This is a genomic window from Streptomyces flavovariabilis, from assembly GCF_000725785.1.
Lineage (GTDB): Bacteria > Actinomycetota > Actinomycetes > Streptomycetales > Streptomycetaceae > Streptomyces > Streptomyces hawaiiensis.
Window position 1 is genome coordinate 1 of the sequence record NZ_JNXD01000022.1, and the last position, 114,058, is coordinate 114,058.

Consider the following 114,058-nt stretch of genomic DNA (forward strand, 5'->3'; position numbering starts at 1 on the left):
TCCGTGCGGTGAAGATTCGACACCTCCACCACACACGGGGGCCTTCGCCATGATCAAGCCCGACCCCGCGTTAACAACGCTCGTGATCAATACACCTAGGCACCCCCGATCCCGCACGTCCTCACGCGCCGCCGCTCTCCCAGTCCACCGTCACGACGATCTTGCCGCGGGTGCGGCCCTCCTGGTTCAGCCGGTGCGCGTCCGCCGCCCGCTCCAGGGGAAACGTCTCATCGACGTGCACGCTCACCACGCCCTGCTCCGCCAGGTCGGCCAGGCGCTGGAGGTCCTGCGCGTCGGGGCGGACGAAGTAGTAGCGGCCGCTGTAGTTCACGACCTCGTTGTCGGCGATCGACACCAGACGGCCCTCCGGAGCCAGCAGGTTCGCCGACACCTTCAGCCCGTCCCCGCCGACGGTGTCGAACACCGCGTCCACACCCTCGGGCGCCAGCCCCCGCACCCGCTCCGCCAGGCCCTCGCCGTACACCACCGGCTCACCGCCGAGGCCGCGCACGAAGTCGTGGTTGGACTCGCTCGCCGTGCCGATCACCCGGGCACCGAGGTGGACGCCGAGCTGCACGGCGATCGAGCCGACGCCGCCGGCCGCGGCATGCACCAGTACGGTCTCGCCCCGCTTCACCTGGAGCATCTTGGTCAGCACCTGGTAGGCGGTGAGCCCGACCAGCGGCAGCCCGGCCGCCTCCTCGAAGGAGAGGTTGCGCGGCTTGCGGGCGAGGGTGCGCAGGGGTGCGGCCACGTACTCGGCGAAGGTACCGCGGGAGAGGAAGTCCTCACGCACGTACCCGATGACCTCGTCGCCGACGTCGAACTCCGAGACGGCCACGCCGGGCCGTACGACGACGCCCGAGACGTCCCAGCCGGGCACCACGGGGAAGACAGGGGCGAAGAGCCCGTCGAGGTATCCCTCACGGGCCTTCCAGTCGACGGGGTTCACGGCCGCCGCCCGTACCTTCACCAGCACCGCGTCCGGGCCGACCACCGGGTCGCGCACCTCCCCGAACGCCAGTACCTCGGGTCCGCCGTACCGTGAGTAGCAGATCGCCTTCATGGCTCTGACCTTCCGGGCTCGTCGCGGGACTCGCAAGCCGGATGGCCTGAACGAACCTGCCGAAACCTCCCCTGCCGCCTCACGGGAGGAGCCGTCGGCCTATCGTGGCTCCGATCACGTTTCGGTCCCGCTCTAGACGACATACCGACCGGTCGGCATCATGAGTCGGGAACTGTTCACCTGCCCGGAGGAGCGATCCATGAGCCCCGACCATCCGCCCGGACTCGATCTCGACCGGCTGCGCGGCCTGCTCGAACGCGAGCGGCCCGGCCTGGTGAACGGCCCGCTGTCCGGTCGGCTGATCGAGGGCGGACGGTCGAACCTCACCTACGCCGTCTCCGACGGCACCTCCCGGTGGGTCGTGAGGCGGCCCCCGCTCGGCCATGTCCTGGCCACCGCGCACGACATGAAGCGCGAGCACCGGGTGATCAGCGCGCTGCACCCGACCGCCGTGCCGGTGCCGGAGCCGGTGCTGCTGTGCGAGGACGAGGAGGTGCTCGGCTCGCCGTTCTACGTCATGGAGTTCGTCGACGGCACCCCCTACCGCACCGCCGACGAGCTCGTCCCGCTCGGCCCGGAGCGGACCCGCGGGGCGGTGCTGAACCTGGTCGACACGCTGGTGGCGCTGCACGCGGTCGACCCGGGCGAGGTGGGCCTGGGGGACTTCGGCCGGCCCGAGGGCTTCCTGGACCGGCAGCTGCGGCGCTGGGGCAAGCAACTGGACGCCTCCCGCAACCGCGACCTGGACGGCATCGACGAGCTGCACGCCGCCCTCGGGCGCGAGCTGCCCCACTCCCCCGCCCCGGCCGTGGTGCACGGTGACTACCGGCTCGACAACGTGCTGATCGGCGAGGACGACTCGATCCGGGCGATCCTCGACTGGGAGATGTCGACACTGGGCGACCCGCTCACCGACCTCGGCCTGCTGGTGATGTACAGCATGCCGCTCGGCATGCCCGACTCCCCCGTCTCGACGACCGCCGAGGCCCCCGGCCATCCGGCACCGTCCGAACTCATCGAGCGGTACGCCGCGCGCTCGGGGCGCGATGTCTCCGCGGTCTCCTGGTACACGGCGTTCGCCTGGTTCAAGCTCGCCGTGATCCTCGAGGGCATCCACTACCGCTACACGCTGGGCCAGACGGTCGGCCGCGGCTTCGACCGCATCGGGGACCTCGTCCCCGTCTTCGTCCGGCACGGACTGACCACGCTCCACGAAGGCCTCCAGGAGGGCTGATCCACATGGACTTCGCTTTCGACGCGCGCACCGAAGAGCTGCGCGCCAAACTCCTCGCCTTCATGGACGAGTTCGTGTACCCGGCCGAGGCCGTCGCGGACGAGCAGCGCTCCCGGCTCGACTCGCCGTGGGAGACCCCGGCCGTGGTCGAGGAACTCAAGGCCGAGGCCCGCAGGCAGGGACTGTGGAACCTGTTCCTGCCGGACTCCGAGTACGGGGCCGGGCTCACCAACCTGCAGTACGCGCCGCTCGCCGAGATCATGGGCCGCTCACCGCACCTGGCTCCGACGGTGACGAACTGCACCGCGCCCGACACCGGGAACATGGAGGTGCTGGCCCAGTTCGGCGACGAGCAGCAGCGCAAGCAGTGGCTGGAGCCGCTGCTCGCGGGCGAGATCCGCTCGGCGTTCGCCATGACCGAGCCGGAGGTGGCCTCCTCGGACGCCACCAACATCACCACGCACATCGAGCGGGACGGCGACGAGTACGTCATCACCGGCCGCAAGTGGTACATCTCCGGGGCGATGAACCCGGACTGCGCGATCTTCATCGTGATGGGCAAGACCGACCCGGACGGGGCGGACATCCGCCGCCAGCAGTCCATGGTGCTGGTCCCCCGCGACACCCCGGGCGTCACGATCCGGCGGGCGATGCAGGTGTTCGGCTACGAGGACCACCACCACGGCGGCCACGCCGAGGTGGTCTTCGACCACGCGCGGGTGCCGGTGTCGAACCTGGTCGGCGAGGAGGGCGGCGGTTTCGCCATCGCCCAGGCGCGGCTCGGGCCGGGGCGCATCCACCACTGCATGCGGCTGATCGGCATGGCGGAGCGGGCGATCGAGCTGATGTGCCGGCGGGCCGTGTCCCGGACCGCGTTCGGGAAGGAACTGTCGCAGCAGGGTGTGGTCCACAACTGGATCGCGGACGCGCGGGTGACGGTGGAGCAGTTGCGGCTGCTGGTGCTGAAGACCGCGTGGCTGATGGACACGGTGGGGAACCGGGGGGCGCACACCGAGATCCAGTCCATCAAGATCGCTACGCCTCGGGCGGTGGTGGAGATCCTCGACCGGGCGATCCAGTTGCACGGGGCGGGTGGGGTGAGCCAGGACTTCCCGCTGGCGGAGCTGTACGCGGCGGCGCGGACGCTGATGATCGCGGACGGGCCGGACGAGGTGCACCAGCGGTCGCTGGCACGGCGGGAGTTGAAGCGGTACGTGTGACACGGCGGGGCGGCGGGAGGGTTTCTCGCCGCCGCCCCTCCTCCAGGGGGCTCCGCCCCTTCGGCCCCGTCAGGGGGCTGCGCCCCCTGGACCCCCGTCGGCCTGGACGGCCTCGTCCTCGAACGCCGGACGGGCTGGGTTGCGCAGCTACGGGCGCAGGGCTCGCAGGAGCAAGTCCGCCAGGTGGTCGGCCACCTGCTGGGGGCTCATCGGGCCCTCGGGGCGGTACCAGGTCGACAGGTGGTGGACCGAGCCGAAGTGGTAGTCGACCACCAGGTCCGCCGGGGTCGTCTTGGAGAAGACGCCCGACTGCTGGCCCTCCTCGACCAGCGCGCGGAAGCGTTCGTGGTAGCGGCGGCGTTCGGCGCGGACCTGCTTGTTCTTCTCGGGGCTGAGGTGGTGCATCGACCGCCAGAAGATCATGGCGTCGTCGAGGTTGTCGATGGTCGTCACCACGACGTCCGCGGCTGCGGCCCGCAGCCGCTTCTCGACCGGCTCGTCTGCGCCCGCGACGGCGTCCAGTCTCTCCTGCTGGATGCGCAGCACGCGTCCGTACACCTCGTGCAGCAGGTCGTCCTTGGAGCCGAAGTAGTGGTACAGCGCTCCCTTGGTGACTCCGGCCGCCTCGACGATCTCCTGCACCGAGGTGCGGTCGTAGCCCTGCTCGGCGAAGAGCCGGGTGGCGGCGGCCAGGAGCCGCTGAGGCACGGGCGTGCCGTCCGAGTCCGTGGTCCTGGGCACTGCCGCCACCTGCCTTTCCGTTCTGCTGTCAGTTGCCTTGCGTACGGGAACGAAGCTCCCGACGGAGGATCTTCCCACTGGCCGTCTTCGGCAAGTCCGGCAGGATCTCCACCTGGCGCGGATATTTGTAGGCGGCCAGTCTCTCCTTGCAGTAGGCGGCGAGTGCATCCGGGTCCGTGTCGGCGTCCGGACGCAGGCTGATGTAGGCCTTGACGGTCTCTCCGCGGTAGCCGTCGGGCACCCCCACGACGGCGGCCTCGCGCACCGCCGGGTGTGTGTAGAGGACGTCCTCGACCTCGCGCGGCCACACCTTGAAGCCCGACGCGTTGATCATGTCCTTCTTGCGGTCGACGACGTAGAGCCAGCCCCGCTCGTCCATGAAGCCGATGTCTCCGGTGCGCAGTTCGGCGCCGGGGAACGTGGCGGCGGTGGCGTCGGGACGGCGCCAGTAGCCCGGGACGACCTGCGGCCCGGCGACGACGATCTCGCCCTGCTCGCCGAAGGGGACTTCCTCACCGGCGTCGTCGACGATCCGGACGACCGTGTCGGGGCCGGGCAGTCCCACGGCGAGGGTTCCGGACACCGGGTCGACGGGTGCTTCCAGACCGGGCGGCACGGAGGCGCAGGGGGCGGTGCACTCGGTGAGCCCGTAGCCGTTGCGAATGTACGGGCCGAAACCGGCCCGGAACTTCTCCACCAGCGCGGGCGGCAGCGGGGCGCCGCCGGAGGAGATCACCCGGAAGGAGGAGAAGTGATCGCGGCTGACGGAGGGGTGGGCGGCCAGCGCCATGAAGGCCGTGGACGGCCCGACGGTGTAGTGCGGGCGGTGCTCGGCGAACGCGTCCAGCACCACGCCGGACTCGAAGCGGTAGGCCAGCACGAGCGTGCCTGCGCTGTTCAGGCAGGCGCCGAACTGGCAGACCATGCCGGTGATGTGGAACAGCGGCGCCAGCGCGAAGTACACCGGCCGCTCGGGCAGGCCCAGCCCGGTCCGCTGCCGCTCGGCGTTGTACATGATGTTGCGGTGCGTGTTGGTGGCGCCCTTGGGCGTACCGCTGGTGCCGGAGGTGTAGCTGATCAGCGCGATGTCGGAGGGGCCGGGGTCGCGGCCCTCGGGCGGCTTGTGCCCGGCCCGTGCGACGGCCACCAGGTCGTCGGCGTCCGGGGCCTGCGGCAGGCGCTCGAACGTCAGGACGCGCGCGTCGCCGCGGCTCTGGAAGTCCAGCTCGCACCCGGTGAGCACGATCCGCACGGGCGAGTCCGCGGCCGTCTCGCGCAGATACGACTCCCAGGCCCGGTCCGAGCAGATCAGTGCGGCGACCTCGCCGTCCCGCAGGACGTGGGCCACCTCGCCCGACTTGTACATCGGGTTGACGGGCACGACGACCGCGCCGGCCTTCCAGGCGCCCAGCAAGGCGAGCACGAAGTGCGGGGAGTTCTGCAGCAGCACCGCGACCCGGTCGCCGCGTTGAAGACCTCGTGCCGCGAGGTGCCCGGCGACGGAGTCGCTGAGCTCGTCGACCTCCCGGTAGGTCAGACGGCCGTCGAAGTAGGCCAGGAAGTCACTGCCGGGCGTCTCGGCCGTCACCCGGCGCAGGGCGTGCACGAGGGAGCCGGCCGGGCTGATCGCGCCCTTCTGGGCGTCGCTGAGCAGGTCGAGCCAGGGCTTGGCCGCGTAACGGGACTCGGTCACCGGGCCTCCTCCCACTGCTGCTGGATGCGGTTCATGCCGGACAGCCACCGGTCCGGGTCACCGGCCCGGGCCTGATGGTAGGCGGCGACCTCCGGGTGCGGCAGGATCAGGAACCGGTCCTCCTCCACGCCCTTGAGCAGGGCGTCCGCCACGTCCTCCGGCTCGATCGCGGTCGGCTGGAGCACCAGGTCGCCCGCGCTGCCGGTGGCGGCCAGCATGTCGGTGCGGACGCCCTGCGGGCAGATGGCGTGGACCTTCACGCCCCGGTGCCGGTACGTCAGCGACAGCCACTCGGCGAAGGCGAGCGCACCGTGCTTGGTGACGGCGTAGGGAGCGGCCCCGATCATGGTGAGCAGCCCGGCGGCGGACACGGTGGAGACGAACCGGCCGCTGCCGCGCTCCAGCCAGCCGGGCAGCAGGGCGTGGGCGGCCCGGACATGCGCCATCACGTTCACGTCCCAGGAGGCGGCCCAGGCCATGTCGTCCAGCGGCCCGTCGGCGGCTCCGCCCTCGAAGGCGACACCGGCGTTGGCGCAGTACACGTCGACGGTCCCGCCGAGTGCGTCCCGGGCGTCGTCGACGACGGCCGAGGCGTCGCCGGGCACGGCAATGCCGCCGATCTCGTCCGCGACCTGCTCGGCCCGCTCCGCGTCGAGGTCGTTGACCACGACCCGGGCCCCTTCCGCGGCGAACCGCCGGGCGAGCGCGGCGCCGATTCCGCCGCCTGCCCCCGTGACAACGACTCCGGCCCCTTGAAAGGCTCCCACCATCGGTCTCCTCAGTCGCGGCTCAGCAATGGCGCCAGACTAACCGGTCGGTATGTACCAGGGAAGGGGTCGCAGCAACGCCCTGAAAGGGGCGCGGGGAACGGCGCGACCAGCCACCCCCGGCCCGCGGCCTCCCCACAGCGCGCGGGAGCGCATACCGTGCCCATGCCGACCGTCCCCCGCTCAAGGAGGTCACCGCATGCGCCCTTCGAGACGAGCCGTACTCACCACCGCCACGGCTGCAGCCGTATCAGCCACCTCCCCCGCGGCCGCCGCCCAGCGCCGCAGGCACCTGCGCACCGGCTTCGAACGACTCGCCCACGGCGGCTACACCCCGCTCGACGGCCAGAAGGTCGGCATCGTCACCAACCCCACCGGCACAACCCGCGACGTCCACCACATCGTCGACGTCATGCACGCGGACACCCGAGTGGATCTCAGGGCCGTCTTCGGCCCTGAACACGGCTTCCGCGGCACCGCCCAGGCCGGCGGCTCCGAGGGCCGCCACGACGACCCGGCGACCGGCCTGCCCGTCTACGACACGTATCTCAAGAGCGGCCGGCCGCTCGCGGACATCTTCACCGCGTCCGGCGTCGACACGGTCGTCTTCGACATCCAGGACGTCGGCGCACGCTTCTACACGTACATCTGGACGCTGTACGACTGCATGGAGGCCGCCCGGCTCGCCGGCAAGCGGTTCGTGGTCCTGGACCGGCCGAACCCGGTGACCGGGCGGGCCGCGCTCGGCCCGGTCCTGCACAAGGAGTTCGCCACGTTCGTCGGGCGGCAGCCCATCGCCCAGGCCCACGGGATGACCGTCGCCGAGCTGGCGCGGCTGTTCAACGAGGAGTTCCTGACCGAACCCGTGCCGCTGGAGACCGTGACGATGTCGGGCTGGAAGCGCTCGCAGTTCTACGACGTCTCCGGGCTGCCCTGGGTGCCGCCGAGCCCCAACATGCCGACGCCGGAGACGGCGCTGGTGTACTCGGGGACGTGTCTGTTCGAGGGCACGAACCTGTCGGAGGGGCGCGGCACCACCCGCCCGTTCGAGCTGCTGGGCGCGGAGGGCGTCGACCGGCGCTGGGCGGCCGCGGCCAACGACCTGGCCCTGCCCGGGGTGCGGTTCAGGGAGGCGTACTTCGCGCCCGCCTTCTCGAAGTTCCAGGGCAGGACGATCGGCGGTGTGCAGCTCCATGTGCACGACCGGGCGGCATTCGATCCCGTACGGACGGGCATCGCCCTGCTCGTGACGGCCAAGCGGGTCTGGAGCGGTTTCGCCTGGCGCCCGGACAACTGGATCGACAAGCTCACCGGCTCCTCGCGGGTACGGACGATGATCGACGCGGGTGCGGACACCGACGAGGTGGTGGCCGGGTGGCAGGAGGATCTGGCGGTGTTCCGCGCCATGCGGCGGAAGTACCTTCTCTACCGCTGAGCCGAATGCGCCCGTGACGTATGGCCAAGCTCCCCCGTTGGCAGGACGATACGCCCAGATCGTGGCGTCACCCGGGGACCAGGGGGCCTGTCATGGCGGATCCGGCGATGAGTGTGACTCCCTACTGGGAGCTGGCCTTCGACGCGGACGGGGACCCGGAGGGCCGCCGGCGCGACCGGCTGCTCGCCGGGGTGACCGAGCGCGGCGTGCGCGATCTGATCGTCTTCGCGCACGGCTGGAACACCGACCGCTCGGGCGCGACCCGCCTCTGCGACCGCTTCTTGGCGCCCGTGCCGCGGCTGGCCCCGGCGGCCCGGATCGGGTACGTCGGCGTGCTGTGGCCGGCGATGCGGTTCTCCGACGAGCCGATCCCGGACTTCCCGCGGGCCGTGGCGGCCGAGCGGCCGAGGCGCCCGGTGCTGGACAAGGACACGCGGCACGCTCTGCTGGAGACCTTCCCGGGCCGGGCGATCCTGGTCGACCAGATCGCCCGGCTGTTGGAGCAGCAGCCGCCGGAGGAGGCCGAGCTGGAGGAGTTCGGGCGGCTGGTGCGGACGCTGGTGGAGGTGGTGGCTCCGGGTCCGCAGGCGCTGTTCGCGGCGGACACGGTGGCGGAGGGCGTGCCGCAGAGCGAGCCGGGGATGTTCGCCGGGTCGTCGGCGGCGGCCTGCGAGGAGTTCGCGCGGGCGCTGGCGGGACTCGAGGCGCCCGGAGCACGGCAGGGGTTCAGGATCCCCAGCCCCTGGGACGGTGCGCACGAACTGTTGCGGCAGGCGACGTACTACGCGATGAAGCGGCGCGCGGGGACGGTCGGGGAACGGGGACTGGGCCGGGTCGTCGGACAGCTCGCGAAGGCGGCTCCGGGCGTGCGCGTGCACCTGGTCGGGCACAGCTTCGGCGGGCGGCTGGTGTCGTTCGCGCTGCGGGGTCTTCCCGAGGGCGTGCGCACGGTGAAGTCGGTGACGCTGCTCCAAGGGGCTTTCTCGCACTATGCGTTCGCCGCCCGGCTGCCGCACGACGCCCGCGCGGGAGGGGTGCTCCAGGGGCAGCAGAACCGCGTCGACGGGCCCTTGGTGTGCTGCCATTCCCGGCACGACGCGGCTCTCGGCACGATGTATCCACTGGCCTCGCGGATGGCGGGGGACAGCCGCTCGGTCGGCGGTCTGGACGTGGGGCGTGCCCTGGGCGCCAAGTGGGGCGCGATGGGCTACGACGGGGTGCAGGCGGTGCCGGGCACGCGCGTGTACACCCTCGCCGAGGCCCTGGAGGCGGAACTGCCCGCTTCGGGGTGCGTGAACGTGGACGCGGCGGCGGTGGTCAGACGCGGCGGCCCGCCGGCCGGTGCGCACAGCGACATCCTGCACGCGGAACTGGCCCGGCTGGTGCTGGCGGCGGGCCGCGTTCGCTGACCCGCCGCCGCGTGGTGCGTCACCGGTGTGAGGTGAATTCCACGACCTGCTGGTAGGTCGGCCGGTTCTGCCAGCTGATCTTGCCGTGCTTGATGCCGCCGAGGGTGCGGTGGTTGATCGAGTCGGCACACCACTGGTCGCCCGCCGCACACACGTCGTCGCCGGGGTAGACCTGGGCGGCTGTCCTGCCCGCCGCCTCCTTCAGGGTGCGGATGAGGGTGTCCCGGCAGGCGGCGAGGCTGCCGTCGCCGCAGTACTTCCGGGCCAGCGGCCCCTTCACCTGCTCACCGAGAACGGCCCGGAGGTCCTTGTCGACGTAGCTCCACCATCCGTACTGGAAGGAGCTTCCCGCGTGCGAGCCGGTCGGGCCGTGCGCGGCCGACGGGGACTCGTCGACGGGGAGGTTGGCCGTGACGGCCGTGTACAGCTCGCTGCCGAGGCCCGGTTCGAACTCGGCCTTGACCAGCAGTGGCCACCAGGCGTCCAGGATGCGGATCGCGTCGGCGTCGGCGTACTTCTTGGATCCGGCGGCGGTCTCCGTGCGCTTGCCTCCGGCGGCGGCCCAGGCCTGGAGTCTGCTCACGGCGGCCGCTGCGGCGGGGTCGCCGACGGGCGAGCTGTTGACGACCTTCAGGAGCCTGGGCAGGACGTCCTCGGCCCGCAGGTCCGCCAGTCCGGCGTCGGCCATGGCCTGCACCAGGGCGGCCCGGGTCACCCCGCCCTGCTGGACGAGCTTCTTCACCCGGTCCTCGAGGAGGTTGCCGCGGTGCACGGACCCGTTGCCCCAGGGCGCGGTGGTGTAGCCCCTGGCCTGCTTGTTGTTCCAGGAGACGTAGTAGTCCTGGTCGGTGGAGTGCGGGTGGGCGGAGGGCGGGGTGTAGTCGGCCGTGTTGGCTGCCGGGTCCCAGCCGCGCCACTCGTACGCCGGCCGCGCCCACACCGGGAACTCGGCGTCGACGCCGGCCGCGCGGACCGGATTGTCGCCGCTGTTGTAGTACGCGGTGTGCTCGGAGTCGGCGTAGAACCAGTTGAAGGTGTAGTTGATGTGCTGCACGGCCTTCTGGAAGGAGTCCGGGCCCTTGACGTAGTCCGGGTCGTTCAGCATCTGGAAGCCGATGATGGAGTCGGCCTCGTGCATGAAGGAGGAGCGCAGGGTGGTGTAGGCGACGCGCTTGCCGCCGACTGTCGCGCGGTACTCGACGGGGCCGTACTCGGTGCGCCAGACGCGCATGGTGTACGAGCCGGCCGCGGTGCCGTCGGCGACCGTGGGCTTCCAGGCGTTCTTCTGCTCGATCTTCTCCATCGGCGTGCAGGTGCCGCGGTACAGGTAGTGGTAGTCGTCCTGGCACAGTTCGACGGCGTAGGAGTCGATGATGTCCTGGCCGGAGGTCGTGGCGCTCCACGCGTAGTCCTGGCCGCGGCCGAGTTCGACGTACATGCTCAAGCCCGCGAAGGAGGCGCCGCGGGCGCTGATGCCCGGGCCCTGGATCTCCTGGAGCAGGAGCAGCTGAGGGGCGAAGTAGCCGGTCTGCGGGCCGAACACGGCGACGGGGTGGCCACTGGCCGTGTGCTTGCCGCTGACCACGAGGGCGTTGGACATGCCGCGCTTGGCCGACGACATGGCCGCCTTCGCGGCGTCGCCCGACGCGCCGGTCGCACGGGCCGTGGTGGCGCTGCCGGTGCGGTCGTGCACGAGCGGTTCCGGTTCCACCGAGCCGGCGTCGGGCAGGGCCGTGCCCTGCGGGTCGTCGGGCTTGGTCCCGTACGGGAAGCTGCCGTCGTGCTGGGTGAGGACGGCCTCCGGGTCGTTGCGCATCCGGAAGGACTCCCAGACCTTGGTGCCCTCGGTGACGCCGTACTTCTCCTGGGCGGCCAGCAGCGAGAGGGCGTTGTTGACCTCGCCGCCTCCGCCGGAGCCGAATAGCGCGCCGATGACGGAGGCAAGCGCGACCAGGTCGGTGATCTTGAAGTGCTCGATGGTCCCGGCGTTGGTGACTGAGTCCTTGTGCCCGGTGAGCACGTACTCACCGGGGAAGTAGCGGCCGCTGTCGGAGGCGTCGATGTAGGAGTTGATGCCGTCGAGGTAGGCCCTGGCATCGGCGAGGGCCTGCTGTCCCCGCTCCCCGTTGGTGGCGACGGCGTTGTCGATCTGCGCCTGCAGATCTGCCTCGGTGTACGGGGCGTGCCGCCAGAACTGCTGCTCGAGGCCCTGGTTGGAGGGCGCGCCGCCCGCGAAGGAGGTCACCTGACCGCGCCCGACGTGCCGGAAGACGTCCATCAGCCACAGCCGGTCCTGGGCTGCCGCATAACCGGCGCCGAACTCCGTGCCGTATCTGGTGGTTCCGGTGATGTGCGGCACACCGGTCTTCTTGTCCCGGACGATCGTCACGTCACCGCGTCCGGCGGGTTTGACGCTGGAGGCGACCTGGTCGGCGGGGACCCCGAAGGACGCGTCGTTGAAGAAGTCGTTGATCTTGTCGTTGGTGAGGCCGGGATAGCCCTTGGCGAGGCCGGCGTAGGGCCCGAGCTGGTCCTCGGCGTGCTCGGGCTGGGTGCCGAAGGCCTGGTTGAGGAGGATCTGGGCGAGGGTGGCGTTGCCGTTCTGGCCGGGCGGGAGGATGTCGGAACACTGGTTGCCGCAATGGTCGTTCGCGGCGGCCGTGGCCTGCGCGGTCACCGTTTCCGAAGCGGCGGCCGGGGCAAGCGGCGACAAAAGACCTGCGATCAGGGCGCATACCGATGCTGTCTTCAGGAACCCGTGGATTCCGCTGGGAGTTCTCATTCTGTCGAGAACGGTGCGTGGGGCACGCCGTGGCATGGGGGGCTCCTCCCGACGGGGGTGGGCCGGATGTTACCGCCGGTATCCCCCGGCTTGAAGATGAACAAGCGTCACTTTTCGAAGTCAGCACAACAGACACAGGGACCACGGCAGTCGACTCGCGAGCCTCTTCGGGCCGCTTATGGAGGCCATTTGAAATCGGATGGAGCCGATTCGCTTGTCGATACGTCTATTCGGCGAGGTCCGTACGACGACGCCGAAGTGACCGGATTACAGGTGCAGGTGTGACGGAGGTGCAGGACGATGGCCGGTTTCCGAAGTCTGGCGAGACAGGTCCGCGATCCGCGGTGCGATCTGGCCTTGCGGCGCTATTCGCTGCGCAAGTGCCTTGAGAGGTTCGCCCCTTACGGGCACAGGGCGACCTGGGACCATCTCTGCTCCCGGGCGGGGTTCGGCCCCGAGGACCGCTCCCCCGATCCGGTGCGGCTCGTGGCCGCACTGGACGAACTGGAGGAGGCGCGGGCGGTCTGGCTGGCCTACGAGGTCGAGTTCGCCGAGCGCCGCAAGAAGGAGAAGCACGACGGACTGCGCAGGCCGGGCAGTGTGGACGACTGGCACCGGCTGACCTGGGGCGGTTTCGGTGTGGCGTGGTGCGACGATCCGGCGGTCCATCCCCGTGAACCGCTGGCCGAGGTGCTGCGCCGGCTGATCGCCGCCCTGGAGCGCGAACCGGGCTCGGGGTGCCCGGTGTGCGGCGGTGAGCAGCTCGTCTGGAGGTACGACCTGGACCACGAGCCCTCGTCCGGTCCGGTCTGCACGGACTGCGGAATCCTGGTGCCGCGTCCGGTGCTCACGCCCGAGTCCCTGGCGTACGCCAGGCGGGCGAGGTTGTTGGTGTCGGCTTGACGGATGCGGGTGCGTGGGGGGTGCGCCGGGGATGCCGCACCCCCACTGTCGGTGGTGACTGGCACCATCGACGGCTGATGCAGGTGTGCCTGAACGGTTCGCGGACGGCCGCTGACGGTGTGGCCGTGCCGCTGACACCCGAGTCGCTGGCCGACTCGGCCGCCGAGGCCGTCGCCGCCGGTGCGACGGACCTTCACGTCCACCCCAAGACGCCGTGCGGGCGGGACACGTTGTCGCCGCGGGTGCTCGCGATGACGCTGACGGCGATCCGGGCGCGGGTGCCGGTGCCGGTCGGTGTGACCACGGGCGCGTGGGCGGAGCCCGGCCCTGACGCCCGGCTGGAGCGGATCCGCGCGTGGACCGTGCTGCCCGACCACGCCTCGGTCAACTGGCACGAGCCGGGCGCGGAGGAGACGGCCGCGCTGCTCATGGAGCGCGGAGTGGGCGTCGAGGCCGGCATCTGGTCCGGGACGGACGGCGCCGAGCGGTTCGCGGCCTCCCCGCTCGGGCCGAAGGCGCTGAGGGTCCTGGCGGAGGTGACGGACACGGACCCGCTGGGCGCCGTCTCCTGCGCGCGGGCTCTGCTGTCCGGCATCGGGACCGCGCACGGACGGCCGGTCCTGTTGCACGGCGAGGACGGGGGCGCCTGGCCGGTGCTGCGGCTCGCGGGCCGCCTCGGCCTGGCCACGCGCGTCGGGCTGGAGGACGTCCTGGTACTGCCGGGCGGCGAACGGGCGGGGTCGAACGCGCAGTTGGTCGCGGCCGGCCTGACGGAGTACGGGGCGGGCCGGGAAGGCGCTACCCGCGACCGCGCCGGTCGACCATCAGGCGGGAACCCGTGAGGCGTTCACCGAAGACGTCGTCCGGGTTGGACAGGACGCAGGTGTCGAGGGAGAGGCAGCCGCAGCCGATGCAGTCCGCGAGGTGATCCCTGAGGCGGTTCAGCTGCTTGATGCGTTCTTCCAGTTCGGTGCGCCAGACTTCGGACAGGTGCGCCCAGTCCTCCCGGGTGGGCGTGCGCTCCTCGGGGAGTTCCGCGAGCGCGTCGCGGATCGTCGCCAGGGGGATGCCCACCCGTTGCGCGGCCCGGATGAAGGCGACCCGGCGGAGCGTGTCACGGGAGTAACGGCGCTGGTTGCCCGAGGTCCGGCGACTGCTGATCAGGCCCTTGGACTCGTAGAAGTGCAGGGCGGAGACGGCGGCGCCGCTCCGCGCCGCGAGCTGGCCGACCGTGAGCTCATGGATCTTCTCTGGAATCTGGGGCACCCCTCGAACCCTACCGAGTCCGTTGACACAACCCCTACGGCCGACCATGCTAAGCAGTCGCTTAGACATATGAGCGGGCAGACCCCCTGCACACGAGAGGCCTGGAAGACATGGCAGAGCCGAGGATCTTCACGTCCGTCGACGACCTGAAGTCGGCGGTGGGCGAACAACTGGGGTACACCGACTGGCTCGACATCGGCCAGAAGCGGATCGACCTCTTCGCCGAGGCCACCGGCGACCACCAGTGGATCCACGTCGACCCGGAGAAGGCCGCCGCGGGCCCCTTCGGCACCACCATCGCGCACGGCTATCTGACCCTGTCGCTGCTGCCCCTCTTCGGACCGCAGCTGATCACCGTCGAGGGCGTGAAGATGGGCGTCAACTACGGCACGAACAAGGTGCGTTTCCCCGCCCCGGTCCCCGTCGGCTCCCGCCTGCGCGCCACCGCGACGATCAGCGCCGTCGACGAGGTGACCGGCGGCGTCCAGGTGGCCGTCGCCTTCAGCGTCGAACGCGAGGGCGGCGACAAGCCGGTCTGCGTCGCCGAGTCCGTGGCGCGCTACTACTTCTGAGGCGGGTCCGCCGGACCTCGGGCCGCCGGGGCCTGAGCCCCGACCATCCGCAGCACGAGGTCGGCGTACAGCTCGCCGACCTGCTCCGGTGTCCTGGGCCCGTCGACGTTGAACCACCGCGCCACGTCGATGCAGAGCGACAGCACGGCCAGCGTCGTGCCGTGCACGTCGATGACCTCGAACTCGCCCGACCGCACGCCCTCCTCGATGATCCCGCGCACCTCGCCGTCGACCTTGCGGCGCAGCGCGAGGATCTCGGCGCGGGCGTCGGGCCCGAGCGAGTCGAGTTCGTACTGCACGACCCGCGCGGTGGTACGCCCGCCGGCGTGCCAGCGCACGAAGGAGCTCACCGCGTCGGCGAGCCGCTCGGTGGCGCCGCCCTCGCGGCGGGACGCCGTCCGCAGGATCTCCAGGGCCTTCTCGTGCCCGATCCTGCTGATGCGGTGCAGCAGCTCTTCCTTGGTCTTGTAGTGGATGTAGAGCGCGGCCGGGCTCATCCCGGCGCGGCCCGCGATGTCGCGGGTCGTCGTGGCGTGATAGCCGCGCTCGGCGAAGGCCTCCACCGCGGCGACCAGCAGCCGCCGCGCCGCGTCGGGCGTGACCTCGCCCCACGCCTGCGCCTCGCCGCCGGCCGTCTCCTCCGCCGTACTCATCGCTCGCCCCTCTCCACTGGCAGGAGCAACACCATACCGCCGAAGGTGAGCGAGCGCTTAGTGTGGCCGCTCAGCGCTTCTCGGCGCTCAGTGCTTCTCGAAGGGGGCGTACGAAGGAGCCGCCCCCTCCTGCCGGTCCCGGATCACCTTGGCCAGTGTGAAGGACGAGGTGACCAGGTACAGGACGGCGATGGCGAGGAAGCCCCGCACCCAGGCGTCGGCGCTCAGCTGGTAGATGCCGACGGCGGTGGCCGCCATGGCGACGGCGAAGGAGGCGACGGCCTGGCCGTAGAAGGCGGCCGTGTTCTGCTGCTTGCCCGGTGTGTCACTCATGGGGAAAGCATCGGCGGACGTGGCCCGCGCCACATCCGCCGAAGTACTCAGGCACGTACTCAGAACGCCGAGACCCCCGTCAGCGCCCGCCCGATGACCAGCTTCTGGATCTGGCTCGTGCCCTCGTAGAGGGTCATCACGCGGGCGTCCCGCAGCAGCTTGCCCGCCGGGTACTCGTCGATGTAGCCGTAGCCGCCGAAGACCTGGAGCGCGTTGTTCGCGGCCCGGACGGCGGCCTCCGAGGCGAACAGCTTGGCCTTGGACGACTCGACGGCGAACGGCTGCCCCCGGTCGATCAGGTCGGCGACCCGCCAGGTCAGCAGCCGGGCGGCGTCGACGTCCAGGGCGATGTCACTGAGCAGCTCCTGAACGAGCTGGTGGTGGGCGATGGTCCTGCCGAACTGCTCGCGCTCCCCCGCGTACCGCACGGCGACGTCCAGGGCGGCCTGAGCTATGCCGACACAGCCCGCGGCGACCGACATCCGGCCCTTGGCGAGAGCCGACATGGCGATCGAGAAGCCCTTGCCCTCCTCCCCGAGCAGCGCGGCGGCCGGCACGCGCACGTCCTCCAGGGCGAGTTCGGCGGTGGCCTGGCCGCGCAGCCCGAGCTTGCCGTGGATGGTGCGGCGGGTCAGGCCGGGCGTGTCGGCGGGGACGAGGAAGGCGGAGACGCCCTTGTGGCCGGGGGCGCCCGTGGAGCGGGCGAAGAGCAGGACGACGTCGGCCCAGGTGCCGTTGGTGATGAACATCTTGGTGCCGTTGATGACGTAGTCGTCGCCGTCCCGCACCGCCCGGGTCGTGAGGCTGCCCGCGTCCGAGCCCGTGCCGGGTTCGGTCAGGCCGAAGCAGCCGACCGACGCGCCGGAGGTCAGCCCGGGCAGCCAGCGCCGCTTCTGCTCCTCGCTCCCCCAGGCGGCGACGGTCTTGGCCACGAGCCCGAGGGAGACGGAGACGATGCCGCGCACGGACGAGTCGCCCCGGCCCAGTTCCTCCGTGACCAGGCAGTACGCGAGATGGTCGCCGCCGGAGCCGCCGTACTCCTCGTCGATCGTCAGACCCAGGAAGCCGACCTCGCCGAGCTTTTCGACGATCGCCCGGTCGACTTCCTCGGCGCGGTCCCAGGCGACGACGTGCGGGGTGATCTCGCGCTCCACGAAGTCCCGCGCGAGCTGCCGGACCGCGCTCTGCTCCTCGCTGAGCTCCAGATTCACCACAGGTCACCCCATTGAAAGCCGTACGTTTTAATTAGCACTGCTAGTTTGTCTGCGCAGCCCTACTATGTGCGCCATGGCCCGACCGCGCAAGCCCTTGCTCAGCACCGACCGGATCGTCGAAGCGGCCGGCGCGCTCGTGGACGCGGAGGGTCTGGCCGCCGTCTCCACGCGGCGGCTCGCCGCCGAACTGGGGGTCAGCGGGCCCTCGCTGTACAACCACTTCCGCACCAAGGACGAGATCCTGGAGGCGGTCGCCGACTCGGTGAGCGGCCAGGTGGACCTGTCGATGTTCCAGGACGGCCGGGACTGGCGGACCGCGCTGCACGACTGGGCCGTCTCCTACCGGGCCGCCCTGCGCGACCACCCGAACATCGTCCCGGTGCTGGCCCGCGGCCCCGGCCGCCGCCCGGCCGGACTGCGCCTCGCGGACGCCGTCTACGGCGCGATGGTCGCCGCGGGCTGGCCGCCGGCCCAGGCCACATCCATCGGCGCTCTGATGCGCTACTTCGTCATGGGCTCCGCGCTCGGCTCCTTCGCCGGGGGCTTCGTGGACGACGCCAGCGCCTACGACCCCGCCGACTACCCCCATCTCCAGCAGGCCCACCTCCTCGCCGAGCAGCAGGAGAAGATCGACGAGCGCGCCTTCGAGACCGGGCTGACGGCCCTGCTGGACGGGCTGGCGCTGCAGTACGAGCAGGTACACCGCACGGCGTAGCGATACTTCGGCGGGCACCGAACCGTCCGTGTTCCATGCTGGGGTGCATGACGACGAGGGACCCGCAGGCGACGGCCCTGGCCCGGCTCGCCGCGCTGTTCGCGGACGAGACCCGGGCCGCGTGCCTGCTGGCGCTGCTGGACGGACGGGCCTGGACCGCGGGCGAACTGGCGCGGCACGCGGGGGTCGCCGCGTCGACGCTGAGCGAGCACCTGGGCCGGCTGGTCGCGGGCGGGCTGCTCGCCGAGGAGCGGCAGGGGCGGCACCGGTACGTCCGGCTCGCCGACGCCCGGGCCGCCCAGCTGGTGGAGGACCTGGCCGCCCAGGTCTCACCGGGCACGGCCGTACGGCCGCGGAATCTGCGGGAGTCGAGCGCCGGCTCGGCGATGGCCCGGGGCCGCACGTGTTACGACCATCTCGCCGGGCGGCTCGGCATCACCGTCACCGACGCGCTCACGACGCGCGGGCTGCTCCAGCAGGAGACGGGGTTCGCGCTCACCGACGCCGGGCTGGCCTGGTTCGAGGCGGCCGGGATCGGCCTCGAACGGCGGGGCCGGCGTCCCCTGGCCCGGGCCTGTCTCGACTGGACCGAGCGCCGTCCTCATCTCGCGGGCGTGGCGGGCGCGGCCCTGTGCCGGCACGCCCTGGACGCGGGCTGGTGCGTGCGTATCGGCTCAGGGCGGGCCGTGAAGGTGACGGCGGCCGGTGAGCGGGCCCTGTCCGATCTGCTGGGCGTGGAGGCCGCCGCCTTGCGCTGACCCCGAGCCTGACCGGACCAGCACACCGCCCGACGGCCCGCAAAGGCCCCGCCCGAAATTCGCAAGCGTCCGTTCGCCCTCCCCACCTAGCCTCGGGATCATGATGAACAACACCCCGCCCGCTCCCACCCGCCGGGCAGAACTGCTGGCCGCCGGTGCGGCCGCGGTCACCGTCGTGCTGTGGGCGTCCGCCTTCGTGTCGATCCGCAGCGCGGGGGACGCGTACTCGCCGGGCGCGCTGGCGCTCGGGCGGCTGCTGGCCGGGGCGCTGACGCTGGGGGTGATCTGCCTGCTGCGGCGGGAGGGCGTGCCGCCGCGCTCGGCCTGGCGCGGGATCGCGATATCGGGGCTGCTGTGGTTCGGGTTCTACATGGTCGCCCTCAACTGGGGCGAGCAGCAGGTCGACGCCGGAACGGCCGCCCTGGTCGTGAACACCGGGCCGATCCTCATCGCGCTGCTCGGTTCCCGGCTGCTCGGCGACCCGATGCCACCGCGGCTGCTGGCGGGGATGGCGGTGTCGTTCGCCGGTGCGGTGACCGTGGGGTTGTCGATGTCCGGCGAGGGCGGATCCTCGATGCTCGGGGTGGCGTTGTGTCTGCTGGCGGCCATCGCGTACGCCGGTGGTGTGGTGGCGCAGAAGCCGGCGCTGGGCTCGGCGAGCCCGTTGCAGGTGACGACGTACGGCTGCCTGGTCGGCGCGGTGCTGTGCCTGCCGTTCGCGGGGCAGCTCGTCCGGGAGGCGGCCGACGCTCCGGCCTCCGCGACGCTGAACATGGTCTACCTGGGCGTCTTCCCGACCGCCCTCGCCTTCACCACGTGGGCGTACGCGCTGTCCCGGACGACCGCGAGCAGGATGGGCGCGACGACGTACGCGGCGCCCGCCCTGGTCGTCCTGATGTCCTGGCTGTTCCTCGGCGAGGTGCCGGGCCTGCTCACGCTGATGGGCGGTGTGCTGTGCCTGGCGGGTGTGGCGGTGTCCCGGTCGCGGCCGCGGGCGGCGGACGGGGCCGGGGCTCCGGGAGCGGCTCCGGAGCCCCGGCCCGAGGAGGCCACGGACTCAGCTCGCTGACCCGGCCTCCGCCCCGGCCTCGGGAGCGGTCTCCGGTTCCGCCCTGCGCGCCCGGTCCGCGAGGACCTTGATGGACACCAGGGCGATCACCGAGAGCACGATGATGTAGCCGGACACGGCCATGGACGTGCCGGTCGCCTCCAGCAGCAGCACCATGACGAAGGGGGCGAGCCCGCCGCCGGCGACGGCTGCGATCTGGTAGCCGAGGGAGGCGCCGGTGTAGCGCATCTCGGGCGTGAACAGTTCGGCGAACAGGGCGGCCTGAGGGCCGTACATGATGCTCAGGAAGCAGCTGGCGACGAACGTGCCGACCGCGAGCCACAGCAGCGAGCCGGTGTCGATCAGCAGGAAGAGCGGTACGGCCCACAGGGCGATGCCGGCGGCGCCGAAGGCGTAGATCCGGATGCGGCCGATGCGGTCGGAGAGCGCGGCGGCGGCCGGGATCAGCACGAGCTGGGTGAGGCTGACGCAGAGCGAGACGGTGAGCACCGCGCCCTTGTTCATGTCCAGCTCGCGGGTCGTGTAGTCGAGGACGCCGGTGATGAGGATGTAGAAGGTGGCGGTGTTCACGGCGAAGGAGCCGCCGGCCAGGAACACCGTGCCCAGGTGGCCGCGCAGGATCGTGCGCAGCGGCGAGTTCTGCTCGGACTTCTCCTTCTCGGCGAGCGCCCGTTCGGCCTCCCGGAACGCCGGGGTCTCCTCGACGCGGGTGTGGATGTACCAGGCGAGGACGAGGACCAGCAGGCCGACCAGGAACGGCACGCGCCAGGCCCAGGCCGCGAACTCCGAGTCGGTGGTGAGGGCGCCGGCCAGCAGGAAGACGGTGTTGGCGGTGACCACGCCGATGGGGACGCCGAGCTGGACGACGCTGCCGTAGACGCCGCGCTTGCCCTCGGGGGCGTACTCGGTGGCCAGGAGCATCGCGCCGCCCCACTGTGCGCCGACGGCGACGCCCTGGGCGACGCGGAGCAGGACGAGCAGGATCGGGGCGGCCACGCCGATCGTGTCGTACGTGGGCAGCAGGCCGATGCCGGTGGTGGCCACGCCCATCAGGGTGAGCGCGATGACGAGCATCGGCTTGCGGCCGCGCTTGTCGCCGAGGTGGCCCGCGACGATGCCGCCGATGGGCCGGGCGAGGAAGCCGACGGCGAAGGTCGCGAACGAGGCGAGGACGCCTGCCGTGGAGCTGCCGGCGGGGAAGTAGAGGTCGCCGAGCACGAGGGCGGCGGCGATGCCGAAGACGAAGTAGTCGTACCACTCGACGGCCGAGGCGAGCGCCGCCGCGGTGGCCACCCGGCGGCGGTTGCCGACGGCGGGCGTGGTCGTGACGGGCTGAGCGGAAGGTGCCGTGTCCATGTGGTGCACGCTCCGGGGGGTGCGGGGACGGAACGGGGGGTGGCGCGAGTTCCGGGGAACGTACTGACCGGACGGTATGTACGTCAACGGGTCAAGCACCAGGAGTTTCGCCTGTACGTGGCACCGACCCCGGGCCCGGGCACGCCGAAGGCCCCGGCCTCGCGAGGAGGCCGGGGTCCTGGAGGGTCCGGGCTAGAAGACGACCAGGGCCCGGCCGCCCTTGCCCGCCAGCATGTTCTCGAAGGCGGCCGGAATGCCGTCCAGGGAGATGCGTTCCGTCACCAGCGCGCTCAGGTCGAGGCGGCCCGCCCGGATGTGTTCGGCCAGGACCGGGAGGTCCTGGGCGGGGTCGGAGTTGCCGTAGACGCAGCCGGAGAGGGTGCGGCCCCAGTGGAAGATCTCCAGGGCGTTGAAGGTGACCTGCTGGTCCTTGCCGCCGATGCCGACGACCGTGGTGCGGCCGCCGCGGCGGGTGGAGTCCCAGGCCGTGCGGATGCTGACCGCGCGGCCCGCGCACTCCACGGCGACGTCGACGCCCTGCTTGCCGGTGAGGCCGCGGATCTCGCGGGCCGTGGTGTCGGAGGCGACGACGTAGTCGGTGGCGCCGGCCGCCCTGGCCAGCTCCTCCTTCCCGGCCGACACGTCCACCGCGATGATCTTCGAGGCGCCCGCGATCCGGGCCGCCTGGAGCGCGGAGAGGCCGACTCCCCCGACGCCGAACACCGCGACCGTCTCGCCCTGCCGGACGCGGGCCGAGTGGTGGACGGCGCCGTAGCCGGTGAGGACCGCGCAGCCGAGGAGGGCCGCGTCGGTGAGCGGGACGCCGTCCGGGACGGGCAGGACGCAGGAGGCGGAGACGACCGTCTCCTCGGCGAACGCGGCGACGTTCAGGCCGGGATGGAGGTCGATGCCCTCGGTGGTACGGGCGTAGACGTCGGCGGCGCCGCGCAGAGCGTTTGCGCACAGCCAGACCTCGCCGAGCGAGCAGGCGTGGCAGACGCCACAGGACGGGGCCCAGTTGAGGACGACGCCGTCGCCCGGCGCGATGCGGGTGACGCCCTCGCCGACGGCGACGACCGTGCCGGCGCCCTCGTGACCGAGGACGGCGGGGACGGGCACGCGCATGGTGCCGTCGGACAGGGACAGGTCGGAGTGGCAGACCCCGGCGGCGGCGAGCCGGACGCGGACCTGGCCGGGTCCGGGATCGGGCAGGTCGATGCCGGTGATCTCCAGCGGCGAGCCGATGGCGGGCAGGACGGCGGCGCGGACAGCCATGACGGAAGGGACTCCCCTGGTTCTAGAACTGGAGGGACTTGGTCTGGAGGTACTCGGCCAGGCCGTGCACGCCGAGTTCGCGGCCGACGCCGGACTGCTTGTAGCCGCCGAAGGGGGCGAGCGGGTTGAAGCGGCCGCCGTTGATGTCGACCTGGCCGGTCTCCATCCGGCGCGCGAACGCCACCGCCTCGGCCTCGTCCCCGGCCCAGACGGCGCCGGCCAGGCCGTAGACCGTGCCGTTGGCGATGCGCAGGGCGTCCTCCTCGTCCTCGTACTTCAGGATCGACAGGACCGGGCCGAAGATCTCCTCCTGCGCGATGGTCATGTCCTCGGTGACGTCGGCGAAGACGGTCGGGCTGACGAAGTAGCCCGTCTCGCGGGGGGCCTCGGGGCCGCCGGCGACGAGGCGCGCGCCCTCGGCGACGCCCTTCTCGATGTAGCCGCGCACCCGGTCCTGCTGCTTGGCGTTGACGACCGGGCCGATGCGGTCGCCGTACTTGGCGGCGGCCTCCGCGGCGAGCCGGACCGCCTCGTCGTACTGGTCGCGGTGGACCAGCATCCGCGTCCAGGCGCTGCACGTCTGCCCGGAGTTGGACATGACGTTGGCGACACCGACGTTGACCGCCTTGGCCAGGTCTGCGCTCGGGAGGATGACGTTGGCGGACTTGCCGCCGAGTTCGAGGGCGACCTTCTTGACCTGCCCGGCGGCGATCGCGGCGATCCGCCGGCCCACGGCGGTCGAGCCGGTGAAGGAGACCAGATCGACGCCGGGGTGCTCGGCGAGGGCTTGCCCCGCGACCGGGCCGAGGCCGGTGACCAGGTTGAAGACGCCCGCCGGGAGCCCCGCCTCGTGCACCGCGTCGGCGAAGAGGCGGGCGACCAGCGGGGTGTCCTCGGCGGGCTTCACCACGACCGTGCAGCCGGCCGCGAGGGCCGGGGCGACCTTGGCGACGATCTGGTGCAGCGGGTAGTTCCACGGCGTGATCGCGGCCACGACACCGACCGGTTCGTGGTGCACGACCGAGTTGCCGGTCTTCTCCTCGAAGGCGTACGTGGCCGCCAGTTCGGCGTACGAGCCCGCCACCGCGATCGGCACGCCCGCGTGGACGGCCTGCGAGAACTTCAGCGGCGAGCCCAGCTCGACCGTGACGGTCTCGGCGATCTCGTCGGCTCGGGTCACGAGCACGTCCCGCAGGGCGGCCAGGCGCTCCGCGCGCTCGGCGGGCGGGGTCGCGGCCCAGTCCGGCAGGGCGGCGCGGGCGGCCCGCACGGCGGCGTCGACGTCCTCGGCGGTACCGGCCGGGACCGTGCCGATGACCTGCTCGTCGACCGGGTTCACGACCTCGATCACGTCCTGGCCGGCAGCAGGGCGCCAGACGCCGTCGATGTACATGCCGTCGTGTGCCTTCATCGCGCTTCCTCCGGGGCGGGGCGTCGTCGTCCGGAACATAAACTAGCGACGATAGTTTTCCGGCGCCAGACGTCCCGGGGTCCGGGTCATCACAGCACGGCCGAGGCCCCGCCCCGGTGTGCGGCTCCTCACTCCCCCAGGTCGGGCAGGCGGGCCGGATGCGGACAGATGCGGTCGCCCTGCTGGTCGAAGACGAACAGGTGGGCGAGGTCGACCAGAAGCGGCACCTGCATGCTGTGGCGGAGGGCGAGGTCGGGGGTGGTGCGGACGATGAGGTCGCCGGGCAGGCGGGGCTCGGCGGACGGCGGCCGCACTTCGTTGTCCCGGGGGTCGTCCAGGGTCACGACCGGGCCCGCCCGCCCGGCCCCGGTCCGCTCCCGCAGCCGGGTGAGGACCGAGCCGTCACGGCGGCGCCGCCGGGCGGGGCGGCCGGGGCGGGGGCGCGGGGCCTCCAGTTCGGGGACGACGGCGGGGCTGGAACCGGTGTTGAAGTGCACCAGGATCTCGTGCCCCTGGAACTCCACGTGCTCGACCAGGCCGGTGATCGGCACCTCGCCGGGGCGCGCCGCGCTGTGCTTGGCGATCCGGACGGCCTCCGAGCGCAGCCCGACGATGACCTCGCGGCCCTGCTGGACGCGCAGGAGCTGGTGGTCCAGGGAGAGCGGCTCGGGCAGGCGCAGGAACTGCTTGCCCAGGCTGATGGTCATCGCCCCGTCGAGCGGAGCGCGCACCAGACCGCGCAGCAGGTTGATGCGCGGGGTGCCGATGAACGCGGCGACGAAGACGTTGCGGGGCAGCGCGTAGACCACGCGCGGGCTGTCGACCTGCTGGAGCACACCGCCACGCAGCACGGCGACCCGGTCGCCGAGCGACATGGCCTCGGCCTGGTCGTGGGTGACGTAGATCGTGGTGACGCCCAGCTCCGCGGTGAGCCGGGATATCTCAGCCCGCAGATGGGTGCGGAGCTTGGCGTCGAGGTTGGACAGCGGCTCGTCCATCAGGAAGGCGGAGGGGTGGCGGGCGATGGCCCGGCCCATGGCCACGCGCTGGCGTTCGCCGCCGGAGAGCTGGCCGGGCAGACGGTCGAGGAGGTCCTCGATGCCGAGCATGCGGGCGGTGGCGTCGACGCGGGGACGGGGGTCCGTGCCCGGGTCCTCGATGCGCAGCGGGAAGCCGATGTTGGCGCGGCTGGTCATGTTCGGGTAGAGGGCGAAGTTCTGGAAGACCATCGCCATGTCCCGGCCGGACGGCGGCAGGTCGTTGGCGTACTCGCCGTCGAGCAGCAGCCGGCCCTCGTCGATCTCCTCCAGCCCGGCGATCATTCTGAGCACGGTCGACTTGCCGCAGCCGGACGGGCCGAGCAGCACGAGGAACTCGCCGGGCGAGATGTCCAGCGACAGCCGGTCCACCACGCGGGCGCCGCGCGGGTAGGCCTTGCTCACGTCGTGCAGGGAGATGGCGCGTGTCATGAGGTGCCCCCGAGGGGTCATCAGGGCGCTGGTGCTCCGCGGTCGGAAGCCCTGTACGGGTCGTACGGGGCTGTGGGTCACGGAAGTTAACGGAATGTGTGCGGCCTGGGGAAGACACCGGGCGAGATCGGGGGCGTCGGTCCATCTGATGAGAAGGCGGACTGCCCGGTTTCGGCCGGGCGGGACCGGGCCGGGGTCAGCGGATGCCGGTGAGGTGGGCGAAGACGACGACGTTCCCGGAGTAGCCCTTCCTGCGGTCGTAGCTGCCGCCGCAGGTGATCAGACGCAGCTCGGGACGGCCCCGGGCGCCGTACACCTCCTGGCTCGGGAAGTGCGCCTTCTCGTACGACTTGATCTTGTCGACCGTGTAGACGGCGATCCGTCCGTCGGCGCGGCGGGCCTTGACGATCCGGCCCCGCTTCAGCTCGGTCAGCCCCGCGAAGACGGCGGGCCCGCGGTCCGTGTCCAGATGTCCGACGGCCACGGCGGTGCCCTGCTCGCCGGGCGAGGCGCCGTGCCGGTACCAGCCGACGAGCTTGGGGTCGTCGTCCGGCGGTGCGGTGAGGCGGCGGTCGCGGTCGAGGCCCAGGTCCATGACCGGGGCGTCGAGGCGGAGGTAGGGGATGAGGAGGCGGGTGGCCCGGGAGCGGGGCAGGGGGCGGAGGCCGGCCGGGGGGCGAGGCTTCCGGGTGGCGGGGGCGACCGGCCTGGGAGCGGGTCGCGGCGCCGCGGACTCGGGAGCGGGGCGCGGGGCGGCGGCTCCGGGCCGGTGCTGCGGCGTGACGGGCCCGTCCTCGCGGGGCCGCCCGGGGACTGAGGACCCCTGGGTGCGGGGCCCGCTGGTGACGGGGGCGTTGGCGACAGGGCCGGGTGTGCGGGCCCCGTCGACGGGCGGCCCGGGGGTACGGGGCCCGTTGCCGCGGGCCGCGGCCGGATGCGACGCGGGTGCCCGGGACGGGCCGGTGCGGGGGCGGGGGGCGGTGGAGCCGGCGGGCAGGGCAGCGGCGCCGGTCCCGGTGCCCGGGGCTCCCGGCAAGGCGGCCTTTCCCGTGCCGGAGGCCCCCGGCAGGGCAGCCGTGCCGGTTCCGGTGCCCGCCGGGTGGGCGGCCGTGGTGAACTCCGGCGGGAGGGCCGTCACCGTCGCGCCGGGCTCTTCGCCCCGGTCCCAGCAGACGCCGACCACCAGCACCAGCGAGACGGCCACCACGATCGTCCGCGTCAGCCGGTAGGCACGCGTCCGGTACCAGGGTCTGCGGGACCGCCGGGGCCACGCGCCGGGGACGTCGGCGGCCGTTGCGCACCGCCCCGCCGGAACGCCGCCGGAGCCGGATCCGGCACTACGCCGGACCACCGGGGCCGCGGCGGACCCGGCCCCACGCCGCCCCGGCGACACACGGGCAGGACCGGCCCCGCCCCCGCGCCGGCCCACCGGAGCGGGAGATCCGGAGCGGGGCCGGGTCCCGAGGCCGGCGGCAGCGCCCCGCCGCCCCACCGGAACTGCGGCAGCCCCGGTTCCGCCCCCGCGCCGCCCCGACGGCACGTCGGCGAAACCGGGGCCGGACCCACGCCGAACCGCCGAGGCCGCGCCGGAACCGGGGCGGGACCCGCGCCGAACCGTCGAGGCGGCGCCGGAACCGGCACCGCCTCCACGCCGCCTCACCGGCCCGGCGTCGGACCCGAGCGCGCCCCCGCCCTGCCCGAGACGGGCGGAGCGATCCGCGGAACGTGGCCTACGCGGCGCCATCAGAGCGGCGACGGAGCCGGAACCAGACCGTCCCGGCGACGGCGGCCAGGCCGACCGCGGCCGCGCCGGTGACCGGCGTGAAGGCCTCACCACGGGCGATGCCGCCACCGCCGGCGGGCGGGCCGCCGACCGGCGTCGTCGGCTTGGAGGTCGGGCAGTCGACCTTGAACACCTTGAACTTGCCGGCGCCGTGGGCCTGGTCGGTGAGCCACGTCAGCTTGTACTGGCCATTGGGCAGGTCGACGGCCGCGGTGCGGCCCTTGCCGGTCGGGTCGGCCGTGAAGCTGCCGGTGCGCGTGGCCCCGCCCGGAACCTCGGGCTGGGTCTGGATGGTCCAGTTGACCTTCTCGCCCGAGCCGAAGTTGAACGCGGCGAGGTAGAAGTCGCAGACCTTCGGGTCGTTGCGCTGATTGTCCGAGGCCGTCGTGCTGGCGTGGATCTTGACGTCTCCGTTGTCCCCCGGGACCGGAGCGGCGACGGCGGACACCCCGCTCAGAGTGGTCCCTGCGAGGGTGAGGGCGGCGAGAACGGCGGTGCGGGCGCCGGCACGACGCGCGAGGGGTACGACGGGCATGAACATGCCTCCAAGTCAGATGATTTACATACAAACACCTCGTCACCTGACTTTCTGTCACCTCACCGTCGAAAGGGTGCAGCACCCCCTACGACGCGTCAGATATCGCCCTTCCGGCGCAGCGGCACCCCACGCCCGAGGCGTCTTCGCACCGCGCGGCCCTCACCCGTGCGGCCCTCACCGCCCGCCTCCGGCCCGACCGCGGGGTCCGGCTCCTCCGGCTCCTCCGGCTCCCGCGGCGACCGGAGGGCGACCCCGGACGACACCAGCAGCAGCACTCCGAGCATCACGAACGGCGCCGCCACCCCCGCGACTCCGGCGATCAGCCCGGCCGCGGCGGGCGCGGCCACCTGACCGAGCCGGTTGCCGGTCAGCCGCAGAGCCAGGGCCGTCGAGCGGGCGTCGTCGGGGGCGGCCTGGACGACCGTCGTCATGGACAGCGGCTGACCGACCCCGAGGCAGAAGCCCAGCGCGACCAGCAGCAGCGCGAGCGCCCACACCGGCACCGGCAGGGCGATGCCCCCACACAGCAGGGCCGCCAGCAGACAGGTGACGGTCAGCAGCAGGGTCCGGCCGAGCAGCCGCAGCAGGGGCGTCAGCACCAGGCGGCACGCGATGGTCGCCGCCGCGCGCAGACTGAGCAGGAGGCCGATCACGGACGGCGCGATGCCCCGGTGCTCGCCGACCACCGGGAGGTAGGCGGTCAGGATGTCGGTCGCGGACAGCACGGCGAGGCTGATGAAGATGCCCGCGGGCACCCCCCGGGTGCGCAGGATGCCCCGGACCGGGACCCGGTCGCTCTTGTCCGCGCGGGACGTGGACGCCGTACGGCGATGCTCGATGCGCCACAGCGAGGTGAACGCGACCGCCGCCGTGGCGCCCGCCACGAGCAGGGCGAGCGCGCTGCTGCCGGCCATGTCCGCGCCGCCGATCAGTGCGCCCGCGGCGACCGGTCCGACCAGCTGGCCGAGGGCGGCGCCGATGGTGAAGTGGCCGAAGTTGCGATCCTGTTCGTGGGGCGCGGACTGGCGGGCGACGAGGGACTGGGAGCCGATGACGAAGCACAGGTGCCCGAGGCCCATCACCCCGCTCCACAGGGCCATCGTCCCCAGGGATCCGGCGACGCCGCTGAGGGCGCAGCCGCCGGATATGAGGACCACGCCGACCGGCAGCAGGGGCGCGCACCGGCCGTGGTCGGTGCGGCGGCCGAGGGGCACGGCCGCGAACAGGGGCAGCAGCGCGTACACACCGGCGATCACACCGATCGCCCGCTCGTCCGCGCCCAGCGCGAGGGCCCGGTAGGAGACGGCGGGCCGGGCCATCGACACCGCCCCCTGCGCGAAGCTGAAGGCGATGACGAGGCGGAGCAGCCAGCCGCGGTTCCCACCGGGCCTCACGATGACGTCCTCCATGAACGTGGCTCAGATGATCCCGAACAGCATGCCCGCGCCGAGGATGACGAGGCAGGTGAGGGCGGCCCACTTCACGACGAACTTCGTGTGGTCGCCGAACTCCACCTTGGCCATGCCGACCAGGACGTACACGGCCGGGACGAGCGGGCTGGACATGTGCAGCGGCTGGCCGACGAGGGAGGCGCGGGCCATCTCCAGCGGGGAGACACCGTGCGCGGCACCCGCCTCGGCGAGGACGGGCAGGACACCGAAGTAGAAGCCGTCGTTCGACATGAAGTAGGTGAGCGGCAGGCTCAGGATGCCGGTGACGAGGGCCATGTGCGGGCCCATGCTGGCGGGGATGACGTCCACCATCCACTTGGCCATGTTATCGACCATGCCGGTGCCCTGGAGGACGCCGGTGAAGACGGCGGCGGCGAAGACCATGCCGGAGACGTTCAGGACGTTCTCGGCGTGGGCGGCGATGCGGGCCTTCTGGTCCGGGATGTGCGGGAAGTTGACGGTGAGCACGAGTGCGGCGCCGAGCAGGAACAGCACCGGGATCGGCAGCAGCTCCATGATCATGGCAGTGAGCAGGCCGACCGTGAGCAGCGCGTTGAACCAGTACAGCTTGGGGCGCAGGGTGGCGCGGTGGGGGTCGAGGCCCTGGAAGTCGTCGTCCTGCTCGTCGGCGTCCGTGCCGGAACCCGCGCCGCCCGCGACGCCCTTGCGCATGTCGACCTTGCCGTCGCCGGAGCCGCCGGCTCCCACGAGGACCGTCTCGGTCTCCTTCTCCTCGGCCTTCTCCCCCTCCAGGACGTCGTCCAGCGTCAGCACGCCCAGCCGCCGGCGCTCGCGCACACCGAGCACGTAGGAGAGGACGAAGACGAAGAGCAGGCCGACCAGGAGCGCCGGGATCATCGGGACGAAGATGTCGCTGGCGTCGAGCTTCAGCGCGGTCGCGGCCCGGGCGGTGGGGCCGCCCCACGGGAGGGTGTTCATCACACCGTTGGCCATGGCGGCGACGCCGGTCATCACGACCATGCTCATCTTCAGGCGCTTGTACAGCGGGTACATCGCCGAGACGGTGATCATGAAGGTCGTCGAGCCGTCGCCGTCCAGCGACACGATCGCGGCCAGCACGGCGGTGCCGACGACGATCCGCATCGGGTCGGCTTTACAGAATTTGAGGATGCCGCGGACGATCGGGTCGAAGAGACCGACATCGATCATCACGCCGAAGTAGACGATCGCGAACATGAGCATCGCCGCGGTGGGGGCGAGGTCGGTCACGCCGTCGAGGACGTAGTCGCCGAGCTTGGCGCCCTTGCCGACGAACACGCAGAACAGCGCGGGAATCAGCACGAGCGCCGCGATCGGCGACATCTTCTTCATCATGATCAGGACCAGGAAGGTCGCGATCATGGCGAAGCCGAGGATGGTCAGCATGAGTGGATACCTAACGTTCGCCCTTGAACTCCCACCAGGGCCGGCGGTGTCCGAGACGTTAGGTGCGTTCAAGCAGCGTTAACAAGACGTTGACGTGCGAGCAATAAGCGCAAAACTGCTGGTCACAGCTTTGCTCAGGTCAGAGCGGTGAGCTTTTCGGTCACGGAGGCGCCTCCCGGGGCCGTCGCGGGGGCCACTTCGACCGGCACTCCGTTGAGGACCGCGTTGCCCGACAGCGGGTCGAGCAGACGGCCGTCGAGGAGCTGGTTGACGTTGACGCCGGGGTCCGTGGCGGCGTGGCTGAGGCGGGTGCCGGGGCGGTTGTGGCCCCAGCCGTGCGGCAGGCTCACCACGCCCCGGCGGATCGCGTCGGTGACCTCGACGGGTGCGGTGACCTCTCCCCCGGCGCCCTTGACGCGCACGGCGGCCCCGTCCTCGACGCCCAGCCGCTCGGCGTCCTCGGGGTGGATGTGCAGGGTGCAGCGGTTGGAACCACCGGTCAGGGCGGGCACGTTGTGCATCCAGCTGTTGTTGGAGCGCAGGTGTCGGCGGCCGACCAGGACGAGCCCCTCGGGGCGCTCCTCCAGGGCGCGCTTCAGGCGGGGCAGGTCGTCCGCGATCGGCTGCGGCAGCAGTTCCACCTTGCCGCTCCTGGTCTTCAGCGGCTGCGGGAGCCGGGGCCGCAGCGGGCCGAGGTCGATGCCGTGCGGGTGCGCGAGCAGCTTCTCCAGGCTCAGTCCGTCCGGTCGTACGCCGAAGCCGTCGCCGTAGGGGCCGAGACGCAGCATCATGTCCAGCCGTCGCTCGGGGCCGGTGTCGCCGGTGAGCTGCGTGGCGAGTTGGCGGGGGTCACGGCCGTGCACGGGCGAGTGCGGTTCCTCGACCGCCTTGCCGAGGGTCTGGTCGATGACCACCTGGTCGACGGCGGCGGGATCGGCCCCGTGGCTGCCCGTCACGGCGAGGATCAGCCGCGCCAGGATCTCCGTCTCGGCCATCCGGCCCGGCTCCAGCGGGACCGCGGGGCGGGTGTAGCGGACCTGGTTGCGCACGGCGAGGGTGTTGAAGGCGAAGTCGTGGTGCGGGCTCTGGGAGGGCGGGGGCGGGGGCAGGACCACGTCGGCGTGGCGCGAGGTCTCGTTGAGGTACGGATCGACGCTGACCATGAAGTCGAGGGAGTCGAGCGCCTTGTCGAGCCGGTCGCCGTCGGGCGCGGACAGCACGGGGTTGGCGGCCACGGCGATCAGCGCGCGGACCGGTTCGCCCTCCTCGGTGGCGGTGTCGATCTCCTCCGCGAGGGCCGACAGGGGCAGTTCGCCCTTCGCCTCGGGATGCCGGCTCACCCGGGAGTGCCAGCGCCCGAGGGCGAAACCGCGGCCGGGGCCGGCGGGGCGCGGGGTCTTGTCGGTGGCGGCCTGCGGGAAGAGCGCGCCGCCGGGCCGGTCGAGGTTGCCGGTGAGGATGTTCAGGACGTCGACGAGCCAGCTGGCCAGGGTGCCGTGCGGGACGGTGCAGCTGCCGATCCGGCCGTAGACGGCGGCGGTCGGGGCGGCGGCCAGGTCGCGGGCGAGGGCGCGGATGACGCCGGCCTCGACGTCGCAGGCCCCTGCCACCGCCTCGGGCGTGAATTCCCTCAGTTCTCCGTCCAGTTCCTCGAGGCCCTGGACGTGCGGGGCCGGCTCGACGAGGCCCTCGTCGAGGAGCACTCGCGCCATCGCCGCCAGCAGCAGCGCGTCGGTGCCGGGCCGGACGGCGATGTGCCGGTCGGCGAGCTTGGCGGTGCGGGTGCGCCGCGGGTCGATCACGACGAGGGTGCCGCCCCGGGCCTTGAGGGCCTTGAGCTTGCCCGGGAAGTCGGGGGCGGTGCACAGGCTGCCGTTGGACTCCAGCGGGTTGGCGCCGATCAGGATCAGATGGTCGGTGCGGTCGAGGTCGGGCACGGGGATGGCGTTCGCGTCGCCGAAGAGGAGGCCGCTGGAGACGTGCTTGGGCATCTGGTCGACCGTGGAGGCGGTGAAGACGCTGCGGGTGCCGAGCCCGGCGAGCAGGACAGGCGGGTAGAGGGCACCGGCCATGGTGTGCACGTTGGGGTTGCCCAGGACGACTGCGACGGAGTTCGGGCCGTGGCGCTCGGCGACGGGCCGGATGCCGGCGGCGACCGCGTCGAAGGCCTCCTCCCAGGTGGCCTCGCGCAGCTCGCCGTCCCGCCGCACGAGCGGCGTGCGCAGTCGGTCGGGGTCGGAGTCGACCGCTCCGAAGGCGGCGCCCTTGGGGCAGATGAACCCCTGGCTGAACACGTCGTCGCGGTCACCGCGGGCGTGGGTGACGCGCGTCCCCTCGAGGGTGAGGGTCAGGCCGCAGGTGGCCTCGCACAGGGGACAGATACGCAGGGCGGTGCGGGACACGGGTCCTCCTGGGGCGGCGGCTACGGTGACGCGCTGACGCGCCCGAGCATACCGACCGGTATGCACTCCGGGGAGGGGGTCACGGGATCGAGGTCAGTCGAGGGCCCGGGCCAGGTAACCGCGGAGCATCTCCCGGGCTTCGCCGATGATCCGCTCGTCCCCCTCCGGCGCGACCCGGAACGCCAGGTGCACGAGGGTGTCGGCCGTCTCGACGGCGATGAGGAAGACGCGGCGCAGATCCTCGTCGGGCTCGCGGTCGAGGTAGCCGGAGAGCAGTTCGGTGAGGCGGTCGGCGACGCGGTGGTTGGGCTCGGCGTCACGGGCGCCGACCGGGATCTGGTTGCCGAAGTCGACGAGGGAGAAGCCGGGCGCGGTGCGCTTCATCTCCAGGTACTCGTCGAGCACGGCGTCCATGGCCGTGCGCCAGCCCCCGTCCGCACCGGCCTGCCGCAGGCGCTGGGTGACGCGCTCGGAGTACCGCTCGAGGTTGCGCTGGGCCAGCGCGTCGACCATCTGGCGCTTGTTGCCGAAGAAGCGGTAGACCGAGCCGATCGGGACCGCGGCCCGCTGGGCGACGGCACGCGTGCTCAGGGCGTCGTAGCCGACCTCGTCGAGGAGGTCGGCGCAGGCGTCGAGGATCCTGGTCAGACGTTCGGCGCTGCGCCGCTGCACGGGCGCACGACGGAGCGATGTCGCGTGGGGCACGGGCTTCATGATGCCCCTTGGAGGCGGGCCGGTGAACCTCGCCCCCCGCCGTCCGCGCCTTGCGTCCGGGCCTTGCGCCGGGAGGCCGCGTCCGGCGTCGTGCCCGGGCCGGGCTCCGACGCGGTGATGTCGGCCGTGCTCTCCACGGGCTTGCCGTCCACCGCCCACACGGTGCCGTCGTCGGCGTAGAGGCGGGCCGTGACGCGGTGCGTGCCGCGCGGCACGAGGCGGGCGTCCAGCCGGTGGGCGGGGGCGCGGAGCCGGGCGACGGGACGGCCGTCGACGAAGAGGCGCGCCAGGCCCCGCCCGGCCACCGCACGGGCTGCCGCGCCGGCCGGCGAGAAGCGGAAGTTTTGCACGGTCAGGCGTACGTCCCAGCCGCCGCCCCCGCCGGGTTGCACCTCGATCCCGATGTCGGGGGCGCTCCCCTGCCCGGCCTCGCGATACGGCCGCCCCTCCGGGTCCCGGTCCTCCAGGATCCTGCCCACCGGTGACGGCGACGCGTCGGCCTCCTGGGCGCCGCCGGAGCCGCAGCCCGCGGATCCGGCCAGGAGGAGGACACAGAGCGCGAGCGCGGCGAAGGGTCTCCGTGTCCACGTCATGTCCGGGAGCGTAGAACACACGTCCGCCCCGGCGGATCGTTCTCAAGTCGGGTTCGGGTCATCCCTCATGAGGAGGGGGCGCGCCCCTCTTGCGTCGGGGAAAACGCAATCCTATGGTGCTGCATAGGAATCGGACGGCAAGGGAGCAGCGATCATGGGCGATGGGGGTACCTCCCGCGCGAACGGGTTCGAGCGTGAGGGAGCGCGGAAGACCGCCGACGGACTGGCCTACCTCTCCGGCTTCGGCAACGAGCACAGCTCGGAGGCCGTCCCGGGCGCACTGCCCGAGGGCCGCAACTCGCCCCAGCGGGCCCCGCTCGGGCTGTACGCGGAGCAGCTGAGCGGCTCGGCGTTCACCGAGCCGCGGGCGCACAACCGCCGCTCGTGGCTGTACCGGATCCGCCCGTCGGCCGCACACCCGGCGTTCACCCGGACCCACAACGGCTCGGTCCGCACCGCCCCCTTCACCCAGACCGTGCCCGACCCCAACCGCCTGCGCTGGAACCCGCTGCCCGACCCGGCGCCCGAGACCGACTTCCTGGCGGGCCTGTGGACCCTGGGCGGCAACGGCGACGCCACCCAGCGCACCGGCATCGCCGTGCACCTCTACACGGCCAACACGTCGATGGAGCGGGTGTTCAGCGACGCCGACGGCGAACTGCTGATCGTCCCGGAGCGCGGCGGGCTGCTGCTGCGCACCGAGTTCGGTCTGCTGCATGTGGAGCCGGGACATGTGGCGCTGATTCCGCGTGGGGTCCGCTTCCGCGTGGAACTGCTCGACGAGTCCGCCCGCGGGTATGTGTGCGAGAACTACGGCGCGCCCTTCCGCCTCCCCGACCTGGGCCCGATCGGCGCGAACGGGCTCGCCAACCCCCGGGACTTCCGTGCCCCGGTCGCCGCGTACGAGGACGTCGAGGGTCCGGTGGAGGTGGTGAACAAGTTCTGCGGCAACCTGTGGACGGCCACCTACGACCACTCCCCCCTCGACGTGGTGGCCTGGCACGGCAACCACGTGCCGTACGTCTACGACCTGCGCCGCTTCAATGTGCTCGGCACCATCACCTACGACCACCCGGACCCGTCGATCTTCACGGTGCTGACGTCTCCGTCGGACACCCCGGGGCTGGCCGGTGCCGACTTCGTGGTGTTCGCGCCGCGCTGGCTGGTGGGTGAGGACACGTTCCGCCCGCCGTACTTCCACCGGAACGTGATGACCGAGTACATGGGCCTGATCGAGGGCGCGTACGACGCGAAGGCGGAAGGCTTCGTGCCGGGCGGCGGCTCGCTGCACAACATGATGTCGGCGCACGGACCCGACCGGGAGACCTTCGACCGGGCGAGCGCCGCCGAGCTGAAGCCGCAGAAGATCGACGACGGTCTGGCGTTCATGTTCGAGACGCGCTGGCCGCTCACCCTGACCCCGCACGCGGCTCGCGCGGAACACCTCCAGCAGCGCTACGACGACGTCTGGCAGGGCCTGGAGCGGCACTTCCGTCCCTTGCACTGAACAGCCCCGACCGGTACGGATGGCCCGTGACCTCCTTCGCTCCGGACTCGATCGTCCTGAACCGCAAGCTGCCGCTCTGGTACCAGGTGTCGCAGTCGCTGCGCGCCTCGATCCTCGGCCGCTCGTCCCAGGACCCGCTGCGGCTGCCCACCGAGGAGCAGCTGGCCGGGCACTACGGCGTGAGCGTGCTGACGATGCGGCAGGCGCTGAAGGAGCTGGAGGACGAGGGGCTGATCACGCGCCACCGCCGGCGGGGCACGTTCATCGAGCCGCACGCGCGCCGGGGCTCACCGGTGCGGCTGCTCGGCTCGGTGGACGCGATCGTGGCCCAGCAGTCCGGCATGACGACCGAACTGCTGGACCACGGCAGCGCGCCCGTGCCCGGCGAACTCGCCGAGTTCTTCCCGGATGTGCGCGAGGTCTCGACGTACCACCGGCTGCGGAGCGACGAGAAGACCGGTGAGCCGACGAATCACGCCCGCAACTACGTGCGGCCCGAACTGGCCGCGCGGATCGACCTGGACGACCTCGTCCGGTGGCCCATGACGAAGGTGCTGCGGGACGTGGTGGGGGCCGGCATCAGCCGCATCACCGACACGGTGGAGGCGCGGCTCGCCGACCCGGAGACCTCGAAGCTGCTCCGGGTTCCGCTGCTGAGCCCGATCCTGCACTACACCGGCGTGACGTACGACGCCGAGGGGCGGCCTCTGGACGTGGCCGTCATCCACTACCGGGGGGACCGTTTCTCCTTCACGGTGACCCTGGACGCCACCTGACCCGCGTGTCGTCGGCAGGTCGTACGATGCCCTGCGTGACGCACGACGACGCTCCGCCGCTGGCGGACCTCATGCCGTGGTCCGTCGCACCGCCCCGGCTCGGCCGGGGCTGGCCGGCGGCGCCCGACGCGGCGTCCCTGAAGGCCCGCTGGGACGCCTTGGTGAAGGCCGGGGGGCCCGACCGCGAGACCCTGTTCGAGCCGACCCGCTCACGCACCCTGCACACGGCGGTCGGCCAGCTGCCCGGCCGGACCGGCAGCGGCACGGAGAAGCTGGTGCGTGCCTCGGGCCCCTGCCCGGAGCCGGAGCGCGTCCTGCTCGCGCCCTACGACGAGCAGTGGCTGATCCCCGACCAGCGGCTGATCGACGCGGCCCGCCCGGAACTGTGGCGGGTGGCGGACGAGCGGCAGGTCTTCGTGGTGGAGGCGCCCGAGGCCGCCCCGCCCCTGCTCGTCACCTCGCTGCTCCCGCTGCTCCGCCCCGGCCGTGTCCGCCCGCTCTTCCGCCGCCCGGGGGGCCGTGAGCCGAACCTGACGCCGGGCCTGCTGGAACACCTCGGCACCCGCCTGGGCGGCAAGCCGGCGCCGCTGGACGTACTGGCCTGGATCACGGCCACGGCCCGCCCGGACCTCACCGTCCCGCTCACCGGGGACGCCGGCGAGTGGGAGCGGGGCCTGGAGCTGGGGCACCGGATGCTGTGGCTGATGCGCCGTGACGGCGAGCGCCCCAAACTCCCCGGTGGCCGCCGCCCTTACGTCCGGGCCCCGCTGCCCTCCCGGCCCGTGGCGCTGCACTACGACCGGGACGAGGAGGCCCTGTTCCTGGACGAGGGCCGCATCTCCCCGGTGCCGCCGGAGGCCTGGGACTTCGAGGTGGGCGGAGTCCGCGTCCTTCAGCAGTGGTTCGCGGCCCGCGTCGCCGTCCCCGAGCCGGGCACACTGGCGGCGATCCGTCCCGCCACCTGGCCCCAGACCTTCACGTCGGAGCTGCTGGAGCTGATCACCGTCCTCGCGCTCCTGGCCGGACTGCGGCCCCTGGAGGAGCCGGAACTCCGCGACCCGATCACGGCGACGGAGCTGCGCGGGGCGGGCGTCCTGCCGGTACCGAGCGCGGCCCGCCGCCCGGCGTCGGTGCTGGAGGGGCCCGAGGAGGGCCCCGAGGGTCAACTGGCGCTGCTCTAGCGCAGGTCGGGGCCGCTCCGGCGCAGTTCGGGGTCGAAGGCGTCCAGGACGCGTTCGAGCGCGCGTCTGAACACGGCCTCCAGATCGACCGGCCCGCTCTGCTCCGTGAAGGCGGCGGTCAGCCGCGGATACGCGCCGGTGGCGATCTGACTGCCCAGATAGGCCATGCGGACCGCGTTCTCCTCCTCCGCCGACCACGGCATGGAGCGGGCGCGTTCGGCGGTCGCGATGTCGTTCCCGGTGTACGTCGTCACGACGCCGTTGAGCAGCGCGACCAGCTCCGTCTTCGTGCCGGCCGGCACGTCGAGCGGTTCGAGACAGGCCAGGCAGTGCTCCAGATAGCGCAGGGTGCTGGGGCTGAAGCCGAACACCCCCGGCATCAGGCGCGGCACCCACGTGTGGCGGTACATGATGGCGCGCGTCTCCTCCGCGTTGCGGAGCATGTCGGCGCGCCAGTCGCCCGTGGGCTCGAACATCTCGTGCTCGGCGCCGATGGCGTCGATCATCAGCTCGTACAGGTCCTCCTTGCGGGGGACGTAGTTGTACAGCGACATGGTGCCGCAGCCCAGCTCAGCGGCGACATGCCGCATGGTGACCCCGTCCAGCCCGGCCTCGTCGGCGATCCGCACCGCCGCCGCCGCGATGTCGGCGCGAGTGAACGCCGGTTTCGGCCCACGGCCGGTGCGCTCGGGGCGCGCCCAGATCACTTCGGGTACGGCCGCTCGGCCCGCCATCGATCATCACCTCGGCCACCATCCTAGTTACGTACAGCGTACGTAGTGCGCTATGGTCCTGCCATGACTTCTACGTACGCTGTACTTAGTGAAGGTCTGGAGAAGCGGTTCGGGCAGGTCCATGCCCTGCGCGGGCTGGACCTCGCGGTCGCCGAGGGGACGGTCTGCGGGGTCCTCGGGCCGAACGGGGCGGGCAAGACGACAGCCGTACAGCTGTTGACCACTCTGCTGCGGCCGGACGCGGGCTCCGCCCGGGTCGCGGGGCACGACCTCGTCCGCGAGGCCGCCGCGGTACGCGGCCGGATCGGCGTCACCGGGCAGGACACCTCGATCGACGGAGACCTCACCGGACGCCAGAACCTCCAGCTGTTCGGCCGGCTGCACCGGGTGCGGGGACCGGCCGGGCGGGCCGCCGGGCTGCTCGACCGCTTCGGGCTGACGGAGGCCGCCGACCGCCCCGCGTCCACCTACTCCGGCGGCATGCGCCGCCGCCTGGACCTCGCGGCGAGCCTGATCCGCCGCCCCGACGTGCTGTTCCTGGACGAGCCGACGACCGGCCTCGACCCGGCCAGCCGCACCCTCATCTGGGACGTGGTGCGCGGCCTGGCCGCCGAGGGCACGACCGTGCTGCTCACCACCCAGTACCTGGAGGAGGCCGACCAACTGGCCGACGACATCGCCCTGGTGGACGGAGGCCGGGTCGCGCACACCGGGTCGCCGGCGCAGCTCAAGTCGCTCGTCGGGGCGCACGCCGAGGTCGTCGTGCCGGACGCCGGTGTGCTCGCGAAGGCCGCGGCCGTACTCGACCGGCTGACGGGGGCGCAGCCGTCGTTCGACCACGAGCGCAACGCCGTCGGCGCGGTCAGCAAGGACCCGACGCTCACGATCCCGCTGCTGGTGCGCGCCCTGGACAGGGCGGGCGTGCCGCTGCTCGACGTGAGCCTGCGCCCGCCGACCCTCGACGACGTGTTCCTGCGCCTGACGGAGACCACGACCGGGACGACCGACGAGAAGGAGCGTGCCGCATGAGCATGCTGGCGTACGACGGGACCGCGATGCTGGGCCGCCAGCTGCTGCGGATGCGGAACAACCCGGGGCTCCTGGTCCTCACCCAGACGATGCCGATCAGCATGCTGCTGTTCTTCGGCTACGTCTTCGGCAGCGCGCTGGCGGTGCCGGGCGAGGCGTACCGGTCGTTCCTCGTGCCGGGTCTGCTGGTCGCGACCGCCTCGGGCGGGATCATGGCCGGCATGTTCCAGGCGGCCCAGGACACGCACCGGGGCGTCACGAACCGCTTCCGCACGCTGCCGATGAGCCGGGCGGCCGTACCGCTGGGGCAGGCCGCGGCGGACCTGGTGGCCACGGCCGCCGGAACCGTGCCGTTCCTGCTGGTGGGCCTGGCCGTGGGCTGGCGGGTCGAGGGCGGCGTGCCGGCGGCGGTGGGGGCGTTCGCGCTGCTGATGCTGTTCCGCTTCGCCTGCACGTGGGCCGGGATCTACCTCGGCCTGCTCACCCGCAACGAGGAGGCGGCCGGCCAGCTGGGCGGTGCGACGTTCCTGCTGCCGCTGCTGTCCAGCGCGTACATCCCGACGAGCGGGCTGCCGGGCTGGCTGCGGACGGTCGCCGAGTGGAATCCGATCAGCGCGGTGGCGACGGCCCTGCGCGACCTCTTCGGCAACGCGCCCGTGCCCGACGGGGCGGCCTGGCCGGTGGCCCATCCCGTCGCGGGGTCGCTCGTGTGGTGCGCCGTGCTGCTCGGGGTGTTCGTGCCGCTGGCCGTGCGCCGGTACGCGCACGGGGAGCGGTGAGCGGGCGGCCGGAACCGCGGACGCCGCCCCCGGTCACTGCCGGGCGGGGATGAGGCACCGACAGGGGGCGTGCCGCGCTCGGGTACACACCTGGCGCCGCTGCGTGCCGCGGGGATGACGGACGACGGGTGTCGCAGCGCCGGCGTCGGGGCGGTGTGACCGCCCGAGCGCGGGCCCCTACCTGCTGCCGAACAACGAGCGGCGCAACCGGCGCAGCGGCGCGAAGAGCGAGACGCGACGCACGCGCGCACCCCTGCCACTGCGGTCGTGCGGCCGACGCGCGGTCAGTTCCCGCATCAGCGAGGTCGCCTCGACCGTCTCCCGCTGGGGGACGGCAGGGCCGCCCAGCACCGAGAGGTGGCGGTCGAGGCGCGAACTGGTCGCGCTGCTCCCGCAGGTGATCGCAGGGACCCTGGCCCTGCTGCGCACTGTTATCTGATCCATGTCACTCCCCACCCGTACGAGTCCACCCGGCCCGGGCAGGTTAACCCTATCGCCCCGTCCCGGCACTCGTGTATCGCGGTCACAGGATTCACCTTCCCCATAAGGGGGTTGACGATGTATCTCCGATTACTCTCCGAATCCAACAGATTTCAGGGCGAGTTGGACGATCGGCTGAGTAGTGGGCTGCGGCGATCCCCCGGCGGGCTCGACGGTCACGGCCAGTGACGTCGCGGAGGTGCCCAAACCCGTTGCGACCAGGGGCGTGTCGCTCTCGAAGAGCCCGAGGGAGCGCGGTTGCGCGCCCGGGCGCATGAGCCACAACTGGTGCACGCGGCCGCCCGGCGGGGCGCCGTATCCGCCGAGGGTGACCACCGCACTCCCCTCCGTGGCGGAAGCGATCACTCCGATGGTGCGGCCCCGCCCGTCCCGGCCGCTGCCCGCACGGGCGTCCGGAGCCGCCAGAACGTGGGCGATCTCACGTGACCGATCTTGCTCGGCGGTCAGCCGGTCCTGGGTCCGGTTCGCCTGTACGGCGAACAGCGACGCGACGACGAGGGCCGCGGCGGCGGTGGCCGTCGCGAAGGGCACGAACAGCGGGATCCGGCGCCGTTGCCGCTGCCGCGGCGGCGGCTGGGCGCCCCACACATGCGGCGGCAGCTGCGTCGCACGCGCCCGTGCCGGGTCGCGCGGCGCGCCCTGCGGTGCGGGGTCCTGCGGGGTCGTCCGTACGGCGAGCATGACCCGGTCGCGCATCGCGGCCGGTGGCGGGGCCGCCGTGGACCAGGCGAGCCGGACGGCGTCCTCCGTCAGCGCGCGCACCTCGGCGGCACAGCGGCCACAGTCCCTCAGGTGCCTCTCGAAACGGACGCGTTCCGGGGGCTCCAGGGCGTCGAGCGCGTAGGGCGCGGCGAGCGAGTGCGGATCCTCGCGGCGGAAGAGGCTCATGCCACACCTCCCAGGCACTCGCGCATACGGGTCAGCCCGTCCCGCATCCGCGTCTTGACGGTGCCCAGCGGCAGGGAGAGCTGCTCGGCCACCTCACGGTACGTGTAGCCCTCGTAGTAGGCGAGGGTGACCGACTGGCGCTGCAGGTCCGTGAGCCGGTCCAGGCAGCGGCGCACCCACTCGCGTTCGAGGCCGGCCTCGACCTCCTCGGTGACCTGGTCGAAGGCGGGCTGGTTCGTGCGGAGCGCCTCGCGCTGCTCGCGCTCCCCGGCCGCCCGGGCGCTGCGCACCCGGTCGACGGCGCGGCGGTGGGCGAGGGTGAGGATCCACGCCATCGCGCTCCCCCGGGCCGGGTCGAACTTCGTCGCGGACCGCCACAGTTCGAGCAGCACCTCCTGCGCCACCTCCTCCGACTGGGCGGGGTCGCGCACCACACGCCGTACGAGCCCGAACACAGGGCCGGACACCACTCCGTACAACTCCTCGAAGGCCCGCTGGTCCCCACCCGCCACGCGCAGCAGCAGCTCGTCCGCCTCCACTCGGCCCCCCTCTCCGAGGCCGCACCGGGCCTGTCCCCTCGCACGAGGCATTCGCAACACACACACCTCCGCCAGGGGTTACGGATCAGCGCGCCGAAAACGCGGGTCACCCGGCGATGAAACAACTTTCCCCTCCCGCCGTAAGAACGTTTGAGATTCGACCAATCCGCTTCGCCGACCGCTCCGAATGGCGTGTGTCAGGCAAGTTGGCACGGAGGACGGACGGCATGACACCTATCTCCAGGACCGGCCCGGGACGCACGAGCATCGCGACCGTGATCTGTGGCGCGCTGGCCGCCGGCGGGCTCGCAGCCGCCGGTGTGACCGCGCTGGAACCTGAGGCGGCCTCCGCCTCCAGCCACCGCGAGGCCCCGTTGATCTCGGGGACACCGCAGTACGACAACACGGACGTGTACGCCTTCGTCAGCCCGGACAAGCCGGACACGACGACCATCGTCGCGAACTGGATCCCCTTCGAGGAACCGGCCGGCGGGCCCAACTTCTTCACGTTCGCCGAGGACGCCCAGTACGACCTGCGCATCGACAGCAACGGTGACGCGAAGGAGGACCTGCTCTTCCGGTACACGTTCAAGACGCACACGAAGAACGACAAGACGTTCCTGTACAACACGGGCCCGGTCGAGAGCCTCGACGATCCCGACCTCAACATCACGCAGACGTACGACCTCGAGCTGATCAAGCTGCGCGACCTGAAGGCGGTGTCGAAGACCAAGGTCGCCGACGACGTGCCGGTGGCTCCGTCGAACGTCGGCAAGGCGTCGATGCCGGACTACGACACCCTGCGCAAGCAGGCGGTGCACAAGCTCGCCGGGGGCGCCCAGACGTTCGCCGGGCAGGCCGATGACCCGTTCTTCCTGGACCTGCGCGTCTTCGACCTGCTGTACGGCGGGAACCTCTCCGAGGTCGGCAACGACACCCTCAAGGGCTACAACGTCAACTCGATCGCCCTGCAGGTCCCCAACAGCTTCATCACCGAGTCGCACGAGCAGCCGATCGTCGGCGTCTGGTCGACGACCCAGCGCAAGAACGCCCAGGGCTACTTCGCGCAGGTCTCGCGCCTCGGCAGTCCGCTGGTCAACGAGGTCGTCAACCCGCTGAAGGACAAGGACAAGTTCAACGCGTCCGCGCCGCGGGACGACGCCCAGTTCCTGGAGAACGTCACCAACCCGGAGCTGCCGAAGCTCATCGAGGCGATCTACAAGATCCCGGCGCCCGCCGAGCCGCGCAACGACCTGGTCGACGTCTTCCTCAAGGGCGTCAAGGACCTCAACCAGCCCCCGCACGTGACGCCTTCGGAGCAGCTGCGGCTCAACACCTCGATCAAGCCGGCCGCGAAGCCCAAGCGGCTGGGTGTCCTCGACGGTGACAACGCCGGCTTCCCCAACGGCCGTCGCCTCACCGACGACGTGATCGACGCCTCGCTCCAGGTCGTCGAGGGCGAGCTGCTGGGCGCGAAGAACGACCTCGGTGACGCGGTCGACAAGAACGACAAGAAGTTCGAGAAGGCCTTCCCGTACGTCGCCCTGCCGACGGAGGGTTCGCGCGGTCCGCTCGCCAAGGGCGTCGACGGCGGCAACGACGTCCGCAGCCAGCTGGGCGACGCGCTCCAGCCGGCCGGCGCGCAGGGTTCGGACGACATGCGCCTGATCGCCGCGTCCGCGGGGGCCGGGGCGGGCGGCATCGTCCTGATCGGCGCGGCCCTGATGTGGTGGCGCCGCATGCGGAACCGGGCGTACTGACCCGCTCCGCTCCCACCGACCGGCGCGGCCCGTTCCCCCACCCCCACGGCACGGGCCGCGCCGCCGACTCCCGCACCAGCACATCCGACCGAGGAGAGGTCATGCCTCCGCGTACGACCGACAGCACACCGGAGCGGCGCGACGACGACCGAGCGCCGTCGACGGACCCGAAGCCCGAGGAGCGGCTCGGTGGTGCGGCCGCCGGGGCGGGGGCCGACGAGCCCGGTGCTCCGCAGGGCAGTGCGCCGGCGGCGGGCGGAGCCGAGGGCCCGGCTGGGTCTCGTGGTGGAGACCGGGCCGATCTGTCGGTGCTCGGCGGGGACCACACCGGCACGGGAACCGGCAGCGACGGCACCTCTCGCGTCTGCCCCGCCGACGGGAGCGAGGCCGGCACGGAGCCCGGCGCCGGTCAGCGGGTCACCGCGATGCGGCGGGCCGCCGATGGGGGGCGGCGGTGGCGGGCCATGCATCTGGCCGGTTGTGCCGTGCTGCTGGCGGTCGCGGTGACCGGCGGGGCCGTCGCCATGGGGGGTGCGCAGGACCGCGGGGCCGGCGTCGACGCCGTGTCGGCGGCCGGGGCGCTGTCGCCCGGCGATCTCGCCAGGGGCGACCTCGACGCGGGCATCGCGTCCCTGCAGAAGCATCTCCACGCCCAGCCGAGGGACTTCGGCGGTTGGGCCACCCTCGGTGTCGCCTACGTCGAGCAGGCCCGCACGAAGGGCGACCCCTCCCGGTACCCGCAGGCCGAGCGCGCCCTGAAGCGGTCCCTCGCACTGGAGCCCGGCAACGACCAGGCCCTGGCCGGGCAGGCCGCCCTGGCCGCCGCCCGGCACGACTTCCCCGGCGCCCTGAACCACGCCGACCGGGCCCTGAAGCAGAACCCCTACAACGAACGCGCCCTGTGCACCCGCATCGACGCCCTCGTCGAACTCGGCCGGTACGACGACGCCGCGAAGGCCGCCGACACCGCCGACGACAGGCGCCCCGGCGTGCCGGTCTTCACCCGGTACGCGTACGTGCACGAGCTGCGTGGCGACGTCCGCACGGCGCGTGAGGTGCTGGAGCGCGCCCTGGGTTCCGCGAACGCGCCCGCCGACGTCGCGTACGTCGCCACCGCTCTCGGACAACTCGCCTGGAATCAGGGCGAGTACAAGACGGCCCTCGGCCACTACGCCCGTGCCCTCGCCGCCGACGACGCGTATCTGCCCGCCCTGGAGGGCCGCGCCCGCGCCCAGGCCGCGAGCGGGGACCGGGCGGGCGCCGTGACCGGGCTGGAGCAGGTCGTCGCCCGGTTCCCGCTGCCCGGCCCGCTCGTCGCCCTCGGCGAGCTGTACGAGGACCGCGGCGCCGACGGCGACCGGGCCAAGGCCGGCGACCAGTACGCCCTCGTCGACGCCTGGACGGCCCTCGCCCGCGCCGGCGGCGTCAACGCCGACCTCGACTCGGCCATGGCCGCCGCCGACCACGGCGACAAGAAGGAAGCCCTGCGCGCCGCCCGCGCCGAGTGGGACCGCCGCCACAGCGTGCACACCGCCGACGCCCTCGCCTGGGCCCTGCACGTCAACGGCCGCGACGAGGAAGCCCTGCCGTATGCCCGGCGGGCGACCGCCACCGGCTACCGCAACGCCGCTTTCCTCTACCACCGCGGTGTCATCGAACGCGCCACCGGCGGCGAGGGCGAGGCTCGCACGCATCTGAAGGCCGCGCTGGACCTGAACCCCGGCTTCTCGCCCGTCGGCGCGCGCGAGGCCCGTACCGCACTCAAGGATCTGGAGGGCAACCGGTGACCCTGCGCCGGCTGTTCGCGTCCGGCGCCGCCGTCCTGACGGCCGCCTGCGCGCTCACCCTGCTGCCCGCCGCCGCGGCGAGCGCCCACCCGCTGGGCAACTTCACCGTCAACCGCTACGACGGCCTGGTCGCCGCCCCCGGCGAGCTGCGGGTCCACCATGTGGAGGACCTCGCCGAGATCCCGGCGACCCAGGCGGGGCCGGACATCGAGCGGCTGGGCATCGCCATGTGGGCCCGCGAGCGGTGCGCCGCGGCCGCCGAGGACAGCAGGGCGACCGTCGACGGACGCGGGGTCGCCCTCACCGCCGAGCGCAGCCGTGCACGCGTGCGGCCCGGGCAGGCGGGGCTCGACACCTTGCGTGTGGAGTGCGAGCTGACCGCTCCGCTCCCGGCGGGTGAGAAGACGGTGTCCCTCGGTTTCCGCGGCGCGGGTGCCTCCGGCGGTCCGGGCTGGCGGGAGATCACGGCGCGGGGCGACCGTATGACGCTCGCCGCGTCGGACGTGCCGGAGAAGTCGATATCGGCCGAACTGACCAGCTACCCGGAGGAGTTGCTGTCCTCCCCGGCCGACACCGGGTCGGCCGCCCTGCGGGTGCGCCCCGGCGGCGCCGCCCTGGCCGAGGAGGGGTCGGACGCCCCCGCGGCCTCCGTGCTGCCGCGCGGTGCGGACCGCTGGACGCGTGCCCTGGACGACCTGGTGGCCCGGCAGGACCTCACCGCCGGCTTCGCCGCGCTGGCCCTCCTCATCGCCGTCGTCCTGGGTGCGATGCACGCGCTCGCCCCGGGGCACGGCAAGACCATCATGGCCGCGACGGCGGCGGCCCGGGGCGGCCAGGCCCGGATGAAGGACGTCCTGCCCATGGCCGCCTCAGTGACGGTCACGCACACCCTGGGCGTGGTGGCCCTGGGCCTGCTGGTCACGGCCGGTTCGGCGGCGGCGCCGTCGGTGATCGCCTGGCTCGGTGTCGCCAGCGGTCTCCTGGTGACCCTGGCGGGCGCGAGCCTGGTCCGCCGCGCCCTGCGCAACCGCGCGCCCGCCCACCCGCACGGCCGTCATCACGGCCGCAGAAGCCACACCCACGACCACGACAGCCACCGCCACGACCCCGCGCACGACCACGACCACCACGACGCGCACGACCACGACCACGACCACGACCACCATCACGACCACGACCACGACCACGACCACGACCACGACCACCCGCACGATCACACCCACCCCCACCCTCACTCCCATCCCCACACGATCGAGCACACCCACGGCGGTTTCACCCACAGCCACCCCGTCGCCCCCACCCTTCGCGGCACGATTCTCATGGGCTTCGCGGGCGGACTCGTGCCCAGCCCGTCCGCCGTGGTGGTGCTGGTCGGCGCCGCGGCCCTCGGCCAGGCCTGGTTCGGGCTGCTGCTCGTCGTCGCGTACGGCGTCGGACTGGCGCTCACCCTGACGGCCGCCGGGTACGCCGTCGTCAAGGCGGGCAGCGGCATGACCCGGCTCATGGACCGGCGCCCCCGCTGGACGGCGGGCCCGATGGCGGCCCTGGTGCGCCGGACCGCTCCGCTCGGCTCGGCCTTCGCCGTGGTGGTTCTCGGTGCCGGACTGGTGTTCAAGGGGGCGGCATCCGCACTCGGCTGAGTTGCGTTCGGGAGGCATCGGACGTCGGGAGAGAAACGGACGTCGGGAGAAAAGCGGACGTCGTGAGGAAAACCGACCTCATGGGGAAAACACACTCCATGAAGATTTCGCCCGGCTGCGATTGGGGGCGCCGTGTTCGAAGAACCGGGCCATGAGCGTGTGATCGCGGGCCGCTACCGGCTCCTGGCGCCACTCGGCGAGGGCGGCATGGGGACGGTGTGGCGCGCCCGCGACGAGGTGCTGCACCGCGAGGTCGCCGTCAAGGAGGTGCGCGCCCCGGCCGGGCTGGCGGGTGACGACGTGCAGCGGATGTACGCGCGGCTGGAGCGGGAGGCGTGGGCGGCGGCCCGGGTCGCCAACCGCAACGTGGTGACGGTGTACGACGTGGCGACGGACGACGGCCGGCCGTGGATCGTCATGGAGCTGGTGCGCGGCCTTTCCCTTGCGGAGGTCCTGGACGCCGAGGGTCCGATGACTCCGCAGCGTGCCGCGCACATCGGCGCCGAGGTGCTGGCCGCGCTGCGGGCCGCGCACGAGGCCGGGGTCCTGCACCGCGATGTGAAGCCGGCCAACGTGCTGATCTCGAACGACGGCCGGATCGTGCTGACCGACTTCGGCATCGCCATGGTCGAGGGCAGCTCCGCGCTGACCATGACCGGGGAGGTGATCGGCTCGCCCGAGTTCCTCGCCCCGGAGCGGGCGCTCGGCCGTACGCCGGGCCCGGAGTCCGACCTGTGGTCGCTCGGGGTGCTGCTGTACGCGGCGGTCGAGGGCCTCTCCCCCTTCCGTCACGACACCCCGTTGAGCACGCTGCGGGCGATCGTCGACGAGGAGCTGCCGCCGCCGTACCGGGCGGGTCCGCTCGCCCCGGTGATCGAGGGGCTGCTGCGCAAGGATCCCGAGCAGCGGCTGCCGCCGGAGCGGGCCGAAGAGGATCTGCGGGTCGTCGCCGCGGGTGGCTCACCGCGCGCGGACACCACGCGGGCGGTGCCGTTCCCGCCGACGGTCGCGGGTCACCCCGAGCCCGCTCCCACGCCTCCGATGCCGTTCCCGGGCGGGTCGGCGCCGTCCGGGTCGACCGCCCCCACGACGGCCACCGGCCGGCACGGCGACCGCAGGGCCGGGCGGGTACTGGTCGCGGGCGTGATCGCGCTGGCGCTCGCTGTGGGCGGGCTGACGTACGCGCTGCTGAACAACGGGGACGGCTCCGACGGCAACGACCAGGGGGCCGGGGAGAGTACGCCCACCGCGACCAAGAGCCCGCCGCGGGACACCGCGTCGGAGAAGTCCAGTCCGTCGCCGACCCCGAGCGAGACGAAGGAGAGCAGTCCGCCGCCGCAGTCGGTGCGGGTCACCCTGGAGGGCCGGCGCACGGACTACTCGGGCACCTGTCCGCCGCCGAACGCCCAGGCGCCCGAGTTCACGGCGACGCTCACGGTGGGGCGGCTGCCGGCCGAGGTGAGCTACCGCTGGGTGACGCAGGACGGCCAAGTGCTCGACGGGGGCTGGAAGACGCTGTCGTTCCCGGAGGGCGGCGGCCGTTCGAAGCAGGACACGGTGCGGGTGACGACCGATGCGGAGACCGGCACGTTCGAGAACGAGATCGGCGTCGAGGTGCGGGAGCCGGTGCGGACGACGTCCGCGTCGGTGCCGTTCTCGGTGACGTGCGAGACGGAGACCCCGACGGACGGGGCCTCCCCTTCTCCTTCCGACACGGACTCGGGCTCGGAGCCGGATTCCGACTCGAATTCCGACTCGGACTCCGGCTGATCGGTCAGTCGTTGTTGTTCAGTACGGGCAGGTAGCCGCCCGACTGGCCGGCTGCCTTCGGGTGGTACGACTCACCGATGTTGAGCCAGCTGACGCTGTGCAGCCACGGGTCGCCGGAGCAGATCTCGTGGCCGGTGAAGGTGGTGCGGACGTCGCCGAAGGCGAAGCCGTGGTTCGCGGCGCGCTTGGCGATGGCGGTGTTGAGGTGGTCGGAGGCGTCGTTGATGGCCTTGCGCTTGGTCTCGGACAGGCCGAGGCAGGTGGCGCCGAGCTGGTAGAAGCGGGGGTAGCCGAGGACGACGACCCGGGCCGCGGGGGCCTTGGAGCGGATGGCCGAGTACACGCCGTCGAGCTTGCCGGGGAGCGTGGAGTCGACGTACGCCCGGGCGGTGTTGATGCGGGAGACGCAGGAGCTGTCGGACTGGGTCACACAGGTCGTCATGACGTCGGCGAATCCGGCGTCGTTGCCGCCGATGCTGATCGAGACGAGGGCGGTGGAGGCGCTGAGCGGGGCGAGCTGGCCCGCCAGAACATCACCCGTTCGGGCGCCCGAGCAGGCCGTGAAGTCGAAGGTCGAGGGTGAGTGGGCGGCGGCCCAGAGATAGGAGTAGGCCTTGGTGCTGCGCTTGCAGTCGCCGCTGGAGCTGATGTAGCTGCCGGCTCCGACTCCGGAGGAGTAGGAGTCACCGAGGGCCACATAGCCGCCGGTTGCGGCGAGTGAGGACGCCTGCGCCGTCGCTGCCCCGGTGAGGGCGGTGCCGACGGCGAGGAGGAGCGAGCTCACGAGGACGACAAATCGGGAACGTCTCATGGAACCTCCCTTTAGCAGGATCTCTGCCATAACCGTCGTAGCAGCTACGCGTGTTGACAGGAAGTGTCCATGCCAAGTCCTTTCGGCCTTTCGTGAATGCGCCCGGCTTGTTCACAGCGGGTCGTGTTACACGTCCACCACCTGTTGTTGCGCGTGCATGACAAATTTGTTGACGGATGCTCAACTCCCTTGTTCTACGCCGGTAGTTGGCCGACGCTTTACTCCGGCCGAGAGCGGAACGCAACGCTCCCTGGCCCGTGTGCGCGAGCACGCGCACATCCCCCACAGGGCGCGCGCCCCACCCAGGCGTGCGCCGCCTAGAGGAGGACTCCCTCGTAATGGCACAACTGCGTAGCAAGAGACTCGGGTTCGCCGCACTCACCTCGCTGGCGACCGCCGCCCTCGTGGGCGGGCTCACCGCCCTTCCCGCCCAGGCCGCACCGGCCGAGGGCCGGGTGCTCGCCGCGGACTCCCCGACCGCGATCAAGGACAGCTACCTCGTCACGCTCAAGAAGAGCGCGGGCCTGAAGGCGTCCTCGGCCGCGGGCAAGGAGCTGGTGAAGGAGTACGGCGGCTCGGTCGAGAAGACGTTCGGCAAGGCGCTGAACGGCTACTCCGCCACCCTCTCCGCGACCGAGGCCCGGCAGCTCGCCGCCGACCCGGCGGTGGCCTCCGTCGAGCAGAACCAGCGCGTCACGCTCGCCGCCACCCAGACCAGCGCCCCCTGGGGCCTGGACCGCATCGACCAGGCCTCGCTCCCGCTGTCCGGCACCTACACCTACCCGGACAGCGCGGGCAGCGGTGTGACGGTCTATGTGATCGACACCGGTGTCCGCATCACCCACCAGCAGATCAGCGGCCGTGCTTCCTACGGCTACGACGCCGTCGACGGCGACACCACCGCCTCCGACGGCAACGGCCACGGCACCCATGTGGCCACCACGATCGCGGGCTCGACCTACGGCGTCGCCAAGAAGGCGAAGGTCGTGGGCGTGCGGGTGCTGAACAACAGCGGCTCCGGCACCACGGCCGGCGTGATCGCGGGCATCGACTGGGTGACGCAGAACCACTCCGGCCCCTCGGTCGCCAACATGTCTCTGGGCGGCGGCGCCTCCGCGACCCTGGACACGGCGGTCCGCAACTCCATAGCCAGCGGCGTCACCTACGCCGTCGCCGCGGGCAACAGCAGCACCACCGCCTCCTCCTCGTCGCCGGCCCGGGTCGCCGAGGCGATCACGGTCGGGGCCACCACCAGCACCGACGCCAAGGCGAGCTACTCCAACTACGGCTCCGCCCTGGACATCTTCGCGCCCGGCTCCTCGATCACGGCCGGCTGGTACACCAGCGACACCGCGACCAACACCATCTCCGGCACCTCGATGGCGACCCCGCACGTCGCGGGCGCGGCGGCGGTCTACCTGGCGGGCCACACCTCCTCCACCCCGGCCCAGGTGGCCACGGCCCTGGCGAACGGCGCCGTCACCGGCAAGGTCACCAGCGCGGGTTCGGGCTCGCCGAACCGGCTGCTGCAGATCGTGCAGTGACCGACGCCCGCACCGGAACCTGAACATGCGTTCCCCGGAGGCCCTGATCGCCTCCGGGGAACGCATGTTTATGCGACGGGAACGTGCAACTTGCGTCACTCAAGACACCTGTCACAACGGCCAAACCAACAAAAACGTGAGAGGCCGTTCCAGGTCTTGCCATACGGGTTCAATCGTCAATACCGTCATACATCTCACCCGCATCGGTCCGTCAGTACGCGGCTCTAGGGGAGGGCTCAAGGACCGCGACGAACCGACGCGGGGCGCGGTAGGGGGGTGCCGTGCTCGGTGATCGCAACTGTCTCCGGGCCGTGCCGCGCGGTCGGCTGCCGTTTTCGCCGCCGACCAGCTTTGCCAGCTCACCCGGCGTGCCCGAAGCTCCATCTCGGCGTGCCACGGGTGAGAACCCCCCTTTCGAACCGGACTGGATCCGGACTGCCCTGGGGGGGCGGTCCACCGGACGAGAGGGACCAGACTCATGAGTTCCGTACTGCAGCCGGCCGCGGCAGACCCGTATCCGCCGACCGCCGGGAAGTACCGGCCCGTCTCCTCGCACCTGGCCATAGCGCCGCCGGTGAGCGTGGTCATCCCGGCCATGAACGAGGCGGACAACCTTCCGTACGTCTTCAAGACCCTGCCCGGCTGGATCCACGAAGTGGTCCTGGTCGACGGCAACTCCACGGACGACACCGTCCAGGTCGCCCGCGAGCTGTGGCCCGAGGTCAAGGTCGTCGAGCAGCGCGGCAAGGGCAAGGGCGACGCCCTGATCACCGGGTTCCAGGCCTGCACCGGCGACATCATCGTGATGGTCGACGCGGACGGCTCGGCGGACGGCGGGGAGATCCTGTCGTACGTCTCCGCCCTGGTCTCCGGCGCGGACTTCGCCAAGGGCTCCCGCTTCGCCAACGGCGGCGGCACCGACGACATGACCTTCATCCGCAAGCTCGGCAACTGGGCACTGTGCACGGTCGTGAACCGCAAGTTCGGCGCCCGCTACACCGACCTGTGCTACGGCTACAACGCCTTCTGGCGGCACTGCCTGGACAAGATCGACCTCGACTGCACCGGCTTCGAGGTCGAGACCCTGATGAACATCCGGGTCGTCAAGGCCGGGCTCAAGGTGCAGGAGATCCCGAGCCACGAGTACCTGCGCATCCACGGCACCAGCAACCTCAGGGCCGTGCGGGACGGTCTGCGCGTGCTGCGGGTGATCCTTCAGGAGCGCTCCAACCGCCGTGCGCTGCGCCGCCGTTCGCCCCGGTCGTCGATGCCGGCCGCGATGCGGGGAGAGGTGTCTTGAGCGGTCCCGACGTCTCCGTCGTGATCTGCGCGTACACCGAGGACCGCTGGGAGGACATCCTCGCGGCGGTCTCCTCGATCCACGCGCAGTCGCGGCCGGCCCTGGAGACGCTGCTGGTCGTCGATCACAACGAGACGCTCCGGGAGCGGCTCGCCAAGGAGTACAAGGAGTCCTCAGAGCCCGTTGCGGTGCGGGTGCTCGCCAACGCGGGCCCCCGCGGCCTGTCCGCCGGCCGCAACACCGGCATCGCCGCCGCGCGCGGCGAGGTCGTGGCCTTCCTCGACGACGACGCCGTGGCCGAGCGCGACTGGCTGCGGCACTTCGCCGAGGCGTACACCGACCCGCGGGTCATGGCGGTCGGCGGGCGCACGGTGCCGGTCTGGGCGTCGGGGCGACGGCCCGACTGGTTCCCGGAGGAGTTCGACTGGGTGGTGGGCTGCACGTACCGGGGCCTGCCGCGCGGCCGGGTGCGGGTGCGCAACGTGCTCGGCGGCAACGCCTCGTTCCGCCGCAGCGCCTTCGACGCGGCGGGCGGCTTCGCCACCGGCATCGGCCGGGACGGGGACAAACGCCCGCTGGGCTGCGAGGAGACGGAACTGTGCATCCGCCTCAGCCGCGCCCGGCCCGACGCGGTGCTGCTGATCGACGACCGGGCGGTGATCCACCACCGCGTTCCCGAAAACCGCGAGCACTTCCGCTACTTCCGCACCCGCGCCTACGCCGAGGGCCTGTCCAAGGCCCTGGTCGCCCGGAGCGTCGGCGCCGGGAAGGGACTGGAGTCGGAGCGCCGGTACGCCACGCGGGTCCTGCCCGCCGGGGTGGCCCGTGGTCTGCGGGACGCCGTGCTGGCCCGGCCGGGCGGTGCGGGACGGGCCGGCGCGATCGTGGCCGGGGTGCTGACGGCGGCGGGCGGCTACGTCGTCGGCAGCGTCCGGGCCCGCCGGGGCGGCACCACGTTCCAGGTGCCGGAGGTGGAGGTGGCGGCCCGTGAGTGACGCCCGCGTCCCGATCCTCATGTACCACGCGGTCGCGACCGACCCGAACGACGCGACCCGCGCCCTGTCGGTGACCCCGGAGGCGTTCGCCGAGCAGATGGCGGTGCTCGCCGACCGGGGCCTCAGGCCCCTCACCACGGCCGGACTGGCCGCGTGCTGGCGCTCCGGCCGGCCGCTGCCCGAGCGGCCGGTCCTCATCACCTTCGACGACGGCTACGAGGGCGTGCACCGGCACGCCCTCCCCGTGCTCGCCAAGCACGGCTTCCCGGCCACCCTGTTCGTCTCGACCGGGTGGCTCAGGGGGCCGTACGACACCGGGGGCGGCCTGGACACCATGCTGGACTGGGACCAGGTCCGCGAACTCGCGGCGGGGGGTGTCGAGATCGGCGGGCACAGCCACAGCCACCCGCAGCTCGACCAGGTCTCCGACGCCACCCTGCGGTTCGAGCTGATCCACTGCAAGGAGATCATCTCGGATCAACTGGGCGCCGTCCCCGCCTCGTTCGCCTACCCCTACGGCTACTCCAGCCGCCGGGTCCGGCAGACGGTGCGCGAGACGGGCTACGCCCAGGCCCTCGCCGTCGGCAACGGCCTCGCGCAGCGCGCGCAGGGGCCGTACGCGCTGCGGCGGGTGACGGTGCGCCGCAGTACGGGTGCCGAGGAGTTCGAGCGGGTGATCGAGGGGCGCGCGATCGCCCGTACGTTCGCCGGGGACCGTGCCCTGACCAAGGGGTACGCCGTGGTCCGCAGGGCCCGGCAGGCCCGCCGGCTGGTCTCCCGTTCCGGGGGCTGACCTGCACAGGGGCAGCGCGCCGCGTGCACCGGGAAAACGGGTGCACGCGGCGTCCCCGTGCCGGATCATGGCGGCATGTCTGGAAACCCGCACGAGGCGCTGCCGATCCGGCTCAACGTCGACGACTCCGACTCCCCGTCCGACGTCGTCGACGCGCTGTTCCTCGGCCGCTTCGCGACGGGCGAGCAGCCGTACTCCCACGCGGTGAACATCGACCGCGTGCGCTCCGGGGCGACGCTGATGCCGTCCGGCGCCCGGGTGCTGCGCGTCGCCCGGGACGACGACCGCAGCGCGACCCTCGCCGAGGGCGACGGCTGGACGCTGCTGGTCTCCCGCTGGAACCGGGGCGCCGACGTCACGGTGACGGCGACCAGCGAGGAGCTGGCGAAGAAGGTCCTCGACCAGGCCACGGACGGCGCGGCGGACGAGCCCGAACCGCAGCCGGAGAACGTCACGATGGGCTTCTGGTACGTCTCCCCGCGGCGCGGCCCGCACCGCACCACCCGCCAGATCGCGGCGGGCACCTGGGACGAGGTCAGGTCCAACTACACCGCGCCGGTGGCGGACGCCATGGACCGGCTGATGAAGACGACCCCCGAGGACATCGCGGGCCGTCTCCTGCTGCTGCACGGTCCGCCGGGCACCGGCAAGACGTCGGCGCTGCGGACGCTGGCCCGTTCCTGGCGCGACTGGTGCCAGGTGGACTGCGTCCTGGATCCCGAGCGGCTCTTCTCCGACGTCGGCTACCTCATGGACATCGCCATCGGCGAGGAGGACGCGACGGGCAAGGGCCGCTGGCGGCTGCTGCTCCTGGAGGACTGCGACGAGCTGATCCGCGGCGAGGCCAAGCACACGGCGGGCCAGGCACTGTCGAGGCTGCTGAACCTGACGGACGGACTGCTCGGCCAGGGCCGCAACGTTTTGGTCGGCGTCACCACCAACGAGGACCTGGAGCGCCTCCACCCCGCCGTGGTCCGCCCGGGGCGCTGCCTCGCCCGCATCGAGGTGGGCCCGCTGACCCGCCGGGAGGCCGTGAACTGGCTGGGCCACGAGGACGGCATCGGCCGCGAGGGCGCGACGCTGGCGGAGCTGTACGCACTGCGCCGGGGCACGTCCCCGACGTCCCTGCCGGAGCCGCGCGGCGGCGTCGACGCGGGGCTGTATCTGTAGCCGGGTCACCCGCCCGGTTCGTTCACAACCGCCTCTCACCTCCCCGTTACCCGGGCGTGCCAGGGTGTGCGCGGAGCGACGCCGAGCTCCGCATGGACCAGGGAGGCCCCCGATGGCGCACACGGCGCCCACCGTGTTCAGCGAACCCGCCCACCGCGTCGCACGGTGGGTCCTGCCCGTCGTCCTCGGTGCCGTCTACGGCAACTGGGTCGCGGTGAACCGGCGTCACGGCGGTCCGATCACCGGACCGGATGTGGCGTCGGGTGTGTGGAGCGCGCTCGCCTTCACGGCGCTCTGCGTCGCCGTGGTCCAGGTGACCCGGCGCCTCGGGCGCGACCGGCACGCCCTGCACGCCCTGCTCCGGGCCGCCTTCGCCGGCGTCGCCCTGGGCTTCCTCTACAGCCAGACCGGCGACGACATCCGGCCCGTGGTCATCACGACGCTGCTGGTCACGGCAGCCGTCTTCCTGCTGCTGTTCTACCGCTTCCACACCCGCGCCGACGCGTAGCGGGGCCCGGGGGCCGGGTCGCCGCCGCCACCCTCCAGGACACGGTGCTTTGATAGGCGTATGACCCTTTTCGTCGGCACGTCCGGGTGGCAGTACAAGGACTGGCGGGACGTCCTGTACCCGTCGGGGCTGCCGATGCGGCTCTGGCTGGAGGAGTACGCGGGGCACTTCGCCACCGTCGAGATCAACAACGCCTTCTACCGGCTGCCGGCCCGGGAGACCTTCGAGGACTGGCGGGGGCGGGTGCCCCGGGACTTCGTCGTCGCCGTCAAGGCGAGCCGCTATCTGACGCACATCAAGCGGCTCAAGGACCCCGAGGAGCCGGTGCACCGCCTGATGAGCCACGCGGCGGGCCTCGGCGACCGTCTCGGCCCGGTCCTGCTCCAGCTCCCGCCCACCCTGCGCGCCGACCCGGGCCTGCTGGACGCCTGCCTGGCCTGCTTCCCCGCCTCGACCCGGGTCGCGGTCGAGCCGCGCCACGACTCCTGGTGGAACGCGGAGGTCCGCCGTGTCCTGGAGTCCCGGCGGGCCGCCCTGTGCTGGGCCGACATCCTGGCCCGCCCGGCGACACCCCTGTGGCGCACCACCGACTGGGGCTACGTCCGTTTCCACCAGGGCCGCGCCTGGCCCTGGCCCCGCTACGGCCGCCGCTCCCTCGCCACCTGGCTCGACCGCGTCGCCACGACCTGGCCCGGCGGCGAGGACGTCTACGCGTACTTCAACAACGACCCCGGCGGCGCCGCGGTGGAGGACGCGATGGCGTTCGCACGGACGGGGAGGTCGGCGGGGCTGGAGATCACGCGGACCCCTGAGCGGCTGACGCAGCGGTCCGGTTAGGACTCCCTACTTCCCGTAAGCCGCCCGCAGGGCGTCCCGGACCGCGGCGAGCGCGACGTCCTCGCCCAGCCCGAGCCTGTTGGCCCGCTCCGCAAAGGCCTGCGCGGCCGAGGCCAGCTCGCGGTCCGCCGCCGAGCCGGCGGCGGCCACGAACGTGCCGTTGCGGCCGCGCGTCTCGATCACCCCGTCCGCCTCCAGCGCCCGGTACGCCTTGGCGACGGTGTTCGCGGCGAGTCCCAGCGACCCGGCCAGTCCCCGCACGGTCGGCAGCCGGTACCCCACCGGCAGCGCACCCGAGCGCGCCTGCTCGGAGATCCGTGCCCGCACCTGCTCGTACGGTGGGGCACTGTCGTCGATGTCGATCTTCAAGGTCACAGGCCGATTGTCGCGCACCCGGCGGAAAATGAGAGGCACCCCGGACGGGTCCGCACATAGCGTGCCTCTCCATGACCATGATCGTGCGCGACCTGCGACCCGACGTCAGAGCCGACGCAGAGGGGTTCTCCACCACCCGCCGCCTCGCCCTGCCTTACATGCTGTCCACACCCGAATCCGTGGTGCACACCCTGACGCACGCCCACCCGGACGCCCACTTCCAGCAGCTCGTCGCCGAGGAGGACGGCGAGATCATCGGCACGGCCCAGGTCAGCGTCGCCCACGAGAGCCCGGAGCCCGGCCAGGGCTCCGCCAACATCTACGTGCGCCCGGGCCACACGGGTCGCGGCGCCGGTTCACTCCTGCTGCGCACCGCCGAGGAGCGCCTGGGACGTCTGGGTGTCACCAAGCTGTTCACCTGGGTGCTGGACGAGCCGGACAACCGCGCCTTCGCCGAGCGGCACGGCTTCCGGGCCAGCCGTTCGGCCTGGTTCCTGCGGCTGGACCTGACGGCCGGCGCCCTGCCGCCCCGCCAGGACCTCCCGGCGGGCGTCGAGCTGCGCACGGCCGCCGACTTCGCGGACGACCCGCGCCCGATGTTCGAACTGGACGCGGAGACCTCGTCGGACGAACCGAGCGACATCGACGTGGAGTTCACCGACTACGAGGCCTGGCTCGAGGAGAACTGGAAGCATCCGCTCCTGAACCGCGACCTGACGACGGTCGCCGTCGTCGACGGGCGGCCGGCCGCCTTCAGCGTGGCGTACACCGACGGCGGTTCCCGCTACGCCACCGCGATGACCGGCACGGCCCGGGATTTCCGCGGCCGTGGCCTGGCGAAGCTCGCCAAGAACGACTCCCTGCACCGCGCCCGCGCCGCGGGGTACACGGAGGCGTTCACCGGCAACGACACCGGCAACGAGCCGATGATCGCCATCAACAAGTGGTTCGGCTACGAGATCTGCGCGAAGGAGGTGCGTCATGTCCGCGAACTCGGCTGAGCGGCTGCCGCAGCTGGACGTCGTGCTCGTCAAGGCGGGCCGTACGAAGATCCGTTACACCGGCGAGCTGCTGACGGACGACGGCACGCGCGTCGCGGTCCGGGCCCCGTGGGCGGGGTCCGGCGTCCGCGACTTCGGGTTCGTCCGCTTCGAACCCGGGGACGTCTTCACGGAGTACTACTGGCGCGACCGCTGGTACGCGGTGAAGGAGGTCCGCTCCGCCACGGGCGCGCTGAAGGGCTGGTACTGCGACGTCACCCGGCCCGCCCGGCGCTCCGCTGCGGAGCTGGTCGTGGAGGATCTCGACCTGGACCTGTGGCGCTCCGCCGACGGCACGGACGTACGGCGCCTGGACGAGGACGAGTTCGCCGAGAGCGGCCTCGGCGAGTCGGACCCGGAGGCGGCGCGGGCCGCCCTGGCCGCGCTCGACGAGCTGGAGTCACTGGCCCGCGGCGGCGGCTTCACCGCGCTCCTGGCCTGACGTCGGGACCTGCGCGATCACCGCGTACCGCTCGTCCGTCACCTGCCCGCCCCACAGCATCGGATCGTCCGAGAGCCGCTCCACGGACACCCGTCCGGCGATCGGGGCGAGCAGGCCGGTGAGCCGCTCGGCGGGTATGCCGACCGGCTCGACGCTTCCCCACACGCCCTCGACCAGCACGAGCCGTCCGCCCGGCCGCAGCAGCCCGCACCAGTGCCTGAGGGCGCGGCCGGGATCGGGCAGGGCCCACAGGACGTGCCGTACGAGCACGGCGTCGAAACGCTGTTCCCCCACCGGCGGTGCCGCGGCGTCACCGACGAGGAACACAGCGTCGCGCCCGGCGAGTTTCCCGCGGGCGAGCGTCACCATCGCCGGCGAGAGGTCCACGCCCGTCACCCGGTGCCCCCGCTCGGACGCGAGGAGTGACAGGCTGCCGGTGCCGCACCCGAGGTCGAGGACGTCTGCCGCCCGCCCGGGCAGCCAGCGGCGCAGCCGCCCGGCCCAGGCGCGGCGCACTTCGGGATCGCGCAGGCCGTGGTCCGGCTCCTCGTCGAAGGAGGCGGCCTCGGCGTCCCAGTCCACGTTCGTCATGGGCCCAAGAGTGACACCCGCCACTGACACCCGAATCGTGACTGCCGCCACTGACAGACCAGGAACGATGAGCAACTCTCCCCCGAAAGGTCTACCTCCGTGAGAACGCGGAACCCGGTAGACCATTGAGGAGGCAGCCATGCGCCGTGTGACCGTGCAGAAGCCCCTGAAGAAGACGGACGTCCGCCGGGTCCGCGAAGAGGCCGACGAGTGCCCCGCCGGGCGCCCCGAGGTCCGCAAGGACATCGCACGCACCTGGTGGCCGGACGCCTGAACGGCCGGTGCCGATCATGAGACGCACGCCTCAGAGCAGCCGCTTGCGGTAGTGCACGCGGTCGTAGGGCCCGTCCACGCGGCGCTCGACCCGTTCGTAGCCGTATTTCGGATAGATCTGCTGGTTCTCCCACATCAGCGCGTTCGTGTAGAGCCTGACCTCGGGCAGGCCCAGCGCACGCGCGTGTGCGTCCACGAACCGGAGCAGCCGCCGCCCCACTCCCCCACCGTGCGCGGTGGGGTGGACGGCGATGGTGTCGAGGAAGAGATGGTCCTCGAACGCCTCGACCACGACGAGGCCGGTCACGGGATCGCCCGTCACGAACACCTTGCCCGCGGCCACGTTCGCCGCGTGATCCTCCTCCATGGGCTGCGGCACCCGCCCGATGCGCTCGATGTAAGGGCGGAAGGCCGCGTCGATCACGTCCGCGACGACCGGTACGTCGACAGCCCCGGCCGGCCGGATCTCCTCGTCTGCCATGCCGCGACGGTACCTACCTGATGCCAGTCCGAACACTCCCTTAAGCGGGCCATAAGGATCTCCTCCACCCGCCCTCAGCAGGCGATTTCACGGTTCTCAGGGGCTAGCTTCGGGAGCACCCCACGGGATCCGGCCCACCCTGGCCCGGACCTGTCCCATGAAACCGTTCCGAGGAGTTCCCGCATGCCCGCACGCCGCAAGGCAGCCACCGTCGTCGCTCTCGGCGGCCTCCCGCTCGCCCTGACCGCGCTGACCGCCGCCCCGGCCTCCGCGCACGGCTCGATGGGCGACCCGGTCAGCCGCGTCTCGCAGTGCTACGCCGAGGGCCCCGAGAGCCCGAAGTCGGCCGCGTGCGAGGCCGCGGTCGCGGCGGGCGGCACCCAGGCCCTCTACGACTGGAACGGCATCCGCATCGGCGACGCGGGCGGCCGGCACCAGCAGCTCATACCGGACGGCAGGCTGTGCAGCGCGAACAACGAGCAGTTCAAGGGCCTCGACCTGGCCCGCGCCGACTGGCCGGCTACGAGCGTGCGCAGCGGCTCGCACACCTTCAAGTACCGCGTGACGGCCCCTCACAAGGGCACCTTCAAGGTCTACCTCACCAAGCCCGGTTACGACCCGGCCAAGCCGCTCGCCTGGAAGGACCTGGATCTGGCGAACCCGGTCGCGACGTCCACCGACCCGGCCGCCACCGGCGGTTTCTACACCTTCTCCGGCATCCTGCCCCAGCGCTCCGGCAAGCACCTGCTGTACGCGGTCTGGCAGCGCTCGGACAGCCCGGAGGCGTTCTACTCCTGCTCGGACGTCAGCTTCGGCGGTGACAGCACGGCGGGCGGCGCCGCTCCGGCCCCGTCCGCCTCCGCACCCAGCGAGAAGCAGATCGAGGACGGCAACGACAAGTCGACCGTCGAGCACCACGGGCACGGCGACGACGACCCCGGCACCTCGGCGGAGCCGGCCGCGGCCCCGCAGGAGAGCACGCCGGACCGGCCGAAGGCGGCCGCGCCCGCGGCCAACCGGCTCGAGGCGGCCGGTGCCACCGGGAACCTCGCCGAGACCGGCGGTGGCAGCGGCACCACGTACCTCGCGATCGGCGGCGCGGCCACGCTGGCGCTGGGCTCGTCGGCCCTGTTCCTGTCGGCCCGGCGCCGCACGGTGAGCGGCGGGCGGCACGGCGGCTGACCCTGCCGCCCCGTGACCCGGGGCCTGTCCGGCGGCTCAGGCCGGACGGGCCCCGCATCGTCGCCCTGGCCGCCGTCCGCTGCTGACACGTGTCATTCGAACGCAGAAGCACAGGTGGTGGGCCTGGCGCGCCCCGGATCGAGGGCGTTGGCCACCTCATGGAAGACGACCCGGTCCAGCAGTCCGACGGCCACGTGCTCGGACAGGTCGACGGGGCACAGGTCCTGGAGCAGGACGTTGCGCACGTCGGGCCCGGTCAGGTACTGGCCGCGCCAGGGCGTGACCACCTGGTCGTACCGGGTGGCGATGACGGTGTAGCGCACGCCGGGCACGGTGTCGCCGCCCGCGTTGAGCTTGGTGAGGAAGGCGGAGCCGGTGACCTGGTCGGCGAGGGCGGGGGTGTTCTTCGCCAACAGGTCCGCGGCGCCCGGGAAGTACGGCAGCAGGTGGGTGAACCCGCTCAGGGTGGTGCCGTGGTTGCTGGGCGCGATGCCGATCAGGGCGTTGACCCTTGCGGCTCCGCCGAGGAACTTCAGGTAGTAGCGGGGCATCATGCCGCCCTGCGAGTGCCCGACGACGTCGGTCTCGGCGGCTCCGGTGGCCGCGAGCACCTTGTCCGCGAAGTCCTTCAGCTGTCCGGCGGACTTGTCGACGGGCCCGAGGCCGTGGAAGAAGGGGACTCCCTCCAGCTGCCCGTAGTCGAGGGAGAAGACGCAGTAGCCGCGGACCTTGAGGTAGGGGGCGAGGCCCAGCCAGTTGTCCACGGAGTTTCCGAGGGTGCCGTGGACCAGGACGACGGGGCGGGGGTGGGCGGCGGACGGCTTGCAGGAGTAGTCGTTCCAGCCGGAGCTCGGGGCGCCGGCGGCCTGGGCGGTGGTGGCGGGGACGGTGAGGGCCGCGGCGGTCAGCAGCAGCGCGGCCAGGGGGCTGAGCACTCGTTTCCAGGGCAGCATCGGGTGATCTCCTTGCGGCTCAAGGGGGGTGCGACGGCACTGGGCCCTGTGATCCGGATCACGAGGATGCTGTTCACTCGTCAAGTTACGAGCGAGTAGTCAAAGTGGGAAGTTACGCGTCAGTAAAAACTTGCGACGCCGGCCGGCGCCCGGAGCCCCGGCTGACGCCCCCTCACCAGGCAGGCCGGATGGGCCCGTGCGGAGCGATCCGAAGCAACTGCTCCCCCAGCGACCGCACTTCCCGCTCCCCCAGTACATTCCCCCACTCCCGCACGGCTTCGGCGGCGGCCTCCTCCGCCGCCCGCGTACACGCCCAGCCCTGCCCGGTCAGCACGACCAGCCGGGCCCGCGCGTCCCCGGGATGCGGCCGCCGCTCGGCGTACCCCTTGCGCACCATCTCGTCGACGAGCTGACTCGCGGCCTGCTTGGTCACCCCGAGATGAGCGGCGAGGTCGGTGACCGTCGCGCCGTCCGGGGCGAGCCGGGCGAAGGCGAAACCGTGCGCGGGCCGCAGCCCTTCGAAGCCGCGAGCGATCACACCCTCGTGGATGCGCTGCGTGAGCCCGCCGACGACGGCGAGCAGGGCGGCGGACAGGGCCATGGCCTCGGAGTTCTGCACCCGTGCATTGAAACACCCTTGACGTAGTGGTCAAGTAGCCTGACTATATGGTCAAGCTACTTGACCACCTGGAGGCCGCGTGCCCATCGTCCGCTCGTCCGAAGCCGTCATCCACGAGATCCACGGCGCCCGTTTCGTCTCGTACGCCACCCCGGCCTGCGGCAGCAAGGAACTGTGCGCCTGGCGCGGCGAGATCCCGGCCGGCCTCAAGGCGCCCGCGCACACGGTCAGCCGGGAGGAGATCTTCCATCTGCTCGACGGCGAACTGCTGATCACCCTCGACGGTCGCACCGAGCGGATCGCCGCGGGCGACACGGTGATCATCAACGCCGGCACCACCCTGACCGTCGAGAACCCGACCGACCGGACCGCGTACTCCTGGGTCACCACCTCGATCGGCCTGGAGGCACAGCTGGCCGACGGCACCCGCATCGCGCCGCCGTGGGCCAACTGACGTCAGACGGGGGGATCTACGCCGCCCGCCCCCCTAGTCCCCCGGGCATCACCGCCCGCGGCCCGAACTTGGCCCGCGCGCGGTCCGCGACCTCCTCGATACGGCGGACCTTCTCGTCCACCGGGTCGAAGGTCAGCTGATGGGCGGCCCGGTCGGCGGGGTCGAGCCCCTCGGCGCGCAGGGTGATCGCCCGTACCCGGGCCCGCTGCAGTCCGAGCGCCTCGTACATGCCGTACGCGGCCCTGGTCAGCGCCGGGGAGTGCGCGGTCGGCTCGGTCAGGGTGCGGCTGCGGGTGGTGGCGGACCGGTCGGCGTAGCGCACGGTGAGGGTGAGCGTGCGGCAGACCTTCTCCAGGGCGCGCAGCCGGGCGCCGATCTCCTCGGCCGCCGACAGCAGCGCCCGGCGGTGCCGGTCGGGGTCCAGTTCGTCGCGCCCGAAGGGGCGTTCCGTCGCGAGGGACCGGGAGACGGCGTTCGGTACGACCCGGCCGCGGTCGATGCCGTTCGCCTTCTCCCGCAGCTCGCGGCCGGCCTTCGCACCGATCAGCCGCTGGAGCGTGGACAGCGGCGCGGCGGCGACCCGGCCGAGGGTGTCGAGGCCGTAGTCGCCCAGCGTGCGGGCGGTCGCGACGCCCACACCGGGCAGCGCGGCGACGGGCTTGTCCGCGAGGAACTCCGCGAGGGCGTCCGGTTCGCCGGACACCGCACACGTCACCCCGGGCACGGCGTCGCGCAGCGCCATCCTGGCCAGCATCGGGCCGGGCCCGGCCCCGATCACGCAGTCGACTCCGTGGAGCGCGAGCGACCGCACCCGGATCACCGAGGCCAGTTCGACGGCGTCCCGCCGGAAGTACCGCTCGGCGCCGCGCAGGTCCGCCAGCGCCCCGTCCGGCGGCAGGGCCTGGACGACGGGGGTGAACTCCTCGAGTACCCCGAGCAGGTGGGGCAGGTCGGCCTCGCTCGTCGGAGGCAGCTGGAAACGTACACAGAGGATGGTCATCCCGCACTCCCCGGACTCTGGTGCCACAACTTCCTTCCGGCCGCCGCGGGCCCTTCCCCCGCGGGACGCAGATCGGCCCAGGGGTGCATCTCGTACCCCGTGGCCATGCGGATCTTCCGCTGCTCCATCGGGTCCTGGGCCGCGGAGCCCGTCGGCGCGGGCGCCCCTTCCGAGCCGGCGAGCCGCCGGCGCACAGCCCCCTCACCGCCGTCGCCGGAACCACCGGAATCACCGCCACCGGCCAGCCGGGCCGCGACTCCCTCCAGCCCCTCCTCCCGGCGCACTTCCAGCAGGTCCGCGAGGTTCCAGGCGGCGGCGCCCACCACGCTGAGGCTGCGCGGGCCGCGCCGCTGCACCACCCCGCGCACCAGCAGCAGCCAGGAGTGGAAGACGGTGTGGGCGCAGGCGTCGTGGGAGTCGTCGAAGAAGGCGAGGTCGACCAGGCCCGTGCCGTCGTCCAGGGTGGAGAAGATGACGCGCTTGCCGGACCGGATCGGCGGCGTCTGGGTGGCCGCCTTGGCGCCCGCGACCAGCACCGTCTCCCCGTGCCTGGCATCGCGCAGCCGCCGCGCCGACACCACGCCCAGCTCGTCGAGGAACTGCCGGTGGTCGTCCATCAGGTTGCGTGAGGCGTCCATGGACAGCACGCCCAGTTCGGCACTGAGCCGCTCCGACGAGGTGAGGTCGGGCAGCCCGGCCGGTGCGGTCTTCCGCCCCCCGGCCAGCGGCAACTGGCCCCCGCCCCCGCCCCGGGCACCCCGGTGCAGCTCGGTCAGATGCAGTTGCAGATCCCGGCGGTTGGCACCGAACGCGTCCAGCGCTCCCACCTGCGCGAGCCGCTGGGCCAGCGGACGGCTGGGCCGGCCCCGCTCCCAGAAGTCGACCAGCGAGGCGTACGGCTGCCCCTCGGCGATCCGCGCCGCCTCGGTCTCGCTGATGCCGTACACATCGGAGAGAGCCAGCCGCAGCCCCCATTTACCGGACACCAGTTCGATACGATGTGCGACTCCCGACGCGTTCACGTCCAACGGCAGCACGGGCACCCCGCGCCGCCGCGCGTCCGCCAGCAGCAGCCGCTTCGGGTACATCCCGGGGTCGTGCGTGAGCAGCCCGGCGTAAAAGGCAGCGGGATGATGCGCTTTCAGCCACGCCGACTGGTACGTCGGCACGGCGAAGGCGACCGCGTGCGCCTTGCAGAAGCCGTACGAGCCGAAGGCCTCGATGATCTCCCAGGTCCGCTGAATCGTTTCCGCGTCATATCCGTCCGCCGCCGCGTGCTGCGCGAACCACATCTTGATCCGCTCCTGAGACTCCGGATCCGACAACCCGCGCCGCACCCGGTCGGCCTCACCGCGCCCGCAGCCGGTCATGATGTCGACGATGTCGATGATCTGCTCGTGGAAGACGACGACCCCGTACGTCTCCTTCAGCGGCTCTTCCAGGTCCGGGTGCGGATAGCGGATCGGCGCCCGCCCGTGCCGGGCCTCGATGAACGGCCGCACCATGTCGGCGGCGACCGGCCCGGGCCGGAACAGCGAGATGTCGACGACGAGATCGTGGAAGCCGGCCGGCTGGAGCCGCCCGACCAGGTCCCGCTGCCCCGGCGACTCGATCTGGAAGCACCCGAGGGTCTCGGCGGACCGCACCAGCCGGTACGTCTCCGGATCCCCTGACGGCAGCCCGTCCAGATCGACCCTCACCCCCGACACCCGCTCCACTTCCTCCACCGCGTGCGCCATGGCCGACTGCATCCGCACGCCCAGCACATCGAGCTTCAGCAGCCCGAGGTCCTCGACGTCGTCCTTGTCGAACTGCGACATCGGAAAGCCCTCGCCGCTGGTCGGCATGACCGGCGTACGCGCCAGCAGCGAGGCGTCGGACAGCAGCACCCCGCACGGGTGCATGGCCACCCCGCGAGGCAGGGCGTCCAGCCCCTCGACCAGTTCCCACAGCCTCCCGTACTTCTCCTTCTCCCCCGCCAGCGCACGCAGCTCGGGCAGCTCCTCCAGTGCCGCACGGGCATCCCGCGCCCGAATATGGGGAAAGGACTTGGCGACCCGGTCGATCTCGGCCGGGTCCATGGACAGGGCGGCCCCCACATCCCGTATCGCATGCCGCACGCGATACGTCTCCGGCATCGCGACCGTCGCGACCCGCTCGGCGCCGAACCGGTCGATGATCGCGCGGTAGACCTCCAGCCGCCGCGCGGACTCCACGTCGATGTCGATGTCGGGCAGCACGACCCGCTCCTTCGACAGGAACCGCTCCATCAGCAGCCGGTGCTCGATCGGATCGGCATGCGCGATGCCGAGCAGATGGTTGACGAGCGACCCGGCCCCGGACCCCCGGGCGGCGACCCGGACGCCCATCTCCCGTACGTCGTCGACCACTTGGGCAACGGTCAAAAAATAAGAAGCGAAGCCGTGGTGGGCGATGATGTCCAGCTCGTGGTGCATCCGCTCCCAGTACTCCCGCCGCCGGTCGTACCCGCGCAGCACCATCCCGGCCGCCGCCCGCGAGGCCAGCGTCCGCTGGGCGGTGCGGCGTCCGGCGCCGACCAGATGCGGCTCGGGGAAGTGGACGGTACCGATCCCGAGATCGTCCTCGGGATCGACCAGGCACTCGGCGGCGGCGGCCTGCGTCTGCTCCACCAGCCGGTGAGCGGTCTCCCGCCGGAACCCCGCGGCCTCCACGATCCGCTCCGCCACACCGAACATGTCCCCGGCGCCCTTGAGCCAGGCCTCACCTGAGTCCAGCCCCTTGGCCGGGTCGATGGGCACCAGCCGCCGGGCGGCGTCCAGGACGTCGGCGACCGGCCCCAGCCCCGGGTCGGCGTACCGCACCGCGTTGGTGAGCACGGGCCGGATCCGCTGTTCGGCGGCGAAGCCGACGGTACGGGCGGCCAGCCGCAGCGACCCGGGCCCGGTACCCTCCCGGCCGTGCCAGACGGCCTCCAGCCGCAGCTGGTCGCCGTAGACGTCCCGCCAGGGCGCGAGCAGCCGCGCCGCCCGGTCGGGCCGCCCCGCGGCCAGGGCGCGCCCGACATCCGACGCGGGCCCGAGCAGCACGGTCAGCCCCTCGGCATGATTGCGCTCCCGGGGCAGCAGGGGCGTCCCCTCCCCCTCATGAGCAGCCGAGACGAGCCGGCACAGCTCCCCCCACCCCCGGGCACCGTCCCGGGCGAGAAAGGTCACGCGGGGAGCCGACTCGTCGACGAAGGCACCACCACGCACCGGAGTCCTGCGCCGCTCCCGCCGTTCGGGCTGGGCACCCGCCACAGCCAGATCGGCTCCGAACAGCGGCCGGACCCCCGCCTTCCCACAGGCCTTCGAGAACCGCACCGCACCGGCGAGCGTGTCGCGGTCGGTCAGCGCCAGGGCATCCATCCCCCGCTCGGAGGCACGCTCGGCCAGCCGCTCCGGATGCGAAGCTCCATAACGCAACGAGAATCCGGAGACGGTGTGCAGATGCGTGAACGCCGGCACACGCACCTCCCGCACTCGTGAGCCACACCAGCTCTCGAACATCTGTTCCCAACTACCGCACCCCCACCATACCCCCATCCTCGAATGTATGTGCGACATCCGTTCGGCCCCGTCCCACCTGCGGAAACACCCTCGTCCCCCCGACCGTGGAGGCATGCCGCACAGCTCGTTCCCCGCCGAGGTGAGAGACGCCGTCACCCCCAGGGCCACCCTGCTCATCGTCGGCGTGATCGCGCTCCAGCTGCTGTTCATCGCCTCCTACGTCGGAGCGCTGCACGACCCGAAGCCCAAGGACGTCCCCATCGGCCTGGTCGCCCCCCGGGCCGCGGCCGACCAGGCGCTCACCCGGCTGGAACGCCTCCCCGGCACCCCCCTGGACCCCCGCGCCCTGCCCGACGAGGCAACGGCCCGGACCCAGCTCACCCACCGCGACATCGACGCGGCCCTGATCATCGACCCCAGGGGCAGCACCGACACCCTCCTGGTCGCCTCCGGGGGCGGCAGGGTCCTCTCCACCACACTGACGACCCTGGTCACCACCCTCGAGAAGTCCGAGCGGCGCACCATCCGGACGATCGACGTGATCCCGTCCGCGCCCCACGACCCCAACGGACTCTCGTCCTTCTACCTGGTGATCGGCTGGTGCGTGGGCGGCTACCTGGGCGCCGCGGCCCTGGCCATCAGCGCCGGGGCGAAACCCTCCGACCCCACCCGCGCCGCGATCCGCCTGGCCGTCATGGCCCTGGTCGCCCTCACCGGCGGTCTCGGCGGAGCCCTCATCACCGGCCCGGTCCTGGACGCCCTGCCGGGCAGCACCGCGGCCCTCTGGGGCCTGGGCACCCTGATCATCTTCGCCGTGGGCGCGGCCACCCTCGCCCTCCAGGGCGTCTTCGGCACGATCGGCATCGGCCTGGTCATCCTGCTGGTGGTCATCCTCGGCAACCCCAGCGCGGGCGGCGCCCTGCCCCCGCCCCTCCTCCCACCCTTCTGGAAGGCGATCGGCCCGGCCCTGCCCCCGGGCGCCGGCACCTGGTCGACGCGCTCCATCGCCTACTTCGACAACAACGCGATGACGACGCCACTCCTGGTCCTGACGGCGTGGGCGGTGGCAGGAGCCGCGATCACCATGGCGGCAGCCGCACTACGCAGACGCGCCAACGCGCCGCGGACGCCATGACGACCACCGTCCCGCACCCGCGTACGGCGAGAAGGGGCCGCGCCGGGGGGTGTCCGCCCGCAGCCGGTTGGCGCGTCGACGGACAGTCAGTCGGCGTGAGACCCCATCGCGCCGTTCCGAGGACGGACACCCCCCGACACGGCCCCGACCCCACCCGGCGTAGGGCGCAGGCACCGGCCCCACACCCTGCGTAAGGCGCAGGCACCCGCCCCACCACCGGTGGTACACGCAAAAGTCCCGCCCCTCGCACAAGGGGCGGGACTTCACACACTCGCGTGTCAGCCGATCTGCGTCCCGGTCGCCGACAGCGCCTCGGTCACCGGCTGGAAGAACGTCTCCCCACCGGAGGTGCAGTCACCGCTGCCACCGGACGTGAGCCCGACCGCCTTGTCACCCGAGAACAGCGACCCGCCACTGTCACCCGGCTCCGCGCACACGTCGGTCTGGATCAGCCCGTTCACGATGTCGCCGTTGCCGTAGTTCACGGTCGCGTCCAGCCCCGTGACCTTGCCCTCGTGCACCTGCGTGGTCGACCCGCTCCGGGTGACCGCCATGCCGACGGTCGCGTCCGCGGCGCCCGAGATCTTCTGGGTGGAGCCGTCGTAGAGGTTCACCTCACTCGGGTGAGCGACCTCCGCGGTGTACTTGACCAGCCCGTAGTCGTTGTCCGGGAAGCTGGAGTCCGCGTTGGTGCCGATCTCCTTGCCGCTGGTGTCCGACCACGTGGAGATGCCCTCGGTGCAGTGCCCGGCGGTCAGGAAGAACGGCTCACCGCCCTTGACGACGTTGAAGCCCAGCGAGCAGCGCCCGCTGCCACCGGTGATCGCGTCGCCACCGGCGATGAAGGGCTTGTACTCCCCCTTCGACCGCTTGAGTTCGGCCTTCGCCCCGAGCCCGTCCACGACCTTCGTCAGCGTCGCCCACTCGGCCTTGGAGACCGTGCGGTCGGCGGTCACGACGACCTTGTTCGTCGTCGGGTCGGTCACCCAGGCCGTGCCCGGGATCGTCGCGTCCTGCTTCAGCGTGCTGCGGGCGCTCTTGAGTTCGGCGAGGGAGTTCGCCACGACTCTCGCCTTGGCCCCGGCCTTCTCGACGGCCTGCGCGGCGGCTTCGTCGAGCACGTTCACCACGAGGCTCTTGCTCTTGGTGTCGTAGTACGTCCCGGCCGCGTCGCCGCCCAGGTCCTCGGCCAGCGTCGAGGCGAGCTTTCCGGCCGCCGTGACCGACAGGGTCCGGGGTGCGGACGCCTCGGGGGTCTCACTGGCGTTCGCGGTCTGGAACGTCACTCCCGCGGCGACCAGCGCGGCGATGCCCGCGCCTGCCACGGCTGCACGCCGCTTGGGTATGCGTCGGTGCTTCAACTTCTGTCCTCCTGTGGGGGGTCGGCACGAGAGGTTGTGGGGACCTCACGAGCCGGAAGGCTTCGTTGACGAGCGCCCACTATTCCGAGGACAACGGGGAGCACACAAGGGTGAGTTCGAGACGCGCGTAGACAGCGCTTCGCACGCCCTCTCATTTTGACCGTCCACGATCAAAACGGACCCAACTCCTGCGCGTTCACACTGCAAACATTACGCGTGAGTAATGTGCGCCCACTCTGCGAGGTCTGCCCATGGCTGAATTCCGCCCCCACGGCGCCCGGTTCCGGAGGGGAGCCCGCACAGCGGGAAGCCCCCGCACGCGATGCGTGCGGGGGCCGTGAAGTGCCGCGAACTGCCGCCGGGGGCCTAGTAGACGCTGACGCCGTAGGCGCTCAGGGCCTCCGTGACGGGCTGGAAGAACGTCGTGCCACCGGAGGAGCAGTTGCCGCTGCCGCCGGAGGTCAGACCGTACGCCGTGCCGTTGCTGCCGTAGAGCGCACCGCCGGAGTCACCGGGCTCGGCGCAGACGGTGGTCTGGATCAGGCCGGAGACGATGTCCCCGCCGCCGTAGTTGACGGTGGCGTTGAGGGCGGTGACACGGCCGCTGTGCGTACCGGTCGTGGAGCCGTCGCGGATGACGGTGGTGCCCACGCTCGGGGTGGCCGCGCGCGTGATGTCCACGCCGTTCGCGGTGCCGGGGCGGCTGACGGACCCGCTGTAGCGCACGAGGCCGTAGTCGTTGCCCGGGAAGCTGGAGCCGGCGGTCGAGCCGATGACCGTGGTGCGGCCGGAGTTGGAGTACCAGGTGCCCGCGCCGTCGGTGCAGTGACCGGCGGTCAGGAAGTACTCGGTGCCGTTGCTGGCACGGACGTTGAAGCCGAGGGAGCAGCGCCAGCTACTCGCATAGATGGCGTCGCCGCCCTGGATGAGCTTGTTGAACTTGCCGGCGACGCGCTTGACCGTGAGCGCGTCGGCGTTGCCGCCGGCCTGCTGCTTGATCTTCGCTATCTCGGCCTGCGTGACCGTGCTGTCCACGGTCAGGAGCACGCGGTTGGTCTTGCTGTCGACAGCCCAGGCGGTGCCCGGGATGTCGGCCTTCAGCAACGAGCCGCTGGCGCTCTTGAGCTCCGCGGCGCTGAAGGTGGTGGGGGTGTCGGATGCGTTCGCGCTGGGGATCGCGATCGCTGCGGCGGCAACGAGGCCGGTGGAAACGGCGATCAGCCGGGTCCGTCTCGAAATGCCACTGCGGGGGGTGGTGCGCTTGATCCTCACTTTTCGTTCCTCCACAAAGGAAGTAGGGGGCCGTCGTGGGGTTTCGGGCCCGTGAGGCGCAGCCTGGAGCCGGCAGTTCGGATTCCGAACACGCCGTGCCCCTGACAAGCGCTGAGGGGGAGTATTCGGCCGAACGGCCGGTCGGCGCAAGAGTGCCTTTCGGACTTCAACCTTCGAGAGATCTCCACGAAGCCGCCCAGCGGCCGGGCTGAGGCCGCGGAACGCCCGGCGCGCGGCGGACTCCGGATGGAAGTCCCGTACGCCCCACGCCCCCTCGCGCACCAGCACGACCAGCCGCCGCTCGCCGTACGCCGCCCGGGCCCTGTTCGCGGAGCCCGGGCGGCCGCGAGCCGCCGCACCTCACCGCCGAAGGGCTCCTGGGGCGCCCCCAGGCCGTTCAGGCACCGGGGAGCGTGCCGGTGAGCGCGAGGGGCCCGTACGGCGCCGACACGGGGCGGGTCAGCAGTCGCAGCAGCAGTCGCACCCGTCGCAGTCGCAGTCCCGGCAGACGCCCTCGCGCTTCTTACGGGACCACGGCCCCTCGTACTCCTTGGCGCAGCACAGCTTGCAGGTGCAGCACAGCAGCCAGAACATCCCGCAGCCGGCCCAGAACCCACGCCGGCGGGGTGGCTGGGGCACCGGCGCGCGCCCGCCGAACCCGCCCCCGCCGAACCCGTCTCCCCCACCGGCGTACGGAGGTACGCCACCGCCCGCGTACGGGTCGTGCGGGGAGCCGTAGGGACCCTGCGGCGGCTGTCCGTGGGGTCCCTGCTGTCCGTCGGGTCCGCCGCCCTGGTGGGAGGCGCACACCGGCACCGTGCCGAACACCCGGTCCACCGAGCGCCGCAGTTCGTGCACGAGCAGCAGATGCACGAGCTGCGCGTCGGCGAACTCGGCGTCGCGCAGCGCGAGCCGAACGCCGTGCACCGCGTCGTCGGCGAGCCGGCGGACCTCCGCGAGGGAGGTGCCGGTCGCGGCGATCGGGTTCCAGGCGCCTGACGCGGCGTCAACGTGCCGGTCCTCCACGGCGTCCAGCAGGTGCGCGAGGCGCCCGAAGAGCCGTCCGGCCTCGGCGAGCGGCCCGGCGTTGCGCGGCCGGCCCGCGAGGACCGCCGTGTGCGCGAAGGCGGCGGCGGTCGCGGTCTCGGTCGGTTCGGTGACCGTCAGGAGCGGCGTCCCCGGCCCGGCCAGCGCCTCGATCCCCGCCTGCCGGTCCACGGCGTCGACCAGGAGGGATGTGTCGAATCCCACGGCGGTGCCGCTCCGGGCGCCGGCCGTGCCCCAGCTCGCGGCGACCCGGCGCGCGGCACGCGCCACCGGCCTGCGGGCCAACAGCCCGTCACCGTCGGTGACGTGGTCGCGCGTCTTCGCCGAGGCCAGCACCAAGGAGACGGCGGCCGCGAGCCGGGCTCCCTCGCCGTGCGCGACGGAGGCGGTGCGCATGCCGCGCAGCGGGCACGGTCCGGCCGTACGCCGGCCGGACCCGTCACTCTCCGTCTGGGCCTCCGTCAAAACCGATATGAGCAGTGCGTCATAGTTCGTCACTATCCGCGCGAACTGTCCATGGTCACCGCGAAGCGCGAGGCAGAGCCCGCACAAATGCGCCATCCACTGGCTTGTGAGCTTCTCACCGAGCCGGTGCCTGCAGGGCCTGACGATTCCGAACACAACGCTCCCCCGAGCTTCGTAACGACGTTGAGCTGCGGCATCGTATCGGCCCCGGCATTCACCCGTACGCCCCGGCGTCACCCGTACGCCGAGAAGAATCATATTTCACTCACAGTCAGCAGCCGTTTGGGAAACGGCCCTTGGGACACACGGACTCTCGACGGATTCGCTGTGCACCAGTACCGTCACAAACCCCCCGTGCGGCGTCTATCCACTTGGCGCGCCATCCGCATCATGGACGACCATAGGGATGCGGAAAGCAGAAAGACCGCTGTGAGAGGAGGCGTCCATGGGATCGGTACGCAAGGCAAGTGCCTGGCTTGGCCTCGTCGACGACAACGAAGACGAGCGTTACTACGACGACGACGACTACTCCGACGGGAACGAGCCCGGGGAGGCCTGGGTCACCGATCCGCGCGTCAAGGTGGCCTCGGACGTCGCCGAGGAGAAGGGCCGCCGCATCGGCACGGTGACCCCGGACAGCTTCCGGGACGCGCGCGCCATCGGCGAGCTGTTCCGCGAGGGCGTGCCGGTCATCATGAACCTCACGGCCATGGAGGCGTCCGACGCCAAGCGCGTGGTCGACTTCGCGGCCGGGCTGATCTTCGGCCTGCGCGGTTCGATCGAGAGAGTGTCGACCCGCGTGTTCCTGCTGACCCCCGCCAACACGGAGATCGTCAACGGCGACCCGGCCGGGCACCGGACGGACGGCTTCTTCAACCAGAGCTGAGGCAGGGCCGCTCACCGGCCCTGCCCCCGCGCGGGGTTACCGGACCGGCCTACCGGAAGGCATCGAGTCCGGTGAGTGCCTTGCCCAGTACGAGCTGGTGCATTTCGACGGTGCCCTCGTAGGTGAGCACCGACTCGAGGTTGGTCGCGTGCCGCATCACGGGATATTCGAGCGAGATCCCGTTGGCGCCGAGAATGGTCCGGGCCGTGCGGCAGATCTCGATCGCTTCCCGGACGTTGTTGAGCTTGCCGAAGCTGACCTGCTCGGGGCGCAGGCGGCCGGCGTCCATACGCCGCCCCAGATGATGGGCGAGCAGAATCCCCTTGTGCAGTTCCACCGCCATGTCGGCGAGTTTGGCCTGGGTGAGCTGGAAACCCCCGATGGGCCGCCCGAACTGCTCCCGTGACTTCGCGTAGTCGACCGCGGTCTCGAAACTGCTGCGGGCCGCGCCCATGGCGCCCCAGACGATTCCGTACCGGGCGTGGGACAGGCAGCCGAGGGGCCCGCGCAGGCCGGTGACCTCCGGGAGGACGGCGTCGGCGGGCAGCCTCACGTCGTCGAGCACGAGCTCGCTGGTGACCGAGGCCCTGAGGGACCACTTGTGCTTGATCTCCGGCGCGGAGAACCCGCGGCTGTCGGTGGGCACGGCGAACCCGCGGATCCCGTCCTCGGTCTGCGCCCACACGACGGCGACCCCGGCGACCGACCCGTTGGTGATCCACATCTTGCGGCCGTTGAGGATCCAGTCGGAGCCGTCGCGCTTGGCGTACGTGCGCATGGAGGCGGGGTCGGAGCCGTGATCGGGCTCGGTGAGCCCGAAGCAGCCGATGACCTCGCCGGCGGCCATACGCGGCAGCCACCGCTGTTTCTGCTCCTCGCTGCCGAAGCGGTGGATGGCGTACATGGCGAGGGAGCCCTGCACCGAGACGAGGGACCGGATCCCGGAGTCGGCGGCCTCCAGCTCGAGACAGGCCAGCCCGTACTGCACGGCGGACGCGCCGGCGCACCCGTACCCGTCCAGGGACATCCCGAGGGCACCGATGCCGCCGAGCTCCTTGGCCAGCTCCCGGATCCCCGGCAGCTCGCCCTTCTCGTACCACTCGGCGACATACGGCAGCACCCGGTCCGCGGCCCAGGCCCGCACGGTGTCCCTGATCCCGAGATCCTCGGGCTCCAGCAGGTCGTCCAGGCCGAGGGGATCGGCGGGATCGAAGGGAGGCAGCTTGGACGAACCGGACATGATCGACACCCTCCGAAACTCTTTAACTAGCACCGCTAGCCAAGACGCTACGACGCCCACCCACCCACGCACCACCCGTAGCCCCCAACTGAGACACCGAACTCACCTGGGGGCCGGGCGGGCGCCGGGGCGCGAATGTTGGGCCGGGCGCTGGTGCTGGGCGCGGCCGCCAGATGCTGACGCCGGGGGCCAGGTGCGGGGGCCGAGGGCCAGGCGCCGGCGCCGAGGGGGCGAGTGCGCGGGGGCCTGGGGCAGGCGTCCAGGGCGGGGCCCGGCGCCGCCGTCCGCCGGCGCCGGGGGCCGGTCCGCGCGCGAAGCGCATGCCGGCGCCGAGGGCGGGCTCCGCGCGCGACGCGGCGTTCGCCGCAGGCCGCCGGCGGTGCGGTACCGCCCGCAGGCGGCGCCTGCCTCTCGGCCGACCGTGTCGGGTGGCGCGTGGGTGGGCGAAGGGGCGTTACACCGAGACGCGTGACTCCGCCGCGTCCCTGGGGGCAGGCAGGTCCACCGGCCCCGACTCACACTGCATGGCCCGCGGCAACCGCAACGCCATCACCGCCCCGAGCAGCAGCAACCCCGCGCTCACCAGCAACGTCACATGCAGTCCGTGCACAAACGCATCCCGGGCGGCATGCCGCAGAGCAGCACCGGCAGACCCGCCCAGCTGCGCAGCAACCTCGTACGCCTCCCCCAGCGAATGCCCCGCAGACGCGGACGCCGACGCCGGAACGCCCGGCACGCCCGACAGCCCCGGCGTGTACGCCGCGTTCATCACCGTGCCGAGCAGCGCGATCCCGATCCCCGCCCCGAGCTGGTACGACGTCTCCCCGATCGCGGCCGCCCCACCGGCCTGGTCCTGCGGCGCCTCGCTCAGCATCGACTCGTACGCCCCGAACAGCGTCGTCTCCAGCCCGAAGCCGAGCAGCACGAACCCGCTCAGCATCAGCGCACAGTCGTCCGTCCGGCCCAGCGCCGTCAGCAGCACCACCGCGAACGCCGTGAGGCAGAACCCGGCGCACACCATCCGCCGCGGCCCGAACCGCCGCAGCATCCGCGCCCCGGCCAGTCCGGCCGCCATCGCCGCGAACGTCAGCGGCAGCAGCCGCAGCCCGGTCTCCAGCGGTGACAGCCCGAGCACCAGTTGCAGGTACTGCGCCGCGATCAGTTCCAGACCCACCAGCGCGAGCATCGCCAGCACGATGCACCCGACGGACGTGCTGAAGGCCGGCCGCGCGAACATCCTGAGGTCGACCAGCGGATACGTCCGGCGCCGCTGCCGCCGTACGAAGCCGAACAGCAGCGCTGCGCCCACCACCAGCGGCAGCACGGTGAGCAGACTGCCCATCGACTCCCCGCTGCCGAGCCGCTTCACGCCCAGCACGACACCGAACAGCCCGGCCGCCGCCATCAGCGCGCCGACCACGTCCCAGGGTCCCTTGCCGTCCCCCTTCGACTCGGGCAGCAGCAGTCGTCCCACCGGGAGGCTGACCAGCATCAACGGAATGTTGACGAGGAAGACCGAGCCCCACCAGAAGTGCTCCAGCAGAAAGCCGCCGAGCAGCGGACCGACCGCCGCGCCGACCGCGGCCACGGCGCTCCAGATGCCGATCGCGAGCGCCCGCTCGCGCCGGTCCGGGAAGACCTGCCGCAGGATCGACAGGGTTGCGGGCATGATCATCGCGCCGCCGACGCCGAGCAGCGCCCGCGCCACGATCAGTACCTGCGCGCTGTCGGCCAGAGCCGCGAGGCCGGAGGCGACACCGAACAGCGTGTATCCGAGGAGCAGGACTCTTCGGCGGCCGACGCGGTCGCCCAGCGTGCCGAACAGGATCAGCAGCGAGGCGCAGACCAGTGGGTAGACGTCGACGATCCAGAGCAGCTCTATCCCGCCGGGCCTCAGGTCCTCGGTGACGGCGGGGACCGCCACGTGCAGCACGGTGGCGTCGACGGCGACCAGCAGCAGGCTGACGCAGAGGACGACGAGAACCACCCAGCGGTTGGCACCGGCCCCGGCCGCCCTACGGCGCAGCGCAGCGGCGGCCGTGGTCGTCCCGGACATGTACGTACCTCCCAGATGTTCCCTCGCGATCGGCGGGCTCACGGGGTGGGGGACGCCCCCGCGACTCGGCCGGAGAGGAGCGGTGGTCTCCGGCCCGCGCAAACGAAAAGCGAGTGACACGTCAGCGTACGCGAGTCCCCGACGGAGACCAGTGGCGGACCTCTCACACCTCCGGCGGAACGATGTGGCGTACGCCACTTGCTCCGGTGTCGTCCACGCCCCGGCCGGCCGGGTGGTTCCGCCCCGGGTCGATAATCGGGCCCGTGACCGATCTTGAGGAGCGCGCGGCCCCGTCCCGCGCCGGGGCGCTGCGTCGAGCGGCCCCGGCGCTCGCCGGGTATGCGGCCGTCCGCGCCCTGGGCCTGCTCGCCCTGTTCCTGTGGAGCGCGGCGCGGGACAAGAGCGCGTACACCCTGCTGACCGCCCGCTGGGACGCGCTCTGGTACGTCAGGGTCGCCGAGCTGGGCTACGGCTACGAGGTCCGGCTCGCGAACGGGGACGTGCACTCGAACCTGGCGTTCTTCCCCCTGCTGCCCTGGCTGGAGCGGCTGGTGGCGGCGGTGTCGCCGCTGTCGTACGCGGACGGGGGGTTTCTCGTCAGTCTGTTCGCCTCGTTCGCCGCGGCATGGGGGATCTTCGCGGTGGCGGACCGGGTGTACGGCCGCCGGGCCGGGGTGTGCGCGGTGCTGCTGTGGGCCGTGCTTCCGGTCGGGATCGTGCAGTCGATGGCGTACAGCGAGTCCCTGTTCACGGCGCTCGCGGCGTGGTCGCTGTACGCGATGATGACCGGCCGCTGGGTGACGGCGGGCACGCTGGCCCTGCTCGCGGGGCTGACCCGTCCGGTGGGACTGGCCGTGGTGGCGGCGGTGTGGGTGGCGGCGGCGGCCTCCTTCATAGGGGACAGACGTGCTGCCGACTCCGTAGGGGACGGGCGCGCGGCCGGGCAGGGCGCCCCGCGCGCCCCGGCCGGCCCCGGGACCCGCACCCGGCGCCTCCTCGGCATGCTCCTGGCGCCCCTCGGCACCGTCGGCTACGTGCTCTGGGTCGGCCACCGCACCGGCAAGGGCCCGCTGGGCTACCTGGACGTCCAGGCCGGATGGCGCAACGGCTTCGACGGCGGATACGCCTTCGCCCGGTTCGTCGCCGAGAAGTTCACGTCGTTCCCGGCGGCTCTGGCCGGCGTGGGACTGATCCTCGGGGTGGCGTCAGTCGTCTGGCTGTATGTGACCGGAGTACGTCAGCGCCAGCCGCTGCCGCTGCTGGTCTACACCGGGGTCGTGACCGCGCTCGCCCTGTGCGCGTCGAGCTACTTCGGCTCGAAACCGCGTCTGCTGCTGCCGGCCTTCCCCCTGCTGCTGCCCTTCGCGCGATCCCTGGCCGGACTGCGTATGCGCAGGTCAGCAGTGGTGCTCGGGTCGGTGGCGGTCGCCTCTGCGGTGTACGGGGCGTTCTGGCTGAACGGCTCCGGACCGCCCTGACCCGCTGTGAGCGCAAGGGGAATTCCGTGCCATGCCCCGGTGAACGAATTCAAAAGCGCAATAAAACCCGCACCCGGAATGATCAAAGGAATTGAAGGCCACAGCGTCCGGCGATTACAGATTCGCTGGAAATAAACCTCCTCCTGAGAGGAATCCCACATCACATCGTCATCACAAAGCCGTTGATTCGCCCGGGATCTGAGCTCACTCGCTGTAACGTCGATTGGGTGCGTACCGAACCGAAGCTCACCCGTCTGGACCGGGTGTTCGCCCGGCTGGACCGTGAGCCGGAACGACCGGCCCACATCGATGTGCCGAAGATGAGCAGGCACCGCATCGTGCTCTTCGCGGCGACCCTGGCCTTCTACGGCGCGATCGTGTGGGCCGTGATCATCACGTCCTGGCTGGTCCGGCTCGACTGGCAGGTCATGTTCTTCCGCCCGTACCAGCAGTGGTCGGAGATCCACTGGTTCGTCGACTACTACGTGGTCCTCGGACAGCGCGGCCCGACCGCCGTGATGGTCGCGGCCTGGCTGGGCTGGCGTTCCTGGCGGCAGCACACCCTGCGGCCGATGCTCGCGCTCGGCGTCTCACTGCTGCTGCTGAACATCACGGTCGGCGCCGCCAAGTACGGCATGGGCCGCCTGGGACCGCACTACGCGACCACCATCGGCTCGAACGAGATGTGGCTCGGCGGCGATATATTTCCGAGCGGTCACACCGCCAACGCCGTCGTGACCTGGGGAATCCTGGCCTACCTGGCGTCCTCGGCGAGAGCGCAGCGCTGGTTGTCCGCCGTGTCCGCGGTGACCTCGCTCGGCGTCGGGATGGCGACGGTCTACCTCGGTACGCACTGGTTGAGCGATGTGCTCCTCGGCTGGACCGCCGGTCTGCTGATCCTGCTCGGCCTGCCGTGGTTCGAGCCGCTGATCGCCCGTGCCGAGGCCAGGATCTTCGATCTTCGCGACCGCTTGCTGGCCCGCAGGCGCCGCACCTCGGCCGCCCCGGTGGACCCGCCGCCCGTGGTGGTCGCGCCCCTGCCCGCCGACGACCGGGACGACGTCGGGGCCTGCTCGTCCCGGGCGCCGGCCTATCTGGCGCCGGGCCCCCACACGGCCCGCTCGGAGCGCACGCCGATCACCCCGGCCGGCAGCCGCCGCCCGCCGCACCCGGAGCGCCACCCGCGCGGTTCGACCCCGTCGGCCCGCCCGCTGACGGGCGGCTGACCACGGGCCGGTGCGCACCCCGTCCGGCAGCGCGAAGGCCCCGGCTCCACAGCGGAACCGGGGCCTTCGCCGGGTCTCAGCCCTTCCAGGCCCGCGCCACCCGACCGCCCTTGACCTCGAAATTCAGCCGGCCCACGCGGTACTCCATCGTGATGATCGCCCCCGGCGGCAGCGAGCGCACCGTCGGCCAGCCGCGCTCACGCGCGAGGCGTTCGGCCCGGCCGGCCTCCAGGCCGACATAGGTGTCCGGGCTGTCGTCGGGTTCCGTGGAAGGTGTCGGAGTCGGTGCCATGCCGCCACGCTATGCGCTGCCCGCCGACCGCGGAAGTCCGGGCCCGCGGCCCGGTCACTGTCCGCCTCCCGTCACGCTTCTGTCACAAGATCACGACAGGTGTTTCGGGAGCTGTCCGTCACACGGACGAGCGGTTCTGTACGCCTTCCGCAGGCATTCGATCGTAATTCCCGCGTGTCACATGAGCTCATGGAAAAGCCCGGCGGAAAGTGCCGGGTGAAGTGCCTCCGGGGCGCCATTCCTTTCCGGTGCCGCACCGGCCCGGCGGAGTCGGCGCGTACGGGGAAATGCATGGCTTCGGCGCGGAGAGGCCGGTACGCCCCCTGTCGGAGCGCGCGGCGACGCGAGCATCATGGCGTGAGCTCGCGGGTACGTGCGGCGCGGGCTATGGCGGGCCCGGGTGCGCGATGAGCGAAGGGGCGAGCGAGCGATGGGGACGCAGACCGTACAGGCGGTGGCGCCGCCCGCGCCGCGCAAGCGGCACGGGCGGATGGTGGTCGACTGGCTGACGACGACGGACCACAAGAAGATCGGCCATCTCTACCTGATCACGTCGTTCGTGTTCTTCATGGTCGCCGGGGTGATGGCGCTGCTGATGCGCGCCGAACTGGCCCGCCCGGGGCTCCAGATCATCGACAACACACAGTTCAACCAGGCGTTCACGATGCACGGCACGATCATGCTGCTGCTGTTCGCGACGCCGACCTTCGCGGGCTTCGCCAACGAGCTGATGCCGCTGCAGATCGGCGCGCCCGACGTCGCCTTCCCACGGCTGAACATGCTCTCGTACTGGCTGTTCCTGTTCGGCGGGCTGATCGTGCTCGGCTCGCTGCTGGTGCCGTCCGGGCCGGCGGACTTCGGCTGGACCGCCTACGCCCCGCTCAACAGCGCGGAGCGCACGCCGGGGGTCGGGGCCGACCTGTGGATCATGGGGCTGGCGCTGTCGGGCTTCGGCACGATCCTCGGCGCGGTCAACTTCATCACCACCATCATCGGGATGCGCGCGCCCGGCATGACGATGTTCCGGATGCCGATCTTCGTGTGGAACACGCTGTTCACGTCGATCCTGATCCTGATGGCGTTCCCGGTACTCGCGGCGGCGCTGCTGGTACTGGAGGCGGACCGGCGGTTCGGCTCGCAGGTCTTCGACGCGGCCAACGGCGGGGCGATCCTGTGGCAGCACCTGTTCTGGTTCTTCGGCCATCCCGAGGTGTACATCATCGCGCTGCCGTTCTTCGGGATCATCACGGAGATCATCCCCGTCTTCAGCCGCAAGCCGCTGTTCGGCTACCTGACGCTGGTCGGTGCGACGATGGCGATCACCGGTCTGTCGATGATCGTGTGGGCGCACCACATGTTCGCCACGGGCGCGGTGCTGCTGCCGTTCTTCTCCTTCATGAGCTTCCTGATCGCCGTGCCGACGGGCGTGAAGTTCTTCAACTGGGCCGGCACCATGCTCAAGGGCTCGCTGTCCTTCGAGACGCCGATGCTGTGGGCCACGGGCTTCCTGGTGACGTTCCTGTTCGGCGGGCTGACCGGGGTGATCCTGGCGTCGCCGCCGATGGACTTCCATGTGACGGACACGTACTTCGTGGTCGCGCACTTCCACTACGTCGTCTTCGGCACCGTCGTCTTCGCGATCTTCGGCGGGTTCTTCTTCTGGTGGCCGAAGTTCACGGGGAAGATGCTCGACGAACGGCTCGGCAAGATCCAGTTCTGGGCGCTCTTCGCCGGTTTCCACACCACGTTCCTGGTGCAGCACTGGCTGGGCGCCGAGGGCATGCCGCGCCGGTACGCCGACTACCTGGCGGCGGACGGGTTCACGGCGCTCAACACCGTCTCGACGATCGGCGCGTTCCTGCTCGGCATGTCGACGCTGCCGTTCCTCTACAACGTGTGGAAGACCGCCAAGTACGGCGAGAAGGTCGAGGTCGACGACCCGTGGGGTTACGGCCGCTCCCTGGAGTGGGCCACCTCCTGCCCGCCACCCCGGCACAACTTCACGGCGTTGCCGCGGATCCGGTCCGAGTCGCCGGCGTTCGACCTGCACCATCCCCAGTACGCGGCGGTGACTGCGCAGCCCGAGCCAGAGCGCCATCAAGCCGGTCCCGAGTCCTCCTGATCGCGTCGATCAGCCCGTCCGGTTCCAGCACCTCGAACTCGAAGCCCAGCATCACCACGTGGATCACCATCACGTCGAGGCTCCCGGCGCCGCAGCGCAGCAGGCAGGTGTCCGGGCCCTCGGCCTCCAGCACCCCGGCGGAGGGCGAGATGTGCTCGGCCGCCTCCTCCAGGGGCACCAGGAGCCGGACGACGGCGTGAGTGGCGTACGCGCGTGTGGAGACGCCCTGGGAGACGTAGGCGGCCAGGTCCTGGGCGGGCGGGTCGCGCGGTACGAAGCGCGGGCCGTGCGGCGGCCTGGGGGTGACACGGTCCACGCGGAACGTGCGCCAGTCGTCCCGGTCGAGGTCCCAGGCGACCAGGTACCAGCGGCGCTCGGTGCACACCAGGCGGTGCGGTTCGACGGTGCGGCGGGTGGGGGTGCCGTCGTGGCCGCGGTACTCGAAGCGCAGCCGTTCGGCGTCCCGGCACAGGTGGGCGAGTTCGGTGAGCACGGCCGGGTCGACCGCGGAGGGCAGGGGGCTGCGCAGCATCGGCACGGTGACGGCGTTGAGGGCGCCCACGCGGCGGCGCAGCCGGTTCGGCAGCACCTGTTCCAGCTTGGCGAGGGCCCGTACGGAGGTTTCGCCGATGCCGTCGATGCCCTGTCCGGCGGCCGTGCGCAGGCCGACGGCCACGGCGACGGCCTCGTCGTCGTCCAGGAGCAGCGGCGGCAGTTCGGCGCCGGCGCCGAGCTGGTAGCCGCCGCCGGTGCCGGGGCTGGCGTTGACCGGGTAGCCGAGTTCGCGCAGCCGGTCGACGTCCCGGCGCAGGGTACGGGCGCTGACGCCGAGGCGGCCGGCCAGATCGGCGCCGGACCACTCGCGGTGGGCCTGGAGCAGGGACAGCAGACGCAGCAGACGGGCCGAGGTCTCCAACATGGGGCGAGTCTGCCAGGACTTGCGGACAGCCACTGTCCTCAAGGCTCGTAGGCCAGTTGCGGGACGGTGAAGCAGGTGCGGTTCATGTCCCCCTGGCCCACCCAGCCCTTGCCGTCCTGCCAGCGGGCCACCGACAGGCAGGTCCTGCTGCTCTTCGGCGGCTCGGGCAACCGTTCGAACCGGACGGGGAGCAGCAGCCCTCCGGCGGTGTAGCCCTGGCTGCGGTCCATGAAGGCGTCGACGCACGCGCGCGTGATGCCCGTCGTCGTGCAGGACTCCGCCGCGTCCGTGAACCACCGGGCGGCCGCCCACCCCTCCAGCTGCCACTGGGAGTGCGTCTTCAGCCCCGTCGTCGCCTCGCGGAACTCCCGTACGGCCGGGTGGCCGGTGTCCTCGTAGTTGCGGCTGGCGCCGGTCGCCCACAGGGCGTTGCGGCAGCGCGGGGCGTCCTGATAGGCGTCGGTGACGGTGGACGCCCAGTTCTGCACGTTGGTGACCTTGGCGGTGACGTCGGCGCCGGCCTCGTCCATGGCCTGGCAGAGGCGGGCGTTGCCGTGCCCGTCGATGGCGTCGAAGACCAGGTCGGCGCCCTGCTCCTTGAGGTCGGCGGCGACGGCGCGGAAGTTGGGCAGGGCGAAGTCGACCTGCTCGGTGACGACCTGGTAGCCCTCGGCGCGCAGGCCCCGCTCGACGAGCCGGGCGTAGGCGGCCGAGGCGGACTGGTTGTAGGACACGACGGCGGCGGTGCGGGCGCCGTGCTCGCGTTTGAAGTAGCGGTAGACCTCGGTGCCGCCGTACAGCCTGCCGTCCCAGCCGGGGGTGCCGTCGCGGGGTGCGAGGCTGCCGTAGATGCCGTAGAGGTGCGGGTAGGTGTCGTAGGCGGTGCCGATGGGCTGGCCGCCGATGTCGGGCACACGCGCGCGGGAGACACGGGAGGCGCCCGCGTAGTCCAGGGCCGTGGTGGCGACCAGCGCGACGACTTCGTCCTCCTCGACGAGTTTGTGGACGCACTCGTTGTTTCCGACGCCGCTGCCGCCGTCGTCGCAACTGCGCACCTCGACCCGGCGCCCGTCGATGCCGCCGCGCGCGTTGAGCCGGTCGAAGAAGGCCCGGGCGCCGTCGCGCGGGCCGGTGAACGCGCTGCCGCCGACCGGGCTGGTGGCGCTGGTGATGATGCCGACCCGCAGAGGGGCGGCGTCGCGGGGCGCGGGGGTGCGGTCGTCGTGCTCGAAGTCGCTCTCCGGGAGCCGGCTGCCGCAGGCCGCGCTCAGGGCGAGCAGCAGCACCGCGGCCAGTGCCTCAGCAGCCCGGAACCGGAGACGCATTGCCGCTCAGTTGGACCAGCGCGCACAGCGTCTTGGCGGACACCTTCCAGGTGCCGTCCTGCTCGACGGCGCTTCCGGAGGCGTCGGGCAGGGCGGTGGCGCCCTTCAGGGTGAGCGTGTACGTGACATCCGCCCCGGTCGCCGAGGTGAACTCGACCTCGGTGACCTTCGCCTGGACCTGGCTGCCGCGCTCGTCACCGCTGAAGGCCTGCAGGACGGGGCCCATGCGGTCGCCGTTCTCCAGGACGGCCTGCTTGTCCTCGGCCGAGGTCTTCGGGTCGAAGAACTTCTGCCAGTTCTGCCGGATCTCCGCCTCCGCCGCGGCCCGGTCCGCCGGCGCGGAGGCCGGCGCGCTCGTGGTCCGCTCCGCGGTCGGGGTGGGAGGGGTGCTCTCGCTGCCGCCGCCGCTGTCGTCGCTGCAGGCCGCCAGGGCCGGGGCGAGGACCAGGACCAAAGCGGCCGCGATCGCCGTACCCCGTCCCGCGGCTCGTGGACGCCCTGTCGCGTTCCCCCGCCTGAGGTCGCTGCCGAGAACCATCTGGCTCACCACCGGGTGTCGGTCCGGGCCATCCGCGCCCGGTGCTTTCAGGGTCAGCTTCCACAGGGCATAGTGCAAGCGATCGGCGGACTTGAACAGGCAGCCGGGCGCGCGCTCAGCCGAATGCGACGTGTGGGAGGCAGCGATGCGGACCAGCCGACTGCGGACCGTGCATCCCGTCCTGTGGGCCGGCTGGGCGGCCCTGGCCGCCGGCGCGGTGCTGTGCGTCGTCGGCTGGTACGGAGTCTCCGGCGAGCGTCACGCCGAACGGCAGCTGCCCTACCTCGCCTCCTGCAGCATTCCCGGCGCCGCGCTGATCATCGCCGGGGCGGTGCTGCTGGCCCGGGGCCGGGGTTCGATCGCCGCCGCGCGTGTGGAGGAGCTGTACGGCCTGCTGGTGGCGGCCGAGCCCGGCGAGCCGGAGGAGGCGGGGCGGGCCGCGCTCGCGCCGCTCGCGGTCAGCGGCGACCTGCTGATGGTGCCGGGCGGCACGCTGTGGCACCGCGCGGACTGCCCGCTGGTCGCGGGCAAGGCGGAGGCGGTTCCGGTGGACTCCAAGCTGGTGGCGAGCGGTGAGCTGGACCCCTGCCCGATCTGCGAGCCGGCCGAAGAAACCGACTGATGTCGTCGCTGACGTACGACCTCACCCTCGCCGGGCTCTCGGTCGGAAGCGCGGCGGCGCTGACCGGGATCGGCCTGATCGTGACGTACCGCGCGACGGGAGTGCTGAACTTCGCGCACGGCGCGATCGCGATGGTGTGCGCGTACGCGCTGCGGCAGTGCGTGGTCGAGTGGGGCTGGCCGCTGTGGCTCGGGGCGGTGGTGACACTGCTGGTGCTGGCGCCGGGGCTGGGGGTCGTACTGGAGCGGTTCGTCTTCCGTCCCCTGGCGGTCCTCGGCGGTGGCCCGGCGCAGACGCTGGTGGCGTCCATCGGGGTGTTCGTGCTGCTGGTGGGCGGGGCGGCGCTGCTGTGGGGGCAGGGGGCGCGGGACGACGCGCCGGTGCTGGTGCCGGACGAGCCGTGGGGGCAGCTGGCGGTGGTGCTGGTGCTGGCCGCCGGGGTCGCGGCGGTGACTCACCGGACGCGGTTCGGGCGGGAGTTGCGGGCCGTGGTCGACGACCGGCGGCTCGCCGTGCTGGGCGGGATCGACGCGGACCGGGTCGCGGCGGCGGGCTGGGCGTTCGGTTCGTTCACCGCGGGCCTGACCGGTGTGCTGCTGGCGCCGTACGTGCGGCTCGACCCGTACGGGCTGTCGCTGCTCGTGATGGAGGTCGTGGCGGTCGCGGTGGCCGCGCGGATGCGGAGCCTGCCGGTCGCGGTGGTGGTGGCGCTGGGCATCGGGGTGGCGCAGAGCCAGCTGACGCGACTGCACCCGTCTGGCTGGGCCGAGCCGCTGCTCCAGGCGGCGGGCACGAACCTGTTCGTCGTCGCGCTGCTGATCGCGGCACTGGTGCTGCCGGGCGCCGGGGAGCGGGACGCGCTGCCGCGCACGGCCACGGCGCGGGTGCCGACGCCGCCGGGCGCCTGGATCGTGGTGCTCGTGTTGTTCCTGCTGCCGCTGGGCCTGGCCGGCCGGGACCTGCACACCTCGGTCCAGGTACCGGCGCTGGCCGTGATCCTGCTGTCCCTGGTGGTGGTCACCGGCCGCGGCGGCCAGATCTCGCTGGGGCAGGCGGCGTACGCGGGGCTGGGCGCCCTGTTCACGGCGCTGCTGGCGGCGGGCCGCTTCCCGGGGCTGCCCGCCCTGCCGGAGCTGGCGGCCCTCGCGGTGTCGGTGGTCCTGGTGGCGCCGCTCGGCCTGCTGACGGGCTGGCCGGCGATCAGCCGCCGGGGCCTGGCGCTCGCGCTCGCGACGTTCGCGGTCGGCGTGGGGGTGAGCCGCTTCGTCTTCGCCCAGCCGTACGCCACGTCGGGCCTGTCCCTGGGCCGCCCGGCGGGCTTCGACGGGGACCGGGCGTACTACGTGCTGGAACTGCTCCTGCTGGGGGTGGCGCTGCTGGCGGCGCACGCGCTGCGCCGGGGGCGGACGGGCCGCGCCCTCGCCGCCCTGCGGGATCACGAGCGGGGCGCGCAGGCGGCGGGCGTCCCGGTGCCGTCCCTCAAGCTGCTGGCCTTCGTCGCGGGCGCCGCGCTGGCCGCGCTGGGCGGCGGCATGCTCGGCATGGGCCTGCGCGCCTTCGACGCCGCCGCCTACGACCCCGTGCGCGGCCTGCTGTGGTTCGCCGCGGTGGTGGTGCTGGGCGCCGACAGCACGCTCGGCGCCCTGGGCGCGGCGGCCCTCCTGGTCGGGCTGGACGCCGGCGCCCGCGGTGGCGTCGCGGCGGCGCTGATCGGCGTCCTGGCGATCCTGGTGGGCCGCTTCCCCGGCGGCCCGTACGAAACCCTGCGCGCAGCGGCGGAACGCCTCCGGGGGCGCCGCATCCCGGCCCTGACTGCGGTGGGCGCGCGGGCCCGCAGGAGGCTGCGCCCGGCGGAGCCGCAGGCGGCCCCCGGGGCATTGGTGCCGACCGGGGCGACGCGCGGGGCACGCAGGGCGGAGGGCGCGGGAGCGGCGGGCCGGCGCGAGCGCCGAAACGGCGAGAGCCGTCCGGAACGCAGCCCGTCGAGCCGGGCCGCCCCCCACCTGCCGACCGACAGCAGCCGCCCACCGGCCACCCGGCGCGAGCCGACCCCTGAGCCGACCCCGGCCACCCGGCCCGAGCCACCCCCAGAGCCCTCCCCGGCCACCCGGCCCGAGCCACCCCCAGAGCCAACCCCAGAACCCTCCCCGACCACCCGGCCCGAGCCACCTCCAGAGCCAACCCCAGAACCCTCCCCGACCACCCTGCGCGAACCGACCCCTGAGCCGACCCCGGCCACCCGGCCCGAGCCACCCCCAGAGCCCTCGCCGACCACCCGGCGCAAGCCAACCCCTGAGCCGACCCCCGAGCTCTCCCCGGGCCGTCGGCCGCGCGCGGCTGCGCGCAAGGGAGACGGTGCGCCGTCGCCCAAGGGCCCGACCGCCACGGCCCCGGCCGCTCCGCTCCTCAGCGCCCGCCACCTCCACGCCCACTACAACGGCTTCACCGCCCTCGACGGTGTGGATGTGGATCTCTCCCCCGGCCGGATCACCGCGGTCGTCGGGCCCAACGGGGCCGGGAAGAGCACCCTGTTCCACTGTCTGGCCGGGACGCTGCGGCCCGCGCGCGGGAGCGTGCGTCTCGGCGGGCGGGACATCACCACGCTGCCCGCCCATGCCCGCACCCGGCTCGGTGTCGCACGGACCTTCCAGCAACTGGCCGTCTTCCCCTCGCTGACCGTGGCCGAGAACGTCCGCGTCGGCGCCGAGCAGGGCCGGGTGACCGACCCGGGCGCCGTGGAGCGCACCCTCAGGCTGCTCGGGCTCGACGGACCGGTGCGCGCACGGCCCGCCGCCGGGCTGTCCACCGGGACGCTGCGCCGCGTCGAACTGGCCCGGGCCCTGGCGGGAAGCCCCCACGTCCTCCTCCTCGACGAGCCGGCCGCCGGTCTCGACACCGCCGAAGTGACCGCCATGGCCCGGCTCCTGAAGGCTCTGGCCGCCGACGGCACGGCCCTCCTCGTCGTCGAGCACGACCTGGACCTGGTGGCCGGTCTCGCCGATGTCGTGCACGTGATGACCGCGGGCCGGATCGTCGCCTCCGGCCCGCCCGGGAGCGTGCTGGAGGCCCTGGAGTCGGGGGCCGGCCGATGACGACCGTCTCCCTGCGCCACGCACGCGTGCGCTACGGCCCTCTGGAGGCCCTGCACGGCGTGACCCTCGCCGCCCCCTGCCCGGGCCTCACCGTGCTGCTCGGCCGCAACGGCTCCGGCCGCACCACCGCCCTGCGCGCCCTGGCCGGTATCGTGCCGCTGTCGGGCGGCACGATGGTGTGGGACGGAGCCGAAGTGACCGGCATACCCGCCCACGAGCGTGCCCGGCGCGGAATGTGCCTGGTCCCGGAGCGGCAGGCGGTGTTCGGCTCGCTCACCGTGCGCGAGAACCTCGATCTCGCCGCGCGCGACCACACCGTGGCCCTCGACGCCTATCCGCAGCTGCGGCCCCTGCTGGAGCGGCGCGCCGGCACGCTCTCCGGCGGCGAGCAGCGCATGCTCGCCCTCTCCCGGGCCCTGCTCGCCCGCGCGCGCGTGGTGCTCGTCGACGAGCCCGCCCAGGGCCTGGCGCCCTCGGTCGCGGCCCGGACGTACGAACTGCTGGGTTCGCTCGACGCGTGCGTGGTGGTCGCCGAGCAGCGGCTGCCGCCCGCCCTGCGGGACCGGTCCGCGATCGTCTACGAACTGCGCCGCGGGACCGTGGTGTTCGCCGGGGAGGCGAGTGAGCTCACGGGCTGACCCCGGACGCCGAGACCCCGCCCGGTCGGTCGACCGGACGGGGCCCGTGTCCCGGCGAGGGGGAGCAGCGGCTCAGAATTCGAGGCGCAGGCCGGGCACGATCACGTCGGGATCGGCGCCTATGGCGGCTTTGTTGGCGGCGTAGAGGCGCTGCCAGGTGGTTCCGTGCCGGGCGGCGACGCCGCTCAGTGTGTCGCCCTGACGGACGGTGTAGTCGCCGCGGGACGAGCCGCGGTCCGCGTGTTCCGTGGAGCGCGCCGGCGCCTTCGGCGGTTTCGCCGGGGCCGGCGCGGCGGAAGTGACCGGAGCGGCGGCGGGTGCACCGCCGCTCGCCCCGGCACGTGCCGAGCAGGTCGGCCAGGCGCCCCATCCCTGGGCGCGCTGGACCTTGGTGGCGACGGCGATCTGCTGGGACCTGCTCGCCCGGTCGGCGGTGGGCGCGTAGGCCGTGCCGCCGTAGGCGTTCCAGGTGGAGGCGGCGAACTGGAGTCCGCCGTAGTAGCCGTTGCCGGTGTTGATGTGCCAGTTGCCGCCGCTCTCGCACTGGGCGATGCGGTCCCACACTCCGCTGTCGGCCGCCGCGGCGTTTCCGGTCGCGGCGAGCAGTCCGAGGGGCGCGAGCAGTGCCGCCCCGGCGAGGACCGCTGCCGTACGAACCTGGTTCTTCCGAGCGTCGTGGCGAGTGGTATCGGCACATTCGGACATGTAGGTCCCTCTCGAAACACCCGGGATCCCCCAAGGCGGGACGCCACTCCCGCGCCATGGGGCGCGAGGGCCGCGCTCGCCCCGTCCACCGGAGCGGTGCCGTGCCCGGTTCCTGGGAACCCGGCGGCCGGTGGACGTACCCGAGCGGTGCTCGTTGCACACGGCGGAGGAATCTAGGGAGGTCGACGGGCGACATCAACCAGTCACCCGTCCGGGCAGGCCAGTTCCCCGATACCTGGGGTAACGACATTTTCCGGACACCCACTTCATTCGCGGATTTCCGGATTTGTCGACCACCTTCCCTCGGGATCTGTGACCCACTTCACTCCCCCAACACCCGCTACGTGTCAGCGAGTTGACGGTGAGTGCGCGATTCCGCGCCGAGCGTGACCCTGCGCGCTGGTTGGTTCGATTCCGTTCGCCCTGGGGCGTGACTCCCGCCACAGATCGCCCGTTGTCTTCTTCATGAGCCGGGACCTACCCGGACCACGGGCCGGGAGCCACCCGGCTTTGCCACGCACCGCATCCCCGAGGGAGCCACCCGTGCCGCGCATGCTCGACGTCAGCGACGAGGTACGCGCCGAGATCGGCGACGAAGAAGCCGACCGCCTGCTCGCCGGAGAGACCGCCCCGGGCAGTTACGACTGCACGTCCTGCCGCACTCCGGGCGACTCCGCGCAGGAGCGCACCAGCACCGTCCTGTTCATCGGGGACGAGACCGCCGTCCTCGCCTTCGCCCACGCCGGCTGCCTGCCCTCGCAGGTCGTGCAGGTCACCGAGGAGCAGCTGCGGGGCGCCGTGAAGTCCATCACGGGCGACACCGTCGACCTGGAGCCCGACAAGGTGGTGCCCGAGCCGGCGGTGCTCGGTGTGACCAGCGGGCTCGTCCTGATCGGCGGGGAGCTGCACCCGGCCCTGGTGGTGGAGCCGACCGGACCCGTCGCCCGGCCCGGCACGACCGGCGGCGGCGACGACTTCCTGCCGCTGCTCATCGAGCAGGGCTTCATGCCGCTGACGGAGCTGTCGGCCGTGCCGCCGGTGCTGCACGGCTGGTCGGTGCTGCTCGCCGTGGGCCAGCTGCACGCGGTGCTCCAGCCGGGCAGCAACGGCGGCCAGCCGGTGGCCTGGTGGCAGGCGCACCAGCCACTCCAGGTGACCGAGGGCTGGCGCGCGGCCGCCAACAAGCACCAGCAGGTGCTGATGTTCGCCGCGCCCGTCGGCTCGATCGGCCGCCAGCCGCGCGAGGACCTGCTGCGCGACGCGCTGGACAAGGCGGCGGCGAACGGAAAGCTGGTCGCCTCGGCGCTGCCGCTGGCCGGCACCTGAGCCGCGCGTCACCCGCGCACGCCGTACACCTACGAAAGCCGTACCCGGACCGCATCCCTTGACCCGCGGGGTCGTTTGGACATACGTGCACGCATACGACGTTCCCCGCCGCCAGTCCTTCTCGCCGATCCCGTCCGCGCGATCGGCTCAGGACTCCCAGGGCGGCCCATCGGCCACGCCGATCTACGACGCGCTCTACGCCGAGTACGTCAAGTCCTTCCGCGCACTGCCCGGCGACCGCAGCGGCGAGGAGAAGCTGGGCTTCACCGCCTTCGGGAACAACCCGCACGGTTCGGGCTCGTACGGGGGGACGTACGGCAGCTCGTACGGTGCCTACAGCGCGGGCGCCCAGAGCGCCCGCCATGCCGCCGGGCAGCCGCAGTGGCAGCGCGTCGGGACCGTCGGATCGCACAGCACGGGGATGCACTACGTCCCGGCCGCGCTGCCGCCGGGACGGCGCGGCGGCGCCTGAGCGAGCACCGGACACCGGAAAAGGGCGGCCCGTGGGGCCGCCCTTTTCCGGTGCCGCGCGTTACTTCTTCTTGCCGCGCTTCTCGCGCACCCGCACGGAGATGTGGATCGGCGTCCCGTCGAAGCTGAACTCCTCGCGCAGGCGGCGCTCGATGAAGCGCCGGTAGCCCGCCTCGATGAAACCGGAGGCGAACAGCACGAACCGCGGCGGCCTGGTGCCCGCCTGCGTGCCGAACAGGATGCGCGGCTGCTTGCCGCCCCGGACCGGGTGCGGGTGGGCGGCGACCAGCTCACCGAGGAAGGCGTTCAGCCTGCCCGTCGGGACCCGGGTCTCCCAGCCCGCCAGGGCCGTCTCGATCGCCGGGACCAGCTTCTCCATGTGCCGCCCGGTGCGCGCCGAGACGTTCACCCGCGGCGCCCATGACACCTGGCCGAGCTCGGTCTCGATCTCCCGCTCCAGGTAGTAGCGGCGCTCCTCGTCGAGGGTGTCCCACTTGTTGAACGCGAGGACGATCGCGCGGCCCGCCTCGACGGCCATGGTGACGATCCGCTGGTCCTGCACCGAGATGGACTCGGAGCCGTCGATCAGGATGACGGCGACCTCCGCCTTCTCTACGGCGGCGGCGGTGCGCAGCGAGGCGTAGTAGTCGGCGCCCTGCTGGAGGTGGACGCGCTTGCGGATGCCCGCCGTGTCGACGAACTTCCAGGTGACGCCGCCGAGTTCGATCAGCTCGTCGACCGGGTCACGGGTGGTGCCCGCCAGCTCGTTGACGACGACGCGCTCCTCGCCCGCCACCTTGTTCAGCAGGGACGACTTGCCGACGTTCGGGCGCCCGATCAGGGCGATGCGGCGCGGGCCGCCGATACCGGCCCCGCCGAAGGTCTGGAGCGGCGCTTCCGGCAGCACCTCGAGGACCTGGTCGAGCATGTCGCCGGTGCCCCGGCCGTGCAGCGCGGAGACCGGGTGCGGCTCCCCCAGGCCCAGCGCCCACAGGTAGGCCGCGTCGGCCTCGCCGCTCGGGCCGTCCACCTTGTTGGCGCACAGCACGACCGGCTTGCCGGCCTTGCGCAGCAGCCGGACGACGGCCTCGTCGGTGTCGGTGGCGCCCACCTTGGCGTCGACGACGAAGACGACCGCGTCGGCGGCCTCGATGGCGTACTCGGCCTGGGCCGCCACGGAGGCGTCGATGCCGAGGACGTCCTGCTCCCAGCCGCCGGTGTCGACGACCTTGAAGCGGCGGCCCGCCCACTCGGCCTCGTAGGTGACACGGTCGCGGGTGACTCCGGGCTTGTCCTCGACGACGGCCTCACGGCGCCCGATGATGCGGTTCACCAGAGTCGACTTGCCGACGTTGGGGCGGCCGACGACGGCGAGCACGGGCAGCGGGCCGTGCCCCGCCTCCTCAAGGGCGCCCTCGACGTCCTCGAGGGCGAAGCCCTCCTCCGCGGCGAGCTCCATGAACTCCGCGAACTCGGCGTCGCCGAGCGCCCCGTGGTCGTGCTCGTGCGCGCCCTCGGACGCGTCCGAGCCGTCGGGCTGGATGTGGTCGTTCATGAAGTCCGTACCTCGTCGTTCATCGTGGTGGTCGGTGGAGTACCCACCGTGGTGGCGGGCTGATCCACTACTCAGTGTCGTCTAGCGCCCGGTGAGGCGCCTGGCGTTTTCCAGGTGGGCCGCGAGCTGCTTCTGGATGCGCCCGGTGGCCTCGTCGAGCACCTTGCGCGTGCGGCGGCCGCTGTCGTCGCCCGCCTCGAAGGGCTCGCCGAAGACGACGTCGACGCGGGAGCGCAGCGGAGGCAGCCCCTTTATCAACCGTCCGGGCCGCTCGGAACTTCCCAGCACGGCGACCGGGACGATCGGGGCGCCGCTGCGCACCGCGAAGTACGCGAGCCCGGCACGCAGCGAGGCGAAGTCGCCCTCGCCCCGGCTGCCCTCCGGGAAGATGCCGAGCACGCCGCCGTTGTCCAGGACGCCGAGCGCCCGGGTGATCGCCGTGCGGTCGGTGGTGTCGCGGTCGACCTTCACCTGCCCGATGCCGAGCAGGAAGGGGTCCAGGGGCCCGATGAACGCTTCCTTCTTGATCAGGAAGTGCGTCGGCCGGGGCGCCACGCCCATGACCATCGGGCCGTCGATGTTGTGGCTGTGGTTGACCGCGAGGATCACGGGGCCGCTCGCGGGCACCCGCCAGGCTCCGAGTACGCGCGGCTTCCACAGCCCGTACATCAGGCCGACGCCGATGCGCCGCCCGACCTCGGCGCCCCGCGCCGAAGGCAGCTCGGTCACTTTCCGGCCCGCTTCTCCTCGACGAGGGTGACGACGCACTCGATGACCTGGGCCAGCGTGAGCTCGGTGGTGTCCACCTCGACGGCATCGTCCGCCTTGGCGAGCGGGGAGGTCTTGCGGCTGGAGTCGGCGGCGTCCCGCTTGATGAGGGCCTCGCGGGTGGAGTGGACGTCGGAGCCCTTCAGCTCGCCGCTGCGGCGGGCAGCGCGCGCCTCCGGGGAAGCGGTGAGGAAGACCTTGAGGTCGGCGTCGGGCAGCACGGTCGTGCCGATGTCCCGGCCCTCGACGACGATGCCCTGTTCCGCGGAGGCGGCGATCGAGCGCTGCAGCTCGGTGATCCGGGCGCGCACCTCGGGCACCGCGCTGACCGCGCTGACCTTGGAGGAGACCTCCTGGGTGCGGATCGGGCCGGCCACGTCCACGCCGTCGACCGTGATGGCCGGTCCCTCCGGGTCGGTGCCGGAGACGATCTCGGGCTTGCCCGCGGCGGCGGCGATGGCGGACGGGTCGTCGACGTCGATGCCGTTGCTCACCATCCACCAGGTGATCGCCCGGTACTGGGCGCCGGTGTCCAGGTAGCTCAGCCCGAGCTGGGCCGCCACGGCCTTCGAGGTGCTCGACTTGCCGGTGCCGGCGGGGCCGTCGATGGCGACAATCACTGGCGTGGCGCTTTCCACAGTGGGGACCTTCCTGAACCGGGCTCGGCGGGGTGAGGGCGCGAGTGCCCCGCACAAGGTTACTGGGTGCGGGTCACTCGTCCGGCCGCGGTGTGCGCGGCCTGCGGCAGACGGCTGCTACTGCCGGATCGCCCAGCCCCGCTCCCGCAGCGCAGCGCTCAGGACCGGGGCCGCCTTCGGCTCCACCATCAGCTGCACCAGACCGGCCTGCTGCCCCGTCGCGTGCTCGATCCGTACGTCCTCGATGTTGACGCCGGCCAGGCCCGCGTCGGCGAAGATCCGCGCCAGTTGTCCGGGCTGGTCGTCGATGAGCACGGCCACGACCTCGTAGGCCCGGGGCGCGGACCCGTGCTTGCCGGGGACGCGGACCTGTCCGGCGTTGCCGCGCCGCAGCACGTCCTCGATCCCGCCGGCGCCCTCGCGGCGCTTGTGGTCGTCGGAGGACTGCAGGGCGCGCAGGGCCCGCACGGTCTCCTCCAGGTCGGCGGCGACGTCCGTGAGCAGGTCGGCGACCGGCGCGGGGTTCGCGGAGAGGATGTCGATCCACATCCGGGGATCGGAGGCCGCGATCCGTGTCACGTCCCGGATGCCCTGCCCGCACAGCCGCACGGCTGCCTCCTCGGCGTGCTCCAGCCGCGCGGCGACCAGGCTGGAGACCAGGTGGGGCATGTGGGAGACGAGGGCGACGGCCCGGTCGTGGGCGTCGGCGTCCATCACCACGGGCACGGCACGGCAGTGCGAGACCAGTTCCAGGGCGAGGTTCAGCACTTCGGTGTCGGTGTCGCGGGTCGGGGTCAGCACCCAGGGGCGGCCCTCGAAGAGGTCCCCGGTCGCGGCGAGCGGGCCGGACTTCTCCCGGCCCGACATGGGGTGCGAGCCGATGTAGGCGGACAGGTCGAGGCCGTGTGCCTCCAGCTCGCGGCGCGGCCCGCCCTTGACGCTGGCGACGTCGAGGTAGCCGCGTCCCGCGCCGCGGCGCATGGCGTCGGTGAGCACGTCGGCCACGTGCGCGGGCGGGGCGGCGACGATCACGAGGTCGACGGGCCCGTCCGGCGCCTGGTCCGTGCCGGCGCCGAGCGCGGCCGCGGTACGGGCCTGCTCCGGGTCGGGGTCGGCGAGGTGCACGGTGACGCCCCGCTGGGACAGCGCCAGGGCGGCGGACGTGCCGATGAGGCCGGTGCCGATGACGAGTGCGGTCCTCACTGGGCGATGTCCTTGCGCAGGGTGGCCGCGGCGCCGAGGTAGACGTGGGCGATGTCGGCCCGGGTCCGGTCGGACTCGATGTGCGCGAGGACGCGGACGACGCGCGGCATGGCGCCCTCGATGTCCAGTTCCTGGGCGCAGATCAGCGGCACGTCGACGATGCCCAGCTTGCGGGCGGCTGCGGCCGGGAAGTCGCTGTGCAGGTCGGGCGTGGCCGTGAACCAGATGCTGATCAGGTCGTCGGCGGCGAGATCGTTGCGCTCGAGGATCTCCGTGAGCAGGGCTCCGACCTGCTCGTCCATGTGCCCGGCCTCGTCCCGTTCGAGTTGGACGGCGCCCCGGACCGCTCGTACCGCCACGGCGATGCTCCTTGCTGACGTGCGTGTCGCTCTACGTCCGACCAGCCTAGTCAGCCCGCACGGCCCCGGTGCGCGGTGCCCGCCCGGTGAGACGCCGGAATCGGCACGTTTGGGTAAGTTCAGTGCCAAGATGATGCAAATTCCGATTTGCTCCCCTTCGGTACTTTCGGAGTGACGACATGACCTACGAGACCACGCGCCGCACGGTTCTCCTCGCGACGGGTGCGACGGGCGCGGCGGCGCTCGTCGCGGCTTGCGGCGGCGGAGGCGACGACAACGGCTCCGCGTCGACGGGCTCCCCCACCGGCCAGGACGCGACGAGCGCCCCCGCCGGCCAGGTCCTGGCCAACATCGACGAGATCCCGGTCGGCGGCGGCAAGATCTTCAAGGACGAGGAGGTCGTGGTGACCCAGCCGGAGCAGGGTCGGTTCAAGGCCTTCTCGGCGATCTGCACCCACCAGCGCTGCACCGTGGGATCCGTCTCCGGCGGCACGATCAACTGCCCCTGCCACGGCAGCAAGTTCCAGATCGCCGACGGCGCGGTGGCCCAGGGCCCGGCGACGCGGCCACTGCCCGCCGAGCGGATCACTGTGGAGGGCAACTCGGTTCGCCTGGCGTGAGGGCCCGCGACCGGCTCCGCGGCGTCAGGCGTCCCACAGCGCCCCGAGGGTGAGCAGATCGGTCCGGTACTCGACGCGGTCGGCCCACTCGGTGGGCCAGGCCTCCGCACCCAGGTACGCGCCCGCGAACGCGCCCGCCAGGCAGGCGATCGAGTCCGAGTCGCCGGCGGTACAGGCGGCACGGCGCAGGGCCGTCAGCGGCTCGTCGACGAAGAGCAGGAAGCACAGCAGCCCGGTCGCCAGGGCCTCCTCGGCGATCCAGCCCTCGCCGGTGGCCAGACACGGGTCGGTCTCCGGCGAGACGGTGCGCACGGCGTGCCGGAGCCGTTCGAGGGCGTCCAGGCACTCGTCCCAGCCGCGTGCGATGAACCGCTCGGGACCCGGGTCCCCGGCCCGCCGCCAGAGGTCGCCGAGCCAGCGCTCGTGGTAGCGGCTGCGGTTCTCCAGGGCGTACGAGCGGAGCAGCCCGACCAGTCCGGTCGGCTCGGCGCCCTGCGCGAGCAGGCGTACGGCGTGTGCGGTGAGGTCGGAGGCGGCCAGCGCCGTCGGATGCCCGTGTGTCAGCGCCGCCTGCAACTGGGCGGCACCGGCCCGCTGTTCTTCACTCAGGCCGGACACCAGCCCCAGGGGAGCGACCCGCATATTGGCACCGCAGCCCTTGGAGTGGGTCTGACTGGCGTCCTGCCAGGGGCGGTCCGCGTGCTCCAGCAGGGCGCAGGCCCGCAGACAGGTGGCGCCCGGGGCGCGGTTGTTCTCCGGAGAACGGTTCCAGGTGATGAACTCCCGACGCACCGCCTCGGCCATCCCCTGAGGCCCGAGCACACCCCGGTCCATCGCGGCCCGTATGCCCCGCCCGAGCGCCAGTGTCATCTGGGTGTCGTCGGTGACGATCGCCGGCGTCGGAAGACTCATCTGCCGCCACGGGCCGCACTTGGCGAGAATCGAGGGGACGTCGTGGAACTCGGTCGGAAAGCCCAGCGCATCCCCGAGGGCCAGGCCCGTGAGTGCTCCGGTGGCGGCCTGCTTGTGGACGAGCGTGGTCATGCGGGGCGTCCTTCCCGGGTGGGCCGGAGGAGAGGCGGGTGGAGGGCGGTGGCGGTTCCGGCGCGGTACAGGGCGGCGGGTTTGCCGCGGCCGCCGGTCAGCCGGGCGGCGCCCGGGACGGCTTCGACGAAGCCGGACGTGGCGAGCACCTTGCGCCGGAAGTTGGGCCGGTCGAGCTCGGTGCCCCAGACGGTCTCGTAGACCTGCCGGAGCTCGCCGAGGGTGAACTCGGGCGGGCAGAAGGCGGTGGCGAGGCAGGTGTACTCGAGCTTGGCGCCGATCCGGTCGTGGGCGTCGGCCAGGATGCGGTCGTGGTCGAAGGCGAGCGGCCCTGCCGTGCCGTACGGCACCCAGCGGGCCTGCGCGGCGTCGCTGCCGCCGTGCGCCTCGGGAGCGTCGGGCAGCAGTGCGGCGAAGGCGACCGACACGACCCGCATCCGGGGGTCGCGGCCGGGCTCGCTGTACGTCCGCAGCTGCTCCAGATGCAGCCCCGAGACGTCGGACAGGGCGGTCTCCTCGGCGAGTTCACGCCGGGCCGCCGTCTCCGCGGACTCGTCCGGCTGCACGAACCCGCCGGGCAGGGCCCAGCACCCGGCGTACGGCTCCTGCCCGCGTTCGACGAGCAGGACGTGCAGCGCACCCTCCCGGAGGGTGAACACCGCGAGGTCGACGGTGACGGCGAAGGGTTCGTGGGCGTACTTGTCGTAGCCGTCCATGCACCCGCACCCCCCTTTAGAGTCGTACTGACTATAAAGGGGGGTGCAGGTGGCTCACAAGTCCTTGGAGACCCGCGGTCTCTAGAGGTCGACCTCCTGCATCAGCATCCCGACCTCCGTGTTGGACAACCGTCGCAGCCAGCCCGACTTCTGGTCGCCCAGGGTGATCGGCCCGAAGGCGACCCGGACCAGCTTGTCGACCGGGAAGCCGGCCTCCGCGAGCATCCGGCGCACGATGTGCTTGCGGCCCTCGTGGAGGGTGACCTCGACGAGGTAGTTCTTGCCGGTCTGCTGGACGACCCGGAAGTGGTCCGCGCGGGCGTAGCCGTCCTCCAGCTGGATGCCGTCCTTCAGCTGCTTGCCGAGGTCGCGCGGGATGGGTCCGACGATGTGCGCGAGGTAGGTCTTCTTCACGCCGTACTTCGGGTGGGTCAGCCGGTGGGCCAGCTCGCCGTGGTTGGTGAGCAGGATGACACCCTCGGTCTCGGTGTCGAGCCGGCCGACGTGGAAGAGCCGGGTCTCGCGGTTGGTGACGTAGTCGCCGAGGCACTGCCGGCCGTCCGGGTCCTCCATCGTCGACACGACACCGGCGGGCTTGTTCAGCGCGAAGAACTGGTAGCGCTGCGTGGCGACGGTCAGACCGTCGACCTTGATCTCGTCCTTCTCGGGGTCGACGCGCCGGCCCTGCTCCAGGACGATCTCGCCGTTGACCTCGACCCGGGCCTCCTCGATCAGCTCCTCGCAGGCACGCCGGGAGCCGAAGCCCGCGCGGGCGAGGACCTTTTGCAGCCGCTCGCCCTCCTGCTCGGCGCCGGGGAAGGTCTTCGGGAGCTTGACGTCCTTCTTCCCGGCGTACCGGTCGCGGTTGCGCTCCTCCGTGCGCGTCTCGTACTCGCGGGAGCGCGCCGGAGCCGTCCCGCCGGAGCGCTGGCCCTGCTTGGGACCGCCCTTGGCGCCACCGCGGGCCGAGGGGCCGCGGCCCGACTTCGGGCCGTCCTGCGTGGCGCCGGGGCCGACGTCGTAGCGCCGCTCCTCCGGGCGCGGCTTCTTCGGACGGCCGCTGCCCTGCTTGTCGTCGCGGTTGTTGCCGGCGCCGCGGAAGTTCCCGCGGCCACCGCCACTCCCGCCGCGGCCGCCGCTGTTGCCACCACGGCTCCCGCCGTTGTTTCCGCTGCTGTTCCTGCCGCTGCTGCTTCGCATCAATATTCCGTCTAGTCGTCTGCGTCGTCGGAACCCGGCGCATCGGGTGCGTCCGGGTCGAACGACGGAACCCCTTCCAGGGTCTCGGCCTCGATCGCCTCCGCCTCCGGGAGGAAGGGCGCGAGCTCCGGGAGCTCGTCCAGACCGCGCAGGCCCATCCGCTCCAGGAAGTAGTTCGTCGTCCTGTACAGGATCGCACCTGTTTCGGGTTCCGCGCCCGCCTCCTCTATCAGACCGCGCTGGAGGAGGGTGCGCATGACGCCGTCGCAGTTGACTCCACGGACGGCCGAGACCCGGCTGCGGCTGACCGGCTGGCGGTAGGCGACGACGGCCAGAGTCTCCAGGGCGGCCTGGGTGAGGCGGGCCTGCTGGCCGTCCAGCACGAAGCGCTCGACGGCCGGGGCGTACGCGGCCCGTGTGTAGAAGCGCCAGCCGTTCGCGACGTACCGCAGCTCGAAGCCGCGGCCCTGGACGGTGTACTCGTCGGCCAGCTCACGCAGGGCGTCCGCGATCTGGCGCCTGGGCCGCTCCAGTATCTTCGCGAGGTGCTCCTCGGTCGCGGGTTCGTCCACGACCATGAGGACGGCCTCCAGCGCCGGTTTCAGATCGAGACCGGCGACGGTACGCGGCCCGGCCGGCAGATCGGTCGTTCGCTCGCTCACGCCTTCTTCTCCTCCTTCGGCGGCTCGGGCGGCCGGTCGAACTCGTCGGTGACGGTCGGGGTCTCGTCCCCGTCCCCGCCGGTCCACCGCACCAGCAGCTCCCCGAGCGCGGCCTCCTGCTCCAGTGCGACGGCCTTCTCGCGGTACAGGTCCAGCAGGGCGAGGAACCTCGCCACGACGGTCAGGGTGTCGTCGGTGTCCGCCACGAGGGCCCGGAAGCTGGCCTCGCCGAGTTCCCTGAGCCGGGCCACGACGATCTGCGCCTGCTCCTGCACGCTGACCAGCGGGGCGTGGATGTGGTCGACGTAGACCTGCGGCTTGGGCTTGGGCTGCATGGCCTTCACGGCGAGCTTCGCGAAGCCCTCCGCGCCGATGCTGATGACGACGTCGGGCAGCAGCTCGGCATGGTGAGCTTCGAGCCCGACGGTACGGGGGTAGCGCCGGGCCTCGTCGTCGAGCCGCCCGCTGAAGATGTCGGCGATCTGCTTGTACGCGCGGTACTGCAGCAGCCGGGCGAACAACAGGTCTCGCGCTTCGAGCAGCGCGAGATCACCCTCGTCCTCCACCTCGGCGGCGGGCAGCAGCCGCGCGGCCTTCAGGTCGAGCAGCGTGGCGGCGACGACCAGGAACTCGGTCGTCTCGTCCAGGTCCCAGTCCGGCCCCATCGCCCGGATGTAGGCCATGAACTCGTCGGTCACCTTCGACAGCGCGACCTCGGTGACATCCAGCTTGTGCCGTGAGATCAACTGCAACAGCAGATCGAAGGGCCCTTCGAAGTTGGCGAGCCGGACCTTGAAGACCCCGTCGTCGGCCGCCTGGGCGTCACCGGCCGGGGGCGGGAGGACCGGGGCGGGCCCGGAAGGCTCCTCGGACGAGGTCGACGCACCCACGGACGGCGTCTCGGCCGCAGCCCCGCTCGGCTCACCCAGGACCACCGGCCCGGCCCAGTCCACAGGCGGCGCCAAGGGCTCGGCCGCCTCACCGGGCGGTGCCATGGGCCCGGCCGGGTCCGCCGGCCCGGGGGCCGCGGTCTCCAGGGATCCGGCCATCGAGGCTGCGGGCCCGGCGTTCGGGGGCGAGGAGCTCGGCTCGGCCCTCGGGGCGGCGGGCCCCGCATGCGCGACCGCCGTGCTCGCAGGCGACGCTCCGTACGGGACCGTCTCCGCCCGCGGCTCGACCGGCGGAGCTGTCCCGTCACTCTCCGCGGAGGGCCCGGGCAACTCGGCCGCCTCTGTCCCGGCCCGCTCGACCGGCAGAGCCGTGGGGTCGGCCTCCTCCCATGAGGGGGGCGTCTCGACCTCTTGCGGCTCAGCCGACGGAGCCGTCCGCGAAGCCCCCGGCCCCCGCCCCAGCGCACGCCGGCGGCCGGCCGGGCCGCCGGGAGGGGGTGGGGGAGCGTTCGAGGTCATGGCCTCCGCAGGCTACCGCTACCGCCCGCGCAGTCGTCGTACGAGGATGCTGGCGTCTCCGCGGGTCTCCAGGTCGGCGAGGACCACCGCGACCGCCTCACGGACGATGCGCCCGCGGTCGACGGCGAGGCCGTGCTCGCCGCGGAGCACCAGACGGGCGTGCTCGAGGTCCATGAGCTCCTCGGCCGACACGTACACCGTGATCTTCTCGTCGTGCCGCTCACGGCCGCTGGGGCGGCGCGAGGGGTTCCGCCCGCGCTTGCGGGGCGCGGCCCCCGCGGCACCGGCGGCAGAACCTTCCTGCGCCGTCTGCCGACGGGCGGAGCCGGAGCGCTCGGCGGCCGCGGAACGGCTGTGGGCCTCCCCGGCCTCGGCCGGGTCCGCATCCGCCGCGACATGCTCGGCTCCCTCGCCGTCACCGCCCTGCGCGGGCACCGACTGCGGTGCGTCCTCCGCGGCCGCTGCCGCCGCCGCGTCGCCCTCCCCCGCCGGAGCGGGCACCCGGGCGTCGCCGTTGGCCTGACGCCTGGGCTGGGACGACTGAAGCGCCATCCCCCCTGTCGTACGGAAGAGTTCGTCGGCCCCCGGCAGACTCACTCGGCGTGACACCGGGCGAGCACCTCCCTGGCGAGCTGGCGGTAGGCGGCGGCACCGACGGAGTTGGAGGCGTACGTGGTGATCGGCTCACCGGCGACCGTGGTCTCCGGGAAGCGGACCGTGCGCCCGATGACCGTGTGGTAGACGTGGTCGTCGAAGGCCTCCACCACCCGCGCGAGCACCTCACGGCTGTGCACCGTGCGCGAGTCGTACATCGTGGCGAGGATGCCGTCGAGCTCCAGCTCGGGGTTGAGCCGCTCCTGGACCTTCTCGATGGTCTCCGTCAACAGGGCCACCCCGCGCAGCGCGAAGAACTCGCACTCCAGCGGCACTATCACCTTGTGCGCGGCCGTCAGGGCGTTCACCGTGAGCAGGCCGAGCGAGGGCTGGCAGTCGATCACGATGAAGTCGTAGTCGGGCAGCAGCGGCTTCAGGGCGCGCTGCAGCGTCGACTCACGGGCGACCTCGGAGACCAGCTGGACCTCGGCCGCCGACAGGTCGATGTTGCTGGGCAGCAGGTCCATGTTGGGGACCGCCGTCTTCAGCAGCACCTCGTCGGCCGCCATCCCCCGCTCCATGAGCAGGTTGTAGACGGTGAGGTCGAGCTCCATCGGATTGACACCGAGTCCGACCGACAGCGCGCCCTGCGGGTCGAAGTCCACGAGCAGGACCCGGCGTCCGTACTCCGCGAGCGCGGCACCCAGGTTGATGGTCGACGTCGTCTTGCCGACGCCGCCCTTCTGGTTGCACATCGCGATGATCTTCGCGGGGCCGTGATCGGGCAGCGGGCCCGGGATCGGGAAGTACGGCAGCGGGCGCCCGGTCGGGCCGACGCGCTCCCGGCGCTGTCTGGCCGCGTCGGGCGCGAGAGTGGCCGCGTACTCGGGGTCCGGCTCGTACTCCGCGTCGGGGTCGTAGAAGTGCCCCTCGGGCAGTTCGTCGTAGTCGGCGAAGTGGTTGTGGGGCGCGCCACTTCCGTCGCCGGCCATGGCGTTCACGTGATGGCCATCCATCTTCTGGTGTGCAGTGTGAGTCGCCTGCTGACTCTGGTGGGCTGCGAAGGTGCGCACAGCGACGGAGCCGACAGCCTCGAACCCCGCGGGCCCCTGGCCCGGTGCAGGCATTCCTGGTTGACCACCCCCGGGAGTAAATGTCGACTCATTCACAAGTCGTCTTACCTCCTTGGTGACCAGGAAACTTCTAGACAGGTCAGCGTGGCACCATGCCGACGGTTGGCGACTCTATGGCGTGTCGGGCGTCCGCAGCAACACAATCCGCCGGACCCGGCCCGATGTGTCGGCAATGAAACATCCCGCTGTCAAGGGCGTACGGCCGTCGCACGGCAGGTTTCACCGGTGTGCGAATCGGTTGAAGGGTTACGTTCGAGGCGAGTTGCGCGAGAATCGCGAAGTGACCATACACACATCCGGCCGGACCTTGTCGGGCAAGGTCCGGCCGGGCGTGCGGCGTTGACGACCTGTGTTGACGTATCGCCTTTGCCGGTTGATGACTTAGCCGACTTACCGGCCGTCGCGTGCGGGTCGGCTGCTCAGCCGAGCAGCGAGGACAGCTCCACGTGTTCCACGCCGTGCGCCTCGGCGACCTCGCGGTAAACGACCTTGCCGTCATGGGTGTTGAGACCCTTGGCCAGCGCCGGGTCGCGGCGCAGCGCGTCCGCCCAGCCGTGGTTGGCCAGCTCGACGATGTACGGCAGTGTCGCGTTGGTCAGCGCGTAGGTGGAGGTGTTCGGCACGGCGCCGGGCATGTTGGCGACGCAGTAGAAGACCGAGTTGTGGACCCGGAAGGCCGGCTCGGCGTGGGTGGTCGGGCGGGAGTCCTCGAAGCAGCCGCCCTGGTCGATCGCGATGTCGACAAGAACACTTCCGGGCTTCATCCGCGAGACGAGCTCGTTGGTGACCAGCTTCGGGGCCTTGGCGCCGGGGATCAGCACCGCGCCGATGACGAGGTCGGCCTCCAGGCAGGCCTTCTCCAGCTCGAAGGCGTTCGAGACGACGGTCTGGATCTTCGTGCCGAAGATCTTGTCCGCCTCGCGGAGCTTGTTGATGTCCTTGTCGAGCAGGGTCACGTGGAAGCCCATGCCGATGGCGATCTGCGCGGCGTTCCAGCCGGAGACGCCGCCGCCGATCACGACGGCCCGGCCGGCCAGCACGCCGGGGACACCGCCGGGCAGCACACCGCGGCCGCCGTTGGCGCGCATCAGGTGGTAGGCGCCGACCTGCGGGGCGAGCCGGCCCGCGACCTCGGACATCGGGGCGAGCAGCGGCAGCGCGCGGCTGGGCAGCTCGACCGTCTCGTAGGCGATCGCCGTGGTGCCTGACTCCAGGAGGGCGTCCGTGCACTCCTTGGAGGCGGCCAGGTGCAGGTAGGTGAAGAGCGTCTGGTCCTTGCGGAGCCGGTGGTACTCCTCGGCGATGGGCTCCTTGACCTTCAGCAGCAGGTCGGCGGCGGCCCACACCTCGTCGGCGGTGTCCAGGATCTGCGCGCCGGCGGCGACGTACTCGGTGTCCAGGATCGAGGAGCCGACGCCGGCGCCGCGCTCGATGACGACCTGGTGGCCATGACGCACCAGCTCGTGCACGCCGGCGGGGGTGATGGCCACCCGGAACTCGTTGTTCTTGACCTCGCGGGGGATGCCGACCTTCACGTCGATCACGGTCCTTGGCTCAGAGGGTATGGGGGGTCTTACTAAGACATACCCGGGCGCGCACGGGCACACCGGGAGAGACCGCAGGAGAACGTGCGGCAGAGCCAGTCTAATGAAGGTGTTCTCGCTGTCTAGCCTTTCATTGCATCAATCTTCAGCTGATGCGGTACGGATTTCGCAGGCGTCCGGTTCATTTTGAAGGTTTGAGTCGTCGAGAATCCGCTCGGCGGCGCCCCGGTGCAGCCCGGCCGACGCGGGATCACCCAGGCGTTCGAGGGTGTCGGCGACCCGCAGGTGCAGGGCGGCCTGCAGCCGCGGGTCCTCGGCGCGCCGCGCCCACTCCACGGCCTCCCGGCAGGTGCGCAGCGACTCCTCGGGCCGGCCCGCGTACTCCTGGACCCGCGCCAGCTCGCTCAAGGCCCGGGCCTGGGCGGCCAGATCACCGTTCTTGCGGTGTCCGGCGATCGCCGCGCGCCAGTTCCGCAGGGCCTCGCCGTAGCGGCCCGCGAAGGTGTGGGCGGCGGCGATCCGCCCGTACAGCCGGGCGGCCTCCGCGCGCTCGCCCCGGGCGAGCCGCTCGACCAGCGCGCGCCCGAACCAGTCGGCGGCCCGGTCGAAGTCACCGAGCTCGAGGTGCGCGCCGCCTACGGATTCCATCGCGCGGCCGGTCGCATACGGGTCGTTCACCTCGCGCCCGGCGTCCAGCGCGGCCCGGTAACGCGCCAGGGCGTCGGCCGTGCGGCCGGTGCGGGCGTCGAGGTCGCCGAGGTTGAGCAGGGCGGCGGCACGTTCGCGGGGCAGGTCCCGGCGCTCGGCGACGCCGAGGACCATGCGGTGGATGTCGTAGAGGTCGGGCGCGGCGGCCTGGGTGCCGATGTGGGCCGCCATGGCCCGCACCAGCTGGGACATCAGCCGTCGGGCCAGGGTGTCCAGCTCCCCGTCGGCTACCGCGAGCCGGGCCGAGGCCAGCAGGGCGGGCCGGGTCAGACGCAGCCAGTCGGCGGCCGCCCGCGGGGTGGGAAAGCGCAGGGCGCGCGGCATGTCGAGGAGCTTCTGGCGCGCCTGGGCACTGTCGGTCTCGGTGATCGCCCGGCAGGCCTGGAGCAGCCGTACGGTCCGCTCCAGCATGCGGGCGCGGGCCAGCTGGAGCTCGGCCGGGCGTTCGTGGCGCTCGGCGAGGATCTTGAGCTGTGGGTGCAGGCAGCCGGGCACCTCGTACTGCGGCAGCGGGGAGTCCACCGCGTGCAGGAAGCCCAGCGCGACGAAGTCGTCGAGGACGGTGCGAGCGCTGCCGACCGAGCAGCCGACGAGAGCGGAGGCGGCCTGCGGGTCGACCAGTCCGGCCGGGGCGAGGGCGAGCAGGCGCAGCATCCGGGCGGCGGTCGAGGGCAGAGCGGCGTAGGCGAGCCGGAAGACCCGGGTCAGGGCGGTGCCCTCGGTGTCCTCGGCGCGCAGCTGCTTGGCGAGGTCGGAGACGGCGGCCTTGGGGCGGGCCGCGAGCCAGCCGCCCGCCAGCATCAGCGCGGCGGGCTGGCCCTGGCACTCCTCGGCGAGCCCCTCGGCGGCCCGGGGGTCGACGGTGATCCGGACCGAGCCGGTGTGCCGGGTCAGCAGTTCCACGCCCGACTTGGCGTCCAGGCCGCCCAGGGTGCAGGGGCGGACGTCGGAGATGCCGGTCAGCGGGCCGTCGGAGACCGCGACGACGAGGCAGTCCGGGGTGTCGGGCAGCAGGGCGTCGACCTGCTCGGCGTCGGCGGCGTCGTCCAGCAGGAGCAGGGCGCGGCGGTCGGCCAGGGCGGTGCGCAGGGCGTCGGCGAGGTCGTCCTCGGCTGCCCCGGCCGGCGCCTCCTCGTCCAGGGCGATGAGCAGGTCTCGGGCGGCGCGTCCGACGGGTACGGGGGTGCCGTCGGGGTCGGTCAGGCGGGCGCGCAGCACCCCGTCGGGGTAACGGTCCGCGACCTGCCGTACGAGTTCCCCGGCGAGTGCGGTGCGGCCCGAGCCGGGCCGGCCGGCGATGAGCAGCACGCGCGCGCGGGGTGGCTTGCGGCCGGCCAGGGTGTCCAGTCCGGCGCGCTCGATGTCGGCGCGCAGTTCCTTCAACTCCCGTGTGCGGCCCAGGAACTCGCTCGTCCCGCCAGCGCGCCCGGCCGGCCGCACGTCGCCTGTCTCCACGACCTGATCCGTCACGGGCCACACTCCCGTCCCACCGCACACGCGAGCCCGCCGGGACTCCGGGTCGGGCGTGCTCCAGAGCCTAGTTCACGCTCTGCAACGGCCCGGGTGGAGCACGGCGGGCGGGACGACCACTTCCCCCGATCGGATCAGCAGACGGTAGGACTGACAGCGTCAGGGGCGCGCCCCGAAGGGGCGCGGGGAACTGCGCGACCAGCCACGAGGGTGCCGCACCCGGCCGACAACACGCGCGGCACCCCTCGCGGAGCGCTACGCCTCGAACGGACGCGCCGGCCACGGCGCCTGTGCCGGACGCAAGGCGTCCAGACCGTCGCCACCGCGCGCGGCGACCAGGGACAGCACGCCCACGACGAGGCAGTTGTTGTGGAGCTCGCCGGCCAGTACGCCCCGGACGAGGTCCGCCACCGGCACCCGGTCGAGTTCCATGTCGGCCTCTTCCTCCTCGACCGCGAAGCGCTCGCCCTCGGCCTCGGACAGATCGCGCGCGAGGAAGATCCGGACGGCCTCGTCGCAGCCGCCGGGCGTGGTGTAGACGTCGGTCAGCACCCGCCAGTCCTCGGCCTTGACGTGCGCCTCCTCGTACAGCTCGCGCTGCGCTGCGTGCAGCGGGTTCTCACCGGGGACGTCGAGCAGTCCGGCCGGGATCTCCCACAGCTTGTGGCGCACGGGGTGGCGGTACTGGCGCAGGACCAGGACGCGGTCGGCCTCGTCGAGGGCCAGGACCGCCACGGAGCCCGGGTGGACCTGGTAGTCACGGCCGACCACGGTGCCGTCGGGCATGACCACGTCGTCGGTGCGGACGGAGGTCTTGTTGCCCACGAAGGGGGTCTGCGTCGCCCGGATCTCCCACTCCTGCGGGCTGTCCTTGATCGTCATGCCTGTCCTTCCACGTGCCGCACGACCTGCCGAAACGAAACCGGGGTGCACACCCTTTGAAGGGATGCACCCCGGCCACCGTACAACTGGTGTGTTACTTCGAAGTCTTCCGCTCGACCGAGGCCTTGACGAGCCCGGCGAACAGCGGATGCGGACGCGTCGGGCGCGAGCGCAGCTCCGGGTGGGCCTGCGTGGCGACCAGGTACGGGTGGACGTCACGCGGGTACTCGACGTACTCGACGAGCTTGCCGTCCGGCGAGGTGCCGGAGAACAGGATGCCCGCCTGCTTCTCCAGTTCGGCGCGGTAGGCGTTGTTCACCTCGTAGCGGTGCCGGTGGCGCTCCTCGACGTACTCCTTGCCGTCGTACACCTCGCGCACGATCGAGCCCTCGGCCAGCTTGGCCGGGTACATGCCGAGCCGCATGGTGCCGCCCATGTCACCCTCACCGGCGACGATGTCGAGCTGCTCGGCCATGGTGGAGATGACCGGGTGGGAGGTGGCCGGGTCGAACTCGGTGGAGTTGGCGTCGGTGATGTCCGCGAGGTTGCGCGCGGCCTCGATCACGATGCACTGCAGGCCGAGGCAGAGGCCGAGCAGCGGGATCTTGTTCTCGCGGGCGTACTTGATCGCGCCGACCTTGCCGAGCACACCGCGGTCACCGAAGCCGCCGGGGATGCAGATGCCGTCGACGTCGCCGAGCTGCGCCGCGGCGCCGGCCGGGGTCTTGCAGTCGTCGGAGGTGACCCACTTGATCTTCACGCGGGCCCGGTTGGCGAAGCCGCCGGCGCGCAGTGCCTCGGTGACCGACAGGTAGGCGTCGGGCAGGTCGATGTACTTGCCGACCAGGGCGAGGGTGATCTCGTGGTCGGGGTTGTGGACGCGGTCGAGCAGGTCGTCCCAGGTCGTCCAGTCCACGTCGCGGAACGGCAGGTCGAGCTTGCGCACGACGTAGGCGTCCAGACCCTCGCCGTGCACGGTCTTCGGGATGTCGTAGATCGAGCGTGCGTCGGGGCAGGCGACGACGGCGGCCTCGTCGACGTCGCACATCAGCGAGATCTTCCGCTTGATGGCGGTGGGGACCTCACGGTCGCAGCGCAGCACGATCGCGTCCGGCTGGATACCGATGTTGCGCAGGGCCGCAACCGAGTGCTGGGTGGGCTTCGTCTTCAGCTCACCCGAGGGGCCGATGTAGGGCAGGAGCGAGATATGGACGACGAAGACGTTGTCACGGCCGACCTCGTGCCGGACCTGGCGGACGGTCTCCAGGAACGGCAGCGACTCGATGTCGCCGACCGTGCCGCCGACCTCGGTGATCACGACGTCGACCTCGTCCGTCGCCATGCGACGGATGCGGTGCTTGATCTCGTTGGTGATGTGCGGGATGACCTGCACGGTGTCACCCAGGTACTCGCCTCGGCGCTCCTTGGCGATCACCGTGTTGTACACCTGGCCGGTGGTCACGTTGGCGGAGCCGTCGAGGTCGCGGTCGAGGAAGCGCTCGTAGTGGCCGATGTCCAGGTCGGTCTCGGCGCCGTCGTTGGTGACGAACACCTCACCGTGCTGGAAGGGGTTCATCGTCCCCGGGTCCACGTTCAGGTAGGGGTCGAGCTTCTGCATCACGACGCGCAGGCCCCGGGCCTTGAGCAGCATGCCGAGGCTGGAGGCCGTCAGGCCCTTGCCGAGCGAGGAGGCGACACCCCCGGTGACGAAGATGTGCTTGGTCGTCGAATTACGAAAAGCGGCGGGCGGCATGGCCAAGACGGGGCTCCCGTGGTCGCGGTCTGGGGGTGCGGTGCGGCTGCCCGCCGGAAATCTCCGGGGTGCCGTCGCTGCGGTTCGGGGGTTCCCTGTCGGGAAGGGGCCCACCGGTCCACGGGCTACCAGCGTATCAGCGCCGCGGGGCGATGGCTTCCGGCCACGCTCCGCACACATCCCGACACGGAGGCGACCACCCTCACCGGTCTCTCACCCGTTGCTCACTCGTTCGGCGTACTCGCCTTGCCAGGACGGGCACCCGGATCATCCGCATGCGTCGTATCCTGCTCGGACACTCGCTGCCGAGCCCGTCCGGCCCAACGGCACCACCCCCCGCCCGTAAGCACCGGAACAACGTGAGCTCGTCAGTTCGTTGAGCAACAATTGGCGCTTTGCATCACGGCTGATTGACCTGTTTTGCTTCATCGCTCAACGACGCATTGCAAGACCTGCTGAAACCCCCCTTGACCGCACTAGCGACAGCCCCCTCGTGGGGTGACGTGGCCGTTCGACTGGAGTTGCACGTGGCCGGGCGCATCGAAGACTACGCACTCATCGGAGACATGCAGACCGCCGCCCTGGTCTGCCGGGACGGCACAGTCGACTGGCTGTGCCTGCCCCGCTTCGACTCGCACGCCATCTTCGCCGGCCTGCTGGGCACCGAGGAACACGGCTTCTGGCGGCTGGGTCCCGCGCATGCCTCCGACCAGCAGCCACCCACCGCGGCCCGGCGCAGCTACCGGGGCGACTCGCTGATCCTGGAGTCCGAGTGGGACACCCAGCGGGGCACGGTCCGGGTGACGGACTTCATGCCGCCGCGTGACGGCGCCCCGCAGCTGATCCGGATCGTGGAGGGCGTCTCGGGCCGGGTGCCGATGCGCTCGGCGCTCAGGATGCGGTTCTCCTACGGGCGGGTGGTGCCGTGGGTGCACAAGCACGAGGGGCGCACGGTGGCCGTCGCGGGCCCCGACTCCGTGTGGTTCGACACATCCGCGGAGACCTACGGCAAGTCTCTGACGACGTACGCCGACTTCACGGTCGCGCCGGGCGAGCGGATCGCGTTCACGATCTCCTGGGAGCCCTCGCACAAGGAGCCGCCGCCGCTGCCCGAGCCGGAGCAGTCGCTGGAGGCCACGGAGGACTTCTGGCGCGAGTGGGTCGACCACTGTACGTACCACGGCCCCTACCGGGAGGCAGTGGTCCGCTCGCTGATCACGCTGAAGGCCCTGACCTACGCACCGACCGGCGGCATCGTCGCCGCGCCGACCACCTCCCTGCCGGAGGACATCGGCGGCGTCCGCAACTGGGACTACCGCTACACCTGGCTGCGGGACGCGGCGATCACGCTGTCCTCGCTGCTGCGCACCGGCTACCGCGAGGAGGCCCGCGCCTGGCGGGAGTGGCTGCTGCGGGCCGTGGCAGGCGACCCGGAGAACCTGCAGATCATGTACGGCATCGCCGGCGAGCGCGAGCTCGGCGAGGCGGAGCTGGACTGGCTGCCGGGCTACGAGGACTCCGGCCCGGTCCGGGTCGGCAACGGCGCGGCCCACCAGCTCCAGCTCGACGTGTACGGCGAGGTCACCGAGGCCCTGCACCTGGCCCACATGACGGGCCTCGCGCGCAACGACTACGCCTCGCTGCTCCAGCTGAAGCTGATCCGCTACCTGGAGGACCACTGGCAGGAGCCGGACGAGGGCATCTGGGAGGTGCGCGGCCCGCGCCGCCACTTCGTGCACTCCAAGGTGATGGCCTGGGTCGCCGTCGACCGCACGATCAAGCTGATCGAGTCCGGTGACGCGGACGGCCCGCTGGAGCGCTGGCGGGAGCTGCGCGACGACATCCACCGGGACGTCTGCGAGCGGGGCTACGACAAGGAGCGCAACACCTTCACCCAGTCGTACGGCTCGAAGGAGCTGGACGCCTCCCTGTTGCTCATCCCGCAGATGGGCTTCCTGCCGCCGGACGACAAGCGGGTCATCGGCACGATCGAGGCGATCCAGCGCGAGCTGTCCACGTCGGACGGCTTCATCCTGCGCTACCCGACCACCAGCAGCGACGAGAACGTCGACGGCCTGCCCGGCGACGAGGGGGCCTTCCTGGCCTGCTCGTTCTGGATGGCCGACGACCTGGCGATGATCGGCCGCGTGGACGAGGCCCGCAAGCTGTTCGAGAAGCTGCTGTCCCTGCGCAACGACCTCGGTCTGCTGGCCGAGGAGTGGGACCCGCGCCTGCAGCGCCAGGTGGGCAACTTCCCGCAGGCGTTCAGCCACGTGCCGCTCATCGACACGGCGCTGCGTCTGACGGCCTCGGGCGCCTACGGCGGCTGAGCGGGGCCGCCCGCGGGGGTGTCACCGCGGCCTGAGAGCCGTGAGCGTGCGCTCCCCCGCGGAGTCCCCGGCCGTGGCCGGGACCAGGGCGATCTCGTCCAGTCCGGCCTCGGCGTAGGCGTCGATGCGGGCGTGGACGGTGTCGGCGTCGCCGACCAGGGCGACCGTGCCGGCGGCCTCGGGCGGCAGGGCCCGCAGCAGGGTGTCCGGGTCGGCGCCCTTGGCGGCCAGCTCGACGACCTCGGCGAACCCCGCGTCGACGAACATGTCGCTGTAGCCGGGCACAGCGAGGTAGCCGACGACGCTGCGCAGAACCTGCGTGAGCGTCTCCGGCTCCGGATCGACGGCGGCGGGCAGCCAGGCGGCCAGCCGCGGTGGCGTACGGCCCGCCTTGTCGGCCGCGGCGAGCATCCTGTCCCGCAGCACGCGGACCTGCCCGGGCGAGACGAGGTCGAGCAGCATCCGGTCGGCGTGCGCGACGGCCGTGGCGACCGCGCGCTCTCCGAACGCCGCGACGGTGACCATGCCTCCGGGCGGCGGCAGCCGGCGCGGGAAGCCGCTGCCGGGCACGACCGGCTCGCCGGGCGCACTGTGCATCAGCGCCCGTACGGCCGCCGCCGACTCCTCCAGGGCCGCTGCGGGCCGGGTGCGCGGCCTGCCGTGCACACCCTCGACGACCCGCCTGCTGGACGTGCCCAGGGCCACGCCGACGGGCCGGCCGGTGACGGCCGCGGTCGAGGCGGCGCCCCGGACGATGGTGAGCGGGTCCCTCACCGACACCGGCACGGGCCCGGCGGTCAGCGCGGCCTGCTCGGTGGCCGCGCCGATCGCCGCCGCCAGGACGAACGAGTCCCACGTCGGTCCCTCGCCCGCCCACACCTCCCGGTACCCGAGCCGGTCGGCGAGCACCGCGACCCGCAACGGCTCCTCGACCGGACTGTCGTCCTCCCGCCCCACGGCGACCACGCTTATGTCCATGACAGCGCCCGTACCCGGTCGGCCGCGCCGTATCCCGGGGAGATCCACCGCAACATCCACGAGCTGATCGTCTCGGTGCCCCTGCCCAGATGTCCGGGAGGCACCCGCGCGGGTAGCGTCCGGCACATGGACAGCGGGACGGACAGCGGTTACGACACCCAGGGCGCCGGGATCACCGTGCAGCGGGCGCTGGAGCTGCCGGGGCTGCGCAGCGGGCTGCCCGAGGTGCTGGCGGGCGCCGAGCGGCTCGGGCGGACCGTGCGCTGGGTGCACGCGGGCGAG

The 114,058-nt window shown here is 72.2% G+C and carries 102 protein-coding genes and 1 pseudogene (1 of these 103 cut by a window edge); 44 read left to right on the plus strand and 59 right to left on the minus strand.

Annotation, left to right across the window (positions count from 1 at the left end; genetic code table 11):
- Positions 1-121 precede the first annotated feature (121 nt).
- Positions 122-1,066 carry an NADP-dependent oxidoreductase gene (locus IO24_RS0131495; protein WP_031141592.1) on the minus strand — a complete coding sequence of 315 codons (945 nt, stop codon included), beginning with the start codon at positions 1,064-1,066 and terminating at the stop codon, positions 122-124.
- Between the two features lie 199 nt (positions 1,067-1,265).
- Here IO24_RS0131495 and IO24_RS0131500 point away from each other — a divergent pair, with 199 nt between their 5' ends.
- Together IO24_RS0131500 and IO24_RS0131505 are read left to right on the plus strand one after the other, a co-directional pair.
- Entirely contained in the window at positions 1,266-2,300 is a 1,035-nt protein-coding gene (locus tag IO24_RS0131500) for a phosphotransferase family protein (protein WP_031141594.1), read from the plus strand.
- A 5-nt stretch (positions 2,301-2,305) separates the two neighbouring features.
- Positions 2,306-3,520, plus strand: coding sequence for an acyl-CoA dehydrogenase family protein (locus IO24_RS0131505; protein WP_031141596.1), 1,215 nt, complete (start codon positions 2,306-2,308; stop codon positions 3,518-3,520).
- Positions 3,521-3,667: 147 nt separating this feature from the next.
- Here the strand turns inward: IO24_RS0131505 and IO24_RS0131510 are convergent, their stop codons facing one another.
- From IO24_RS0131510 to IO24_RS0131520, 3 genes are read right to left on the minus strand one after another with little or no spacing between them, the layout of a single operon-like run.
- The gene (locus tag IO24_RS0131510; RefSeq protein ID WP_031141598.1) at positions 3,668-4,261 is read right to left on the minus strand and encodes a TetR/AcrR family transcriptional regulator; all 594 of its coding nucleotides are present in this window, start codon (positions 4,259-4,261) and stop codon (positions 3,668-3,670) included.
- Between the two features lie 28 nt (positions 4,262-4,289).
- Complete coding sequence (locus tag IO24_RS0131515; protein ID WP_031141600.1) at positions 4,290-5,954, minus strand: class I adenylate-forming enzyme family protein; 1,665 nt, start codon at positions 5,952-5,954, stop codon at positions 4,290-4,292.
- On the minus strand, positions 5,951-6,724 hold the full coding sequence (locus IO24_RS0131520) for an SDR family oxidoreductase (RefSeq protein WP_031141602.1): 774 nt from the start codon (positions 6,722-6,724) through the stop codon (positions 5,951-5,953). Before IO24_RS0131520 ends, IO24_RS0131515 begins: the two co-directional genes overlap by 4 nt.
- A 196-nt stretch (positions 6,725-6,920) precedes the next feature.
- On the opposite strand from IO24_RS0131520, the gene IO24_RS0131525 reads away from it, so the two are divergent.
- Positions 6,921-8,156 carry an exo-beta-N-acetylmuramidase NamZ family protein gene (locus tag IO24_RS0131525; RefSeq protein ID WP_031141604.1) on the plus strand — a complete coding sequence of 412 codons (1,236 nt, stop codon included), beginning with the start codon at positions 6,921-6,923 and terminating at the stop codon, positions 8,154-8,156.
- A gap of 92 nt (positions 8,157-8,248) precedes the next feature.
- Positions 8,249-9,565: a hypothetical protein gene (locus IO24_RS0131530; RefSeq protein WP_031141606.1), complete on the plus strand. Its 1,317-nt coding sequence runs from the start codon at positions 8,249-8,251 to the stop codon at positions 9,563-9,565.
- Between the two features lie 19 nt (positions 9,566-9,584).
- Here the strand turns inward: IO24_RS0131530 and IO24_RS0131535 are convergent, their stop codons facing one another.
- On the minus strand, positions 9,585-12,383 hold the full coding sequence (locus IO24_RS0131535) for a penicillin acylase family protein (RefSeq protein WP_031141608.1): 2,799 nt from the start codon (positions 12,381-12,383) through the stop codon (positions 9,585-9,587).
- A gap of 264 nt (positions 12,384-12,647) precedes the next feature.
- Between IO24_RS0131535 and IO24_RS0131540 the strand changes: the two genes are divergently transcribed.
- Both IO24_RS0131540 and IO24_RS0131545 read left to right on the plus strand, forming a co-directional pair.
- On the plus strand, positions 12,648-13,250 hold the full coding sequence (locus tag IO24_RS0131540; protein ID WP_031141610.1) for a hypothetical protein: 603 nt from the start codon (positions 12,648-12,650) through the stop codon (positions 13,248-13,250).
- Positions 13,251-13,324: 74 nt separating this feature from the next.
- Positions 13,325-14,092, plus strand: coding sequence for a 3-keto-5-aminohexanoate cleavage protein (locus tag IO24_RS0131545; protein WP_045296803.1), 768 nt, complete (start codon positions 13,325-13,327; stop codon positions 14,090-14,092).
- On the opposite strand, the gene soxR is transcribed toward IO24_RS0131545, so the two are convergent.
- Complete coding sequence (gene soxR / locus IO24_RS0131550) at positions 14,049-14,516, minus strand: redox-sensitive transcriptional activator SoxR (RefSeq protein ID WP_031141612.1); 468 nt, start codon at positions 14,514-14,516, stop codon at positions 14,049-14,051. The two genes, IO24_RS0131545 and soxR, sit on opposite strands and share 44 nt — an antisense overlap.
- A gap of 110 nt (positions 14,517-14,626) precedes the next feature.
- On the opposite strand from soxR, the gene IO24_RS0131555 reads away from it, so the two are divergent.
- On the plus strand, positions 14,627-15,088 hold the full coding sequence (locus tag IO24_RS0131555; protein WP_031141614.1) for a MaoC family dehydratase: 462 nt from the start codon (positions 14,627-14,629) through the stop codon (positions 15,086-15,088).
- Here IO24_RS0131555 and IO24_RS0131560 read toward each other — a convergent pair.
- The 3 genes from IO24_RS0131560 to IO24_RS0131570 form a co-directional block, all read right to left on the minus strand.
- Complete coding sequence (locus tag IO24_RS0131560) at positions 15,079-15,741, minus strand: TetR/AcrR family transcriptional regulator (RefSeq protein ID WP_031141616.1); 663 nt, start codon at positions 15,739-15,741, stop codon at positions 15,079-15,081. The genes IO24_RS0131555 and IO24_RS0131560 overlap by 10 nt on opposite strands.
- Positions 15,742-15,828: 87 nt before the next feature.
- Complete coding sequence (locus IO24_RS0131565; protein ID WP_031141618.1) at positions 15,829-16,074, minus strand: YiaA/YiaB family inner membrane protein; 246 nt, start codon at positions 16,072-16,074, stop codon at positions 15,829-15,831.
- A 59-nt stretch (positions 16,075-16,133) separates the two neighbouring features.
- Positions 16,134-17,285, minus strand: coding sequence for an acyl-CoA dehydrogenase family protein (locus IO24_RS0131570; protein WP_031141620.1), 1,152 nt, complete (start codon positions 17,283-17,285; stop codon positions 16,134-16,136).
- Positions 17,286-17,361: 76 nt separating this feature from the next.
- On the opposite strand from IO24_RS0131570, the gene IO24_RS0131575 reads away from it, so the two are divergent.
- The 3 genes from IO24_RS0131575 to IO24_RS0131585 all read left to right on the plus strand — a co-directional run bounded on the left by IO24_RS0131575 (position 17,362) and on the right by IO24_RS0131585 (position 19,830).
- Positions 17,362-18,003 (plus strand): TetR/AcrR family transcriptional regulator, encoded by a 642-nt coding sequence (locus tag IO24_RS0131575; RefSeq protein WP_031141622.1) that lies wholly within the window; start codon positions 17,362-17,364, stop codon positions 18,001-18,003.
- Positions 18,004-18,038: 35 nt separating this feature from the next.
- Complete coding sequence (locus IO24_RS0131580; protein WP_031141627.1) at positions 18,039-18,761, plus strand: ArsR/SmtB family transcription factor; 723 nt, start codon at positions 18,039-18,041, stop codon at positions 18,759-18,761.
- 100 nt (positions 18,762-18,861) lie between these two features.
- Positions 18,862-19,830, plus strand: coding sequence for a DMT family transporter (locus IO24_RS0131585; RefSeq protein WP_031141628.1), 969 nt, complete (start codon positions 18,862-18,864; stop codon positions 19,828-19,830).
- On the opposite strand, the gene IO24_RS0131590 is transcribed toward IO24_RS0131585, so the two are convergent.
- The 11 genes from IO24_RS0131590 to IO24_RS0131640 form a co-directional block, all read right to left on the minus strand.
- A complete protein-coding gene (locus tag IO24_RS0131590) occupies positions 19,819-21,186 on the minus strand; it encodes an MFS transporter (protein ID WP_031141629.1) in 1,368 nt (455 codons plus the stop codon). The genes IO24_RS0131585 and IO24_RS0131590 overlap by 12 nt on opposite strands.
- Positions 21,187-21,378: 192 nt before the next feature.
- Positions 21,379-22,461, minus strand: coding sequence for a Zn-dependent alcohol dehydrogenase (locus IO24_RS0131595; RefSeq protein WP_031141630.1), 1,083 nt, complete (start codon positions 22,459-22,461; stop codon positions 21,379-21,381).
- Between the two features lie 22 nt (positions 22,462-22,483).
- The gene (locus IO24_RS0131600) at positions 22,484-23,872 is read right to left on the minus strand and encodes an aldehyde dehydrogenase family protein (RefSeq protein WP_031141631.1); all 1,389 of its coding nucleotides are present in this window, start codon (positions 23,870-23,872) and stop codon (positions 22,484-22,486) included.
- Positions 23,873-24,000: 128 nt separating this feature from the next.
- Complete coding sequence (locus IO24_RS0131605; RefSeq protein ID WP_031141632.1) at positions 24,001-25,341, minus strand: ABC transporter ATP-binding protein; 1,341 nt, start codon at positions 25,339-25,341, stop codon at positions 24,001-24,003.
- Positions 25,342-25,537: 196 nt separating this feature from the next.
- Positions 25,538-26,548, minus strand: a complete 1,011-nt coding sequence (locus IO24_RS41120) for a class F sortase (RefSeq protein ID WP_234335308.1) — start codon at positions 26,546-26,548, stop codon at positions 25,538-25,540.
- A 523-nt stretch (positions 26,549-27,071) separates the two neighbouring features.
- Positions 27,072-27,659 (minus strand): hypothetical protein, encoded by a 588-nt coding sequence (locus IO24_RS0131615; protein ID WP_031141634.1) that lies wholly within the window; start codon positions 27,657-27,659, stop codon positions 27,072-27,074.
- 98 nt (positions 27,660-27,757) lie between these two features.
- Positions 27,758-29,056, minus strand: coding sequence for an MFS transporter (locus tag IO24_RS0131620; RefSeq protein WP_031141635.1), 1,299 nt, complete (start codon positions 29,054-29,056; stop codon positions 27,758-27,760).
- 24 nt (positions 29,057-29,080) lie between these two features.
- A complete protein-coding gene (locus IO24_RS0131625) occupies positions 29,081-30,499 on the minus strand; it encodes a CitMHS family transporter (protein ID WP_031141636.1) in 1,419 nt (472 codons plus the stop codon).
- 134 nt (positions 30,500-30,633) lie between these two features.
- Positions 30,634-32,901: a molybdopterin oxidoreductase family protein gene (locus IO24_RS0131630; protein WP_031141637.1), complete on the minus strand. Its 2,268-nt coding sequence runs from the start codon at positions 32,899-32,901 to the stop codon at positions 30,634-30,636.
- Positions 32,902-32,994: 93 nt separating this feature from the next.
- Positions 32,995-33,615 (minus strand): TetR/AcrR family transcriptional regulator, encoded by a 621-nt coding sequence (locus IO24_RS0131635; protein ID WP_031141638.1) that lies wholly within the window; start codon positions 33,613-33,615, stop codon positions 32,995-32,997.
- Positions 33,612-34,208, minus strand: a complete 597-nt coding sequence (locus tag IO24_RS0131640; RefSeq protein WP_031141640.1) for a hypothetical protein — start codon at positions 34,206-34,208, stop codon at positions 33,612-33,614. Before IO24_RS0131640 ends, IO24_RS0131635 begins: the two co-directional genes overlap by 4 nt.
- Positions 34,209-34,362: 154 nt before the next feature.
- On the opposite strand from IO24_RS0131640, the gene hmgA reads away from it, so the two are divergent.
- The 3 genes from hmgA to IO24_RS0131655 are packed head-to-tail and all read left to right on the plus strand — an operon-like array spanning position 34,363 to position 37,672.
- Positions 34,363-35,715, plus strand: a complete 1,353-nt coding sequence (gene hmgA / locus IO24_RS0131645; RefSeq protein WP_031141642.1) for a homogentisate 1,2-dioxygenase — start codon at positions 34,363-34,365, stop codon at positions 35,713-35,715.
- Between the two features lie 26 nt (positions 35,716-35,741).
- The gene (locus IO24_RS0131650; RefSeq protein ID WP_031141644.1) at positions 35,742-36,491 is read left to right on the plus strand and encodes a GntR family transcriptional regulator; all 750 of its coding nucleotides are present in this window, start codon (positions 35,742-35,744) and stop codon (positions 36,489-36,491) included.
- 26 nt (positions 36,492-36,517) lie between these two features.
- On the plus strand, positions 36,518-37,672 hold the full coding sequence (locus IO24_RS0131655; protein WP_031141646.1) for a type ISP restriction/modification enzyme: 1,155 nt from the start codon (positions 36,518-36,520) through the stop codon (positions 37,670-37,672).
- On the opposite strand, the gene IO24_RS0131660 is transcribed toward IO24_RS0131655, so the two are convergent.
- A complete protein-coding gene (locus IO24_RS0131660; RefSeq protein ID WP_031141648.1) occupies positions 37,669-38,406 on the minus strand; it encodes a TetR/AcrR family transcriptional regulator in 738 nt (245 codons plus the stop codon). The two genes, IO24_RS0131655 and IO24_RS0131660, sit on opposite strands and share 4 nt — an antisense overlap.
- Positions 38,407-38,469: 63 nt before the next feature.
- Between IO24_RS0131660 and IO24_RS0131665 the strand changes: the two genes are divergently transcribed.
- Both IO24_RS0131665 and IO24_RS0131670 read left to right on the plus strand, forming a co-directional pair.
- On the plus strand, positions 38,470-39,435 hold the full coding sequence (locus IO24_RS0131665) for an ATP-binding cassette domain-containing protein (RefSeq protein WP_031141650.1): 966 nt from the start codon (positions 38,470-38,472) through the stop codon (positions 39,433-39,435).
- Complete coding sequence (locus tag IO24_RS0131670; protein ID WP_031141652.1) at positions 39,432-40,214, plus strand: ABC transporter permease; 783 nt, start codon at positions 39,432-39,434, stop codon at positions 40,212-40,214. Before IO24_RS0131665 ends, IO24_RS0131670 begins: the two co-directional genes overlap by 4 nt.
- A gap of 177 nt (positions 40,215-40,391) precedes the next feature.
- Here the strand turns inward: IO24_RS0131670 and IO24_RS0131675 are convergent, their stop codons facing one another.
- From IO24_RS0131675 to IO24_RS0131685, 3 genes are all read right to left on the minus strand, one after another.
- Entirely contained in the window at positions 40,392-40,658 is a 267-nt protein-coding gene (locus IO24_RS0131675) for a hypothetical protein (RefSeq protein ID WP_031141653.1), read from the minus strand.
- A 126-nt stretch (positions 40,659-40,784) separates the two neighbouring features.
- Positions 40,785-41,603: an anti-sigma factor gene (locus tag IO24_RS0131680; protein WP_031141655.1), complete on the minus strand. Its 819-nt coding sequence runs from the start codon at positions 41,601-41,603 to the stop codon at positions 40,785-40,787.
- On the minus strand, positions 41,600-42,142 hold the full coding sequence (locus IO24_RS0131685) for a sigma-70 family RNA polymerase sigma factor (protein WP_031141657.1): 543 nt from the start codon (positions 42,140-42,142) through the stop codon (positions 41,600-41,602). The genes IO24_RS0131680 and IO24_RS0131685 overlap by 4 nt, the downstream gene beginning before the upstream one ends.
- A gap of 227 nt (positions 42,143-42,369) precedes the next feature.
- On the opposite strand from IO24_RS0131685, the gene IO24_RS0131690 reads away from it, so the two are divergent.
- The 4 genes from IO24_RS0131690 to IO24_RS0131705 all read left to right on the plus strand — a co-directional run bounded on the left by IO24_RS0131690 (position 42,370) and on the right by IO24_RS0131705 (position 49,099).
- Positions 42,370-43,902 carry a DUF4331 domain-containing protein gene (locus tag IO24_RS0131690; protein ID WP_031141660.1) on the plus strand — a complete coding sequence of 511 codons (1,533 nt, stop codon included), beginning with the start codon at positions 42,370-42,372 and terminating at the stop codon, positions 43,900-43,902.
- Positions 43,903-44,003: 101 nt separating this feature from the next.
- Positions 44,004-45,689, plus strand: a complete 1,686-nt coding sequence (locus tag IO24_RS0131695) for a tetratricopeptide repeat protein (RefSeq protein WP_037668928.1) — start codon at positions 44,004-44,006, stop codon at positions 45,687-45,689.
- Positions 45,686-47,329, plus strand: a complete 1,644-nt coding sequence (locus tag IO24_RS0131700; RefSeq protein ID WP_031141664.1) for a nickel transporter — start codon at positions 45,686-45,688, stop codon at positions 47,327-47,329. Before IO24_RS0131695 ends, IO24_RS0131700 begins: the two co-directional genes overlap by 4 nt.
- Positions 47,330-47,461: 132 nt before the next feature.
- The gene (locus tag IO24_RS0131705; RefSeq protein WP_045296793.1) at positions 47,462-49,099 is read left to right on the plus strand and encodes a serine/threonine-protein kinase; all 1,638 of its coding nucleotides are present in this window, start codon (positions 47,462-47,464) and stop codon (positions 49,097-49,099) included.
- Between the two features lie 4 nt (positions 49,100-49,103).
- Here IO24_RS0131705 and IO24_RS0131710 read toward each other — a convergent pair whose 3' ends face one another.
- The gene (locus IO24_RS0131710) at positions 49,104-49,910 is read right to left on the minus strand and encodes an SGNH/GDSL hydrolase family protein (RefSeq protein ID WP_031141668.1); all 807 of its coding nucleotides are present in this window, start codon (positions 49,908-49,910) and stop codon (positions 49,104-49,106) included.
- 338 nt (positions 49,911-50,248) lie between these two features.
- Here IO24_RS0131710 and IO24_RS0131715 point away from each other — a divergent pair, with 338 nt between their 5' ends.
- The 7 genes from IO24_RS0131715 to IO24_RS0131745 all read left to right on the plus strand — a co-directional run bounded on the left by IO24_RS0131715 (position 50,249) and on the right by IO24_RS0131745 (position 57,057).
- On the plus strand, positions 50,249-51,454 hold the full coding sequence (locus tag IO24_RS0131715) for a S8 family peptidase (RefSeq protein ID WP_031141671.1): 1,206 nt from the start codon (positions 50,249-50,251) through the stop codon (positions 51,452-51,454).
- 478 nt (positions 51,455-51,932) lie between these two features.
- Positions 51,933-52,754: a glycosyltransferase family 2 protein gene (locus tag IO24_RS0131720; protein ID WP_031141673.1), complete on the plus strand. Its 822-nt coding sequence runs from the start codon at positions 51,933-51,935 to the stop codon at positions 52,752-52,754.
- On the plus strand, positions 52,751-53,749 hold the full coding sequence (locus tag IO24_RS0131725; protein ID WP_031141676.1) for a glycosyltransferase family 2 protein: 999 nt from the start codon (positions 52,751-52,753) through the stop codon (positions 53,747-53,749). Before IO24_RS0131720 ends, IO24_RS0131725 begins: the two co-directional genes overlap by 4 nt.
- Positions 53,742-54,542: a polysaccharide deacetylase family protein gene (locus tag IO24_RS0131730; protein ID WP_031141678.1), complete on the plus strand. Its 801-nt coding sequence runs from the start codon at positions 53,742-53,744 to the stop codon at positions 54,540-54,542. Before IO24_RS0131725 ends, IO24_RS0131730 begins: the two co-directional genes overlap by 8 nt.
- Before the next feature lie 75 nt (positions 54,543-54,617).
- Positions 54,618-55,712: a DUF5925 domain-containing protein gene (locus tag IO24_RS0131735; RefSeq protein ID WP_031141680.1), complete on the plus strand. Its 1,095-nt coding sequence runs from the start codon at positions 54,618-54,620 to the stop codon at positions 55,710-55,712.
- A gap of 112 nt (positions 55,713-55,824) precedes the next feature.
- Positions 55,825-56,220: a hypothetical protein gene (locus IO24_RS0131740; RefSeq protein ID WP_031141682.1), complete on the plus strand. Its 396-nt coding sequence runs from the start codon at positions 55,825-55,827 to the stop codon at positions 56,218-56,220.
- A 60-nt stretch (positions 56,221-56,280) separates the two neighbouring features.
- The gene (locus IO24_RS0131745; protein ID WP_031141684.1) at positions 56,281-57,057 is read left to right on the plus strand and encodes a DUF72 domain-containing protein; all 777 of its coding nucleotides are present in this window, start codon (positions 56,281-56,283) and stop codon (positions 57,055-57,057) included.
- Positions 57,058-57,063: 6 nt separating this feature from the next.
- Here the strand turns inward: IO24_RS0131745 and IO24_RS0131750 are convergent, their stop codons facing one another.
- Entirely contained in the window at positions 57,064-57,432 is a 369-nt protein-coding gene (locus IO24_RS0131750) for a GntR family transcriptional regulator (protein ID WP_031141686.1), read from the minus strand.
- Between the two features lie 71 nt (positions 57,433-57,503).
- Here IO24_RS0131750 and IO24_RS0131755 point away from each other — a divergent pair, with 71 nt between their 5' ends.
- Both IO24_RS0131755 and IO24_RS0131760 read left to right on the plus strand, forming a co-directional pair.
- A complete protein-coding gene (locus IO24_RS0131755) occupies positions 57,504-58,433 on the plus strand; it encodes a GNAT family N-acetyltransferase (RefSeq protein WP_031141688.1) in 930 nt (309 codons plus the stop codon).
- Positions 58,414-58,914, plus strand: a complete 501-nt coding sequence (locus IO24_RS0131760; RefSeq protein ID WP_031141690.1) for a ribonuclease FAU-1 family protein — start codon at positions 58,414-58,416, stop codon at positions 58,912-58,914. Before IO24_RS0131755 ends, IO24_RS0131760 begins: the two co-directional genes overlap by 20 nt.
- On the opposite strand, the gene IO24_RS0131765 is transcribed toward IO24_RS0131760, so the two are convergent.
- On the minus strand, positions 58,873-59,505 hold the full coding sequence (locus IO24_RS0131765) for a class I SAM-dependent methyltransferase (protein ID WP_037668903.1): 633 nt from the start codon (positions 59,503-59,505) through the stop codon (positions 58,873-58,875). The genes IO24_RS0131760 and IO24_RS0131765 overlap by 42 nt on opposite strands.
- 139 nt (positions 59,506-59,644) lie before the next feature.
- On the opposite strand from IO24_RS0131765, the gene IO24_RS47235 reads away from it, so the two are divergent.
- Entirely contained in the window at positions 59,645-59,779 is a 135-nt protein-coding gene (locus IO24_RS47235; protein ID WP_097215753.1) for a hypothetical protein, read from the plus strand.
- Positions 59,780-59,809: 30 nt separating this feature from the next.
- On the opposite strand, the gene IO24_RS0131775 is transcribed toward IO24_RS47235, so the two are convergent.
- Positions 59,810-60,259 (minus strand): GNAT family N-acetyltransferase, encoded by a 450-nt coding sequence (locus tag IO24_RS0131775; RefSeq protein ID WP_031141695.1) that lies wholly within the window; start codon positions 60,257-60,259, stop codon positions 59,810-59,812.
- A 183-nt stretch (positions 60,260-60,442) separates the two neighbouring features.
- Here IO24_RS0131775 and IO24_RS0131780 point away from each other — a divergent pair, with 183 nt between their 5' ends.
- On the plus strand, positions 60,443-61,441 hold the full coding sequence (locus IO24_RS0131780; RefSeq protein WP_031141698.1) for a lytic polysaccharide monooxygenase: 999 nt from the start codon (positions 60,443-60,445) through the stop codon (positions 61,439-61,441).
- A gap of 92 nt (positions 61,442-61,533) precedes the next feature.
- Here the strand turns inward: IO24_RS0131780 and IO24_RS0131785 are convergent, their stop codons facing one another.
- Both IO24_RS0131785 and IO24_RS0131790 read right to left on the minus strand, forming a co-directional pair.
- A complete protein-coding gene (locus IO24_RS0131785) occupies positions 61,534-62,394 on the minus strand; it encodes an esterase/lipase family protein (protein ID WP_031141700.1) in 861 nt (286 codons plus the stop codon).
- Positions 62,395-62,566: 172 nt separating this feature from the next.
- The gene (locus IO24_RS0131790; RefSeq protein WP_031141703.1) at positions 62,567-63,013 is read right to left on the minus strand and encodes a MarR family winged helix-turn-helix transcriptional regulator; all 447 of its coding nucleotides are present in this window, start codon (positions 63,011-63,013) and stop codon (positions 62,567-62,569) included.
- A 79-nt stretch (positions 63,014-63,092) separates the two neighbouring features.
- Between IO24_RS0131790 and IO24_RS0131795 the strand changes: the two genes are divergently transcribed.
- Complete coding sequence (locus tag IO24_RS0131795; RefSeq protein ID WP_031141704.1) at positions 63,093-63,467, plus strand: cupin domain-containing protein; 375 nt, start codon at positions 63,093-63,095, stop codon at positions 63,465-63,467.
- A gap of 16 nt (positions 63,468-63,483) precedes the next feature.
- On the opposite strand, the gene IO24_RS0131800 is transcribed toward IO24_RS0131795, so the two are convergent.
- Both IO24_RS0131800 and IO24_RS0131805 read right to left on the minus strand, forming a co-directional pair.
- Positions 63,484-64,467, minus strand: coding sequence for a DNA polymerase Y family protein (locus tag IO24_RS0131800; protein WP_031141706.1), 984 nt, complete (start codon positions 64,465-64,467; stop codon positions 63,484-63,486).
- The gene (locus IO24_RS0131805; protein WP_031141708.1) at positions 64,464-67,952 is read right to left on the minus strand and encodes a DNA polymerase III subunit alpha; all 3,489 of its coding nucleotides are present in this window, start codon (positions 67,950-67,952) and stop codon (positions 64,464-64,466) included. The genes IO24_RS0131800 and IO24_RS0131805 overlap by 4 nt, the downstream gene beginning before the upstream one ends.
- 154 nt (positions 67,953-68,106) lie before the next feature.
- Here IO24_RS0131805 and IO24_RS0131810 point away from each other — a divergent pair, with 154 nt between their 5' ends.
- Positions 68,107-69,129 carry a DUF3533 domain-containing protein gene (locus tag IO24_RS0131810; protein ID WP_031141710.1) on the plus strand — a complete coding sequence of 341 codons (1,023 nt, stop codon included), beginning with the start codon at positions 68,107-68,109 and terminating at the stop codon, positions 69,127-69,129.
- Positions 69,130-69,407: 278 nt separating this feature from the next.
- Here IO24_RS0131810 and IO24_RS0131815 read toward each other — a convergent pair whose 3' ends face one another.
- The 3 genes from IO24_RS0131815 to IO24_RS0131825 all read right to left on the minus strand — a co-directional run bounded on the left by IO24_RS0131815 (position 69,408) and on the right by IO24_RS0131825 (position 73,430).
- On the minus strand, positions 69,408-70,490 hold the full coding sequence (locus tag IO24_RS0131815) for a S1 family peptidase (protein WP_045296796.1): 1,083 nt from the start codon (positions 70,488-70,490) through the stop codon (positions 69,408-69,410).
- 366 nt (positions 70,491-70,856) lie between these two features.
- The gene (locus tag IO24_RS0131820; protein ID WP_031141714.1) at positions 70,857-71,762 is read right to left on the minus strand and encodes a S1 family peptidase; all 906 of its coding nucleotides are present in this window, start codon (positions 71,760-71,762) and stop codon (positions 70,857-70,859) included.
- 459 nt (positions 71,763-72,221) lie between these two features.
- Positions 72,222-73,430, minus strand: coding sequence for a DUF5685 family protein (locus IO24_RS0131825; RefSeq protein ID WP_199808868.1), 1,209 nt, complete (start codon positions 73,428-73,430; stop codon positions 72,222-72,224).
- A gap of 289 nt (positions 73,431-73,719) precedes the next feature.
- On the opposite strand from IO24_RS0131825, the gene IO24_RS0131830 reads away from it, so the two are divergent.
- Entirely contained in the window at positions 73,720-74,160 is a 441-nt protein-coding gene (locus IO24_RS0131830; RefSeq protein ID WP_030850887.1) for a cell division protein SepF, read from the plus strand.
- A gap of 49 nt (positions 74,161-74,209) precedes the next feature.
- On the opposite strand, the gene IO24_RS0131835 is transcribed toward IO24_RS0131830, so the two are convergent.
- A complete protein-coding gene (locus IO24_RS0131835) occupies positions 74,210-75,400 on the minus strand; it encodes an acyl-CoA dehydrogenase family protein (protein ID WP_031141718.1) in 1,191 nt (396 codons plus the stop codon).
- A gap of 454 nt (positions 75,401-75,854) precedes the next feature.
- Positions 75,855-77,456 (minus strand): MFS transporter, encoded by a 1,602-nt coding sequence (locus tag IO24_RS0131840; RefSeq protein WP_031141720.1) that lies wholly within the window; start codon positions 77,454-77,456, stop codon positions 75,855-75,857.
- Between the two features lie 263 nt (positions 77,457-77,719).
- On the opposite strand from IO24_RS0131840, the gene IO24_RS0131845 reads away from it, so the two are divergent.
- Both IO24_RS0131845 and IO24_RS0131850 read left to right on the plus strand, forming a co-directional pair.
- Positions 77,720-78,934, plus strand: a complete 1,215-nt coding sequence (locus tag IO24_RS0131845) for a glycosyltransferase family 39 protein (RefSeq protein ID WP_031141722.1) — start codon at positions 77,720-77,722, stop codon at positions 78,932-78,934.
- Positions 78,935-79,161: 227 nt separating this feature from the next.
- Positions 79,162-80,160, plus strand: coding sequence for a phosphatase PAP2 family protein (locus IO24_RS0131850; protein ID WP_031141724.1), 999 nt, complete (start codon positions 79,162-79,164; stop codon positions 80,158-80,160).
- Between the two features lie 76 nt (positions 80,161-80,236).
- Here the strand turns inward: IO24_RS0131850 and IO24_RS0131855 are convergent, their stop codons facing one another.
- Positions 80,237-80,452: an I78 family peptidase inhibitor gene (locus IO24_RS0131855; protein ID WP_031141727.1), complete on the minus strand. Its 216-nt coding sequence runs from the start codon at positions 80,450-80,452 to the stop codon at positions 80,237-80,239.
- Positions 80,453-80,942: 490 nt separating this feature from the next.
- Here IO24_RS0131855 and ctaD point away from each other — a divergent pair.
- Positions 80,943-82,454 (plus strand): annotated as a pseudogene (gene ctaD / locus IO24_RS0131860) (aa3-type cytochrome oxidase subunit I); the annotation flags it as partial.
- Here ctaD and IO24_RS43570 read toward each other — a convergent pair.
- Genes IO24_RS43570 through IO24_RS0131875 form a run of 3 tightly spaced genes read right to left on the minus strand, consistent with a single transcriptional unit; the run spans position 82,453 to position 85,356 of the window.
- Positions 82,453-83,493, minus strand: coding sequence for a WYL domain-containing protein (locus tag IO24_RS43570; RefSeq protein ID WP_031141732.1), 1,041 nt, complete (start codon positions 83,491-83,493; stop codon positions 82,453-82,455). The pseudogene ctaD and the gene IO24_RS43570 sit on opposite strands and share 2 nt — an antisense overlap.
- A 38-nt stretch (positions 83,494-83,531) precedes the next feature.
- A complete protein-coding gene (locus IO24_RS0131870; RefSeq protein ID WP_031141734.1) occupies positions 83,532-84,818 on the minus strand; it encodes an ABC transporter substrate-binding protein in 1,287 nt (428 codons plus the stop codon).
- Positions 84,793-85,356, minus strand: a complete 564-nt coding sequence (locus IO24_RS0131875; protein WP_031141736.1) for an MTB12 C-terminal domain-containing protein — start codon at positions 85,354-85,356, stop codon at positions 84,793-84,795. The genes IO24_RS0131870 and IO24_RS0131875 overlap by 26 nt, the downstream gene beginning before the upstream one ends.
- A 145-nt stretch (positions 85,357-85,501) precedes the next feature.
- On the opposite strand from IO24_RS0131875, the gene IO24_RS0131880 reads away from it, so the two are divergent.
- The 3 genes from IO24_RS0131880 to IO24_RS0131890 are packed head-to-tail and all read left to right on the plus strand — an operon-like array spanning position 85,502 to position 89,708.
- Positions 85,502-85,978, plus strand: coding sequence for a hypothetical protein (locus tag IO24_RS0131880; protein ID WP_031141738.1), 477 nt, complete (start codon positions 85,502-85,504; stop codon positions 85,976-85,978).
- Positions 85,978-89,070, plus strand: a complete 3,093-nt coding sequence (locus IO24_RS0131885) for a branched-chain amino acid ABC transporter permease/ATP-binding protein (protein ID WP_031141740.1) — start codon at positions 85,978-85,980, stop codon at positions 89,068-89,070. Before IO24_RS0131880 ends, IO24_RS0131885 begins: the two co-directional genes overlap by 1 nt.
- Positions 89,067-89,708, plus strand: a complete 642-nt coding sequence (locus IO24_RS0131890; RefSeq protein WP_031141742.1) for an ABC transporter ATP-binding protein — start codon at positions 89,067-89,069, stop codon at positions 89,706-89,708. The genes IO24_RS0131885 and IO24_RS0131890 overlap by 4 nt, the downstream gene beginning before the upstream one ends.
- A 72-nt stretch (positions 89,709-89,780) precedes the next feature.
- On the opposite strand, the gene IO24_RS0131895 is transcribed toward IO24_RS0131890, so the two are convergent.
- On the minus strand, positions 89,781-90,413 hold the full coding sequence (locus IO24_RS0131895; protein ID WP_031141744.1) for a LysM peptidoglycan-binding domain-containing protein: 633 nt from the start codon (positions 90,411-90,413) through the stop codon (positions 89,781-89,783).
- 543 nt (positions 90,414-90,956) lie between these two features.
- Between IO24_RS0131895 and IO24_RS0131900 the strand changes: the two genes are divergently transcribed.
- Both IO24_RS0131900 and IO24_RS0131905 read left to right on the plus strand, forming a co-directional pair.
- Positions 90,957-91,739 carry a hypothetical protein gene (locus tag IO24_RS0131900; RefSeq protein ID WP_031141746.1) on the plus strand — a complete coding sequence of 261 codons (783 nt, stop codon included), beginning with the start codon at positions 90,957-90,959 and terminating at the stop codon, positions 91,737-91,739.
- Between the two features lie 85 nt (positions 91,740-91,824).
- The gene (locus tag IO24_RS0131905) at positions 91,825-92,211 is read left to right on the plus strand and encodes a hypothetical protein (protein WP_031141748.1); all 387 of its coding nucleotides are present in this window, start codon (positions 91,825-91,827) and stop codon (positions 92,209-92,211) included.
- Between the two features lie 60 nt (positions 92,212-92,271).
- On the opposite strand, the gene der is transcribed toward IO24_RS0131905, so the two are convergent.
- The 5 genes from der to aroH form a co-directional block, all read right to left on the minus strand.
- Positions 92,272-93,765 carry a ribosome biogenesis GTPase Der gene (gene der / locus IO24_RS0131910; protein ID WP_031141750.1) on the minus strand — a complete coding sequence of 498 codons (1,494 nt, stop codon included), beginning with the start codon at positions 93,763-93,765 and terminating at the stop codon, positions 92,272-92,274.
- Between the two features lie 81 nt (positions 93,766-93,846).
- Positions 93,847-94,494 carry a lysophospholipid acyltransferase family protein gene (locus IO24_RS0131915; protein WP_031141752.1) on the minus strand — a complete coding sequence of 216 codons (648 nt, stop codon included), beginning with the start codon at positions 94,492-94,494 and terminating at the stop codon, positions 93,847-93,849.
- On the minus strand, positions 94,491-95,153 hold the full coding sequence (gene cmk / locus IO24_RS0131920; protein ID WP_420823235.1) for a (d)CMP kinase: 663 nt from the start codon (positions 95,151-95,153) through the stop codon (positions 94,491-94,493). Before cmk ends, IO24_RS0131915 begins: the two co-directional genes overlap by 4 nt.
- A gap of 135 nt (positions 95,154-95,288) precedes the next feature.
- Entirely contained in the window at positions 95,289-96,374 is a 1,086-nt protein-coding gene (locus IO24_RS0131925; RefSeq protein WP_031141756.1) for a prephenate dehydrogenase, read from the minus strand.
- Positions 96,371-96,733 (minus strand): chorismate mutase, encoded by a 363-nt coding sequence (aroH, locus tag IO24_RS0131930; RefSeq protein WP_031141758.1) that lies wholly within the window; start codon positions 96,731-96,733, stop codon positions 96,371-96,373. Before aroH ends, IO24_RS0131925 begins: the two co-directional genes overlap by 4 nt.
- 179 nt (positions 96,734-96,912) lie before the next feature.
- Between aroH and IO24_RS0131935 the strand changes: the two genes are divergently transcribed.
- Positions 96,913-97,353: a Rieske (2Fe-2S) protein gene (locus IO24_RS0131935; protein WP_031141760.1), complete on the plus strand. Its 441-nt coding sequence runs from the start codon at positions 96,913-96,915 to the stop codon at positions 97,351-97,353.
- A gap of 24 nt (positions 97,354-97,377) precedes the next feature.
- Here the strand turns inward: IO24_RS0131935 and IO24_RS0131940 are convergent, their stop codons facing one another.
- The 11 genes from IO24_RS0131940 to IO24_RS0131990 form a co-directional block, all read right to left on the minus strand.
- Positions 97,378-98,397 (minus strand): ADP-ribosylglycohydrolase family protein, encoded by a 1,020-nt coding sequence (locus tag IO24_RS0131940; RefSeq protein WP_031141762.1) that lies wholly within the window; start codon positions 98,395-98,397, stop codon positions 97,378-97,380.
- The gene (locus tag IO24_RS0131945; protein ID WP_031141764.1) at positions 98,394-99,113 is read right to left on the minus strand and encodes an NUDIX hydrolase; all 720 of its coding nucleotides are present in this window, start codon (positions 99,111-99,113) and stop codon (positions 98,394-98,396) included. Before IO24_RS0131945 ends, IO24_RS0131940 begins: the two co-directional genes overlap by 4 nt.
- Before the next feature lie 81 nt (positions 99,114-99,194).
- Positions 99,195-100,313: a pseudouridine synthase gene (locus tag IO24_RS0131950; protein WP_031141766.1), complete on the minus strand. Its 1,119-nt coding sequence runs from the start codon at positions 100,311-100,313 to the stop codon at positions 99,195-99,197.
- Positions 100,314-100,324: 11 nt separating this feature from the next.
- Entirely contained in the window at positions 100,325-100,975 is a 651-nt protein-coding gene (gene scpB, locus IO24_RS0131955) for an SMC-Scp complex subunit ScpB (protein WP_031141768.1), read from the minus strand.
- Positions 100,972-102,024, minus strand: a complete 1,053-nt coding sequence (locus IO24_RS0131960; protein WP_107063061.1) for a segregation/condensation protein A — start codon at positions 102,022-102,024, stop codon at positions 100,972-100,974. Before IO24_RS0131960 ends, scpB begins: the two co-directional genes overlap by 4 nt.
- A gap of 378 nt (positions 102,025-102,402) precedes the next feature.
- The gene (locus IO24_RS0131965; protein ID WP_031141772.1) at positions 102,403-102,993 is read right to left on the minus strand and encodes a hypothetical protein; all 591 of its coding nucleotides are present in this window, start codon (positions 102,991-102,993) and stop codon (positions 102,403-102,405) included.
- Entirely contained in the window at positions 102,978-104,105 is a 1,128-nt protein-coding gene (locus IO24_RS0131970; RefSeq protein ID WP_078899435.1) for a ParA family protein, read from the minus strand. Before IO24_RS0131970 ends, IO24_RS0131965 begins: the two co-directional genes overlap by 16 nt.
- Positions 104,106-104,530: 425 nt before the next feature.
- Complete coding sequence (ald, locus tag IO24_RS0131975) at positions 104,531-105,655, minus strand: alanine dehydrogenase (RefSeq protein ID WP_031141775.1); 1,125 nt, start codon at positions 105,653-105,655, stop codon at positions 104,531-104,533.
- 138 nt (positions 105,656-105,793) lie between these two features.
- Positions 105,794-107,833, minus strand: a complete 2,040-nt coding sequence (locus tag IO24_RS0131980; protein ID WP_031141777.1) for a tetratricopeptide repeat protein — start codon at positions 107,831-107,833, stop codon at positions 105,794-105,796.
- 255 nt (positions 107,834-108,088) lie between these two features.
- Positions 108,089-108,715 (minus strand): NUDIX domain-containing protein, encoded by a 627-nt coding sequence (locus IO24_RS0131985; RefSeq protein WP_031141779.1) that lies wholly within the window; start codon positions 108,713-108,715, stop codon positions 108,089-108,091.
- 94 nt (positions 108,716-108,809) lie between these two features.
- Entirely contained in the window at positions 108,810-110,468 is a 1,659-nt protein-coding gene (locus IO24_RS0131990; protein WP_031141781.1) for a CTP synthase, read from the minus strand.
- Positions 110,469-110,995: 527 nt separating this feature from the next.
- Here IO24_RS0131990 and IO24_RS0131995 point away from each other — a divergent pair.
- Complete coding sequence (locus IO24_RS0131995) at positions 110,996-112,798, plus strand: glycoside hydrolase family 15 protein (protein WP_031141784.1); 1,803 nt, start codon at positions 110,996-110,998, stop codon at positions 112,796-112,798.
- Between the two features lie 21 nt (positions 112,799-112,819).
- On the opposite strand, the gene IO24_RS0132000 is transcribed toward IO24_RS0131995, so the two are convergent.
- Positions 112,820-113,776, minus strand: a complete 957-nt coding sequence (locus IO24_RS0132000) for an LLM class F420-dependent oxidoreductase (protein ID WP_031141786.1) — start codon at positions 113,774-113,776, stop codon at positions 112,820-112,822.
- A 126-nt stretch (positions 113,777-113,902) separates the two neighbouring features.
- Between IO24_RS0132000 and IO24_RS0132005 the strand changes: the two genes are divergently transcribed.
- Positions 113,903-114,058: the start of a PucR family transcriptional regulator gene (locus IO24_RS0132005; protein WP_031141788.1), read on the plus strand. 1,527 nt of this gene lie beyond the right edge of the window; 156 of the gene's 1,683 nt are visible here — the first part of the coding sequence; its start codon is at positions 113,903-113,905; the stop codon falls past the right edge of the window.

Coding starts and splice junctions, on each gene's coding strand:
- IO24_RS0131740 (WP_031141682.1), top strand. CDS start 55,825: ATGGCGCACACGGCGCCCACCGTGTTCAGCGAACCCGCCCACCGCGTC.
- IO24_RS0131505 (WP_031141596.1), top strand. CDS start 2,306: ATGGACTTCGCTTTCGACGCGCGCACCGAAGAGCTGCGCGCCAAACTC.
- IO24_RS0131985 (WP_031141779.1), bottom strand. CDS start 108,715: ATGACGATCAAGGACAGCCCGCAGGAGTGGGAGATCCGGGCGACGCAG.
- IO24_RS0131520 (WP_031141602.1), bottom strand. CDS start 6,724: ATGGTGGGAGCCTTTCAAGGGGCCGGAGTCGTTGTCACGGGGGCAGGC.
- hmgA (WP_031141642.1), top strand. CDS start 34,363: ATGGGCGATGGGGGTACCTCCCGCGCGAACGGGTTCGAGCGTGAGGGA.
- IO24_RS0131690 (WP_031141660.1), top strand. CDS start 42,370: ATGACACCTATCTCCAGGACCGGCCCGGGACGCACGAGCATCGCGACC.
- IO24_RS0131595 (WP_031141630.1), bottom strand. CDS start 22,461: ATGGCTGTCCGCGCCGCCGTCCTGCCCGCCATCGGCTCGCCGCTGGAG.
- IO24_RS0131935 (WP_031141760.1), top strand. CDS start 96,913: ATGACCTACGAGACCACGCGCCGCACGGTTCTCCTCGCGACGGGTGCG.
- IO24_RS0131895 (WP_031141744.1), bottom strand. CDS start 90,413: ATGTCCGAATGTGCCGATACCACTCGCCACGACGCTCGGAAGAACCAG.
- IO24_RS0131585 (WP_031141628.1), top strand. CDS start 18,862: ATGATGAACAACACCCCGCCCGCTCCCACCCGCCGGGCAGAACTGCTG.
- IO24_RS0131875 (WP_031141736.1), bottom strand. CDS start 85,356: ATGGTTCTCGGCAGCGACCTCAGGCGGGGGAACGCGACAGGGCGTCCA.
- IO24_RS0131855 (WP_031141727.1), bottom strand. CDS start 80,452: ATGGCACCGACTCCGACACCTTCCACGGAACCCGACGACAGCCCGGAC.
- IO24_RS0131560 (WP_031141616.1), bottom strand. CDS start 15,741: ATGAGTACGGCGGAGGAGACGGCCGGCGGCGAGGCGCAGGCGTGGGGC.
- IO24_RS0131880 (WP_031141738.1), top strand. CDS start 85,502: ATGCGGACCAGCCGACTGCGGACCGTGCATCCCGTCCTGTGGGCCGGC.
- IO24_RS0131615 (WP_031141634.1), bottom strand. CDS start 27,659: ATGCCCGTCGTACCCCTCGCGCGTCGTGCCGGCGCCCGCACCGCCGTT.
- IO24_RS0131715 (WP_031141671.1), top strand. CDS start 50,249: ATGGCACAACTGCGTAGCAAGAGACTCGGGTTCGCCGCACTCACCTCG.
- IO24_RS0131625 (WP_031141636.1), bottom strand. CDS start 30,499: ATGCTGACCATCCTCGGCTTCGCCATGATCGCGACCTTCCTGGTCCTG.
- IO24_RS0131800 (WP_031141706.1), bottom strand. CDS start 64,467: ATGACCATCCTCTGTGTACGTTTCCAGCTGCCTCCGACGAGCGAGGCC.
- IO24_RS0131780 (WP_031141698.1), top strand. CDS start 60,443: ATGCCCGCACGCCGCAAGGCAGCCACCGTCGTCGCTCTCGGCGGCCTC.
- IO24_RS0131990 (WP_031141781.1), bottom strand. CDS start 110,468: ATGCCGCCCGCCGCTTTTCGTAATTCGACGACCAAGCACATCTTCGTC.
- IO24_RS0131535 (WP_031141608.1), bottom strand. CDS start 12,383: ATGCCACGGCGTGCCCCACGCACCGTTCTCGACAGAATGAGAACTCCC.
- IO24_RS0131555 (WP_031141614.1), top strand. CDS start 14,627: ATGGCAGAGCCGAGGATCTTCACGTCCGTCGACGACCTGAAGTCGGCG.
- IO24_RS47235 (WP_097215753.1), top strand. CDS start 59,645: ATGCGCCGTGTGACCGTGCAGAAGCCCCTGAAGAAGACGGACGTCCGC.
- IO24_RS43570 (WP_031141732.1), bottom strand. CDS start 83,493: ATGTTGGAGACCTCGGCCCGTCTGCTGCGTCTGCTGTCCCTGCTCCAG.
- IO24_RS0131665 (WP_031141650.1), top strand. CDS start 38,470: ATGACTTCTACGTACGCTGTACTTAGTGAAGGTCTGGAGAAGCGGTTC.
- IO24_RS0131500 (WP_031141594.1), top strand. CDS start 1,266: ATGAGCCCCGACCATCCGCCCGGACTCGATCTCGACCGGCTGCGCGGC.
- IO24_RS0131565 (WP_031141618.1), bottom strand. CDS start 16,074: ATGAGTGACACACCGGGCAAGCAGCAGAACACGGCCGCCTTCTACGGC.
- IO24_RS0131640 (WP_031141640.1), bottom strand. CDS start 34,208: ATGACGTGGACACGGAGACCCTTCGCCGCGCTCGCGCTCTGTGTCCTC.
- IO24_RS0131675 (WP_031141653.1), bottom strand. CDS start 40,658: ATGGATCAGATAACAGTGCGCAGCAGGGCCAGGGTCCCTGCGATCACC.
- IO24_RS0131890 (WP_031141742.1), top strand. CDS start 89,067: ATGACGACCGTCTCCCTGCGCCACGCACGCGTGCGCTACGGCCCTCTG.
- IO24_RS0131580 (WP_031141627.1), top strand. CDS start 18,039: ATGCTGGGGTGCATGACGACGAGGGACCCGCAGGCGACGGCCCTGGCC.
- IO24_RS0131590 (WP_031141629.1), bottom strand. CDS start 21,186: ATGGACACGGCACCTTCCGCTCAGCCCGTCACGACCACGCCCGCCGTC.
- IO24_RS0131670 (WP_031141652.1), top strand. CDS start 39,432: ATGAGCATGCTGGCGTACGACGGGACCGCGATGCTGGGCCGCCAGCTG.
- IO24_RS0131945 (WP_031141764.1), bottom strand. CDS start 99,113: ATGGACGGCTACGACAAGTACGCCCACGAACCCTTCGCCGTCACCGTC.
- IO24_RS0131830 (WP_030850887.1), top strand. CDS start 73,720: ATGGGATCGGTACGCAAGGCAAGTGCCTGGCTTGGCCTCGTCGACGAC.
- IO24_RS0131655 (WP_031141646.1), top strand. CDS start 36,518: ATGCCCTGCGTGACGCACGACGACGCTCCGCCGCTGGCGGACCTCATG.
- IO24_RS0131755 (WP_031141688.1), top strand. CDS start 57,504: ATGACCATGATCGTGCGCGACCTGCGACCCGACGTCAGAGCCGACGCA.
- der (WP_031141750.1), bottom strand. CDS start 93,765: ATGAACGACCACATCCAGCCCGACGGCTCGGACGCGTCCGAGGGCGCG.
- IO24_RS0131810 (WP_031141710.1), top strand. CDS start 68,107: ATGCCGCACAGCTCGTTCCCCGCCGAGGTGAGAGACGCCGTCACCCCC.
- IO24_RS0131530 (WP_031141606.1), top strand. CDS start 8,249: ATGGCGGATCCGGCGATGAGTGTGACTCCCTACTGGGAGCTGGCCTTC.
- IO24_RS0131695 (WP_037668928.1), top strand. CDS start 44,004: ATGCCTCCGCGTACGACCGACAGCACACCGGAGCGGCGCGACGACGAC.
- IO24_RS0131885 (WP_031141740.1), top strand. CDS start 85,978: ATGTCGTCGCTGACGTACGACCTCACCCTCGCCGGGCTCTCGGTCGGA.
- IO24_RS0131760 (WP_031141690.1), top strand. CDS start 58,414: ATGTCCGCGAACTCGGCTGAGCGGCTGCCGCAGCTGGACGTCGTGCTC.
- IO24_RS0132000 (WP_031141786.1), bottom strand. CDS start 113,776: ATGGACATAAGCGTGGTCGCCGTGGGGCGGGAGGACGACAGTCCGGTC.
- IO24_RS0131575 (WP_031141622.1), top strand. CDS start 17,362: ATGGCCCGACCGCGCAAGCCCTTGCTCAGCACCGACCGGATCGTCGAA.
- IO24_RS0131680 (WP_031141655.1), bottom strand. CDS start 41,603: ATGAGCCTCTTCCGCCGCGAGGATCCGCACTCGCTCGCCGCGCCCTAC.
- IO24_RS0131960 (WP_107063061.1), bottom strand. CDS start 102,024: ATGGCCGGATCCCTGGAGACCGCGGCCCCCGGGCCGGCGGACCCGGCC.
- IO24_RS0131735 (WP_031141680.1), top strand. CDS start 54,618: ATGTCTGGAAACCCGCACGAGGCGCTGCCGATCCGGCTCAACGTCGAC.
- IO24_RS0131495 (WP_031141592.1), bottom strand. CDS start 1,066: ATGAAGGCGATCTGCTACTCACGGTACGGCGGACCCGAGGTACTGGCG.
- IO24_RS0131660 (WP_031141648.1), bottom strand. CDS start 38,406: ATGGCGGGCCGAGCGGCCGTACCCGAAGTGATCTGGGCGCGCCCCGAG.
- IO24_RS0131970 (WP_078899435.1), bottom strand. CDS start 104,105: ATGCCTGCACCGGGCCAGGGGCCCGCGGGGTTCGAGGCTGTCGGCTCC.
- IO24_RS0131840 (WP_031141720.1), bottom strand. CDS start 77,456: ATGTCCGGGACGACCACGGCCGCCGCTGCGCTGCGCCGTAGGGCGGCC.
- IO24_RS0131635 (WP_031141638.1), bottom strand. CDS start 33,615: ATGAAGCCCGTGCCCCACGCGACATCGCTCCGTCGTGCGCCCGTGCAG.
- IO24_RS0131720 (WP_031141673.1), top strand. CDS start 51,933: ATGAGTTCCGTACTGCAGCCGGCCGCGGCAGACCCGTATCCGCCGACC.
- IO24_RS0131950 (WP_031141766.1), bottom strand. CDS start 100,313: ATGCGAAGCAGCAGCGGCAGGAACAGCAGCGGAAACAACGGCGGGAGC.
- IO24_RS0131870 (WP_031141734.1), bottom strand. CDS start 84,818: ATGCGTCTCCGGTTCCGGGCTGCTGAGGCACTGGCCGCGGTGCTGCTG.
- IO24_RS0131745 (WP_031141684.1), top strand. CDS start 56,281: ATGACCCTTTTCGTCGGCACGTCCGGGTGGCAGTACAAGGACTGGCGG.
- IO24_RS0131835 (WP_031141718.1), bottom strand. CDS start 75,400: ATGTCCGGTTCGTCCAAGCTGCCTCCCTTCGATCCCGCCGATCCCCTC.
- IO24_RS0131600 (WP_031141631.1), bottom strand. CDS start 23,872: ATGAAGGCACACGACGGCATGTACATCGACGGCGTCTGGCGCCCTGCT.
- IO24_RS0131540 (WP_031141610.1), top strand. CDS start 12,648: ATGGCCGGTTTCCGAAGTCTGGCGAGACAGGTCCGCGATCCGCGGTGC.
- IO24_RS0131605 (WP_031141632.1), bottom strand. CDS start 25,341: ATGACACGCGCCATCTCCCTGCACGACGTGAGCAAGGCCTACCCGCGC.
- IO24_RS0131710 (WP_031141668.1), bottom strand. CDS start 49,910: ATGAGACGTTCCCGATTTGTCGTCCTCGTGAGCTCGCTCCTCCTCGCC.
- IO24_RS0131785 (WP_031141700.1), bottom strand. CDS start 62,394: ATGCTGCCCTGGAAACGAGTGCTCAGCCCCCTGGCCGCGCTGCTGCTG.
- IO24_RS0131525 (WP_031141604.1), top strand. CDS start 6,921: ATGCGCCCTTCGAGACGAGCCGTACTCACCACCGCCACGGCTGCAGCC.
- IO24_RS0131765 (WP_037668903.1), bottom strand. CDS start 59,505: ATGACGAACGTGGACTGGGACGCCGAGGCCGCCTCCTTCGACGAGGAG.
- IO24_RS0131940 (WP_031141762.1), bottom strand. CDS start 98,397: ATGACCACGCTCGTCCACAAGCAGGCCGCCACCGGAGCACTCACGGGC.
- IO24_RS0131775 (WP_031141695.1), bottom strand. CDS start 60,259: ATGGCAGACGAGGAGATCCGGCCGGCCGGGGCTGTCGACGTACCGGTC.